Annotated in this window: 100 protein-coding genes and 1 other RNA gene (1 of these 101 running past the window's edge); 69 read left to right on the top strand and 32 right to left on the bottom strand. The window is 57.7% G+C overall.

Annotated features, from left to right (window positions below):
* On the top strand, positions 1 to 487 hold the 3' portion of the coding sequence (locus JUF21_RS03010; RefSeq protein ID WP_203663028.1) for a deoxyribonuclease IV. It extends 416 nt beyond the left edge of the window; the window shows 487 of its 903 coding nt (coding positions 417-903); its start codon lies off the left edge, out of view; its stop codon occupies positions 485 to 487.
* A 72-nt stretch (positions 488 to 559) separates the two neighbouring features.
* Here JUF21_RS03010 and JUF21_RS03005 read toward each other — a convergent pair whose 3' ends face one another.
* Positions 560 to 1,393: a pyruvate, water dikinase regulatory protein gene (locus tag JUF21_RS03005; RefSeq protein WP_203663026.1), complete on the bottom strand. Its 834-nt coding sequence runs from the start codon at positions 1,391 to 1,393 to the stop codon at positions 560 to 562.
* A gap of 210 nt (positions 1,394 to 1,603) precedes the next feature.
* Here JUF21_RS03005 and rpsU point away from each other — a divergent pair, with 210 nt between their 5' ends.
* The 12 genes from rpsU to JUF21_RS02945 all read left to right on the top strand — a co-directional run bounded on the left by rpsU (position 1,604) and on the right by JUF21_RS02945 (position 11,172).
* A complete protein-coding gene (gene rpsU / locus JUF21_RS03000) occupies positions 1,604 to 1,780 on the top strand; it encodes a 30S ribosomal protein S21 (RefSeq protein ID WP_054661478.1) in 177 nt (58 codons plus the stop codon).
* Positions 1,781 to 1,845: 65 nt separating this feature from the next.
* Positions 1,846 to 2,289, top strand: a complete 444-nt coding sequence (locus JUF21_RS02995) for a GatB/YqeY domain-containing protein (RefSeq protein WP_203624494.1) — start codon at positions 1,846 to 1,848, stop codon at positions 2,287 to 2,289.
* 90 nt (positions 2,290 to 2,379) lie between these two features.
* Positions 2,380 to 3,348: a PhoH family protein gene (locus JUF21_RS02990; protein WP_203663024.1), complete on the top strand. Its 969-nt coding sequence runs from the start codon at positions 2,380 to 2,382 to the stop codon at positions 3,346 to 3,348.
* A 12-nt stretch (positions 3,349 to 3,360) separates the two neighbouring features.
* Positions 3,361 to 5,511, top strand: a complete 2,151-nt coding sequence (locus JUF21_RS02985) for an HD family phosphohydrolase (RefSeq protein WP_203624492.1) — start codon at positions 3,361 to 3,363, stop codon at positions 5,509 to 5,511.
* Positions 5,511 to 5,972 carry an rRNA maturation RNase YbeY gene (gene ybeY / locus JUF21_RS02980; RefSeq protein WP_125754549.1) on the top strand — a complete coding sequence of 154 codons (462 nt, stop codon included), beginning with the start codon at positions 5,511 to 5,513 and terminating at the stop codon, positions 5,970 to 5,972. The genes JUF21_RS02985 and ybeY overlap by 1 nt, the downstream gene beginning before the upstream one ends.
* Positions 5,956 to 6,357: a diacylglycerol kinase family protein gene (locus JUF21_RS02975; RefSeq protein ID WP_203624491.1), complete on the top strand. Its 402-nt coding sequence runs from the start codon at positions 5,956 to 5,958 to the stop codon at positions 6,355 to 6,357. Before ybeY ends, JUF21_RS02975 begins: the two co-directional genes overlap by 17 nt.
* An 11-nt stretch (positions 6,358 to 6,368) precedes the next feature.
* The gene (locus JUF21_RS02970) at positions 6,369 to 6,758 is read left to right on the top strand and encodes a cytidine deaminase (protein WP_203624490.1); all 390 of its coding nucleotides are present in this window, start codon (positions 6,369 to 6,371) and stop codon (positions 6,756 to 6,758) included.
* A complete protein-coding gene (era, locus tag JUF21_RS02965; protein WP_203624489.1) occupies positions 6,755 to 7,654 on the top strand; it encodes a GTPase Era in 900 nt (299 codons plus the stop codon). Before JUF21_RS02970 ends, era begins: the two co-directional genes overlap by 4 nt.
* Positions 7,654 to 8,448: a DNA repair protein RecO gene (recO, locus tag JUF21_RS02960; RefSeq protein ID WP_203624488.1), complete on the top strand. Its 795-nt coding sequence runs from the start codon at positions 7,654 to 7,656 to the stop codon at positions 8,446 to 8,448. Before era ends, recO begins: the two co-directional genes overlap by 1 nt.
* A gap of 101 nt (positions 8,449 to 8,549) precedes the next feature.
* Entirely contained in the window at positions 8,550 to 9,539 is a 990-nt protein-coding gene (locus JUF21_RS02955; protein WP_203663022.1) for a glycosyltransferase family 2 protein, read from the top strand.
* The gene (locus tag JUF21_RS02950; protein WP_203663020.1) at positions 9,539 to 10,348 is read left to right on the top strand and encodes an HAD family hydrolase; all 810 of its coding nucleotides are present in this window, start codon (positions 9,539 to 9,541) and stop codon (positions 10,346 to 10,348) included. The genes JUF21_RS02955 and JUF21_RS02950 overlap by 1 nt, the downstream gene beginning before the upstream one ends.
* Before the next feature lie 2 nt (positions 10,349 to 10,350).
* Complete coding sequence (locus JUF21_RS02945) at positions 10,351 to 11,172, top strand: HAD-IIB family hydrolase (protein ID WP_203624485.1); 822 nt, start codon at positions 10,351 to 10,353, stop codon at positions 11,170 to 11,172.
* Between the two features lie 148 nt (positions 11,173 to 11,320).
* On the opposite strand, the gene JUF21_RS02940 is transcribed toward JUF21_RS02945, so the two are convergent.
* Positions 11,321 to 11,914: a TetR/AcrR family transcriptional regulator gene (locus tag JUF21_RS02940; protein ID WP_125754540.1), complete on the bottom strand. Its 594-nt coding sequence runs from the start codon at positions 11,912 to 11,914 to the stop codon at positions 11,321 to 11,323.
* Between the two features lie 159 nt (positions 11,915 to 12,073).
* Between JUF21_RS02940 and JUF21_RS02935 the strand changes: the two genes are divergently transcribed.
* The 8 genes from JUF21_RS02935 (at position 12,074) to JUF21_RS02900 (ending at position 23,948) form a co-directional block, all read left to right on the top strand.
* On the top strand, positions 12,074 to 15,226 hold the full coding sequence (locus tag JUF21_RS02935) for an MMPL family transporter (RefSeq protein WP_203663018.1): 3,153 nt from the start codon (positions 12,074 to 12,076) through the stop codon (positions 15,224 to 15,226).
* Positions 15,227 to 15,293: 67 nt separating this feature from the next.
* A complete protein-coding gene (locus JUF21_RS02930) occupies positions 15,294 to 15,866 on the top strand; it encodes a TIGR00730 family Rossman fold protein (RefSeq protein ID WP_203624482.1) in 573 nt (190 codons plus the stop codon).
* Positions 15,867 to 16,119: 253 nt separating this feature from the next.
* Positions 16,120 to 17,019 carry a glycine--tRNA ligase subunit alpha gene (gene glyQ / locus JUF21_RS02925; RefSeq protein ID WP_203623349.1) on the top strand — a complete coding sequence of 300 codons (900 nt, stop codon included), beginning with the start codon at positions 16,120 to 16,122 and terminating at the stop codon, positions 17,017 to 17,019.
* Positions 17,019 to 19,085, top strand: coding sequence for a glycine--tRNA ligase subunit beta (glyS, locus tag JUF21_RS02920; RefSeq protein ID WP_203623333.1), 2,067 nt, complete (start codon positions 17,019 to 17,021; stop codon positions 19,083 to 19,085). Before glyQ ends, glyS begins: the two co-directional genes overlap by 1 nt.
* Positions 19,086 to 19,209: 124 nt before the next feature.
* Positions 19,210 to 21,030, top strand: a complete 1,821-nt coding sequence (dnaG, locus tag JUF21_RS02915; protein ID WP_125754536.1) for a DNA primase — start codon at positions 19,210 to 19,212, stop codon at positions 21,028 to 21,030.
* 19 nt (positions 21,031 to 21,049) lie between these two features.
* Positions 21,050 to 22,363 carry an RNA polymerase sigma factor RpoD gene (gene rpoD / locus JUF21_RS02910; protein WP_203663015.1) on the top strand — a complete coding sequence of 438 codons (1,314 nt, stop codon included), beginning with the start codon at positions 21,050 to 21,052 and terminating at the stop codon, positions 22,361 to 22,363.
* 99 nt (positions 22,364 to 22,462) lie between these two features.
* Positions 22,463 to 23,170 carry a class I SAM-dependent methyltransferase gene (locus tag JUF21_RS02905; protein WP_203623331.1) on the top strand — a complete coding sequence of 236 codons (708 nt, stop codon included), beginning with the start codon at positions 22,463 to 22,465 and terminating at the stop codon, positions 23,168 to 23,170.
* Positions 23,154 to 23,948 carry a Nif3-like dinuclear metal center hexameric protein gene (locus JUF21_RS02900; RefSeq protein ID WP_203663013.1) on the top strand — a complete coding sequence of 265 codons (795 nt, stop codon included), beginning with the start codon at positions 23,154 to 23,156 and terminating at the stop codon, positions 23,946 to 23,948. The genes JUF21_RS02905 and JUF21_RS02900 overlap by 17 nt, the downstream gene beginning before the upstream one ends.
* 51 nt (positions 23,949 to 23,999) lie before the next feature.
* On the opposite strand, the gene JUF21_RS02895 is transcribed toward JUF21_RS02900, so the two are convergent.
* Positions 24,000 to 25,400, bottom strand: a complete 1,401-nt coding sequence (locus JUF21_RS02895; protein ID WP_203623329.1) for a C69 family dipeptidase — start codon at positions 25,398 to 25,400, stop codon at positions 24,000 to 24,002.
* Positions 25,401 to 25,595: 195 nt separating this feature from the next.
* Between JUF21_RS02895 and JUF21_RS02890 the strand changes: the two genes are divergently transcribed.
* From JUF21_RS02890 to JUF21_RS02865, 6 genes are read left to right on the top strand one after another with little or no spacing between them, the layout of a single operon-like run.
* A complete protein-coding gene (locus JUF21_RS02890; protein WP_203623328.1) occupies positions 25,596 to 26,516 on the top strand; it encodes a YitT family protein in 921 nt (306 codons plus the stop codon).
* The gene (locus JUF21_RS02885; protein WP_203623327.1) at positions 26,461 to 26,736 is read left to right on the top strand and encodes a 2-hydroxymuconate tautomerase; all 276 of its coding nucleotides are present in this window, start codon (positions 26,461 to 26,463) and stop codon (positions 26,734 to 26,736) included. The genes JUF21_RS02890 and JUF21_RS02885 overlap by 56 nt, the downstream gene beginning before the upstream one ends.
* A 12-nt stretch (positions 26,737 to 26,748) precedes the next feature.
* Positions 26,749 to 27,096: a metal-sulfur cluster assembly factor gene (locus JUF21_RS02880; protein ID WP_056988955.1), complete on the top strand. Its 348-nt coding sequence runs from the start codon at positions 26,749 to 26,751 to the stop codon at positions 27,094 to 27,096.
* Between the two features lie 55 nt (positions 27,097 to 27,151).
* Positions 27,152 to 27,892: an SAM-dependent methyltransferase gene (locus tag JUF21_RS02875; protein WP_203623326.1), complete on the top strand. Its 741-nt coding sequence runs from the start codon at positions 27,152 to 27,154 to the stop codon at positions 27,890 to 27,892.
* A 15-nt stretch (positions 27,893 to 27,907) separates the two neighbouring features.
* Positions 27,908 to 28,879, top strand: a complete 972-nt coding sequence (locus JUF21_RS02870; protein ID WP_203663006.1) for an ABC transporter permease — start codon at positions 27,908 to 27,910, stop codon at positions 28,877 to 28,879.
* Positions 28,866 to 30,191 carry an RsmB/NOP family class I SAM-dependent RNA methyltransferase gene (locus tag JUF21_RS02865; RefSeq protein ID WP_203623324.1) on the top strand — a complete coding sequence of 442 codons (1,326 nt, stop codon included), beginning with the start codon at positions 28,866 to 28,868 and terminating at the stop codon, positions 30,189 to 30,191. The genes JUF21_RS02870 and JUF21_RS02865 overlap by 14 nt, the downstream gene beginning before the upstream one ends.
* A 146-nt stretch (positions 30,192 to 30,337) precedes the next feature.
* On the opposite strand, the gene fni is transcribed toward JUF21_RS02865, so the two are convergent.
* Genes fni through mvk form a run of 3 tightly spaced genes read right to left on the bottom strand, consistent with a single transcriptional unit; the run spans position 30,338 to position 33,275 of the window.
* Positions 30,338 to 31,372, bottom strand: a complete 1,035-nt coding sequence (fni, locus tag JUF21_RS02860; protein ID WP_203623323.1) for a type 2 isopentenyl-diphosphate Delta-isomerase — start codon at positions 31,370 to 31,372, stop codon at positions 30,338 to 30,340.
* Positions 31,369 to 32,331: a diphosphomevalonate decarboxylase gene (mvaD, locus tag JUF21_RS02855; RefSeq protein ID WP_203623322.1), complete on the bottom strand. Its 963-nt coding sequence runs from the start codon at positions 32,329 to 32,331 to the stop codon at positions 31,369 to 31,371. Before mvaD ends, fni begins: the two co-directional genes overlap by 4 nt.
* The gene (gene mvk, locus JUF21_RS02850) at positions 32,328 to 33,275 is read right to left on the bottom strand and encodes a mevalonate kinase (protein ID WP_203663004.1); all 948 of its coding nucleotides are present in this window, start codon (positions 33,273 to 33,275) and stop codon (positions 32,328 to 32,330) included. The genes mvaD and mvk overlap by 4 nt, the downstream gene beginning before the upstream one ends.
* A 105-nt stretch (positions 33,276 to 33,380) precedes the next feature.
* Between mvk and JUF21_RS02845 the strand changes: the two genes are divergently transcribed.
* The 9 genes from JUF21_RS02845 to JUF21_RS02805 are packed head-to-tail and all read left to right on the top strand — an operon-like array spanning position 33,381 to position 48,506.
* Complete coding sequence (locus JUF21_RS02845) at positions 33,381 to 37,061, top strand: PD-(D/E)XK nuclease family protein (RefSeq protein WP_203662995.1); 3,681 nt, start codon at positions 33,381 to 33,383, stop codon at positions 37,059 to 37,061.
* A complete protein-coding gene (addA, locus tag JUF21_RS02840; protein ID WP_203662993.1) occupies positions 37,054 to 40,911 on the top strand; it encodes a helicase-exonuclease AddAB subunit AddA in 3,858 nt (1,285 codons plus the stop codon). Before JUF21_RS02845 ends, addA begins: the two co-directional genes overlap by 8 nt.
* A gap of 30 nt (positions 40,912 to 40,941) precedes the next feature.
* Positions 40,942 to 43,731: a helicase C-terminal domain-containing protein gene (locus JUF21_RS02835; RefSeq protein ID WP_203662991.1), complete on the top strand. Its 2,790-nt coding sequence runs from the start codon at positions 40,942 to 40,944 to the stop codon at positions 43,729 to 43,731.
* Positions 43,721 to 44,209 carry a DUF5590 domain-containing protein gene (locus JUF21_RS02830; RefSeq protein ID WP_239061422.1) on the top strand — a complete coding sequence of 163 codons (489 nt, stop codon included), beginning with the start codon at positions 43,721 to 43,723 and terminating at the stop codon, positions 44,207 to 44,209. Before JUF21_RS02835 ends, JUF21_RS02830 begins: the two co-directional genes overlap by 11 nt.
* Positions 44,210 to 44,230: 21 nt before the next feature.
* Positions 44,231 to 45,409: a pyridoxal phosphate-dependent aminotransferase gene (locus JUF21_RS02825; protein ID WP_203623317.1), complete on the top strand. Its 1,179-nt coding sequence runs from the start codon at positions 44,231 to 44,233 to the stop codon at positions 45,407 to 45,409.
* 16 nt (positions 45,410 to 45,425) lie between these two features.
* Positions 45,426 to 46,724: an asparagine--tRNA ligase gene (gene asnS / locus JUF21_RS02820; RefSeq protein WP_203623316.1), complete on the top strand. Its 1,299-nt coding sequence runs from the start codon at positions 45,426 to 45,428 to the stop codon at positions 46,722 to 46,724.
* A 51-nt stretch (positions 46,725 to 46,775) separates the two neighbouring features.
* A complete protein-coding gene (locus JUF21_RS02815; RefSeq protein ID WP_203623315.1) occupies positions 46,776 to 47,387 on the top strand; it encodes a DnaD domain-containing protein in 612 nt (203 codons plus the stop codon).
* 5 nt (positions 47,388 to 47,392) lie between these two features.
* The gene (gene nth / locus JUF21_RS02810) at positions 47,393 to 48,040 is read left to right on the top strand and encodes an endonuclease III (RefSeq protein WP_125754594.1); all 648 of its coding nucleotides are present in this window, start codon (positions 47,393 to 47,395) and stop codon (positions 48,038 to 48,040) included.
* Between the two features lies 1 nt (position 48,041).
* Positions 48,042 to 48,506 (top strand): deaminase, encoded by a 465-nt coding sequence (locus tag JUF21_RS02805; RefSeq protein WP_203623314.1) that lies wholly within the window; start codon positions 48,042 to 48,044, stop codon positions 48,504 to 48,506.
* A 63-nt stretch (positions 48,507 to 48,569) separates the two neighbouring features.
* Here the strand turns inward: JUF21_RS02805 and JUF21_RS02800 are convergent, their stop codons facing one another.
* Positions 48,570 to 50,849, bottom strand: coding sequence for a transglycosylase domain-containing protein (locus JUF21_RS02800; RefSeq protein WP_203623313.1), 2,280 nt, complete (start codon positions 50,847 to 50,849; stop codon positions 48,570 to 48,572).
* Positions 50,842 to 51,456, bottom strand: a complete 615-nt coding sequence (recU, locus tag JUF21_RS02795; protein WP_203623312.1) for a Holliday junction resolvase RecU — start codon at positions 51,454 to 51,456, stop codon at positions 50,842 to 50,844. Before recU ends, JUF21_RS02800 begins: the two co-directional genes overlap by 8 nt.
* 70 nt (positions 51,457 to 51,526) lie before the next feature.
* On the opposite strand from recU, the gene JUF21_RS02790 reads away from it, so the two are divergent.
* From JUF21_RS02790 to JUF21_RS02750, 9 genes are all read left to right on the top strand, one after another.
* A complete protein-coding gene (locus JUF21_RS02790) occupies positions 51,527 to 52,090 on the top strand; it encodes a DUF1273 domain-containing protein (RefSeq protein ID WP_203623347.1) in 564 nt (187 codons plus the stop codon).
* A 56-nt stretch (positions 52,091 to 52,146) separates the two neighbouring features.
* Positions 52,147 to 52,536 (top strand): cell division regulator GpsB, encoded by a 390-nt coding sequence (gpsB, locus tag JUF21_RS02785; protein ID WP_125754508.1) that lies wholly within the window; start codon positions 52,147 to 52,149, stop codon positions 52,534 to 52,536.
* A 19-nt stretch (positions 52,537 to 52,555) separates the two neighbouring features.
* Positions 52,556 to 52,916: RNase P RNA component class B (gene rnpB, locus JUF21_RS02780), an RNA gene on the top strand.
* Between the two features lie 656 nt (positions 52,917 to 53,572).
* Entirely contained in the window at positions 53,573 to 54,703 is a 1,131-nt protein-coding gene (locus JUF21_RS02775; protein ID WP_203623310.1) for a class I SAM-dependent RNA methyltransferase, read from the top strand.
* A gap of 12 nt (positions 54,704 to 54,715) precedes the next feature.
* Entirely contained in the window at positions 54,716 to 55,648 is a 933-nt protein-coding gene (locus JUF21_RS02770; RefSeq protein ID WP_203623309.1) for an NAD(P)-dependent oxidoreductase, read from the top strand.
* A 65-nt stretch (positions 55,649 to 55,713) separates the two neighbouring features.
* Positions 55,714 to 55,941: a hypothetical protein gene (locus JUF21_RS02765; RefSeq protein ID WP_203623308.1), complete on the top strand. Its 228-nt coding sequence runs from the start codon at positions 55,714 to 55,716 to the stop codon at positions 55,939 to 55,941.
* A 135-nt stretch (positions 55,942 to 56,076) separates the two neighbouring features.
* Positions 56,077 to 57,975 carry a M13 family metallopeptidase gene (locus tag JUF21_RS02760; protein WP_125754504.1) on the top strand — a complete coding sequence of 633 codons (1,899 nt, stop codon included), beginning with the start codon at positions 56,077 to 56,079 and terminating at the stop codon, positions 57,973 to 57,975.
* A gap of 11 nt (positions 57,976 to 57,986) precedes the next feature.
* Positions 57,987 to 58,478: a GNAT family N-acetyltransferase gene (locus JUF21_RS02755; RefSeq protein WP_203623307.1), complete on the top strand. Its 492-nt coding sequence runs from the start codon at positions 57,987 to 57,989 to the stop codon at positions 58,476 to 58,478.
* 78 nt (positions 58,479 to 58,556) lie between these two features.
* Positions 58,557 to 59,735, top strand: a complete 1,179-nt coding sequence (locus JUF21_RS02750; protein WP_125754502.1) for an iron-containing alcohol dehydrogenase — start codon at positions 58,557 to 58,559, stop codon at positions 59,733 to 59,735.
* A 50-nt stretch (positions 59,736 to 59,785) separates the two neighbouring features.
* Here the strand turns inward: JUF21_RS02750 and nrdF are convergent, their stop codons facing one another.
* The 3 genes from nrdF to nrdH form a co-directional block, all read right to left on the bottom strand.
* Positions 59,786 to 60,742, bottom strand: coding sequence for a class 1b ribonucleoside-diphosphate reductase subunit beta (gene nrdF, locus JUF21_RS02745; protein WP_203662989.1), 957 nt, complete (start codon positions 60,740 to 60,742; stop codon positions 59,786 to 59,788).
* 69 nt (positions 60,743 to 60,811) lie between these two features.
* On the bottom strand, positions 60,812 to 62,983 hold the full coding sequence (gene nrdE, locus JUF21_RS02740) for a class 1b ribonucleoside-diphosphate reductase subunit alpha (protein WP_125754500.1): 2,172 nt from the start codon (positions 62,981 to 62,983) through the stop codon (positions 60,812 to 60,814).
* A 47-nt stretch (positions 62,984 to 63,030) separates the two neighbouring features.
* Positions 63,031 to 63,261, bottom strand: a complete 231-nt coding sequence (gene nrdH, locus JUF21_RS02735) for a glutaredoxin-like protein NrdH (RefSeq protein ID WP_125754499.1) — start codon at positions 63,259 to 63,261, stop codon at positions 63,031 to 63,033.
* Positions 63,262 to 63,508: 247 nt separating this feature from the next.
* Here nrdH and JUF21_RS02730 point away from each other — a divergent pair, with 247 nt between their 5' ends.
* On the top strand, positions 63,509 to 63,835 hold the full coding sequence (locus JUF21_RS02730; RefSeq protein ID WP_203623306.1) for a hypothetical protein: 327 nt from the start codon (positions 63,509 to 63,511) through the stop codon (positions 63,833 to 63,835).
* 136 nt (positions 63,836 to 63,971) lie between these two features.
* Here JUF21_RS02730 and cls read toward each other — a convergent pair whose 3' ends face one another.
* A complete protein-coding gene (gene cls / locus JUF21_RS02725; protein ID WP_203623305.1) occupies positions 63,972 to 65,447 on the bottom strand; it encodes a cardiolipin synthase in 1,476 nt (491 codons plus the stop codon).
* A 149-nt stretch (positions 65,448 to 65,596) separates the two neighbouring features.
* Complete coding sequence (locus tag JUF21_RS02720; RefSeq protein WP_203623304.1) at positions 65,597 to 65,995, bottom strand: reverse transcriptase-like protein; 399 nt, start codon at positions 65,993 to 65,995, stop codon at positions 65,597 to 65,599.
* Between the two features lie 24 nt (positions 65,996 to 66,019).
* On the opposite strand from JUF21_RS02720, the gene JUF21_RS02715 reads away from it, so the two are divergent.
* The 13 genes from JUF21_RS02715 (at position 66,020) to JUF21_RS02655 (ending at position 80,256) form a co-directional block, all read left to right on the top strand.
* On the top strand, positions 66,020 to 66,421 hold the full coding sequence (locus JUF21_RS02715; RefSeq protein ID WP_203623303.1) for an EbsA family protein: 402 nt from the start codon (positions 66,020 to 66,022) through the stop codon (positions 66,419 to 66,421).
* 2 nt (positions 66,422 to 66,423) lie between these two features.
* Positions 66,424 to 68,097 carry a formate--tetrahydrofolate ligase gene (locus tag JUF21_RS02710; RefSeq protein WP_125754494.1) on the top strand — a complete coding sequence of 558 codons (1,674 nt, stop codon included), beginning with the start codon at positions 66,424 to 66,426 and terminating at the stop codon, positions 68,095 to 68,097.
* 12 nt (positions 68,098 to 68,109) lie between these two features.
* Positions 68,110 to 68,565, top strand: coding sequence for a signal peptidase II (lspA, locus tag JUF21_RS02705; RefSeq protein ID WP_203623302.1), 456 nt, complete (start codon positions 68,110 to 68,112; stop codon positions 68,563 to 68,565).
* Entirely contained in the window at positions 68,556 to 69,476 is a 921-nt protein-coding gene (locus tag JUF21_RS02700) for an RluA family pseudouridine synthase (protein ID WP_203663061.1), read from the top strand. The genes lspA and JUF21_RS02700 overlap by 10 nt, the downstream gene beginning before the upstream one ends.
* Positions 69,477 to 69,626: 150 nt before the next feature.
* On the top strand, positions 69,627 to 70,175 hold the full coding sequence (pyrR, locus tag JUF21_RS02695; protein WP_125754492.1) for a bifunctional pyr operon transcriptional regulator/uracil phosphoribosyltransferase PyrR: 549 nt from the start codon (positions 69,627 to 69,629) through the stop codon (positions 70,173 to 70,175).
* A 1-nt stretch (position 70,176) separates the two neighbouring features.
* Positions 70,177 to 71,487, top strand: coding sequence for a uracil-xanthine permease family protein (locus JUF21_RS02690; protein WP_125754491.1), 1,311 nt, complete (start codon positions 70,177 to 70,179; stop codon positions 71,485 to 71,487).
* Positions 71,471 to 72,376: an aspartate carbamoyltransferase catalytic subunit gene (locus JUF21_RS02685; protein WP_125754490.1), complete on the top strand. Its 906-nt coding sequence runs from the start codon at positions 71,471 to 71,473 to the stop codon at positions 72,374 to 72,376. The genes JUF21_RS02690 and JUF21_RS02685 overlap by 17 nt, the downstream gene beginning before the upstream one ends.
* A gap of 9 nt (positions 72,377 to 72,385) precedes the next feature.
* A complete protein-coding gene (locus JUF21_RS02680) occupies positions 72,386 to 73,663 on the top strand; it encodes a dihydroorotase (RefSeq protein ID WP_203623301.1) in 1,278 nt (425 codons plus the stop codon).
* Positions 73,660 to 74,757 carry a carbamoyl phosphate synthase small subunit gene (locus JUF21_RS02675; RefSeq protein ID WP_125754488.1) on the top strand — a complete coding sequence of 366 codons (1,098 nt, stop codon included), beginning with the start codon at positions 73,660 to 73,662 and terminating at the stop codon, positions 74,755 to 74,757. Before JUF21_RS02680 ends, JUF21_RS02675 begins: the two co-directional genes overlap by 4 nt.
* Complete coding sequence (gene carB, locus JUF21_RS02670; protein ID WP_203662987.1) at positions 74,741 to 77,920, top strand: carbamoyl-phosphate synthase large subunit; 3,180 nt, start codon at positions 74,741 to 74,743, stop codon at positions 77,918 to 77,920. The genes JUF21_RS02675 and carB overlap by 17 nt, the downstream gene beginning before the upstream one ends.
* Positions 77,921 to 77,928: 8 nt before the next feature.
* Complete coding sequence (gene pyrF, locus JUF21_RS02665) at positions 77,929 to 78,648, top strand: orotidine-5'-phosphate decarboxylase (protein ID WP_203662979.1); 720 nt, start codon at positions 77,929 to 77,931, stop codon at positions 78,646 to 78,648.
* Entirely contained in the window at positions 78,641 to 79,273 is a 633-nt protein-coding gene (gene pyrE, locus JUF21_RS02660) for an orotate phosphoribosyltransferase (RefSeq protein WP_203623298.1), read from the top strand. Before pyrF ends, pyrE begins: the two co-directional genes overlap by 8 nt.
* Before the next feature lie 41 nt (positions 79,274 to 79,314).
* Entirely contained in the window at positions 79,315 to 80,256 is a 942-nt protein-coding gene (locus tag JUF21_RS02655) for a dihydroorotate oxidase (RefSeq protein WP_203662977.1), read from the top strand.
* 60 nt (positions 80,257 to 80,316) lie between these two features.
* Here JUF21_RS02655 and JUF21_RS02650 read toward each other — a convergent pair whose 3' ends face one another.
* Positions 80,317 to 82,011 (bottom strand): NFACT family protein, encoded by a 1,695-nt coding sequence (locus tag JUF21_RS02650; protein ID WP_203662967.1) that lies wholly within the window; start codon positions 82,009 to 82,011, stop codon positions 80,317 to 80,319.
* Positions 82,012 to 82,170: 159 nt separating this feature from the next.
* Between JUF21_RS02650 and JUF21_RS02645 the strand changes: the two genes are divergently transcribed.
* From JUF21_RS02645 to JUF21_RS02610, 8 genes are all read left to right on the top strand, one after another.
* On the top strand, positions 82,171 to 83,043 hold the full coding sequence (locus JUF21_RS02645; RefSeq protein ID WP_203623295.1) for a DegV family protein: 873 nt from the start codon (positions 82,171 to 82,173) through the stop codon (positions 83,041 to 83,043).
* Between the two features lie 100 nt (positions 83,044 to 83,143).
* Positions 83,144 to 83,710 (top strand): NUDIX hydrolase, encoded by a 567-nt coding sequence (locus tag JUF21_RS02640; protein ID WP_125754481.1) that lies wholly within the window; start codon positions 83,144 to 83,146, stop codon positions 83,708 to 83,710.
* On the top strand, positions 83,707 to 84,522 hold the full coding sequence (locus JUF21_RS02635; RefSeq protein WP_203662965.1) for an HAD family hydrolase: 816 nt from the start codon (positions 83,707 to 83,709) through the stop codon (positions 84,520 to 84,522). The genes JUF21_RS02640 and JUF21_RS02635 overlap by 4 nt, the downstream gene beginning before the upstream one ends.
* Before the next feature lie 49 nt (positions 84,523 to 84,571).
* On the top strand, positions 84,572 to 85,429 hold the full coding sequence (locus JUF21_RS02630; RefSeq protein ID WP_203623293.1) for a hypothetical protein: 858 nt from the start codon (positions 84,572 to 84,574) through the stop codon (positions 85,427 to 85,429).
* Between the two features lie 104 nt (positions 85,430 to 85,533).
* Entirely contained in the window at positions 85,534 to 86,211 is a 678-nt protein-coding gene (locus JUF21_RS02625; protein ID WP_203623292.1) for a TVP38/TMEM64 family protein, read from the top strand.
* A gap of 33 nt (positions 86,212 to 86,244) precedes the next feature.
* Positions 86,245 to 87,342 carry a S66 peptidase family protein gene (locus JUF21_RS02620; RefSeq protein ID WP_203623291.1) on the top strand — a complete coding sequence of 366 codons (1,098 nt, stop codon included), beginning with the start codon at positions 86,245 to 86,247 and terminating at the stop codon, positions 87,340 to 87,342.
* A gap of 92 nt (positions 87,343 to 87,434) precedes the next feature.
* Positions 87,435 to 88,115 (top strand): L,D-transpeptidase, encoded by a 681-nt coding sequence (locus tag JUF21_RS02615; RefSeq protein ID WP_203623290.1) that lies wholly within the window; start codon positions 87,435 to 87,437, stop codon positions 88,113 to 88,115.
* Positions 88,116 to 88,240: 125 nt separating this feature from the next.
* On the top strand, positions 88,241 to 88,861 hold the full coding sequence (locus JUF21_RS02610) for a L,D-transpeptidase (protein ID WP_203623289.1): 621 nt from the start codon (positions 88,241 to 88,243) through the stop codon (positions 88,859 to 88,861).
* Positions 88,862 to 89,901: 1,040 nt separating this feature from the next.
* On the opposite strand, the gene JUF21_RS02605 is transcribed toward JUF21_RS02610, so the two are convergent.
* The 7 genes from JUF21_RS02605 to parE all read right to left on the bottom strand — a co-directional run bounded on the left by JUF21_RS02605 (position 89,902) and on the right by parE (position 101,144).
* Positions 89,902 to 90,987 (bottom strand): M42 family metallopeptidase, encoded by a 1,086-nt coding sequence (locus tag JUF21_RS02605; protein WP_203623288.1) that lies wholly within the window; start codon positions 90,985 to 90,987, stop codon positions 89,902 to 89,904.
* 53 nt (positions 90,988 to 91,040) lie between these two features.
* The gene (locus JUF21_RS02600; protein WP_203623287.1) at positions 91,041 to 91,973 is read right to left on the bottom strand and encodes a manganese-dependent inorganic pyrophosphatase; all 933 of its coding nucleotides are present in this window, start codon (positions 91,971 to 91,973) and stop codon (positions 91,041 to 91,043) included.
* Between the two features lie 38 nt (positions 91,974 to 92,011).
* Positions 92,012 to 92,977 carry a LysR family transcriptional regulator gene (locus JUF21_RS02595; protein ID WP_125754472.1) on the bottom strand — a complete coding sequence of 322 codons (966 nt, stop codon included), beginning with the start codon at positions 92,975 to 92,977 and terminating at the stop codon, positions 92,012 to 92,014.
* A 149-nt stretch (positions 92,978 to 93,126) separates the two neighbouring features.
* Entirely contained in the window at positions 93,127 to 93,960 is an 834-nt protein-coding gene (gene pflA, locus JUF21_RS02590; RefSeq protein ID WP_125754471.1) for a pyruvate formate-lyase-activating protein, read from the bottom strand.
* 167 nt (positions 93,961 to 94,127) lie between these two features.
* Positions 94,128 to 96,389 carry a formate C-acetyltransferase gene (pflB, locus tag JUF21_RS02585; protein WP_125754470.1) on the bottom strand — a complete coding sequence of 754 codons (2,262 nt, stop codon included), beginning with the start codon at positions 96,387 to 96,389 and terminating at the stop codon, positions 94,128 to 94,130.
* A 292-nt stretch (positions 96,390 to 96,681) separates the two neighbouring features.
* Positions 96,682 to 99,132 carry a DNA topoisomerase IV subunit A gene (gene parC, locus JUF21_RS02580; RefSeq protein WP_203623285.1) on the bottom strand — a complete coding sequence of 817 codons (2,451 nt, stop codon included), beginning with the start codon at positions 99,130 to 99,132 and terminating at the stop codon, positions 96,682 to 96,684.
* Positions 99,132 to 101,144, bottom strand: coding sequence for a DNA topoisomerase IV subunit B (parE, locus tag JUF21_RS02575; protein WP_203623284.1), 2,013 nt, complete (start codon positions 101,142 to 101,144; stop codon positions 99,132 to 99,134). The genes parC and parE overlap by 1 nt, the downstream gene beginning before the upstream one ends.
* Positions 101,145 to 101,437: 293 nt before the next feature.
* Between parE and JUF21_RS02570 the strand changes: the two genes are divergently transcribed.
* The gene (locus JUF21_RS02570; protein ID WP_203662963.1) at positions 101,438 to 102,028 is read left to right on the top strand and encodes a GNAT family N-acetyltransferase; all 591 of its coding nucleotides are present in this window, start codon (positions 101,438 to 101,440) and stop codon (positions 102,026 to 102,028) included.
* Positions 102,025 to 102,657 (top strand): glycerol-3-phosphate 1-O-acyltransferase PlsY, encoded by a 633-nt coding sequence (gene plsY / locus JUF21_RS02565; RefSeq protein ID WP_203623282.1) that lies wholly within the window; start codon positions 102,025 to 102,027, stop codon positions 102,655 to 102,657. Before JUF21_RS02570 ends, plsY begins: the two co-directional genes overlap by 4 nt.
* A gap of 137 nt (positions 102,658 to 102,794) precedes the next feature.
* Here plsY and JUF21_RS02560 read toward each other — a convergent pair whose 3' ends face one another.
* From JUF21_RS02560 to JUF21_RS02510, 11 genes are all read right to left on the bottom strand, one after another.
* Positions 102,795 to 104,102, bottom strand: coding sequence for a D-serine ammonia-lyase (locus JUF21_RS02560; protein ID WP_203662961.1), 1,308 nt, complete (start codon positions 104,100 to 104,102; stop codon positions 102,795 to 102,797).
* Positions 104,103 to 104,304: 202 nt separating this feature from the next.
* On the bottom strand, positions 104,305 to 105,183 hold the full coding sequence (locus tag JUF21_RS02555; RefSeq protein WP_203623280.1) for an aldose 1-epimerase family protein: 879 nt from the start codon (positions 105,181 to 105,183) through the stop codon (positions 104,305 to 104,307).
* A gap of 141 nt (positions 105,184 to 105,324) precedes the next feature.
* Positions 105,325 to 106,734 carry an ATP-dependent protease ATPase subunit HslU gene (gene hslU, locus JUF21_RS02550; protein WP_203662959.1) on the bottom strand — a complete coding sequence of 470 codons (1,410 nt, stop codon included), beginning with the start codon at positions 106,732 to 106,734 and terminating at the stop codon, positions 105,325 to 105,327.
* 11 nt (positions 106,735 to 106,745) lie between these two features.
* Complete coding sequence (hslV, locus tag JUF21_RS02545; RefSeq protein ID WP_125754462.1) at positions 106,746 to 107,267, bottom strand: ATP-dependent protease subunit HslV; 522 nt, start codon at positions 107,265 to 107,267, stop codon at positions 106,746 to 106,748.
* 119 nt (positions 107,268 to 107,386) lie between these two features.
* Positions 107,387 to 108,280 (bottom strand): tyrosine recombinase XerC, encoded by an 894-nt coding sequence (gene xerC, locus JUF21_RS02540; RefSeq protein WP_203623278.1) that lies wholly within the window; start codon positions 108,278 to 108,280, stop codon positions 107,387 to 107,389.
* A gap of 66 nt (positions 108,281 to 108,346) precedes the next feature.
* Positions 108,347 to 109,651 carry a methylenetetrahydrofolate--tRNA-(uracil(54)-C(5))-methyltransferase (FADH(2)-oxidizing) TrmFO gene (gene trmFO, locus JUF21_RS02535; RefSeq protein ID WP_203623277.1) on the bottom strand — a complete coding sequence of 435 codons (1,305 nt, stop codon included), beginning with the start codon at positions 109,649 to 109,651 and terminating at the stop codon, positions 108,347 to 108,349.
* A gap of 81 nt (positions 109,652 to 109,732) precedes the next feature.
* The gene (topA, locus tag JUF21_RS02530; protein ID WP_203623276.1) at positions 109,733 to 111,817 is read right to left on the bottom strand and encodes a type I DNA topoisomerase; all 2,085 of its coding nucleotides are present in this window, start codon (positions 111,815 to 111,817) and stop codon (positions 109,733 to 109,735) included.
* Between the two features lie 168 nt (positions 111,818 to 111,985).
* Positions 111,986 to 112,840: a DNA-processing protein DprA gene (dprA, locus tag JUF21_RS02525; protein ID WP_203623275.1), complete on the bottom strand. Its 855-nt coding sequence runs from the start codon at positions 112,838 to 112,840 to the stop codon at positions 111,986 to 111,988.
* Positions 112,841 to 112,895: 55 nt separating this feature from the next.
* The gene (locus JUF21_RS02520; RefSeq protein WP_203623274.1) at positions 112,896 to 113,651 is read right to left on the bottom strand and encodes a ribonuclease HII; all 756 of its coding nucleotides are present in this window, start codon (positions 113,649 to 113,651) and stop codon (positions 112,896 to 112,898) included.
* Positions 113,635 to 114,495: a ribosome biogenesis GTPase YlqF gene (gene ylqF, locus JUF21_RS02515; protein WP_203662957.1), complete on the bottom strand. Its 861-nt coding sequence runs from the start codon at positions 114,493 to 114,495 to the stop codon at positions 113,635 to 113,637. Before ylqF ends, JUF21_RS02520 begins: the two co-directional genes overlap by 17 nt.
* Before the next feature lie 127 nt (positions 114,496 to 114,622).
* On the bottom strand, positions 114,623 to 115,252 hold the full coding sequence (locus tag JUF21_RS02510; RefSeq protein WP_203662955.1) for a hypothetical protein: 630 nt from the start codon (positions 115,250 to 115,252) through the stop codon (positions 114,623 to 114,625).
* Positions 115,253 to 115,343 lie beyond the last annotated feature (91 nt).

Here is a 115,343-nt window from a genome sequence, read left to right as displayed (position 1 = left end):
GCTCATCGCGCTGGAAACCATGGCCGGCAAAGGCACGGAGGTTGGCCGCACGTTTGAGCAGCTGGCCGCCATCATCGACCAAGTCGAGCTAAAGGACAAGATTGCCGTCACGATGGATACCTGTCACATGAGCGACGCCGGCTACAACGTCAAGGAAGACTTCGATGGGGTGCTCAACGCCTTTGATCACGTGATCGGGCTGGATAAGCTGGCCGTGGTGCACGTCAACGACTCGAAAAATCCGCAAGGCGCGCACAAGGACCGGCATCAGAACATCGGGTTTGGCACACTTGGCTTTGACTGCCTGAATGCGATTGTCCATCACCCGCAGCTGACCGCCATTCCCAAAATTCTTGAAACGCCGTACGTGGGTCCGGACAAGGCGCACATGGTCCCGCCGTATGGGGTCGAGATCGGCTGGCTGAAGGACGAAGCCTTTCGCCCGGAGCAGCTGGTCGCGCTGGGCGCAGCGCCGCTAAGCAAGTAGCCTGCATGCAATCACGCAAAAACGGCCATCCGACTTCAAGCAGGTCGGGTGGCCGTTTGCGCGTCTGAAAGTTTATTGTTTGGTGGGGTCGTCAGTTTCGTCAAGGCCCATGTGCTCCAGAATCAGCATGGCGGTTTCCTCGATTGACCGGTGGGCGGTGTTGATGACCATGCAGCCAATCTTCTTGTACAAGTCGTCGGCGAAGGTCAGCTCCTCGTTGACTTGATCGCGGGCGGAGTAGGCGGTGTCAGGATTCAGCCCGTAAGCAATCATGCGCTGGCGGCGAAATTCCATCAGGACTGAGGCGTCGGTGGTCAGCCCCACGATTTTCTTGGGGTCGACCTTCCAGATTTCTTCGGGAATGTGGGCGTTCGGGACCAGCGGCAGGTTCGCGACTTTGAGGTTGCGGTTCGCTAGGAACAGCGACAGCGGTGTCTTGCTGGTGCGAGAGACGCCGAGCAGCACGATGTCCGCCTCCAAAAAGCCTTTGGGGTCTTTGCCGTCATCGTACATCACGGCAAACTCCATCGCGGAGATGCGGTCGAAGTATTTCTCGTCCAAGTTGTGGACCGCCCCGGCGACGCCACCGGGTTGATCGCCAGTTTCCGCGGCGACGGCATGCAGGATCGGCGTCATGACATCGATGAAGGGCAGCGCGATCTCCTTGGCGTAAGTGCGCCCGGCCTGGGCCAATCCTGGGGTGACCAAAGTGGCGATCACCAGCGCACGTGAGTCGGCTTTGGCCGCGTCGAGGGTTTCCAACAACTTTTTCTGCTCGTGCACGAACGGAAACCGGAGGTAGTGGGCGCTTTGGCCGGCGAACTGCGCGGCCACCGCCTGTGCCAGTTTCAACCCAGTTTCCCCAATTGAATCCGAGATAATGTAGTAGTTCGTTTCTTCGCCCATTGTTCTCCCGTCCTTCGTCAATTGATACCGCTATCATATCATAATTGGGCCTCAGGCACGCTTTGGTGTCAAAAACGCCACTTTTTTGCCAAATATCTCACATATTTCGCGATTGCCGTATTGACGCGTTTTTTGATGTTCGATATAATAGTTGAGAACTAGAGATGCAAGAATCGATGGTTACGCAAGTGTCGGAGGGAGGGATATCATATGGCAAAGACAGTCGTTAAGAAAAACGAATCTCTCGATGATGCTCTTCGGCGCTTCAAGCGCACCGTATCCAAGTCAGGTACATTAGCCGAATACCGCAAGCGGGAATTCTACGAAAAGCCAAGCGTTAAGCGGAAGTTAAAGTCCGAAGCTGCACGCAAGCGCAAGAAGTTCTAAAGATTCGCGGACGCGCGCCGACCTGGTGCGCGTTTTTTGTTGCAAATGAAGAAAGGGAGTTCATTATGGCAGTGTTGGATCAATTGAACGAACAGATGAAAACAGCAATGAAGGCCAAGGACAAGGCCACCTTGAGCACCGTCCGGATGCTGAAGGCCGCACTGCAAAACAAGCAGATCGAGGTCGGCCATGACCTGAGCGACGCCGAGGAACAAGCGGTACTTTCGACCGAGCTGAAGCAGCGCAAGGAGAGTCTGACGGAGTTCGAAAACGCCGGCCGCGAAGACCTGGTGACCCCGCTTAAGGCGGAAATCAAGATCGTTGAAGCCTATCTGCCGACGCAGATGGATGAGGCGCAGGTCGAAAAGCTCGTCGATGAGACCATCAAGGAAACTGGCGCTACCGGCAAGGCGGACTTTGGGAAGGTCATGAAGACCTTGATGCCGAAGGTCAAGGGTCAAGCTGATGGAGCCCTGGTTAACAAGCTGGTCAAGGGGAAGCTTCAGTAATCCTGATTGCCCGTTGGGAAGCCGCGTCACTTCGCTGTGACGCGGCTTTTTTATGGTAAAATGAAAGAAACTCAATGAGGAGGCGGCTTCTTGGCAGAAGAATCCGTAGAAAAGTCCCTGTCCCTAGCCAGCACCGATCAAGCAATCGCCCTTGCTGGGATCAATGATGAAAACTTAACCCTGATCGAAGAGGCGCTGGACGTGCTGATCGCCCCGTTTGGCGACACGCTGAAAATTTCCGGCAGCCCCAAGGCCACCAGTCTTGCGTACCAACTAATTCAGCAGCTGTTGACGCTGCTGAGCCGCGGCATCGCGATTGCGCCTCAGGACGTGGTCTCCGGTGTCAACATGGCGCAGCGCGGCACCCTGGAGTATTTTGCCGACATGTACTCCGAAACACTGCTGCGCGATGCCAAGGGGGCGCCGATTCGCGTCAAGAACTTTGGCCAGCGCCAGTACGTCCAATCCATCAAGCACAACGACATCACCTTTGGCATCGGCCCGGCCGGGACCGGTAAAACCTACCTAGCCGTGGTCATGGCCGTTGCCGCGATGAAGGCCGGTGAGGTCGAAAAACTGATCCTCACGCGCCCGGCAGTCGAGGCGGGGGAGAACCTCGGGTTTCTGCCTGGCGACCTGAAGGAAAAGGTGGACCCTTACCTGCGCCCGATTTATGACGCGTTGTACGCCGTTCTGGGCACTGACCACACCAACCGCTTGATGGACCGCGGCGTGATTGAGATCGCGCCGCTTGCCTACATGCGCGGGCGCACCTTGGACAATGCGTTTGCCATTTTGGATGAGGCGCAAAACACCACCCAGGCGCAGATGAAAATGTTTCTGACCCGCCTGGGCTTTTCTTCCAAAATGATCGTCAATGGTGACATCACCCAAATTGACCTGCCGAACCATCAAAGCAGTGGGCTGATCCAGGCCCAGCGGATCTTACAGGACATCGATCACATCGGGTTTGCCAGCTTTTCGGCCAGTGATGTCGTGCGCCACCCGGTCGTGGCCAAGATCATCGAGGCGTACGGGAAGGCTGACCAACCCCAATAGTCAGGAGGGCCCATGCAAAACGCAGTGAAGTGGCGCAAAAGTGCCGTGCTGGTAGTGGTGTTGCTTTCGGCAGCATTAATTTCCGCCCTGGCGTGGATCACCCTACCCAAGCCGGTGCACGTCACCCTGAACACGCCGGCAGAAGAGACCATCATTGCCACCCAAACCGTGCAGGATCAACCTGCCACGGCGCAGGCGCGCAAAGCGGCAGCCAATGCGACCGCCCCGGTTTACAGCTACGATTCAACGGTCAGCACCAAGCAGCAAGACCAGCTGGACCGGCTGCAAAAGGCGATGACGACCACCGAAAACCAGGTGGTCAGTGCGGCCCAGAAAAAATATCAGGACGCCTCTGGCAAAGACGCGAATGCCGTGTACGTTAAACCAACGCCCGGTGCCTTAACGGCTGCGTTTCGCGACACGTATGCGAAAAGCGAGTACCCGTATTTTTATCAGTTTCCCGACCGCTTTTATAAGGCGGCCTTCGCGCTGACCGCCCAGGAGCGGGACATGGTTTTCAAAACGGTTGTGCCTGCTGTTGAGCGCCAGTTGCAGGGCCGGTTGACCGACTCAAACTTGGCCAGTGCCCAGAAGGCGGCCACGGCGGAACTGTCGACCAGCGACCTGACCACTGCGCAGCGGCGGATGGGCACGACGTTGATCGAACAGACGATCATCCCCAATCAGCTGATCAATGAGGCCAAGACCAAGGCCAAGCAAGCGGAAGCCCGGCTGGCGGTTGACCCAGTCGAAATCGTGCAGGGGCAGGTGATCGTGCAGCAGGGGCAAATCGTTGACCGTACCGTCAGCCATCAACTTGATGTGCTGGGGCTGACCAAGCGGCGCGCGCCTTGGGCGTTGTTTGGTCTGCTGCTGCTAGTGGTGATTCAGGCTATCGCTTTGCTGGCGCTGTTGCGGCAGTACCCGGCAAAGCGCCAGCGCAAGCTTGCCCTGCTGTACAGCGGCCTGATCGGGCTTTCCGTACTCGTGATGCTGGGGCTGCGCTTTGTGGCCAAAACCGGTGGGGCCAACTTAGCCATGCTGCTGCCGGCAGCCTTGGTGCCGCTGCTGCTGCGCAACTTTATCGGGCGCCGCTTTGCGCTGCTGGCCGCTTTAATGCAGACGTTCCTGGCATTTTTCGTCTTTTATTCGACGACCGGCACCCTGTTCACCGCCGCCACTGCGATCAGCTACCTGACCTCTGGCGTGCTGGCGGTCATGGTGCAGCGCAAGCGCTTGAACGATGAGGCCAAACTGGTGGCGTTTTGGGTCGTGGGGGTCAACTTGCTGCTGACTTTGAGCACGCTGCTACTGCAAGGCGCACGCTTCACGGCGCTGGCCACCTGGCAGTCGCTGGGCTTCATTGTGGTCGGGCAGGTGCTCGGCTACGTGCTGGCGCTTGGCGCCACGCCGTACCTGGAAATGATTTGGCAGGATGATTCGGTGTTTAAGCTGAACCAGCTGAGCGACCCCAATGATCCGCTGCTGCGGGATTTGATGGAAAAGGCGCCTGGGACGTATCATCACAGCATGATGGTCGCAAGCCTGGCGTCCAACGCCGTGGCGGCGATTGGCGGGCGCACGATGCTGACTCGCGTGGCCTGTTATTACCACGATGTCGGTAAGTTGAAAAAGCCGCTTTATTTTACCGAGAATCAGCCGGCGGGCTTCGACTCGCCGCACAATCACCTGACGGCGCCAGAATCGGCGACCATCATTTTCGCCCATGTCACAGACGGCGTGGCGATGCTAAAAGCGCGCCACATGCCGCAGTTCATCATCGACATCTGTCAGCAGCACCATGGCACCACGCTGATGAAGTACTTTTACCATGAGGCCAAAGAAGCCGACCCGAGCACTAAAGAAAGCGACTATCGCTACGATGGCCCGAAGCCGCAAACCATTGAGGCGGCGGTGGTCAACATTGCCGACACCTGTGAGGCCGCGGTGCGGTCGATGAAACATCCGACGCAGGCGTCGATTCAGACATTCGTTCACAACATCACCAATGAGCGTCTGCTGGATGGGCAGTTTGACGAGTCGCCCATCACGGTCGAACAGCTGCGGCAGGTCGAGGCCTCGCTGGTCGGCGGCTTGACCAGCACCTTCTACACTCGCATTGAATACCCCAAAGACGATGCACCAACTAAAGGAGAAGCATAATGGATCTGGAATTTTATGATGATGACCACCGCTTGGATGATGCCCACACGAAGCTGGCTAAGGAGCTGGTTGAGTTTGCCGGCAAGGAGCTGAACAAAGCCGAAGACACCGAGATGTCGATCACAATTGTCTCCGATGAGGAGATTCACCGCATCAACAAGCAGTACCGCAACACCGACCGGGTGACTGATGTCATTTCTTTTGCCATTGAAGACGGCGACGACGAGCAGTTGGTCGGGTTCCCTGACATGCCGGAAAATATCGGCGATTTGTTCATCGACCCCGACCAGGTGGCGCGCCAGGCCAAGGATTACGGTCACTCATTTGAACGCGAGCTGGGCTACACGGTGGTCCACGGCTTTTTACACCTGAACGGTTACGATCACATCAAGCCGGAAGACGAAGCGGTCATGATCCCGCTGCAAGAAAAGATCCTAGACGCCTATGGCCTCCCGAGATAAGCAAATCGAGAAAAATCACCACTTTGGTCAGTCCCTTAAGCATGCGCTGACCGGCTTATTTGGGGTTTACCTGCGCGAAGGGAATTTTCGGCGCGAAGGTCTGATGGCGCTGGTCGTGTTTATTTTTGCCTGGGTGTTTCAGGTCGGCCGCTTTCAGTGGTTCATCTTGCTGCTGGCGGTGATGCTGGTCTTTTTGATGGAGCTGTGGAACACCATCATCGAAAATGTCGTCGATTTAGTGGTCGGCCATCAGTTCGACGAGCGGGCCAAGCGGATTAAAGACATGAGTGCCGGCGCCGTGCTGGTTGCCAGCGGCATCGCCGTGGTTTGCGGTTTGTATGTGTTCCTGCCGCCGCTGTGGCGGCTGCTGACGAGCTGGGGTTAGGAGGATGAAACATGGATGAATTGATTGAGGCGGCCAAGCAGGCACGTGAAAAAGCCTATGTGCCGTATTCCCATTTCAAGGTCGGCGCCGCCGTGAAGGTGGGCGACACGATTTTTACCGGCTGCAACATTGAAAACGCGAGCTACGGGCTGGCAATGTGCGCCGAGCGAACCGCCATTTTCAAGGCAGTATCGGCTGGTCATCTGCGGCTGGAAGCAATCGCAATCATCGGCGACACCACCGGGCCAATCTCGCCGTGTGGGGCGTGCCGGCAGGTGATGGCGGAGTTCTTCGCGCCGGACGCGCCGGTGACCTTGACCAACTTGACCGGCGAGCAGACTGACACCACCGTGGCGAATTTGCTGCCAGGGGCTTTTACCAAAGGAGATATGCAGAAATGAGTCATCATTCAGGTTTCGTTGCCATTATCGGCCGGCCAAACGTCGGTAAATCCACGTTCATGAACCGCATCCTGGGCGAGAAAATTGCGATCATGTCGCCCAAGGCGCAGACCACCCGCAACAAGATCAACGGGATCTACACCACGGATGACGTGCAAATTGTTTTTGTCGACACCCCAGGAATCCACAAGCCGAAGAACCAGCTGGACGATTACATGGATACGGCGGCGCTGTCGACCCTGAACCAGGTCGACGCCGTTTTGTTCATGGTCGCGGCCGACGAGGCAATGGGCCCTGGCGACCAATACATCATCAATCAGCTCAAGCCGGTGAAGACCCCAGTTTACCTGGTCATCAACAAAATCGACCTGGTCCACCCCGACGACTTGCTGCCGCGCATCAAGCAGTACCAGACGGCCCGCGACTTTACCGGGGTGTTCCCAATTTCCGCTACCATGGGCAACAACGTCGACGAGCTGCTCGGCGAATTAACTAAGGCACTGCCTGAGGGCCCGCAGTATTACCCGGACGATCAGCTGACGGATCACCCTGAGTATTTTGTCGTCGGCGAGCTGATCCGGGAAAAGATCCTTGAGCTGACGCGCGACGAGGTGCCGCATTCCGTTGCCGTTGAGGTCGAGCGCATGAAGGACCGCGTCAACGGCAAGCTTCAAATCGAGGCGTACATCATCGTTGAGCGCGACTCGCAAAAGGGGATTATCATCGGTAAAGGCGGCGCGATGCTGAAGCAGATTGGCATTCGCTCCCGCCGCGACATTGAGGCGCTACTGGGCGAGTCGGTCAATTTGAAGCTGTGGGTCCGGGTGCAGAAGAACTGGCGTGATAACAACCAGTACCTGCGCAGCCTTGGCTACAACATCAAGGACCTGCACTGATGGCGCGCCGCGATGTGACCTTTGCCGGCCTGGTGCTGTCGCGGCAGAACTACCGTGAGTCTGACATGCTGGTCAAACTCGCGACGGATCAGTTTGGCAAGCGGATGTTTTTGCTTCATCGGGCGCGCAAACCGGGCTTTCCGTTGGCGGCTGGCATTCTGCCGTTCACTCAAGGCACCTATGTTGGCACCATCAACGAAAAAGGGCTGTCGTACCTCAGCACCGTTAAGCAGGTCGAACAGTTTCAGCAAATCGCCGGGGATATTTCACTCAATGCCTACGCGACTTATGTGCTGGGGCTGATCGACCTGGCGTTTCCGGATGGCGAGAATTTAGGCCCCTGGTTCGACTTTGCGGCCACCAGTCTCCACCTGATCGATGCCGGCTTTGATGCGGGCATTGTGGCGAACATCGCGGAAGTGCAGTTGCTCGGCGCGTTTGGGGTGGCCCCGGACTGGCGCGCCTGCGTGCTGGATGGGCGCACAGATCTGCCGCTTGATTTCTCGGAAAAATACGGCGGTTTGCTGTGTCAGGACCACTGGGCGCTTGACGACTACCGCTTCCACGTGCAGCCCAAGGCGCTTTACCTGCTGCGGCGGTTTTCCGTGACTAACTTGCACCAGTTGCACTCGATCACCGTCAGCGCCGCCACCAAGCGTGAGCTGCGGCGAGTCCTTGATCGCATTTATCAGGACATGGTGGGCACCGTGCCCAAGGCCAAACGCTTTTTAGACCAAATGCAAAGCTGGCAGGACAAGCTGCCGCCACTTCACCCTTCAGACCCAGCGGATTAAGCCGGGTCTTTTTTGCGCGTGCGGGCAGGGGCAAATTATATTATGATTGAACAAGCGTTTACTTGATGGGAAAGTGGGTTTGGTGATTGAAGACTCTCAGCATGATTGTGCCTTGTTACAACGCGGCAGATTACATGGCGCGCTGCGTTGACTCGCTGCTGGTGGGCGGCGCTGCCGTGGAAATCATTTTGGTTGACGATGGGTCCACCGATGGCACGCCGGCATTGGTTGACGACTATGCGCGCCGCTATCCGACGCAAGTGCGGGCAGTGCACCAGGAAAACGCCGGCCACGGCGGGGCCATTAATGCCGGTCTGAAGGTGGCAACTGGGACTTACCTCAAGGTGGTGGACTCGGACGACTGGCTTGATGAGGCCGCTTTTCACCAGGTGCTGAGGACGCTTGAAAGTTTACCCGCGCCGGTGGATTTGTTCATCAGCAATTACATTTACGACAAGGTGGGCGCGCGCCACAAAAAAGTGACGCGCTACCGCCACGGCCTGCCGCAGCACCGCGTTTTTGGCTGGCCTGAGGTTCGCCTGCCAGTCGGGCAGTACCTGCTGATGCACGCGCTGATCTACCGGACTGCGCTGCTGCGCGACTTGCCGCTTCAACTGCCCACACACACGTTTTACGTCGACAATTTGTTTGCGCTGGAGCCGCTGCCGCAGACCAAGCGGTTGTATTACTTGGATGTCGACCTTTATCACTACTTTATCGGGCGGCCGGACCAGTCCGTTCACGAATCCGTCATGATCAAGCGCATTGACCAGCAGCTGGCGGTGAACCGGCGCATGATCAAGGTAATTGCCGCAGCGGGCGAGCTCGAGCCGCATCTTTACCGGTACATGGCCCGGTACACGGAAATCGTCACCGGCATCTCATCGATCCTGCTCCTGCGGCAGGGGACGCCTGAGGCCCGCCACAAAAAAGCCAATCTCTGGCGCTACATGCGCATGACGGCGCCGCGCTTTTCTCGTCAGGCGCGCACCAGCGTGGTGGGCGTTGGGGTCAATCTGCCGGGGTGGCTGGGCCGCCACACCAGCGTCGATTTTTATCGGCTGCTGCAGCAGATTTACCACTTCAACTGATGACGCAGATCAAACTGGTCGCCAGCGACCTCGACCACACGCTGCTCCGGCCAAGCGGGACGCTCGCCGAGGCGACGGTCAGTCTGCTTCAACAGTTGGCCACAATCGGCATCGACTTTGTGCCGGTCAGCGGCCGGGATCTGCCCACCCTGTTGGCGCTGCTGCCGGGGGCCGACTGGGTGATCGCACACAACGGTGCGGTGGTGGCCCGCCGCGGCCGGGTCATTCAGGCGCGGCTGCTGGCGAAGGACACAGTGAAAGCCCTGATCAAGCAAGCAGACGCGCTGGGGGCACTGCCGGTGTTGTGCCGACTGAATGGGGCCGAGCTGCTCACCGGGCACGCAAAAGCGGCCGCCCAGCTGCGGCACTTCTTCATGCGGGTCACTGAGGTCTCGGCCTTCACGCGGCTTGATGATGTGGCCAAGGTCACGTTGCTGGTTTCGCCCTCGCGCCTGGCTGCCGTGCAGGCGGCAATCACCGCACAATTCGGCGCGATCCTGCAGGTGACTGCAGGTGAGGCCGACGCACTGGGCATCACTGACGCTAGGGTCAATAAAGGGTCAGCGCTGACTGCGCTGTGCCAGCGGCTGCAGGTGCCACTGGCGCAAGTCCTGGCGTTCGGCGACGCCCAAAACGATGCGCCGATGCTGAAAGTCGCGGGCTGCGGACTGCGCATGGCCGACGGCGATCCGGCGCTTGCAGGCGTGACGACGCTGGTCGCCCCGCCTAACGTCGAAAAGGGGGTCGACCGGGTGCTGAAGCAGCTGATCGACGACCATGGCACATTTTCTCAACCCAAAGGAGTGTAAGTATGACACCAGTGAAACTGATTGCCAGTGACTTAGATCGCACGTTGCTGCTGGATGACAGCAGTCTGCCAGCCGGCATTTTTGACCGGATCAAGGCGCTGCACGCGGCTGGCATCGAGTTTGTCGCCGCCAGCGGCCGGGGCGTTTACACCCTTGAAGACCTTTTCGCCCCGGTTCGCGAGCAGATGAGTTTTCTGGCCGAAAATGGCGGCGTCCTCAAGCACGCCGGCCAGGTGGTCGGGGCGACGTACCTCACGCCGGTTCAGGTGGCAGAGATCGTGAACTTTGTTCGCACTCAAGACAACGCGATCGCGATTGGCAACGGGCTGGACGCCACGTACCTTGATGCGCGTGAGCGGCAGTACCAACCGGCCCTCAGCAGCTTTATCACGCGCTTCAAGATTGCCCCTGATTTAGCCAAGCTGGATGCACCGCTGGCGAAGCTCTCGCTGTATTTCCCACACGGCGGCGCTTACGATGCCATCAAGCCGATTTACCAGCCGCGATTCGGCCAAGAATTGGCGCTGACCGTCGGCGGGCCGACCTTTATCGACGTCATGCCGAAAACGACCAATAAGGGGCACGGGCTGACTCAGCTTGGCGCGGTGCTGGGAATTGCGCCGGAAGCCATGATGGCCTTCGGGGACACCAACAACGACATTGAAATGATGCAAACGGTCGGTTATCCGGTACTCGTCGACAACGCCACCGAGAACATGTGGCAGTATGGCAAGTATCACACGAAAACTAACCAGCAGCGCGGCGTTCTGGCCGCAATCGACCGCGTCCTGGCAGGAGAGCTGCCGGCGCTCATCGACAAATAATAAAAGAGCAGGACATAACTGGGTAGTCGCGTTCCACAAAGCAACGCCCAAGCACACAAACGCCCCTGCACCGCGATTTTGAAAAACAAATCACGGTGCAGGGGCGTTTGTGCTTTGGGCTAAACCCGCTTTGTGTCTCAGCCTCTTTTTAGGCTAAGGCCTTGAGCATGGTTGGTGCGAGCAGCTCCTGCGCGTAAGCCTCGGCTGTTTTCAGTGAGACGTGATGGCCGGCCAGGAAGATCCATTCGAGGATCAACAGAACGGTGGTGCTGTAATGCTGCGCCACCAGCTCCATCGGCGTTTCGAGGCGCTTGGGCTGATCGCTGGCGGCCATGAGGTTTGAGAACACCCCAGTGAAGTAGTTAGTGAAGTTAAAGACGAGCGGCGAATCCAGCGGATTGTGGGCGACGACTTTGACCAGCAACTCTCTGTGCGTGTCGAACACGTTGTAGATCTGCGCGAACGCCTCCAGAAAGGTCTCGCTGCTTTTGGCGGCGGACAGCGAATCCAGCTTCACTTCTTGGCGCAGCCGATACCAGCAGTAGGTGAGCAAGTCGTACTTGTCATCAAAGTAGTTGTAAAACGTTGCGCGCGGGTAGTCGGCCTCCTGGCAGAGCTCATTGACGCTGATCTTGTCAAACGGCTTTTCGCCAAGCAAATTAAACATGGTTTCTGAAAACGCATACAGGGTTCGTTTAGCACCGCGCGTGAGTTTCTGGCTGGGATCGTATTTCATTTTCATGTGCTCCTTCAGTCTGCTTTCTGGACTATTTTCACCTATTGTCTAAATCCAGACGATAGGCCATTTATTGTCCCTTGTCTGACTTTCGACTGTACTTTATCATAGCCTTGAACGTTTGACAAGTGTCTAAAAGTATACAAGTGATTGAGGGGTTCTCACATGAAGAAATTTTTCGAACATCATGGTTTAGCGGCCATCACCTGGCTGATCGTCGTTGTGTTGGCGGTCGTGTTTATGCCCGATGTCAACGCCTTAGTGCGCGACAACGGTGCGGTAAAATTGCCAAGCAATGTCGAAAGCGAAGTTGCCACGCGCATCCAGAAAAAGGCGAATGGCAAACCAGTGCGCACCTACACGGCGGTTTTCTCAAACGGCAATCAGGCACTCACTGCGGCTCAGACCAAGCGTATTGATCGCACGCTGCACGACCTGAAAAGCGAGTCCGGGCTGCGCGTCAAGTCGGTGATGCGGCCCAACGATAACGCGGAAACGCGCAAGCAGCTGATTGCTAAGGACAAGACCACCCAGCTGGCGCAGATCACCGTTAAAGACGGCCCGCTGGTCAAGACACAAGTGGCCAAGCTGCGCGCTCAGCTGAAGGTCAAAGGGTTGAAGACGTATGTGACCGGTGCCGATGCCTTAAATGACGACTTCACCAACGTCACGGAAAAAGGCATTCAAAAAACCGAGATCATCGCGATCATCTTTATCTTTATCGTCCTGATCATCGTGTTCCGCTCGCCCATTGTCCCAGTGTTATCACTGGTCAACGTTGGGGTCGCCTTTATCACCAGCTTGAGTGTGGTGATGAACCTAGCGAAATACGTGAACTTCCCAATTTCCAACTTCACTCAGGTCTTCATGGTCATCGTGCTGTTTGGGATCGGCACGGATTACAACATCCTGCTTTACGATTACTTCAAGGGTCAGCTGGCCAAAGGCAAGTCTGCGCTTGAGGCGACCCGGGCGACTCGGCGCCACGGCGGCCGCACCGTGTTGTACTCCGGGGTCTCAGTGCTGATTGGCTTTTCTGTGTTGTGGCTGGCGAAGTTCTCTTTCTACCAAAGTGCTTCAGCAGTTGCAATCGGGGTGCTGGTGCTGCTGCCAGTGCTATTGACCTTGAACATGTTCTTCATGGCCACTTTGGGGGCCAGGATGTTCTGGCCGAGCAAGATCGATGGCGCTGAAACCTCCAGCAAGCTGTGGTATGGCCTGTCTCGCGCCTCGATGAGCAAGCCCGCGCTGTGGCTGGCAGCCATCGCGGTCCTGGCGGTCCCGTTTACCCTGGCCATGATGAATGCCAAGGAGAGTTTCAATAACGCAGAAGAAGTGCCAAGCACCTACCAGTCCAAACAGGGCTACCTGGTGATTGAAGACCACTTCTCCAAGGGAATGACCGAGCCGGCGACGGTGTACATTCAAAGCAAGACGCCGCTGGACACGCCGGCCAAACTGGCTGCCGTCGACGAACTCACCCAGTACCTGCAAAAAGAACCTGGGGTCAAAACGGTGGCTTCGGTCACGGAACCTGGTGGCAGCAAGCTGGATCAAATGTACCTGCGCTCGCAGTTGAATACCATCACGAAGGGCCTCAAGACTTCCGAAAAGGGCTTAGCCACAATTAAGTCCGGGCTCAGCGGCGCAAGCACCCAAATGAAGGCCGCCAATGTGTCCGGCAGCATGGGCCAAGTCCAGCAGCTGGCCGATGGGACTGATCAGCTGCAAAGCAAGATGCAGGAGATGCAGGCTGGCCTGAGTACGTACACGGCCGGCGTCAATGCGGCGAACACCGGCGCTCAAAGCCTGAGCAAAGGGGTTTCGGCCGTGAATACCGGGACGCAAGCCTTGAATCGCAGTGCTGGCCAGCTGGCGAGCGGCGCAAGTCAACTCAGTCAAGGCGCGCAGGCGGTCAATGCCGGCGTCGCTCAAACGAATGCCGGTGCCGCTAGCTTGAGTCAGTACGCCGGTCAAGTCGCCGGCGGCACCAGCCAGCTTAACGCCAGTGTGCAAAGCCTCACGCAAGGCGCCGCCGGGATGAGTACGCAGCTGACCGCCCTTCAAAGCAGTTTGAAGGCGTATCAGGCCCAGGCCCAGCAGCTGGCCAGTGGGGCAGCTGCGCTCAGCCGCGGGACGGGGACCTTGAGTCAAGGCACGCAGAAGTTGGCCGCCAACCTGGCCGCGTTGAGCCTTGGCACCAACCAAGCCGTCAGCGGCATTGGCACATTAGCCGATGGCACCAGCCAGGCGGCGGCCGGCGCGTCGACTTTAGCCGGCGGAACCGGCAAGTTAGCGGCTAATAGCGCCACCTTGAATAGTGGCGCCGGCCAGCTGACCGCTGGCTCTCAGCAGGTCAATGCCGGCGTGCAGGAGCTGAACACCAAGCTTCAGCAGATGAGCGGCCAGCTGACCAAGCTGGAAGATGGGTTAGGGTCTGCGACCGATGGGTTATCAGCCTTGGAAAAAGGGTCAAACTCCATGGATCAGTACCTGACTGAGCTTCAAGGGTCGTACATGGGCAACCAGTTCTACCTGCCTAAGGCCTCGATCCATTCCAAGGCCTTTAAGCCGGCACTTGATGCTTACATGTGTGACAACAACAAAATCACTACCATGACCATTGTGCTGAAAGGCGATCCGAACTCCGATCAGACAGACAAGCGCTTTGGCGTCTTGCAGCGTGATTTGGCGGCCAAGGTCAAGCACAGCAGCCTGGCTGGCACCACCGTCGCGATTGGCGGCCAAACCGCTCAGAATCACGACCTGCGCAGCCTTGCGAACGGCGACTTCCTGCGCACCGCCTCGATCATGGTGATTGGGATCTTCATTGCGCTGATTTTCGTTACCGAGTCCGTGCTGCAACCGATCACGATCCTCGGGACTTTGATCACTGCTTATGTCGCCTCAATGGGCATGACGCGGCTGCTGTCCAATGTTGTGTTGGGTCGGCCGCTGCTCAGCTGGAACACGCCGTTCTTCACGTTCATCATGCTGATGGCCCTTGGCGTCGACTACAGTATCTTCCTGATGGTTCGCTTCCGCGATGGGCGTCAGGAACCTGACATTCGCATCCGGATGCTGAAGGCGGCCACGACCATCGGGGCAGTCGTCCTGTCCGCGGCGGTGATCCTGGGCGGCACATTTGCGGCCCTGATGCCTAGTGGCGTCACCACGCTGATTCAAGTCGCGCTGGGCGTCATCATCGGCCTGATTTTACTGGTCATCTTGCTGCCGATCACGATGTCGGCACTGGTCAGCTTGAACGAGTGGCACAACGAGCGTGAGCACAAGGCGCCAGATCAAGACGAAGACTAATGTTTGACAGGACCCGCAGGCTTAATGACTGTGGGTTTTGTGGTATTCTGGCAGCGGAGGTGGCGCAATGAGAAAAATGGCGGTGTATTGTGGGGCCTATTCAGGCGGCCCAGTCTATGAGCAGGCGGCCCGTGAACTGGGCGAGTGGCTGGTCGCAAACCAGTTTGAGTTAGTGTACGGCGGCGGTGGCGTCGGCCTGATGAAGACGCTGGCCGAGGCCGTGCTCTCGGCCGGCGGCACGGTGCACGGTGTGATGCCGGAGAATCTGTATGCGCGCGGCGCGGCCCTGGCCGGATTACAGAACCTTGAGGTCGTTTCGGACATGGCGGCGCGCAAGAAGCGAATGCTGGCTTTGGCGGACGCCTGCGTGGCGCTGCCTGGCGGGGCCGGCACGCTGGAGGAGATCAGCGAGGCCTTCTCCTGGGCGCGGGTGGGCGATAACGCCAGTCCCTGTGCGTTTTACAACGTGGCGCATTATTACGATTCCCTGGCGGTCTTTTACGATGAAATGGTCGAAAAAGGGTTCCTGTCCGCGGCGGATCGCAGTAAACTGCTGTTCACGGCGGACTTAAGCGTCCTTGGGCAGTTCATCGACCACTACACGCCGCCGGTTCTTCGCACCTACCCCAAACAGGGCTGAACTTGACCAGCAGGTGGGGCGTGCTATACTTAAAATAATTGAATCGGTGATGAGAAAAAGCGTCGCAGGCCATGGGCCATGCAGCGAGCAGGGGGTAGTGAAAGCCCTGCCGGCCGAGCTGCGACGGGCGTTTTCGAGCCATGTTTAAGTAAGGGCAAGTCTCTGACTTGAAGTAGGGTGGAACCGCGCGCAAGCGTCCCTATGCTGATTTTGGCATAGAGGCGCTTTTTTCATGACCAGAAAAGAGGAAGCAATGACCAAGAAAATGAGTGTCCAGAAAATGATTCAGACCCTGCAAAACTTCTGGGCTGACAAGGGCTGCATGCTGATGCAGGCCTATGACACAGAAAAAGGGGCCGGCACCATGAGTCCTTACACGTTCCTGCGCGCCATCGGCCCGGAGCCTTGGGCCGCGGCGTATGTTGAGCCGTCCCGGCGGCCGGCTGACGGCCGCTACGGGGAAAACCCGAACCGCTTGTATCAACACCACCAGTTCCAGGTCGTGATGAAGCCGTCGCCGGAGAATATTCAGGACTATTACCTGGATTCGCTGCGCGCTTTGAACATCGACCCGCTCGAACACGACATTCGCTTTGTTGAAGATAACTGGGAGAACCCGTCAATGGGCTGCGCCGGAGTTGGCTGGGAAGTTTGGCTTGACGGCATGGAAGTCAGCCAGTTTACCTACTTCCAAGTCGTCGGCGGCCTTGAAGTGTCACCGGTGACCAGCGAGATCACCTATGGGGTGGAGCGCCTGGCGTCCTACATTCAGGACGTGAATTCGGTGTTCGACCTCGAATGGGGCGACGGTGTGCTGTACGGCGACATTTTCAAGGAACCGGAATACGAGCACTCCAAGTACTCATTTGAGGAATCCGACCAGGACATGCTGCTGAAGTTCTTTGATGCGTACGAAAAGGAAGCCTGGCGCTTGATGGATCTCGGCCTGGTGCACCCGGCCTATGACTACATCTTGAAGTGCAGCCACACCTTCAACCTGTTGGATGCGCGCGGCGTGGTTTCGGTCACCGAACGGGCCGGCTATCTCAGCCGAATTCGCAAGATGGCGCACAAGGTCGCCCGGGCGTTTGTTGAAGAGCGCAAGAAGCTGGGCTTCCCGCTTTTGAAGCACCAGGTAGAGGAGGCAGACTAATGGCAACATACTTACTAGAAATCGGCTTGGAGGATATGCCCGCCCATGTGGTCACCCCAAGCGTGACCCAATTCGCGCAAAAAGCCGGCCAGTTTCTCAAGGACAACCACCTGGATTATGAAACGATCAACACCTATTCCACCCCGCGCCGCCTGACGATCGAAGTGTTGGGTCTGGCGGCCAAGCAGGCAGACACCGAAGAAGACGTCAAGGGCCCGGCCAAGAAAATCGCGCAGGACGCAGCCGGCAATTGGAGCAAGGCCGCCATCGGTTTCACGCGCGGTCAGGGGATGACCGTTGATGACATCGAGTTCCGCGAACTGAAAGGCGTCGAGTACGTTTACCTGCACAAGCAGACAGCTGGCAAGCCCGCGTCAGCGATTTTGCCTGGGCTGGTCGACGTGATCAAGGGTCTGACTTTCCCAACCCGCATGAAGTGGGGCAGCTACGATTTCGAGTATATCCGGCCCATTCACTGGCTGGTTTCGCTGCTTGATGACCAGGTGGTGCCGATGCAGCTGCTGGATATCAAGGCCGGCCGCCGCACCCAAGGTCACCGCTTCCTTGGCCATCCGGTCGACTTGAAGCAGGCCAGCGATTATGTTGAAGCCCTGCGCGGTGAAAAGGTGCTGGTGGATGCCGACGAGCGCAAGGCGTTGATCAAAGCCCAAATTGCCAAAATCGCCACGGATAACCAGTGGCAGATCGATCTGGATCAAGATTTGCTGGAAGAGGTCAACAACCTGGTTGAATGGCCAACCGCCTTTGCGGGCCGTTTTGACGAGAAATACCTCGACATTCCAGAAGCCGTGTTGATCACCTCGATGAAGGATAACCAGCGCTACTTTTACGCCCGCGATCAAGCAGGCAAAATGGTCAACGCCTTCATCGGGGTCCGCAACGGCAACGCCGATCACCTCGACAATGTGATCCGGGGGAACGTCAAGGTCCTAACGGCACGCCTGGAAGACGCCGCGTTCTTCTACGCGGAGGACCGCAAGAAGACGATCGCCCAGTTTGTGGATCGCCTGAAGACCGTCAGCTTCCACGACAAGATCGGGTCGATGACGGAGAAGATGGCGCGCGTGAAGACCATTGCCGGGCTGCTGGCCGATCACGTGGGCCTTGCAGACGCCGACAAGCAGAAGCTGCTGCGGGCGGCTTCAATCTATAAATTTGACCTAGTCTCGGCCATGGTCGGCGAATTTGCCGAGCTGCAAGGGGTGATGGGCGAGGTCTACGCCACCTTGGCCGGGGAGGACCCGGCCGTCGCGCAGGCGATTCGCGAACACTACGAACCGATTTCAGCGGACGGGGCACTGCCGCAGTCAACTATCGGCACCTTGCTCGCGATTGCCGATAAGCTCGACTCCGTGATGAGCTTCTTTGCTGTTGACCTGATCCCGACTGGCTCAAACGACCCTTACGCGCTGCGCCGTCAGGCATACGGCATCGTCCGGATGGTGGCCGCACAGCACTGGCAGTTCGATGTGTCCGCACTGCAGAAACAGGTCGTCGCGCAGCTGACCCAAAATGATCAGCTGGCCGGCCTCGACTGGGGGAAGAATCAGGCCGCCGTCACTGACTTTTTCCGCGACCGCGTGGGGCAGTTCCTGGGCACCGGCAAAATCCGTCACGACATCTTGGACGCCGTGCAAAACGCCCCAACAGTCGACCTCACGGGGATGATCGACGCCGCCAAGATCCTCACTGCACATCAGGACGATCCTGACTTTAAGGCGACCATGGAAGCCCTCGGCCGCGTGCTGCGGATTGCTGACAAGGATCCACAAAATGTGGCGGTCAACGTGGCGTTGTTTGAAAACAGCACCGAAAAGGCGCTCCACGACGCCGTCAGCACGGTCAAGGCTGACTTTGAGGCCCAGCCGAGTGAGGCGAATTACCAGGCGCTGCGCGGGCTAACCGCGGTCATCACCGATTACTTTACCGAAACGATGATCATGGCTGACGATAAGCAGGTCCGCACCAACCGCTTAGCCGAGCTGACCGGGCTGGCCAGCCTCATTCATCAGTTTGGCGACATCACCGCCGTCATCGTTAAATAGCTTGCTTTTCCGCGGCACACCGGCTATACTTTAGCTTGTATTAGTCTGTCGTAAATGGCAAAAACGAAGTCGCATTTCAACCTTGAAGTGCGACTTTTTACCGCTATGGGAGGGAGGATCGCGAATGGCTCGAATCCCGAAAGAAGTGATCGATCAGGTCCGCACGACCGTGAATATTGCCGATTACATCGGCCAGGTCGTGCAACTGCGCAAGCAAGGCCAAAATCTGTTCGGCTTGTGCCCGTTTCAGGCTGAGCACACCCCCTCGTTTTCGGTGTCGGAAAGCAAGCAGCTGTTTAAATGTTTCTCCTGCGGGCGCGGCGGCAATGTGTTTGATTTCGTCATGCAGTATGACCATGTCACCTTTCCTGAAGCCGTGGCCAAGGTCGCGGCGTTTGCCAACATCCCGCTTGGCGTGACGGTGACCCCAACGCGCCAGCCGGAAGACCCGGCGAAGACGCGGCAAAAGCAACTGCTGCGCGAAGTGACCGACATGATGCACCACCTGCTGGTCAACACTAAGGGTGGCGAGCCCGCGCTGGCGTATCTCACAAACCGGGGACTGAGCCAGGCTACCATCGATCACTTCGAAGTCGGGTACGTGCCCGCCGACCGGAGCTTGATGAAGAAATTTTTGGACAGTCGCGATGTCAGTTACGACGAAGAGCGCGCCTCTGGGCTGTTCGTCGAGGATGATCAAGGGCACCTGTTTGATCGCTTCAACGATCGCGTCATGTTCCCGCTGAAAGATGCGTACGGCGACGTGATCGGATTTTCCGGGCGCATCCTCACCAAAGAGGCCAGTCAGGCCAAGTACCTGAACAGCCCCGAAACCGCCTTGTTCAACAAACGTGACGTGCTGTTCAATCTCGATCAGGCCAAAAATGCGTTCAAGGAAAGCGGCGCGCTGCTGTTTGAAGGGTTCATGGATGTTATTGCGGCCTACCAGGCGGGGGTGCCAAACGGCATTGCCTCAATGGGCACGAGTTTGACGCAGGAGCAGGTCGGCATCATTAGCCGCCAGACTAAGCGACTCACGATTTGTTACGACGGTGATGCACCTGGCCAAAGCGCCGCAGACCGCGCCCTGGCACTGGTAAAAGACCACCCGCAGCTGCAAGTGGGCGTGGTGGTGCTGCCTGATGGTCAAGACCCGGATGACTTCATCCAGGCCAAGGGCGCTGAGGCGTTTGCAAAGCAGGTCCAACACACGCTGACGCCAATTGGCTTTCGCCTGAACTACCTGGTGCAAGACCGTGATTTGACCGCCGACCAGGATAAGCTGGCGTACATCGATGCGGCTCTCAAGGAAATTGCCCAGGAAAGGGAGCCGGTCGCGCAGAGCCTGTACCTCAAACAGGTGAGCGATTTGACCGGGGTCCCGGCCGAAACCTTGCGCCAGCAGCTGCCATCAATCAACCCAAAGCCGGCCACTAGCGAAGACTGGGGTACCCCGCCACCGCCGCCGGAGGACTTTGGCCAGCAGGCGGCCGCGCCGCCGGTTGCCGCGCCACATTACGACCGGTTTGAAAAGGCCGAACGCCAGCTGCTTCAGCTGAGTTTCCACCAGTCAGCTGTGGCCACGCGGCTTCATCAAACTGACTTCCAGTTTCCTGATGCCGTGTACCAGCAGTTGTTTGATGCTTGGGTCGCGTACGCCAAAAGCGACCCGTCACCCACGGTCGCCGGATTTATCGATACTTTGGATCCAGCAACCAGTCCCACGGTCGCGACCCTCGAGTTTGAGGATCACCCTGAAACGGATGATGACGGCGTCACTGCGCTGATTCAAGCGATCGCGCAGGGCGGCGTCAAACGATCGCTTCAGGCCGTGAAGCAGCAATTGGCCCAGGCGCAGCAGCTTGGCGATAACGCCACTGTTGACGCGTTGTTAGATAAGTATATTCAGCTGCAGCGTCAGCTTAAGACTGCAGCTGAAGAATGAAGTTATAGGAGGCACTTTTATGGCTGAAAAAGAAACTGCAAAGAAACAAACCATCAAGAAGACGACTGAGGCCAAACCAGCCGCCAAGCGCACGGCCAAGAAGGCGCCTGCTTCCAGCACCAAAGCTACCACCGCGGCGGCGAAAAAAACCGTCACCAAGGCAGCGACTAAGTCCACTGCCAAAAAGCCGGCGGCAAAAAAGGCATCAGCCAAGGAAACTAGTGCTAAGCCGACTGCCGCAGAGACCAAGAAATACGATGCAGCAGTCAAAAAGGTGATCAAGGACTACAAGAAAGATAAAGAAATCACCAACGAAGAGCTGGTCAAGCAAATCGTCAAGCCGTTTGCGCTGAAGAGCGAAGCCGTCGATGACCTGATGCAGCAGCTTGGAGACAACGGGATTTCCATTGTCGACGAAAACGGCGATCCGGCCGAAGCCAGCTTGAAGAAGGAAAAGCCGGTTTCCAAGAAGGCTTTATCTGACATGTCGGCACCGACTGGCGTCAAGATCAACGATCCGGTGCGCATGTACCTGAAGGAAATCGGCCGCGTGCCGCTTTTGACGGCGGACCAGGAAGTCGATTTGGCCCTAAAGATCGAGCAAGGTGATCAGGAAGCCAAGCAGCGGCTGGCCGAAGCAAACCTGCGGCTGGTCGTGTCCATCGCCAAGCGCTATGTTGGGCGGGGGATGCAGTTCCTGGATCTGATTCAGGAAGGGAATATGGGTTTGATGAAGGCCGTCGAGAAGTTTGACTACCGCAAGGGCTTCAAGTTCTCGACTTACGCGACTTGGTGGATCCGTCAGGCCATTACCCGTGCCATCGCCGATCAGGCCCGCACGATTCGCATCCCGGTCCACATGGTCGAAACCATCAACAAGCTGATTCGCATCCAGCGCCAGCTGCTCCAAGACCTCGGGCGTGAACCAACGCCGGAGGAAATCGGGGCTGAGATGGATATGCCGACCGAGAAGGTGCGCGAAATCCTGAAAATCGCGCAAGAGCCAGTTTCCCTTGAAACGCCAATTGGGGAAGAGGATGACTCCCACCTGGGCGACTTCATCGAGGATGACAACGCGACCTCGCCAGAGGATCACGCCAGCTACGAACTGCTGAAGGAGCAGCTAGAAAACGTGCTTGACACGCTGACTGACCGTGAAGAAAACGTGCTGCGTCTACGCTTCGGCCTCGACGATGGCCGCACCCGCACGCTGGAAGAAGTCGGCAAGGTCTTCGGCGTCACGCGTGAGCGGATCCGGCAGATCGAGGCCAAGGCCCTGCGCAAGCTGCGCCACCCGAGCCGCTCCAAGCAGCTCAAGGACTTTTTGGAATAGCAATCAATGCGCTGGCTGCGGCCGGCGTTTTTGTTTGCCAGCGAAAGCAGTGCTGGTTCGTGTATACTAGACTCATCCAATACCCAAAGGAGTTTGATCATGTCACCCATTCACTTATCAAAGCGCCTCGCCCATTTGGCGGCGTTGAACAACGACGGCCGCCGCATCGCCGACATCGGCACCGACCACGCCTATCTCCCCATCTATCTCGCCCAAACCGGCCAGATCGACTTTGCCGTCGCCAGCGACATTGGGGCGGGCCCGGTTGCGATTGCCAAGGCTAACATTCATGACGCCGGACTGGTTGACCGCATCGTGGTCCGGCAAGCAGACGGCTTGGCGGGCCTGACGGCGGCAGACGCCTTAGACACAATTTACATCGCCGGGATGGGCGGGCAACTGATCGAGTCAATCATTGACGCCGGGATGGAGCACCTGGATGGCACCGAGACGTTGATTCTCGGGCCCAATCGTGACGCCGAAGGACTGCGCCGCTTTTTGGCGGCGCACGAGTTTGGCATTTTGGATGAGGACCTGGTGGCAGACGCCGGCCACGTCTATCCGCTGATGAGTGTCGGCCAGACCCGGCCGCAGGTGCCTTACACCGAAGCGGACCTAATTTTGGGGCCGGTGCTGCGGCGCAAGCGCAGCGCGCTGTTTGTGCAACAGTTGGCACTGGACATTGAAAAGACGGAAGCAGTCCTGCAGGGGCTGGCCAATGCCAGCGCTGTGCCGAAAGCCAAAATTGCGGCGGAGCAGGCGCGCCTGGCGCTGTTGAAGGAGGAAAGCCATGCTGAGCGGAAATGATATCATTACCCAATTCGAACAGTTTTCCCCGCAGACCCTGGCGGTGCCGGGGGACCCGGTTGGCATTCAGATCGGCGACGGCACGCGCGCCGTTCACACGGTACTGGTGACACTGGACGTGCGCCCGGAAGTGGTCGATGAGGCCATCGCGCTGAACGCGGATATGATTTTTGTCCATCATCCGGCGGTGTTTCACGCCCCGCGGAATCTGAACTACGCCGATCCGCAAAATGCCATGTACGGTGAACTCGCCAAGCATGATATTTTAGTTTACGCGGCGCACACCAACCTAGATCGGGCCAACGGTGGGATGAACGACTGGCTGGCGGAAGCCATGCATCTGACCGATGTGAAGCCGTTTATTGAGGCCGGCGATGAGGCGAACATGGGCCGAGTCGGCGAGCTGAAGACGGCAACCACGGTCGAGGCGTTTGCCCGGGAACTGAAAAGCATCTTTAACGTTGACGGCTTGCGCGTGATTGCCGATGATCTGACGCTGCCGGTGCAAACGGTGGCAGTTGTCGGTGGCGACGGCGGCCAGTTTTATCCGGATGCCCTGAAGGCCGGCGCCGATGTGTTCGTCACCGGTGATGTCTATTACCACACCGGCCACGACATGCTGGCGCATCACTTGCCGGTGATCGACCCTGGCCATCATATCGAATCCATTATGAAAAATAAGGTACGCGAGCTGCTGATCGGCTGGGCCGAGCAGAACAACTGGCCGCTGCACGTGGTGGCGTCGACGCTGAACACTGATCCGTTTACCTTTATCTGACTATGCAAACAAGGCGCCTTCTGCAATTGCAGGAGGCGCCTTTGAGTTGCATTAAAGCTGGTCGTCGGTGTTGAAGTTCAACGGGCTGAGGTCGGCCGACTCTTGAAGCAGCCGCGCGGTGAAGGCTTGCCAAGCCTGTTTAGCAATTGCTGCATTGGCCGCGCTCGCGCTGGTGGCCAGCACTGCCAAATCAGGGGCAGTATTCGCTTGGGCATCGGTTTGGGCGATATTGGCAAGCAGCTTTGCGTGCGTGGCTGTCTGAGTTTGCTGCAGTGCCTGCTGGAAGTGCCAGTAGTGGGCGTCGATCAAGACGCTGGCAAGCTTGTACTGCCAGTACGCGGAATCCGATCTGGGCGGCAGGGCGCCGACTTGGTAGTCCAAAGGCGTGGTGGTGGTGCCGGCAAAAAACGGGACGAACTGGCTTTCTGCGGCCACGCCCATGGCCTGCCAGTGGATGCCCGCCAGCTCCTCGGGCAGATTCGGCCGCAGCTGCAGCACGTGGCTTTCCTGGGTGCGGGCTAGGCTGATTGGGCGGAAACGATGTGGCGCAGCAGCGCTGGGATCGACCGGATCGTACGGCGTCTCCTCAAAGTGCCCGCCAAGCACGCGAAAGGCATCATCCACATGCAGCAACTGGTCAGGCTTGAGGGTGAACGGCAGGTCATCTGTCGGGCCACTGACGCGGCTAGGAGTTAGGCGACGCTGGCCGTCCCACACCCGCGCCGTGTTGTAGGTGCGGTCAAACGGCGTATCGGTGCCGAAGAGGCGGCGGAAATTAAACGGCGTGCCCGGTTTCCACAAATGGTGAGCTTCGGCGAAGGCGGCAAGCCCGGGGCTGGTGAAGTAGTCGGCACTGTCAAAATCGATCACTTCAATGCTCAGCTGGTTGGCGACAACGGCATAGCTGTCATCCGGGATACGCTCGGCTACCCAGTGGTGGCCCGAGCCGATTTCCATGTACCACGCCTCGTCGTGATCGGCAAACAGCACGCCATTGGCTTCATCGGTGCCTTGCGCGGAGATAATCTCACCCAGCCGCTTGACGCCTTCTCGCGCCGAGTGGCAATAGGGCAGGACCACTGTCACCATGGCTTCTTCCAAGATGCCGTCGGGCACGAACGGATCGCCGGCCAGCACCCGGGCGTTCGCGTAGGCACTTTCGGTGGCGCTCATCGCGACGCCGACTTGGTTGATGCCGGCTTCTTCAAACAGGCCGTACTGATCGGTCCATTCCGGGGTGGCGGTGTACTTCAACGCATGCGCGGGCAAGGAAAGCGTGAACCCGTTGGCTTTGGAGGTAAACGGCACCGGATCTGCGCCGTTTGTTTCCGGATGAACGACGAGGTGCTTGGGCCAGGCGGCTTTTGAGTCCTCATTGCGGCCAATCATGACGCTGCCGTCAGCGGTCGCTTTTTTGCCAATCAAAATACTGGTGCAAGATGAACGTGTCATAGTTTGTTTCCTTTCTTTGTTCACAAATCAAGAACACATGGGTACGAGTTGCGGGTTTGTGCTTATTATACCCGAAAACGCGCAGTAGGGGCTGTATTTTCGTCAGTTCTCCGTGTATTCTAGGAGGGATGAAACGCCTCGGGCAGGCCATTTCTTGCACGGGTGTTGATAAATTGTGAACAGGTAGGCAGAAGCATGGCAAAACTCACGAAGTTTGTTCAGCACGACACCTTGACGAAAATCGGCGTGGCCCTGGTCAGCGGCCTGTTAACGGCAATCGCCTTGAACTTTTTTCTCACCCCGGCACAGGTGTTTCAGGCCGGCGCGACCGGACTGGCCCAGCTGATTTCGATTTTTCTTCATCGCCTGGGTGTGTCAAGCGGTGATTTGACGGGCTGGTTCAATCTTCTGATCAACATGCCGATTGCTTATCTTGGCTGGCGCAAGTTGGGACGCAGTTTCACCTTGTTCAGTATTCTCAATATTTTGATTATTTCTGGCTTCACCATTGTGCTGCCGGTGCAGGCGCTCACCAACGACCCGCTGATGAATTCGATTTTCGGCGGCGTTTTGACCGGCGCGGCGGTCGGCATTGCGTTGCGCTACGGGTTTTCGACCGGCGGGTTCGATATCCTGTCGATGTACCTGTCGAAAACCACCAGAAAGTCGGTTGGCTGGCTGATGTTCGGCATCAACTTGATTATTGTTCTGATCGCCGGGTTTGGTCTGCAGTGGGAAAGCGCGCTGTACACGATCATCTCGATTTACTGCATGACGCGTGTGGTCGACATGATTCACACGTCGAACCAGAAAATCACGGCGATGATCGTTACCGAGCATCCGGATGCGGTGGTGGCGGCGGTATCAGCCCGGCTGATCCGCGGCATCACCGTGATTCCCAGCCGCGGCGGCTTTTTGCACCGGCCGAACACGACCCTGATGATCGTGATCACGCGCTACGAACTGTACGACCTCACTCAGGCGACGTTGGGCGCTGATCACCAGGCCTTCATCGATATCTTGAACACGGTCGATGTAGTGGGCGAATTTCTCACTTCGGATGAGCAAGACGCCAAGCGGCGGGCACCTGTTCAAGCGCCGCAATCTCGGGTATAATTTGGGCAAGAAGCAAACACTAAGGAGTGATCACATGCCATTAGTCCACATTGATCTGTTAGCAGGCCGGACCCCGGAGCAGTTGGCCAAAATGTGCCAGGACGTGACGGCTGCCATTGCCAAGAACACTGGCGCCCCCGCTGAGCACATCCACATCGTGCTTAACGAGATGACGCCGGATCATTATGCGGTTGCTGGGACCTTGAAGGCCAACGAGTAGGAGGCCATGACCATGGCTGATGAGAAAACCACCACGCCTGAGGAAGACGCATACTTTGCCAAAATGAAAAAGGCGATCGTCAAGGCGCTCGAAGGGGTGATCGACCCTGAGCTCGGCGTCGACATTGTCAACTTAGGGCTGATTTACGGCGTTGACCTCGACGATGTCGGGCACTGCGACGTGGAAATGACCCTCACGACCATGGGGTGCCCGCTGACCACGATGCTGGATGACAGCATTCATGAGGCGCTGCTTGCCGTCCCGGGCATCACTTCCGTCGACATTCACTTAGTTTGGTACCCGCAGTGGGGTCCGGAACGCATGAGTCGTTACGCGAAGATGGCGCTGGGAATCCACTAAGCAATTGTGAAGCCGCTGGTGATTCAGCGGCTTTTTCATTGGCAGGGAGGCTGCTTTGGACTACTGGGTGAAACTTAATCAATTGGCCAAGCGTATGCCGACCCCTGACATTCAGGCGCAGATGGTGGCCATCACGGCCTTTCGTGAGGCGGTCGCCAAACGCCAGCTGCCCGCCCGGCCGTTGCCTCGGCTCGGACTGAGCGGCGAGGCGATGGCCGAGGCACAATACCGCTTCGCCGTTCCACTGGCGGCGGTGAGCGCCACGGATCATCTGCTGCGCAACTTTCGTCAGTACATTGCTTATCATTATGGCATGTGGGCCTTCGTCCAGCAGACCTTGTTTGCCGAGTGGACGGCGCTGTTTGGCCCCAGACGTTATCTGGAGGTGGCCGCGGGCAACGGCTATGTCAGCTGCGGTTTGCGGCAGGCTGGCAACCAAGTGATCGCGTCTGACAGTCTGACCTGGCAAGGGGAAAACGTGACCGGGCGCACGCCGCTGCTGCCGGTCCACCGCGCCGGCGCCAGTGCGGCTTTGTGGCGGTGGGGCGATCAGGTCGATGCGGTGGTCATGGCCTGGTCCCCGGATCACGAATGGAGCGACGCGGCCTTCTTAAAGCTGCTGCGCGCGCGGTTTGCCGGGCTCGACTTGTTTGTGATCGGTGAGCGCTTTGGTGCGACCAACAGCCGGCTTTTTTGGCAGCTTGCTGAATTCGTACCTGACCGCCGTCTGCTGCCGCTCAACCGGGCGTTTCCCCGGTTTGACGCCATCAACGACCGCATTTACTTGATTCGATAGAAAGGAGGCTGCACCTTGAAGCGACTGTTCATTTTAGCGGCGGCGTGGGTCCTGTTGATTCTCGGGGCCGGCTGGGTCTGGTCAACGCATGACCAAACCGAATACGCGGAACTGCTGGATCACTACAACCTCAGCGAGCAGGCGGTCAAGATCACGACTAAATCGCCGTTAACACTGCCGCAAGCCGCCGCCAAACTGGCCCAAAGCGACCTGACAAATGTTCAGGTGCAGTTTCGCGCCAGTGGCGCCCGGGTCTTCCTGTACGCGAAAGGCAGCTACGGCGAGTTGCCGCTTGCCTCAGGTCAGTGGTTTTCCGACGCTGACCTGCAGTCGCCGCTACCCGTCGCCGTGGTCGGCAATGATTTAAGTGCGCGCCTCGCCACCGGTAGCCACCAGCAGTATCTGAAGCAAAACGGCCAATACATTCCGGTCCTTGGGGTCGTGTCCTCGCCGCGCAGCCAGCGGATTAACCAGGCCATTTTTCTGAATGCCAGTGGCGCCGGCCAAGCGGCACCACGCCTGGCCAACGTTAAGATCTACGCGGACGGCGCTAATATTCAAAAGCAAAAGAGTCAGCTGGCCAAGCTGCTCGGCGGCAAGGCCTCAAAGTATCAGTACCGCCAGCACCTTGGCGTTTCCGACTGGTGGCAAACCAGCGGCTTAACTGCACTGTGGTGCGTGCTGCTGGTACTGGGTGCCTTGCTGATCGCCTGGCTTGCGCAGTGGTTTATCAAAAACACGCTGCCAGCCGAGCTCAAAGCACCGCAGCGCACGCGGGCCCTGCGCACGCAATGGGTCCGGCTGGCCGGTTATGGGGCGCTGCTGACCGCCGCCGGAACCCTCACCGCCAACTGGTGGTTTTACGTGAGTGACCGGCCGCGTCTAGTGGTCTTCGCCACAAGCCTCTGGGGGCTGGCGGCGGTTGCACTATATGGTTTAATCATGCACAATTCAAAAAAAAGGGAGCGCAAGCATGAATCTGCCTGAGGGGTTTGAGGAAAAATATCGCCGCCTGCTGGGGGCTGAAGCTGACGCGTTTCTGGCCAGTTTCGACCGACCAGCCGCTTCGGGCTTTCGCGTCAATCCGCTGCACCAGGCTGAAAGTGCCGCGCCTGCGGTTCCTTGGAGCCAGTGGGGGCACTACGGCAAGGTGGCGGGGACCTCGCTGGCTCACATTGCCGGTGATGTCTACAGTCAAGAACCCAGCGCGCAGTTCGTGGGGACCGTCGCCGCACCCGCCCCTGGTGAGCGGGTGCTCGACTTGTGTGCCGCGCCCGGAGGCAAAACCACCCATCTGGGCAGTTTCATGCAGCAGGAGGGGCTGCTGGTCGCCAACGAGATCAACGCCGGGCGTGCCCGCGTGCTTTCCAGCAACGTGGAGCGCTTCGGTCTGACCAACACGCTGGTGACCAACAGTGATCCGGCCCATTTGGCAGCGCGGCTGCCAGAAGCATTTGATCGGATCTTGGTTGACGCACCGTGCTCCGGTGAAGGTATGTTTCGCAAGGATCCAGATGCCATGGCCTACTGGACGCCGGATTACCCGGTCAGCTGCGCCGAGCGCCAGCGCGAGATTTTGACCGAAACCGTGAAAATGTTGCGGCCGGGTGGCGTTTTGATCTACTCGACCTGCACATTCGCCCCTGAAGAGGACGAGCAGATGATTGCCTGGGCGACGGCCAATCTGGGCCTGACCGTGGTGCCAATCTCTAAGCCTGACGGCATCGCCAACGGGCGCCCGGGGTGGGCCAATGGTGATCCGGCACTGATGGGTACTGCCCGCCTGTGGCCGCACCAGTTGGCTGGTGAGGGACACTTTGTCGCCAAGCTGCAAAAAGCCGGTGACGGCGTGGTTCAGGTCGGCGCGGTCGTTGCTCCCGCCAAGCTTAATCGAACACAGCAGCATGATTTTGACGAATTCGCGAAGACGACGTTCAAGCAGCCGTTTACTGCCCCGTTAACCTTGAATCGGGACACGCTAGCCACGCTGCCGCCGCAAACACCGGCGCTGGTTGGCATACACATTCTGCGTACCGGTTTGACGCTGGGCACCTTCAAGAAGGGCCGGTTTGAGCCGGCGCATGCGCTGGCGACAGCACTAGCTCCTGAGGCGTTTCAGTCGGTCGTCGAGGTGTCTGAGGAAGAATTTGCCAAGTATCGCCACGGCGAAACCCTTAGTCGCCCGGCGCTGACCAAAAAGCAAACGGTGTTATTGACCTACCAAGGCCACGGCTTTGCCCTTGGCAAGGCGGTCAATGGCACGATTAAAAACGCGTATCCTAAGGGACTGCGCATCTAAGGCTGAGACATCAAGCGATTTTAGCCCAAAGCATAAGCGCCCCTGCGCCACGATTGGTTTAAAATCGCGGTGCAGGGGCGTTTGGGCGTTGCTTTATGGAACGCGACTAGGCAAGCTGGTCTGATTTTCTTTTAGATGGGCAGGCTTCACTTTGGCAGCGGCAAATGGCGCTGCTGGGCGTAGCTGACCAGGGCCGGGGAAAGGACCACCGGCACCTGCTGCAGGGCGTTGAGGTCCGCCGCCCCCAGCAGGGTCAGCAAGGCGGGCAGTTGCTGCTGCCAGGCCTTGATATGCGCCTCTGCGGCTGCCGGGCCTTCCTGGATCAGCCAGTGGAGCACCTGGCCGCTGATCCCCACGGCACTGGCGCCCAGCCGCAGGGCCTTGATCACGTCGAGGGGACTGCGCACGCCGCCCGTCGCGAGGATCGTCAATCCGCTGCCTTGGGCTTCCAGCAGCGACTCAACGGTGGATTGGCCAAAACCAATCAAGTCCTGGTAATCGTCGCTTTGCCGCCGCACGCCTTCGATTTGGGCGAAATTGGTGCCGCCACGGCCGCCAACGTCGACGTATTTTACGTTGACGGCGGCCAACTTGGCGAGAGCTTCCTTAGTCATCCCAAACCCGACCTCTTTGACGATCACCGGCACGGGGCTGGTTTCGACCAGCGTCTGGAGATTAGCGAGCCAGTGAAAGTCCCGGTCGCCTTCGGGCATGATCAGTTCTTGAACCGCGTTCAGATGAATCTCCAGCGCGTCGGCGTGAAGCATGGCAATCGCTGCTTGTGCCTGGGCTGGCGTTTTATTCGCACCGATGTTGCCAATCAAAAACCCGTCTGGGTCAGCCGTCCGCGCCACGTGAAAAGTCTCCGCCAACGCCGGTTCTTTCAGCGCGACCGCCTGCGACCCTGTCGCCATGGCCAGCCCAGTGTGGGCGGCAATGGTGGCGAGCTTCTGATTGTACTGGCCGGTTTGCTTAGAGCCGCCAGTCATTGCGTTAATGAAAAACGGCCACTGCCAGTCGAACAGGGCGGGTTTGACGGCAACTTCGCCAACAGCGGTTTCGGGCAGCGGATCGTGAAGCAGGCGCACCTCATCGAAGCCGGCTGTCGCGTGTGCGGCAAAAAACTTTTCGGCTAGGAAGACGTGTTCATCTTTGCGGTGTGACTGAATCGATTGGCTCATCGTGCTTCCTCCAATACTTTGGCCGCGGGACCGGGGCCGGCCACCAGCAGCCGGTCTTGAAACTCGGGCAGCGCCGCTTTGACCGCTTCAACGGCTGGCGCCAGCGTCAAAATTTTGACGTTCGGGCCGGCATCCATCGTCGCGTAGGCGGGAATGCCTTGGGCGCGCATGGCCTGAACCGCGTGCCACACCTGCAGCGTCGCGGGCTGAAAATAGGTGAAGGCCGGGGCGCTGGCGAAAATCGCCGCGTGCATGCGAGCGCTGCTTTGCTCGGTCAGCTCACCGACGCGAGTGAAGTCGGCTGCGGCCAGGGCGTTCACCATCTCACCGGCCGCCTGCTCGTTGTTTTCGACCCAGGCCGAAAAGTAGGGGCTCGTGGCAACGGTGTTGGCCATCAGCTGCCTAGACGACACGGGTTTGGGTCCGGCGTCGACCATCACCACCACCATGCGTAGCGGCAAGTGGGTCTCTGGCAGCGCCTCAGCAAATGAGGTGAGGTCGTCTTCGCCGCGATGCCAAATCGCCAGCCCCCCAAAAATTGACCGCGATGCTGACCCTGAACCGCGCCGGGCTAGTCGGGAAAGTTCAAGTGAAGACAGCGACAACCCGGCGTCACGACTGGCGGCCAGCGCCAAGGCAGCGTACGCCGACGCGGAACTAGCGAGCCCGGCCGCGGTGGGCACATGGTTCACTGAGGTGACCCGGGCAAATTGGTTCAGCTTGGCCTGCGCCCGCACCAGATCCAAAAAGGCACTGACCTTGGGCGCCGGCTGCAGCTTGCCGTCGAGGACAAAGGTGTCCGCGGCCAAATCTGAGTCAAACGCGACCGTGGTGTCCGTGTAGAAATCATCCAGCGTCAAGGAGACACTGCTGGTGTACGGCAAGATCAATTTGGCATTGCGTTTGCCCCAGTATTTGATCAAGGCGATATTGGTGTGCGCACGTGCGGTGGATGTCATGAAATCGCCTCGCTTTCGGAAAAGTCATACTGCCAGGTGGCTGCGGCGCCAGCTCGCTGCAGCGCCTGCGCGATGGTCGCCGCGCTGGTGCTGTCTTGCGCCAAGGCAATCATGCAGCCGCCCTGACCGCTGCCGGTCAGCTTGGCCCCGAGTGCACCGGCTGCGGCCGCCGCCTGAATCAACCGGTCAAGGGCGGGGGCGCTGACGCCCAGTTGGCTCAGCGCGGCTTGGGCCGTATTAAGTTGCTTGCCCAGCGCAGCCAGATCATCTTGCGCCAACGCAACGGCCGCCTTGCGACTCGCGAGCCCAATGCTTTCAATCAGCGGCTGAAACCGCGCATGATTGCGGCGCAAAAGGTCGGCGACGTGGCCGACTGCGGCCCCGGTTTGGCCCATCTCGCCAGTGTCGGCGATCACCAGCACACCGCGGGAAGGGAAGTGAATGGCTTTAGGCGCCTCACCGCGGATAAACCACTGCGGCCGGTCCGCTGACGTCGTGGCGGCATCAAGGCCGCTGGGGTTGCCGTGAATTGCTTTTTCAGAGACCGCGGCCCAGTTCAAAAGGGTGGCCCGGTCCAGCGAGGTGTCAAACGCCGCGTAAAATGCCCGGATGATAGCAATCGCACAGGCTGCCGACGACCCCATGCCGCGCTCGGCCGGCAAGGCGCTTTCAATTGTCAGCGTGAAGCCCTGCGATTCGGCGCTGAAGAACACCAGCAGGCGAGAGAGCAACTTGGTCAGCCCGGTGAACGGGGGCTGGGCGTCAGCCAGCAATCCGCGATAGAAAGTTGAGCGGATCTTCTGCTGGTGATCCTGCGTAGGGGTCACGGTCACTTGCAGTTTGATCGACTTGATGGGCAGTGCGATGGCAGGCTGGCCATAGACGACCGCGTGCTCCCCAATCAGGATGATTTTGGCGCGGCTTTCACCTTTTTCTTGATGCATAAAATCGCTCCTTTTATTCCTATAAATGATACCCCATCGCCGCTGCCGGGACTAGTCGCTTATGCTAAACTTAGAGCAGTTGAAAAACGGACAGGAGGCCCGCACATGACGTTGCAATTTTATCTGGGCACAGCGGCGGCTGATCATCGCCAGAAAATGGTTGCGGCCGTTGACCAGGCGTTGAAAGCCGGCAAAGAGGTCTTCTACCTCGTGCCGAACCACGTGAAGTTTGAAGCGGAAGTCAGCTTGCTGCAAGGGCTCCGGGAGCGCGATGGCGGGGTGCAGGGGCAGTTTGCGGTCAGTCGGCTGCAAGTCCTGTCGTTTAGCCGGCTTGGTTGGTACTTCCTGAAAAATACGGAGGCTTACCAGAAGCCAGCGCTGGATCGCGCCAGCAACACGATGCTGGTCAGCAAGGTGTTCAATGACCTGCTGAATGATGATGCCACCAAGCACCAGCTGAATTTGTTTGCCGGGTCGGCCCAAAATCCCGGTTTTTTTGCCGAACTTGCCGATCAGCTGGCGGAGCTGCAAACTGGCCGGGTCACTGCTGACATGCTCGCGGATGCGGTCACTCGGGGGGAGGCCCACCTTCAGGACGCCGAAAAGCTGAAGGAGCTGCAGATCGTCGCCGCGGCGTACGAAAAGCAGGTGCAGGCCTTCGCCACGCCCGCAGCATTGCTTGATCAGTTGACGCGCTGGGTCGTTGACCACGCCGACCGGCTCCATCACGCCGCCTTTTTCCTCGACCACTTTAATAACCTGTCGGCCAGTGAATTTCACCTGGTCCACACAATGCTGCACACCGGTGCCGACTTAACGGTCGCCTTAACGCTAGATCAAGAACCGCAGGCTCAGCCGCAGGGCCCGGCGTTATTTCTGCCTGCCGCTAAACTGTATTATCAGCTGAGTCAGTCGGTGAATGATATTCCAGGGCGGACGTGGGACCCCGTCACCCATTACTGCAGCGTCTTTGAAAATACCAATGATCTGCGACTTGGGGTCGATGCGTTCTGGCGCAGCCAATACGGCGGTGATGAAGGCGCGGCAGCCGCCCCTGACGCTGACGCCGTGATCGCCACAATGACAAACAAGCCTGAAATCAGAAAGGCGAGCGAACCCTACGTCGAGCTGCGCGCCGTGGCCAAAGAAATCGTGATGGCACTACACAAGGACCCTGATCTGCGCTACCGGGATTTTCTGATTGTCGCGCGGCATTTGGCGCCGTATGAACCGTACCTGCAACCGGTATTTAACGAGCAGGGACTGCCAGTTTTCATTGACCGGGAGCGGCCAATGGAGAACCATCCGCTCATTGCACTGATCCAAAGCCTGTTTGCGGTTCAGCGGTATCACTACCAATACGAGGACGTGATGAAACTGCTGAAAACCGAGCTGCTGATCCCCTCTGGCATGAGCGCGGCTGATTTTCGAGAGGCCCTGGATGTCACAGATAACTTCTTGCTCAAAACCGGCAAGCATGGTGATGCCTGGCTGCGCGAGGAGCATTGGCAGTACATCGACCATATCGATCACTCCATGAATGAGAAGCATGAGGAAGTCGACGAGTTTGTGGCCGATCCTGAAAAAACCACTCAGATCAACCTGATTCGAGACTTTGTGGCGACTAACCTGCCGCCTTTGTTTAGCGCCTGGGAAAACGCGCAAACCGGAGCCGAAGGGGCCACAGTGCTTTACCAGTGGCTGGAACATGTTGGCGTCACCAGTGTCCTTGGAAAGTGGCGGCAAGACGCCATTGACGAAGGAGACCTCACCGCGTCAACGGCTGGTGAGCAGGCCTGGCAGAAACTGGTCACTCTGCTGGACGACTACGCCAACATTCTTGGTGATGGCGCGCCAGAGGCTGCAGCCGCGGCTGAAAATAAGTTTAACTTGCAATCGTTTGCCGACCTGCTTAACGCTGGCTTTGCGGGCGCCAGTTACACTCAAATCCCGTCAACGTTGGATGAGGTGACCGTGTCCGAAACCGGCCTGAGTCGGCTGGCCAAGTTTAAGCGTGTCTTCGTGATCGGGGCGACCAGCACCGTAATGCCGGACACCCCGACTGATCATCCCATCATCACCGACGCCGACCGCGAGGCACTTCAGCCGCTGCTCGACGAAGGCGCCTATCTGCCTGAATCGGGGGCGGAAAGTGCCCTCGGGGATGCTTTTCTCAACTACCTGGCCATGATGGCTGGCAGTGAGAAGCTCACGCTGAGCTACCCCGAGTACGGCGACGAAGAGAATCACGCTTCCAGCTATTTGACCCAAATGGCCAAGTACTTTGGCGTCTCTGTTGAGCCTTGGCCAGAGTTAAGCCTTGATCTCAATGCGAATAGCGACTTTAGCAGCCCGCGGGGGATGTTGGCGGATTACATGCGCATCTTTGAACTGGCGCAGTCGAGTCATAGTGCGCGGCCAGAAGCCTGGGAGACGATCATGACAGCCTTGCGGCGGACTCCTGGGGTTTTGGGCGCATTGGCGAACCGCTTGGCGCAAAATGCCGGCACGCAAAACCCAATCGGCGAACTGCAGCCGGCGCTGGCTGAACAACTTTACTCACCGCACATGAGTATTTCGATTTCACAACTGGAGCGGTTCTACGCCAATCCGTTCGAGTATTTTTTGGTTTACGGGTTGAAGCTGCGCAAGCGGCCTGAATTTGAGCTGTCACCATTGGATTCAGGGACGCTTTACCACAAAGTGATGGAAGTGCTGCTCAGTGATCCGAAGTATGATCTGAACGCCCTCATCAAGCAGAAGACCCTTTGGCAAACAGTGAATGAACTGGTGCAAGGCACGGCGCAAAAATTTGGGATCGATATCCTGCAGGCCGACAGCTACTGGCAATTTGTCGCGGGCCAAATCAGCACAATGCTGACCAACAGTGCGCTGGCGATCGTCCATCAGCAAGCAAATACCGCGTTTCGGCCGAGTGGTTTTGAACTGAATATTGGCCGCGGCCATGGCGACAAGGCCATCAAAGGGCTGGAATTTCCACTTGAAGGCGGTCGCAGTGTCACCGTTGCCGGGCGGATTGATCGGCTAGATGAGGCCGTGATTGATCAGCGCCGCTACTTCGTGGTGCTTGATTACAAGTCAAGCAGCCACAGCTTTGATATGCTGAATGCTTACTACGGGCAAACGATGCAACTGCTGACGTACATCGATGCGGTGCGGCAGACTGACGGAAAATTTGCGGGGATGACCCCGGCTGGGGCGCAGTATTTTGTGCTTGACCTGCCGAGCCTGAGATATGCGAAGCTGATTGATTCAAAAGCACCAGATCAGCCCTTGGCCGAGAAGCAAATCAATGAAGCGCGATTGAACTATTATCGGCTTGACGGACTAATTTTACTTCCGGATGACGCTGACTTTGATCAGCACCAGCATCTCATCTCCGCGTTTGATCAGACGCTTGAGCCAGGCGAGAAAATGGCGACTGGTCGGCAGTCTCCTGTTTTCGGCATCGCCGTGAAGCAGGGCGGCGGCCTAACCGCAAAGGCCGAGAAGAAAATGTACAAGCTGTCGGACATGCAACTGCTGTTGCAGCACAATGAAAAGCTGATCAAGCAGGCGGCAAATGACATTCTGCACGGCGTGATCAAACTAGCGCCGCTTCAGTTCAAGCATGAGTCCACGATCATCACGCGCAGTGATTATCAGGCCATTATGCGGTTTGATCCGGCAACCGGTGGCGACGAATACAATCATGTCCCATCATTTTCACAGGATGAGATCTTGGCCCGACTCAAGGCTGAACAGGAGGACAACCAGAATGAGTGACGCAAATACCCTCACCGAAGATCAAAAAAAAGCTGTCACATTAACGGGCAGTAATCTGTTGGTGTCCGCCAGTGCTGGTTCCGGGAAAACCAAGGTCCTCGTCGATCGCATCATCAATCGTCTCAGGAATGATCCGGACGCTTCGTTGAGCAAAATGCTGGTGGTGACGTTCACCAAGGCCGCCACCGCCGAGATGAAGCTCAAAATCGAAACCAAGCTGCGTGAACAACTGACTGACGGTGATTTAACCCAAGCGCAGCGGCAACATCTGGCCAAGGAGGTCGCTCAGGTTAGTGCCGCCAACATCATGACCCTCGACTCATTTTCTAAGCAGGTGGTGGATCACTACTATTACGTGATCGACATGGACCCCGGTTATCGCATGATGACAGATGAATCCGAGGTCTTGCTGTTCAAGACGCGCGTTTGGGAAGATCTGCGAGCGAATATCATGACCACCGATTGGCGGGATGACTTTGCGGCGCTTGAGGCCAACTTTTCGACCAAGGCGACCAAGGACGGCTTGCAGGACATTGTGTTTGACCTGTACGAGTACGCGATGACAACCAAAGATCCGCAGGCGTATCTGAGCCAAATCGCGGCGGCCTACGCCGAGCAGAAAGAGTCCTGGATGGCCGACGTCTGGGCGGCAGTCAAGCCCGAACTGACCCGCAGTTTGCCACTGCTGGAAGAAGCGGGGCAGTTGGTTAACGGCAGTCCTGTGCTTTCGCTCTGGCAGGAAAAAATCAACCCCACTTTGACCGCAGTCAGGAAAATGTCAACGCTGACGAAGCCCAGTTACAGGGCCGCCTATGCGGCATTTCGGGCCATCACCTATCCCAAATGGCGGACGCCGACCGCAAAAGAGCATCAGTACGATGAATTCAGGACGGCAATCAAGTCCGCTCAAACCCTGCGCGACACCGCTAAAGAGACGCTAAGCGCACTGGCTGATTGGTTTGTCATTGCGCCTTCAGATCTTGAGGCCGCAATGAAAGGGGCTTATTCTGTCGCCGAAACGCTGCAGCGGACAATGCTGGAATACTTGACAGCCATGGCGGCCGAGAAGAAAGCGCGCCGCGTCCAGACCTTCGGCGACATCGCCCAGAACGCCTTAGCGATTCTTAACCATCAGCCGCAAGCAGGCGCTTCAGGCCAGGCTGACGCCGAAAATCAGGCCTCTTTGACGGTCGGCGACCACTATCGGGCCCTGTTTGATGAGGTCTTGGTCGACGAATATCAAGACATTAATCCACTGCAAGATGCCCTGCTGGATGCCGTCAGCAAGCAGGCACCGGCTCACGGCAATCGGTTCATGGTCGGCGACATGAAGCAGAGCATTTACGGGTTCCGGTTAGCCGATCCGCAGAAATTTCTTAAGCGCTACCATGACTATTCAAAATCCAGTGCGGACGGCCAGCTGGTCTTGTTGAATCAAAATTTTCGTTCGACCAAGAACGTCCTGGCGTTCACCAACTTAGTGTTCACTCAGATCATGGACCGGGCGCTTGGTGACATTGCCTACACCGATGACGAAAAGCTGCATGAAAATACCGGCTATCAGTATCAGGAAGCCGGTCAAACGAAAGAGTTCCATCTCCCAACTGAACTGTTGATCGAGGTGAAAGACGCAGATACGCCAGAGGTCAAAGCTGCGGCCACGCCGAGCAACTTGGCGGATGACGCAGAAGCCGAAGAAGAGGACAATAATAACCTCAGCGTTAGCCAGGCGATCATGGTCGCGGCCAAAATCAAGGCCCTCACCGCACCTAATAGTCCGGCCCGGCTATTCGATAAAGACGCGGCACCAGATGCCGCAAATCGGCTCAGACCAGTGACTTATCACGACATCACGTTACTCACCCGGAGTCGCACCAATAATTTGACCCTGCAACAGGTCTTTACCAAGGCCGGGATCCCTTTGGTGGTTTCCAAGACGCAGAATTTCTTCAAAACCACCGAAATGATGGTGATGCTCAGTCTGCTGCGGATCATCGATAATCCCAAGCAGGAAATTCCGCTGACCGCCGTGCTGCGTTCGCCAATCGTGGGCCTGGACGCCAATGATTTAGCGCGCATTCGCATTGCGGCAGAAAGCGGTCCTTACGATGAGGCAGTCTTCAACTACGCCCAGCGGACAGATGTGACTGACCCAGCGGAAACCGCCCTGCGCGACAAACTATGCGATTTTTCTGAGCTGCTGGAGGAGCTGCGGGTCTTTGCGCGCACTCATGACCTTTCTGCCTTGATCTGGCATATTTACGAAGAGACGGGCTTTTTGGATCTCGTCGGCAGCCAAGCCGGCGGGCGGCAGCGCCAGGCCAACCTGCGAGCCTTGGCGAAACGGGCGGCTGAATACGAAAAAGGGGGCTTCAAAGGCCTGTTTGCATTCGTTCAGTTCATTGAAACCATGCAAAAGCAGGACAAAGACCTCAGCCAGCCAATTTCGCTGGCTTCAGATGTCAACGCTGTTTCGCTAATGACGATTCACAACAGCAAGGGGCTGCAGTTTCCAATTGTCTTCCTGCTTGATAGTCAAAAAAAGTTCAACGACAGCGACCTGAAAGCCGCTGCGATTCTCAGCCAATCCCCGGCCGCCCGGCCAGGGGAGCCCAAGCGCGAACTAGTTGGACTCAAGTGGCGGGATCCCAAAACCTTCGTCGAGTATCTGCTGCCACAGTACCAAATCGCCAAGAACCAGAAGAAAAAGCAGCTTTGGGCAGAGGAAATGCGGCTGCTGTATGTCGCATTGACCCGCGCTGAGCAGCAGTTGATCATTGTTGGCACCCCTAAATCATCAGGCAATCTATACACGCAGGAGAAGCTGGAAAAACGCTGGCTGGCTAATGCAGACGGTGTGGATGATGTGCTGCCACTTGCGCCGCGCCTTGCCGCGGGATCATTTCTTGACTGGATTGGCATGGCGTTAGCGCGCACCGGAGTGCTTGAAGCCGGTGGGGCGGTCAAGGATTCCTTGGCGGCGGATCTGGCTAAGGCAGACATTAAGCTGAATTACCAAATCGACCCTCATCTTGACAGCGAGGACAATGAGGCCACCCAGGCGCCGGCGCAGCCGAAGCCGGCGGGCTTTGACCGGCGCCTTGCGCAGTGGCTGGCTTTCGCCTACGCCAATGAGCGGGCAACCACCACGACCGGGTTTCAAAGTGTCACCGAGTTGAAGCGGATGTTTGAAGACCCTGACGTCACCGACGCCCAGGACAGCTCGCCGCGCAAAACGGGCCACCGCCTTACCAGTGATTTTGCTAAGCCGGCCTTTCTGCGGGAGGCAAAAGCCACCTCTGGCGCCGCAGTCGGGACCGCGACGCACTTGCTGCTGCAGCAGGTGCCACTGACTGGTCCACATGACGAAGCGACACTGGCAGAGCTGGCCGATCAGCTCTTGAGTCAGAAGCTGATCACGCCGGCAGTCCGCAGCGCGATGCGGCTGGAACGCGTTGCGGCCTTTTTCCAGACGCCGCTTGGCCAAAAGCTCGGCGCTGAGGCCACCAAGGTGCACCGGGAGCAGGCCTTCTCGCTGCTGTGGCCGGCCGCAGATTTTCCGCAGGCGGAAGATGAGCAGCCGAGCACCAGCAACCTGGAAGGTGACGTCCTGGTCCACGGGGTGATCGACGGGTTCATTGAGGAGCCAGACGGGATCATCTTGTTCGATTACAAGACGGACCACATCGGCAACAAGCTTCATGAGGTCATTGAACGGTATCAGGGCCAGCTTGAGGTCTACGCCGAGGCACTGACGCTGATGACCAAAAAGCCCGTGCTGCACCGCTACCTGGTGCTGCTGGAAATCGGGGATGTGCATGAGGTGCAGCCCGTTAAGCGCACGCGTTAAAAATAGTTAGTAACGGAAGGAAGAATGCAGATGTCGGGCGACACAGTGTACGCGGTAATTGATCTTGAGACCACGGGGACTGAGCGTGACTCAGACCGCATCATTCAATTTGGGTGTGCGGTCATGCAAGACGGGCACATCCTCTCCACGATGTCGCAGATGATCAACCCTGACCGCCCCGTGCCGCAAGCCATTCAGCGACTAACAGGCATTCACCCTGCTGACCTGACCGCGGCCCCGTATTTCGCCGACGTTGCGGGAACAATCCGCGATTTGATCGGGGATGCCGTGATTGTCGCGCATAACGTCAACTTCGACTATCCCTTTTTGTCGAACGCACTGACTTTGGCGGGACAGCCGCCGTTGACCAACGCCGCAGTCGATACGGTGGAGCTTTCGCAGGTGCTGCTGCCCACGCAGGCCAGCTACCGCTTGAGTGACCTGACCGCCGCTTTGGGCATCACCCACGACCACCCCCACCGGGCGGATAGTGATGCCATCAGCACGGCCAAACTCCTTTGGCGGCTGCGGGCGGTCTTTCAAGCGCTGCCGACCCCGACCCAAAAGCTGCTCAGCCGCCATGGCACGTTCCTACTGCGCGACACTGGCGACTTCTTAAAGGCCGCAGTCAAACCCGACCAGCCTTTGACCGCCGACATGCAGCAGGTGGGCGACTTAGTGATCAGGCAGCCGCAGGGGCTGGAACCCGAGGTGGGCCAGGCGGTTTATCCTGCCGATGACGCGGCCAAAAAGGCCATGCTGCGGCCGCAGTTTCGGTTCCGGCAGGTGCAGGCGCACATGATGGACATGATCCACACCAATGCGCTGGGCGAACGGCGTCCGCTGATGATCGAGGCGGGGACTGGGGCCGGGAAAAGTTTGGGGTACCTGCTGCCTTACGCCTATCTGGCCAGCCCCGCGCATCATCTAGTGGTCACCACGCACACAACGCTGCTTCAAACCCAGTTGGTTAACAAGGAGCTGAAGAGTGTTCGGGAACTCACTGGGTTGACGCTGCCCGCAGTCCTTTTGAAAAGTCCGCGGCACTACTTGGACCTGGCCAAATTTGCCGCCAGTCTGCAGCTGCCGCGGGCCAACCGGCTGACGCGGCTGCTCCAAATGAAGATCATTGTGTGGCTGACGCAAACCGCGACCGGCGATTTAGATGAACTGCAGCTGACCAATTATCACGCGCCTTTATTCGCGCGCATTCAGGCGACCGGCGATAACCGACTGGCGATGCCAGGACCATACGCCGACGCCGATTTTCTGGTACGCCTGAAAAATGAAGTTCAGCGGGCCGCCATTATCGTCACCAATCACGCCTATCTGGCGCGGCATTTTCAGGAGCTGCCGGGAACCTCGGACTATCTTGTGGTGGATGAAGCACAGCACTTCGCGGATACGACGGCAGAGGCGTTTTCGCGGACGCTGGATCTCGGCAAACTCAGGCGAAGGCTTGGGCAACTGCTCACCTTTATCGAAGGGCAGCATGGCGAAGGCCTTTCCCAACTTGTTCAGTCCTCGGCGGCGCTGAGTTATCAACTGAGCCAGGCCAGGGCCCAAATTGAGACCCTTGAGAATCAAATCGAGCAGCTGCAGGATAAACTCTACCGCCGCAACTTCACGCCAATTAGCCATCCCAGCGGCCGGGTGGCCCAAACCCTTGACGAGGCAGGGGTCAGCTGGCTGAACGGTGAGTTAGACGCGCCACTGGCCGGGCTGAAGCGGCAGCTGCCCCCGCTTTTGGCAAGTGTTACCAGCGTTGCCGAGACGGTGCAACAGCAGCAAAGTCACTTTGGCGCGGCGCCGCTGCTGGAAGGGCTGGCCGGGCTGCTCAGCGCGCTGCAGCGCCAAACCGATCGTCTGAGCCACCTGGATCTTCAGGGCTTAGCAAAGGCGCAGGTGGTCGTCGGCCTAACGCTGGCCAATCAAAATGACCGGCTGAGTTTAGCCGTGACTTGGACGCGCTTTGCCGCGGGTGCTATCATTCAAGAAGAACTCTCGCACTTCACCGCGCCTGTCTTTGTCGGCGCGACCCTCACAGTCGGCCGCAAGTTTGACTATCTAGCGGGTCAGCTGGGTTATCAGGATTTCCCAGAGGCGCAAACCCTGCGCCTGCGCAGTCCGTTTCATTACAAGCAGCAGGCCCAGGTGTTTCTGGCGACTGATGCCCCGAACGCTCACGACCTGCCTGCCAGCGCCTATGCGGATTACTTGGCTGGGGCGATTGCGCAGCTGGCTGACAATCAGCACCAAACGCTGGTCCTGTTCACCTCGCTGGCAATGATCGACGAGGTGTACCGCCGCCTCGCCCGCATGCCGATTGCCGGGCACAAGGAACTACTTGCGCAAGGCGTGACCGGCACGGCGTCACGGATCGCCAAGCGCTTTGCGGTGGGAGAGCAAACGCTGCTCCTCGGCGCAGCAAGCTTTTTCGAAGGGGTCGACTATCCGGACAAGCAGCTGGAGCAGGTCATCTTGACGCGGCTGCCCTTCGACAACCCGGATCGCCCCGACGTGAGGGCGCGAGAGCAGGCACTTGCCGCGCGCGGCGAGGATCCGTTTGCGGCCGACATGTTGCCGCGGGCCATCTTGCGGTTTCGGCAAAGCTTCGGCCGGCTGATTCGCACCGAGCGCGACCGCGGAGTGTTCGTGGTCTTGGATCCGCGCCTGGGGACCACCGCTTACGGCCGGCAAATGGCCAAAAGCCTGCCGAACCTGAAGCCGATGAGTTTGCCGCTGGCGGACTTGATTCCGCTGGCCAATGCGTGGCTTGATCACACCATCATCAAAAAGGAGGCGCACCATGCGCAGTAATCGAATGCAGTGGCGGAACCTGGTGGGGCCTGCCGTTGGCCTGGTCATTTTAGCCATCATTATCGGCGCGTATGTACGCGCGTTAAGCCCGCTTTACTCCGTGCGCCGGCAGGCCATTGCCATTGCCCGCAAAACGGCAAACGTCAAGCAGGTCAGCAACTTTTACTGGGATAAAGAGGACGATTCTTATCTCACGGTGCAGGGTACGACCAGCCAGAACCAGCCGGTTTACGTACTGATTCGCCAGAAAACTGGTAAGGTCCGGGTCGCCGCTCAGGGCAGTGGCATTAGTCGCAGTGCGGCAATCGGGCAGGCCCAGACCAAATTTGCGCCGCGCAAGATCCTGAACGCGGGCCTGCGGTGGCGCGCAAAGAAATTCGTCTGGGATGTTGGCTATATCACGAAGTCTGGTAAACTGGGTTACGTGACATACGATTTCAAGACGGGCACGCAGGTGAAGTCCATTCGGAACCTGTAAGGCTCCTCGAGGAGGAATTGGATGCATTTAGCAAAACGTATTAACAGCGTGGCCCCTTCGGCGACACTGGCAATCAGTAGTCTCACGAAGCAAATGAAGGCCAACGGGCAGGACGTGATCGACCTTTCGATCGGCCAGCCGGACTTTACGACGCCGGCCTTTATCGACGCCGCGGCCACGACCGCGATCAATTCCGGCCAGGCGAGTTTCTACACGCCGGCCACTGGGATTCCGGAGCTTAAAGCCGCGATTGCCGCACACGTGGCGGCGCAAACCGGTGTGACGTACGAGCCGGAGCAAATTGCCGTGACTACCGGGGCTAAAATGGCCCTTTTCGGCTTGTTTCAGGTGCTGCTGGACCCAGGCGACGAAGTCTTAGTCCCAACGCCCGGCTGGGTCTCGTACGTGGAACAGATCCGGCTGGCTGGTGGGGTGCCGCGCGCCGTTGTGGCGGCTGCGCATTTTAAGGTGACAGTCGACGAGCTGGAAGCGCAGCGGACAGCCAAAACCCGCGCCGTGATCATCAACTCACCGCAAAATCCCAGTGGGGCGGTATACTCCCGCCAGGAGCTGACACTGATCGGTAACTGGGCGCTGCAGCACGGCATCCTGGTTATCGCGGATGATATCTACCGCGACCTGATATACAACGGCGCCAGTTACACCTCGATGATCGAAATCGATCCGGCCATTACTGCAAATACGGTGCTGATCTCCGGAGTATCGAAATCATACGCGATGACCGGCTGGCGCATCGGCTTTGCGGCCGGACCAGAAAAATTGATTGGCGCCTTGGGCAAGTTGCTGGGGCACGCAACCGGCAATCCGACTGCGGCCAGTCAGTACGCGGCGGTGGCCGCCTTCTCCAGTGACGGCACCGCGGTGGCAAGCATGCGCCAGGCGTTTGAAGACCGGCTGAACACGATTTTTCCGCTGGTGCAAAAGCTGCCGGGCTTCGATCTGCCTGAAAAGCCGCAAGGGGCGTTTTACCTGTTTCCGCAGGTCAAGCGTGCCGCCGCGCTCACGCACTACACCAGTGTCGACGAGTTTGTCTCGGCGCTGCTGCAGGAAACCGGGGTGGCACTGGTGCCAGGGCGCGCGTTCGGCATGCCGGACTACGCGCGGCTGAGCTACGCAACGGATAAGGCCTCATTGCTTGACGCGGTTGGCCGTATCGAAAATTTTGTTGGAAATAACTAGTGAGGGGAAATAACCAATGACGCAAGAGATCCGCATCAAAGACGCAAAGGATCACGTAAACGAAGAAGTCCGCATCGGGGCCTGGCTGACGGACAAACGCTCCAGCGGGAAAATTGCTTTCCTGCAGCTGCGTGATGGATCGGCCTTTTTCCAAGGAGTCGTGCTGAAGAATAAGGTCAGCGAAGAGGTGTTCCAAACCGCCAAAGAAATGCGGCAGGAAACCAGCATGTGGCTGACTGGCGAGATCCACGAGGATGCCCGCAGCCATTTTGGCTACGAAATCGAAGTGCACGACATCGAAGTGGTGGGGGAAAGTGAAGACTACCCGATTACCCCGAAGGAGCACGGAATCGAATTTCTGCTTGATCACCGCCACCTTTGGCTGCGCAGCAAGCGCCAGTTCGCGATTCAGCAGATTCGCAACGAAATGGTCCGGGCCACATACGAATTCTTCAACCAGGAAGGCTTCATCAAGATGGATCCGCCAATTCTGACCGGCAGCGCGCCGGAAGGAACCACCGAGTTGTTTGAGACGGATTACTTCGATCAGGAAGCCTACCTGAGCCAGTCCGGCCAGCTCTACGCCGAAGCCGGTGCCATGGCGTACGGCAAGGTCTTCACGTTTGGCCCGGTCTTCCGCGCGGAAAAGAGCAAGACTCGCCGGCACCTGACGGAATTTTGGATGATCGAACCTGAAATGGCCTTCACGCACCAAGAGGAAAGCCTGAGGGTGCAGGAAAACTACATCGCGTACTTGGTGCAGTCCGTTCTTGACAACTGCGCCTATGAACTGAAGCTGATCGACCGTGATCCGGAAATTCTCAAGCGTTATACCAAAACCCCTTATCCAAAAATTCGCTACGACAAGGCCATCGAAATGCTGCAGGAAGGCGGGTTTGACACCAAATGGGGCGACGATTTGGGCTCTCCTGAGGAAACTTACCTGTCTGAGCAATTCGAGCAGCCGGTGTTTGTCCTGAACTACCCGAAGGCCATCAAGCCGTTTTACATGCTGCCAGAAGAAGGACGGGAGGACACGTATGTCTGCGCCGATTTGCTAGCCCCGGAAGGTTACGGCGAGATTATCGGTGGCTCCGAGCGTGAAACCGACTATGACAAGCTGAAGGCGGCCATCGAGGCCAAGGGGCTGGACCTGGCCGAGTACGAATGGTACTTGGATCTGCGCAAGTACGGCAGCGTGCCGCATTCCGGGTTCGGACTGGGCTTCGAGCGGGCGATCACCTGGATCTGCCACTTGGATCACCTGCGCGAATCAATTCCGTTCCCACGGATGATCAACCGCTTAAAGCCGTGATGCTTGGGCTGGGCTTAGGCCCGGCCTTTTTGTTCAGAAAGGGGGATCTTCATGGCAGATTTAAGCAGTTATCTGGCGGCCGGACAGACCAGTCTGTCGCAGGCGCTGTTCGCGCACTTTAGCGAGACGACGCTGACGCACCGGGAGTTCGTGGTGTACCTGTTTCTGGCTGACTGGGGGCAGCACCACGAGGAAGCACCTGAACTTGGCGCGCTGGCCTCGGCGACGAAGCTTAAAAAGCAAGACCTGTACACCGTGATTGAAACGCTGATTCAAAAAAACGCCATCCAGCTGGTGCAGCGGCCTGGTCAGGGTGGCCGCACGCTGGATCAGTACGACGTGACGCCGCTTTTGGATACGGTTCTAAAGCCCACTTCCGGGCATCCGGTTTCCCCAGCAGCGGCACCGGACCAGCAGGTGTTCAGTCAAATCGAGGCTGAATTCGGCCGGCCGCTGTCGCCAATCGAGCAGCAGACCATCACTGATTGGCTGACGATCGACCACTACGCGCCAGACATGATCAACCTCGCGCTGCGTGAGGCCGTGCTCAATCAGGCCTATTCGTTGCGGTACATGGATCGCATCTTGATCAACTGGGAGAAAAAACATTTGACCACGCCGGCTCAGGTACAAGCTGAACAGGAAAGGCACTTAGGGCTATGAGCAGGATGACCAACGCCCGGGCTCAGGAACTGCTGAGCCTGGTGCTCAAACTATACCCAGATCCGCAGCCGACGTTGAACGCGCAAACCCCTTACCAGATTTTGGTGGCAGTGATGCTGTCTGCACAAACCACGGACGTTGCGGTCAATGCTTGCACGCCGGCGCTGTTTGCGGCGTACCCGACGCCAAGCGCGATGGCAGCAGCCTCCATTCCCGCCATCGAAGCGAAAATCGACCGGCTGGGCCTTTACCACAACAAGGCAAAATACCTCAAGGCGCTGTCGGCTGAGTTAGTCGCGCGGTTTGACAGCACCGTACCTCAGACTTATGCCGAACTGACGAGTTTGCCAGGGGTCGGGCGCAAAACCGCCACCGTGGTCCGCACCGACGCGTTTGGCATTCCCGGCATTGCCGTTGACACGCACGTCAGTCGGATCATCAAGGGCTTTGGCATTGCCCCGCAAAAAGCGACCCCTGACCAGATCCAGGCCCGCCTTGAACACCTGATGCCGCCGAGCACCTGGATTCGTCTGCACCGCGGGCTGATCCGGCTGGGCCGGGAATGGCTCACGGCGCGCCACCCACAGTTGCCTGCCGACCCTGCCTGGCAGGCATTCAAGGACGACTATTCCCCGCTGAAAGAAGGTAAGTAACATGACCGATCAAATTGTTGCCTCAACGCGGCAAGTCCGCCGCGAATCTTGGGACCAATACTTCATGCAACTGGCCACTGTTGTGGCTCAGCGCTCCACTTGTGAGCGGGCGACAGTGGGGGCGCTGCTGGTGGTTGACCATCGCATCATCGCCACCGGCTACAACGGCAGCATCTCCGGCGACCCGCACTGTGATGACGCTGGGCACCTGATGCGCGATGGTCACTGCATTCGTACCCTTCACGCCGAAATGAACGCCATCCTGCAGTGCGCCGAAAACGGGGTCTCCACGCGAGGGGCGGCGCTGTATGTGACCTATTACCCGTGCCTCAACTGCACCAAGGCGCTGATCCAAGCCGGTGTCACGCGCGTCTATTTTGCGCACGATTACCGCAATGACCCGTACGCCGTGCAGCTCTTTGAAGAGCACCACATCAAAACGACGCTCGTCACCGTTCCTGCTTAGACCATACGAAAGGCCTTGCCCGTTTGGGCAAGGCCTTTCGCGTTGCATATTCACTTACTGGCGTCACTGAGGCGTGGTACCGTCTGGCCCGGGCGAGCCGCCGCTGGCAGACGAAGAGCTGACACTGGGCTCGCTGCTGCTTTCAGCGCTGCTTGAACTGCTTGATGGCAGCTCACTTGATGAACTGACCGAACTGGATTCACTGCTAGAAGTCGTGCTCGAAGTTGAACTGGTGCTGGACGAGCTTGACGGCGTATCTGCCACAGCGGTCTTAGTTGACGGCCCATGACCGCGAACGTACAATTCGCGCGTCGTGTTTGCCGTGTTGCCGGTGACCGCAGTGCCAGGGTTGGATCCCTTCAGAATGTGCTCGACCAAGACTGAACTCGGCTTCGTCCAGTCCTTATTCGGCAGATTTTCACTGTCGACCATGTAACTCATCATCGCTTTGTAAATTTGTTGGGCAATCAGGTTGGAACCGTTGCCCAAGCCATTTTGTAACGGTTTGTCGTAACCGGTCCAAATCGACATGGTGCGCTGCGTGGTGTAGCCGGTAAACCAGATGTCCTTGGCTAACCCGGACAAAGCGGGGTTGGTTTTCAGTTCTTCAGGACCATAGTCTGACGTGCCTGTTTTGCCGGCTTCTTGAAGCCCTGAGATCTTCGCGTAAACGCCGGTCCCGTTGGTCAACACGCCTTTAAGCATGTCGGTGATCATGTAGGCGGTGCTTGCCTTCATCGCGCGCGTACCGTTGCTGGTGAAGTTGGTGGTGCGGCCTTCCATGTCAACGACTTTGCGGACATAGGTCGGCTTGTAGTACGTGCCGCCGTTGGCAAAGGCGGAATAAGCGGCGGCTTCTTGCTCGGTGGTCACCGAAGCCCCGATGGCACTCGGGTAAACTCGCTGATTTTCTGGCAGCGTGATGCCCAAGCCTTTCAGGAAGTTCAGTCCCCTGGAAAGGCCAACCGCTTTCAGCGTCCGGCCGGCGACCGGGTTCCGCGATTTGACTAGGGCTTCCCGAATGGAAATCCGCCCCAAGAACTGGTGATCGATGTTGTTAACTGATACCGTGCTATTCGGCCACATGAATGGTTCATCTTCCATTTGCTGGTAGGTGGAGTAGTTGAGGTACTCAATTGCCGGGCCGTAGTCGAGCAGCGGCTTCATGGTCGACCCGTTGCTGCGGTCATTTTGCGTGGCCCGGTTGTACGCCAGGCGGACATCGCCAGTCTTGCGGCCGCCAATTTGGGCGATGACGTTGCCGTTGTTCGGGTTGGTGATGGTCACAGCGGTTTGCAGCGAGTCATTCGGGAACTGGACATACTTATCGGTGTTGACGATATCGTATAGCCGTTGCTGTGCCTTCATGTCGATGTTGGTGTAAATTTTGAGATTTTCGCTGTACGGATCGACGCCAGTTTTGGCCTTTACTTCCTTAATGACAGAGGTGAGGTAAGAGTCGATGACCTTATCGGTGCCGGTGTTGGTGGTTTGCGTCTTCTGCGGCACCAGACCGTCGGTGACAGGCTGGGCTTTGGCCGCATCGGCCTGGGCCTGGCTGATTTTCTTGTTCGTCACCATCGCGGAAAGCACTTCATTGCGGCGCGTGGTGGCGGCTTCTGGGTGCTGGTAAGGGTCGTAGCCCGCGGGGGACTGCGGCATACCGGCAAGCAGCGCCATCTGGGCGAGGTCGAGCTGCTTCAAATCCTTATTGAAGTAGTACTTCGCCGCGGTACCCATGCCGCGTTGCGCGTTGTCCATGTAGACTTTGTTGATGTAAAACTCGAGAATCTGTTCCTTGCTGTATGACTGCTCCAGTTTGATGGCCAGCCAGGCTTCCTGCGCCTTGCGCTTCAGCGTTTGGTCAGACGCCTTGGTGGAAAAAACAGACAGCTTGATTAGCTGCTGGGTCAAGGTTGACCCGCCTTGCAGACCTGAGCCGCGGCCGGTGACTCGGCCGACGACGTTGTTCATCGCGGCGCTGGCGATGCGAATCGGGTCGATGCCCCAGCGCTCTTGATAAAAACGCCGGTCTTCAATCGAGACCACGGCGTCTTTCAGCGTCTGGGGAATCTCATCGGCGTTCACATAAGTGCGACTTTCGACGCCGAGGGTGGTGATCGCATTGCCTGATTTATCATAAAGGGTGGAGCTGCCGCCAGATTTCAAGGCGGATTCCGTCACTTTGGGTGCGCTGGACGCATAATAGGCGAACAGGCCGATGCCGGCGACCACGCCAACCACAAAGATGATCAGCAGAGTTTTGAGTACCGTGAGCCAGCGCCGTTTTTTCTTCGGCTTGCGTGCTTGTTTGCGCGCCATGCGTGATGGTGTATTAGCCATTTTGAGTGCCTCTCTTCGTTTTGATCAACCAATCCACGCCGTCCAGGTAAGGGATCAGCGGCTGGAGCTTGGGGTGCAGCTCAAAGCCGGCCGTCTCGATGGCCTTGAGCGGAATCGACTTGCGCCCGTTGTTCAGGCTCTCGGTCCACCAGTGGTTCAAGTCGCTGACCGGGTAGACAAACAGCCGGTTCAGCGACACGAAGCGGATCAACGCAAAACAGATCCCGCCTTGGTCCAGGCAGGCATTGAGATGCCTGATCTGGTGCGGGTGGAAATTCTTGAGCGGGAAACTCTGCTTGTTTTTGGTCTCCTTGGCGTCAAAATCGACGTAGTAACCCTGGTAAACGCCATTGTAGTCGGTGGTCGAAGGGGTTTTAAAATAGGCCTCCTTGATCACTGCCTGACTGCGCTGGGGGTAGTCCACTTTGACAATCTGGATCGGGGTTGGTTTCTTATAAATGACCGCACGTTTGGCCGCGCGATAATATTGATTGCTAGCATTGAGTTCGGCTTCTAGCGTCATGCCGCGACCGCCGTAATTGACAGCGTCCTCGGCGGTTTGCTTGCCGCTCTCGTATGCTTTACCATTGGGGTAATGAATAGCCATATGTTCACGCTCCTAGCGCCATTATATCAATCTTGGCCGGTCGTGACCTAATGAGAAGGGAACCGTTATGCTGACACGCCTTTGGCTGACTGGGTATCGCTCGTGGGAACTAAGCACTCACGGGGAAGATGACCCCAAGATCACGGTGATTAAGTATAGTTTAAAAAATGCACTGATCCCACTTTTGGACGACGGCCTGAAGTGGGTCATTACCGGCGGTGAGCTTGGCATCGAGCAGTGGGGTGCCCAAGTGGCGCTCAGCCTGAAGCCGGATTATCCGGACTTGAAGGTGGCGGTCATGCTGCCATTTGCCGATTTCGGGCACCAGTGGAATGAGGACAATCAGAATCGTCTTCAGACGCTGCTGGCCCAAGTCGACTTCACTCAGCCGACCTCGAGCGCCCCATATCAAAACCCAAGGCAGCTCTCAGGTTACACACAGTTTATGCTGCATCACACGGACGGCGCGCTGTTGGTTTACGACCCGGATTTTGAAGGTAAGCCGCGGTTTGCGTACCAAGGCGCGCAGGCGGAAAGCAGCCGGCGCGCTTATCCGCTGACGTTGATCGGGATGGAAGACTTGGAAGAGGCTGCGCGCGACTGGGCCGAAAACCAGGCAAATGAGCAGTTTTAATGCGATTAGTGGTATGATACAATGGTTTCAGTAAGTCTTCGAATGAGGTGCTGGATATGGATAGCAAGGAAAATACATTCAGTGTTCAACTTGACCCTAAGGCCATTTTGGACAAGAATTTCAAAAAAGTCATGCGCGGTGACGATCCTGACGAGGTCGATGAATTTCTCGACCAAGTCATCAAGGATTACGAAAGCTACAACGCCGAGCTGGATCGTCTCAGCGAGGAGAATGCGCGATTGCGCAGTCGCGTTGACGAGCTGACCAAGCAGTTATCCGTTTCGAAGAACGTGGCCGCGGCCACACCGCAGCAGCCCAGTGCGACTGCAACCAACTACGACATTTTGAAGCGGCTTTCCAATCTGGAGCGTCACGTCTTTGGCAGCAAGCTTTCCGACGGCGGCCAAAGCACGCACGACGACCAGTCTGGAATCGATCAGTACTAAATTTGTGAATTCATTTGCAGTTCTCGAGTAATCGCGCCAGGCGTTTGTCTGGTGAGGAAAGTCCATGCCCGCCCAAGCTGCGATGCTTGGAGTGTTCGCGTCAGGCCCAATAAGCCTGAGTACCGTTTACGGTAACGGCGACCCAAAGCGCTAAGGCCTCGGCTATGCGTGAGTCGGTCTGAAAAGTGCCACAGAGACGATGCTGGCGGGAAACCGCCAGTCTGGAACGGGTAAACCCCGCGAGCGAGTAACCCAAACTTTGGTAGGGGCGCAAGGCCTAGGATATTGAACCGATGGCCCTAACAGCGAAAGCTGAGATAGATGATTACTGAAGGCACCTTGGCCTGACTTGGTGCTGGAACAAAACATGGCTTATAGAGAACTGCAAACAGGCGCGGCTCGGGGTATCCCCGGGCTGTTTTTTTGTAAGGTGCGAAAGGCAAGGTGCGCAGGGGTCGCGCACTTAGGAGAATGGGTAGCCTAGCTCGAGGCATTGCCGCCGCTTCTTCGCGGCGAGGCCTCGAGCGTAGCTAGCCACTTCCCCGTTGCGAACCCGTAGCCCGATTATGTAAGGTGCGAAGGGCTGGCGGTTTTAGCGGGATGGCTAGCCTAGCGCAAGGCATTGCCGGCGATTTTGGCCGGCGAGGGCTTGTGCGTAGCTAGCCACTCCCGCGTTGCGAGCCCGTAGCCCGATTAAAGTAAGGTGCGAAGACTTGGCGCACTTAGGGGGACAGGCAGCCAAGCCAGAGGCGTTGCCGCCGCTTTTTGGCGGTGAGGCCTCTGGCGTTGATCAGCTTGTTCGAGCTTTGCGAGCTACAAGCTGACATGCGTAGCAGCTAAGCGCTCGGGCGTTGTCGACCCAAAGCCCGATTAGATCAACAGGCGAAGGGCTGGCGGTTTTGTCCGTTAAGACCAGAAAACACGATCAGTCCCGGTCCAAAAAGCACCCACCAAAGCCGCATGTTTTACCTATTCGTTTCCGGTGACACGGCCCCTTTTCTGGGGTAACATTGAAACGACAGAAAAGGAGACTATTATGCAATATAAATTACTGGCCACCATGGCTTCCGGTCTGGAAGCCTTGACCGCGCGGGAGATCCGCGACCTGGGCTTCGACGAGCAAACCGATAACGGCAAAGTGTACTTTCAGGGCGACGAGACGGCCATTGCCAAGGCCAATGTATGGCTGCGCACTGCTGACCGCGTGAAAATCGTGGTCGGCCAGTTCACTGCCACCACTTTTGACGAGTTGTTTGAGGGCGTTAAGGCGTTGCCATGGGATCAGTACCTGCCGCTCGATGCTGCGTTTCCAGTGGAAGGCCGCAGCGTGCGCTCGAAGCTGCACTCCGAGCCTGACGTGCAGGCCATCACTAAAAAAGCCATCGTTGATAAACTGGCGACGGTTTACCACCGGCGCGGCCGCCTGGCAGAAACTGGGAAGACTTACCCGCTGGAAGTTTCGATTCTGCGCGATGTGGCGACGTTGACCATCGACACGACCGGGCCGAGCTTATTTAAGCGCGGCTACCGAATCGCCAAAGGGGAAGCGCCGCTGAAGGAAAACTTTGCGGCGGCGCTGGTCATGCTGACGAGCTGGCACCCGGACATGCCGTTTGTCGATCCGACTACGGGGTCCGGCACGATTCCAATCGAAGCGGCGCTGTGGGGCCTGAATATCGCCCCCGGGCTGCAGCGGCATTTTGCGTTTGAGAACTTCAGTTTCATGGATCCGCAAATTTTGCAGGACGTGAAGGATGAGGCAATGGACGCGGCGGACTTTGACCGAGAACTCGACATCCAGGGGTTCGACCTCGATCCGAAAATGATTGAAATCGCCCAGGAAAATGCCAAGCAGGCGGGCTTGGGCCAAACCGTTCGCTTCAAGCAGCTAGCGGTCAAGGATAACCGTCTCGACAACGACCAGCACGGGGTCTTAGTGGCCAACCCGCCATACGGGAAACGGCTTGGCGAGCTGGACGCGGCCCGCACGCTGTATCGTGAAATGGGCCAGGTCTACGGCGGGCTGACCAACTGGAGCCGCTACATTCTGACTGCCGACTTGGAGTTTGAAAAAGCCTTTGGGCAAAAGGCGACTAAGCGGCGCAAGCTCTACAACGGGACGATTCGCACGGATTACTTCCAGTTCTGGGCGCAGCGGCGCCATTAAAAGGAGCGCGTAATGAATATTTTGGCTTTGTACGGGCTGCCAAGCAGCGCGGCCGATGATTTTGCTGAGCATCCGGACTGGCACGTGATTTCAAAGGCTGCCTACACCAAAGACCAAGCCGAAAACATCGACGTGATATTAGGGTGGGACGCGGTCGGCGCTGAGCTGATTGCCGGGCCGAATCACGTTAAATTTGTTCAGGCCATGTCAGCGGGTGTCGATTACCTGCCATTGACGCAGTTCCAGCAGCAAGGCATTCAACTGGCCAACACCAGCGGCATTCACGCTGAACCCATCGCGCAGTCGACCCTGGCCATGGTGTTGGCGTTTGCCCGCGGCCTGGTGCCATTTGCACGGCAGTGGGACAACGATGCCCGGCGGCCGGAAATGTGGCTGCCAGCCGGCAAAACGGCAGTGATTTTTGGCACCGGGCACATCGGCCGTGTGATCGCCCGCCGGCTCAACCAGCAGGGCATGACGGTGTGGGGAATCAGCCGGCACGGCAACGCCGCCGAGGGCTTTGCGAAGGTCGGCACCGATGAACAGGCCGCTGCTTTTGCGGAAAGTGCCGACGTGCTGATCAATGTGATGCCGCTGACCGCCACCACGCAGCACTTTTTCAACGTGAGTTTCTTCAATGGGCTGAAGCAGGCGCCGCTGTTCGTCAATGTTGGGCGCGGTCAAACCGTTGACACGGTGGCCCTGCGCAATGCGCTCCACGCCGGTCGCATCTCAGGGGCGGCGCTGGACGTCTTCGAGCAAGAACCGCTGCCCAGCACCGATCCGCTGTGGCAGGAGCCGCGCGTGCTGATCACGCCTCATATTTCGGGCACCGTGCCACACCTGCGTGAGGCGGTTTACCAAATTTTTAAACCGAACCTCGAGGCCTTGGCTGCCACGGGTCAGATCGTCAAAAATCGCGTCGACTTGACCGCCGGCTACTGATTTTTGCGGGGATAACGCGTATACTGAAAGCGTTATCAAAAGCACCCAAAAGGAGGTTCTTGCTCATGGCGCAACGCACCACTGAGATTATTGGCTTACTGGAGGACGCATTACTGACGAAGCGAAAGGTGTCGATCCACACCATCGATAAGAAAATCTTGAAGGGCATCATTGCCGAGATTCACCCGGCGACGGTCAAACCATATCAGGAGCGGAGCACGGTGATCATCGAAACGCCAAAAGGCGCTAAGCGGGTCCAGGAATACGCGATCACAAAAATCGCTTGGGCTTGACAAGGCGGCGGCACACACAGTGGTGCCGCCGTTTTTGTGCAACGTGCGCAACACAGGTGAAAACAACCCGGGCTTGCGCTATAATTAGCATTACATTAAACGCTGGTGAGAGCCGGCGAAGGGAGCGACAAGAAAATGGCTGAAGCACGATACCAGGATGATTTGTACGAAGCCGTCAACGGCGAATGGGAAAAGACGGCGGAAATTGCGCCAGACAAGACCGCGACAGGCGGCTTTAACGACCTCGCAGACGACGTCGAGGCGAAGCTGATGGCGGACTTTGCCGGCGTCAGCGACGGCAGCAAGCAGGCGCCGGATGCCTACTTTGCCGAGGCCGTAAAGCTTTACGACAAGGCCAAGGACTTCAAAGCTCGCGACCAGGCCGGTATCAAGCCGGCGCTGGACCGCTTGGTGCCGCTGAACGACACTTCGGACATCGCGGCGTTCAACGCCAAAGCCGCCGACCTGTCCGCCTCGCTGTTCCCAATGCCGTTTGAAACGGATGCGGAACCAGACCTCAAGGACACCAGCGTCAACAAGATCACGCTGACCGGCCCGGCCACCATTTTGCCTGACGTGCCTTACTACGCTGAAGACAATGAACAGGGCAAGGCGCTGCTCAAAGTCTGGGCAGACATGGTCAAGGAAATTCTGGCGCAAACGGATCTCAGCGAAGCAGACCAGGCGGCCTACCTGGACGATGCGCTGGCGTTTGACCGCGAGTTGGCCAAGCACGTAAAGACGCGCGAAGAGTGGGCAGACTACCCGAAGGCTTACAACCCGCAATCCTTCCAGGAAGTTGCCGACCAGCTCGGTGATTTTGACCTGGCCAGTTTTGCTAAGGACGCCTGGCCGGCAGTGCCGGACACGATCATCGTCGCCGATCCCCGTTTCTTGAAGGAATTCACGCAGCTGTTCTCAGCGGCAACGTTTGAGCGGTACAAGCACTGGGCCTATGTCTCTGACTTGGTTTCCAACACCGGGTACCTGAGCGAAGACCTGCGCCAGCTCGGCGGGAAGTTCGGTCGTGCGCTCTCCGGCAATCCGGAAGCGCCAAAGCAGATCAAGCACGCCTACCGCCTGGCCAACCGGGTCTTCTCGGAACCGGTCGGCATCTACTACGGTCGCACCTACTTCGGCGAAGAAGCCAAGCAGGATGTGACCCAGCTGGTCGAGAACATGATTGCGACCTACAAGCGCCGACTCGCCAACTCTGATTGGCTCAGTCAGTCCACCAAAGACAAGGCCATCGTCAAGCTCGACAAAATGGTCCTGAAAATGGGCTACCCGGAGCGCCCGAATGAAGTATACGACCGCATGCATGTGCAGGACGACCAAGGCCTGCTGGAAAATGTGATCCAGCTCGCCGAGGCGCGGCATGCCTTCAACGTTGAGCAGCTGACCAAGCCGGTCGACCGCAACGTCTGGAACATGCCAGGGCACCTGGTCAACGCCAGCTATGATCCGTCGCGCAATGACATCACGTTCCCAGCAGCCATTTTGCAGGCTCCTTTCTACTCCTTGAAGCAAACCGCCAGTGAAAACTACGGCGGGATTGGGGCCGTCATCGCCCACGAAATTTCACACGGGTTTGACAACAACGGGGCCCAATTCGACGAGTACGGCAACATGACGAACTGGTGGCAGGAAGCCGACTACGCCCACTTCAAAGAACTGACCCAGCAGATGATCGACGAGTTCGACGGGCTTGAAACGCCGGCGGGTAAGGTCAACGGCAAACAGATTGTCTCCGAAAACATCGCGGATGCCGGCGGCTTGGCCGCAGCCTTGGAAACCGCACAGAATCAGCCCGATGCCGACCTCAAGGCGTTCTTCACCAACTGGGCCCGGGTCTGGCGTCAGAAGTCCCGGCCGGAATACGCCAAGTTCATTTTGTCGATCGACGTGCACGCGCCGAACAAGTTGCGAGCGAATGTGCAGCCGCAGAACCTGGATGAATTTTACTCGACCTTTGACGTGAAGCCAGGCGATGGCATGTACACCGCCCCTGAAAAGCGCGTCCACATTTGGTAAACGAGGAAATTTTGGCGCGATATTCGCACCTGGAAACGGCCCGGCTCACGCTGCGGCCGTTTTTGCTGACCGATGCCAAGTCGCTGCTCGCCAACGGTCAAGATCCGCGCGCCAATCAGTGGACGCTGCGGTTTGCCGACTTGAGCGCCGCTCGGGCCAACATTCGCCGCTACTGGCTGGGGCAGCCGGCGGGCAAATGGGTGATCGAGCAAGACGGCGTGTTTCTCGGCGCCGTGGAGTGCCACTTGCACCCAGCCATCGATGGGGTGGAAATTGGCTACCTGCTCTTGCCTGAGTACTGGGGGCAGGGGTTTGCCACCGAAGCGGCCCGCGCGTTGATGCAGCTGGCGTTCGGGCCGCTTGAGGCGCAAAGCGTGTTGATTGGCTGCGATGAGGCGAATCACCGCTCTGCCGGGGTGGCGCAGCGCTTGGGGCTGCACCTGGGCTGGCTGGTGTTGGCGGCCCATCAAGACGCGGAAACCTGGTGGGTGCGGTATCGCTGACCGCTTGTCAATCTGGCCCAGATGGCTCACAGTAAAGGGGACAGCATCGCCTGCCAAAGAATGTATTGGAGGTTTATCATGCAAGCTTTTCGGTTAAATAATCAAACGGATTTGCGGTTCGGCCCGCTCAAAGAGGCGGACCTTAAAGCCGCGGTCAGCCAGTTCGGCGACCGCGTGCTCTTTGTTTACGGCGGTCATTCAATTAAAGCCAGTGGGCTGTATGACCGCGTCATCAAGGCCCTTTCTGGTCTGCACGTCACGGAGCTGCCGGGCATCGCGCCCAATCCCAAAATCGCTTCCGTGCGCGCCGGCAAGAAGCTGGCAAAGGCCAACAACATTCAGGTGATCCTGGCCGTCGGCGGCGGCTCGGTCATTGACGCATCCAAGGTAATCGGTGAGGCTGCGAACTACGCCGGCGACCCGTGGGACTTGGTGCTTGACAGCGAGCTGGGCAAAAGCACCCCGCAGCTGCCGATTGTTGACGTCGTGACGCTTGCCGCCACCGGTACCGAAATGAATATCAACGCGGTCATCTCCAATCCTGAGACCAAGCAAAAACTGGGGGCTCGCAGCAGTCGCACGCCGGCGGTATCATTCATGGACCCGACGTTGACCTTCACCGTTCCGGCGCGGCAAACCGCGGCCGGTTCGATGGATATTTTCAGCCACCTGTGTGAGCAGTATTTTGATCGCGAACCCGATAATGACGCCACCAAGGGCATGATCGAAGGGCTGATGCGCAGCGTGATCAAATGGGCGCCAGTGGCGATCAAGCAGCCGGATTCACTGCCGGCGCGTCAGAACCTCATGTGGACCGCCACCGCGGCGCTGAACGGCGAAATGGGGGCGGGCAACCGCAACGGCTGGTCCTGTCATGCCATGGAGCACGAGCTCTCCGCGTTTTACGACATCACGCACGGTGTCGGGCTGGGGATTTTGACCCCGCGCTGGATGCATTACGTCTTGACGTCTGATCCCACGACCACGGCGCTGTTTGCCCGGTTTGGCCGCAACGTCTGGCACCTGACCGATGCCGAAGAAGCGGATCTTGCCGGCCACGCGATTGCCAAGACGCTGAGCTGGATCACCAGCCTTGGCTTTGGCATGACGCTGCCGGAAGTGGGCATTGCGGACGATAAGAACTTCGCTCCAATGGCCCAAGCCGCTGCCAAGCGTTTAGGCAATGCCTACCTGCCGCTGGATGAAGCGGCGGTCACGGCCATTTACCAGGCCAGCATGACGCCTGGGTTAGCCTAGGCACAAAAATAGCGCTGATCACTTTTGATGATCAGCGCTATTATTTTGGCCTAGAACTTGTAGTCGTCGTCGCTCATGGCTTCGACTTCGCCCAAACGGTAGCCGTTGCCGACCTGGGAGAAGAAGTCGTGGTTCGACGTGGAGGTGGAGATCCCGTTCATGACGATCGGGTTCACATCCTCGGCGGTGTCTGGGAACAGGGGATCCTGACCCAGATTCATCAGCGCCTTGTTGGCGTTGTAGCGCAGGAAGGTGAGGACTTCATCGGTCCAGTCGGTCTTGGCGTACAAGTCGTTGGTGTAGCCTTCCTCGTTGGCGTAGAGGTCGTACAGCAGATCGTACATCCAGTCCTTCATTTTGCTTTGCTCGTCTTCTGAGAGCTCGTTAAAGCCAAGTTGGAACTTGTAGCCGATGTAGGTTCCGTGAACGGACTCGTCGCGAATGATCAGCTTGATGATCTCTGCAACGTTGGTCAACTTGTTGTTGCCCAGGTAGTAAAGCGGGGTGAAGAAGCCGGAGTAGAACAGGAAGGTTTCCAGGAAGACTGATGCGACCTTTTTCTCCAGCGGCGAACCGTTGTGATAGATGTCGTTGATCTTGTTGGCCTTGTACTGCAGGTGTTTGTTGGAGTTGGTCCAGTCAAAGATCTCATCGATTTCTGCCGGGGTATTCAGCGTGGAAAAAATCGTCGAGTAGGACTTTGCCTGCACGGACTCCATGAACTGGATGTTGTTCAGCACCGCGCGCTCCTGCTGGGTGCGAATATTGTCCATCAAGCTGCGCATGCCGTCCTGGCTTTGCAGGGTATCCAGCAGCGTGAGGCCGCCAAAAACATGGCCGACGACCCACTGCTCGTCTGAGCTCAAGGTGCGCCAGTCATCCAGGTCGTTTGACACCGGGATCCGGGTATCGAGCCAAAACTGCTCGGTCAGCTTTTCCCAGGTCGCCTTGTCGATCTGGTCTTCAATGTCGTTCCAATTGATCGCAATGTACTGCTTTTCAGCCATTTTGCCACTCCTTAAAATTGTTTGCCGCAAGACTCGCAAAAGGCAGGGCCAAGCCATGCCCGCTGCGGTTTAAATCGAGCAAGATTCGCAAGCGTTCGAACCGATTTCTTCCTGGTCATCCGTGTAAGTCCGGATGTAGTAAATCGACTTGATGCCCTTGTGGTGTGCGTAGTTGCGCAGAATGTTCAAATCGCGCGTGGTCATCTTGTTGGTGCGACCCTTTTTCCATGGGTACATGCCTTCTGGAATCGTGGAGCGCATGAACAAGGTGAGGGACATGCTTTGGTCAACGTGCTGCTGGGCCTCGGCGTAAACGTCGATTTCCTTGCGCATGTCGATGTCGTAGGCACTCTTGTAATAAGGCATCGTGTCGTTGGAAAGGCCAGGAGCGGGATAGTAGATCGTCCCGATTTTCTTTTCCTGGCGGTCCTCAATGCGGTTGACGATCGGCTGCAAGGAGGCGCTGGTGTCGTTGATGTAAGAGATCGAGCCGTTCGGGGCGACAGCAAGACGGTTCTGGTGATACAAACCATCCTTCATGACCGCGGCTTTTAGATCAGCCCAATCCTGCTGCGTCGGGATTTTCACGTTTTTGAACAGCTCCTGAACCTTTGCGGTCTTCGGCGCCCAGGTCTGGTTGACGTACTTGTCGAAATACGAGCCATCGGCGTACTTGCTGGCCTTGAAGTTGTGGAAGGTCTCACCGCGCTCTGCGGCGATCTTGTTCGACGCCTTCAGGGTGTAATAGTTGAGCAGCAGGAAGTAGATGTTGGTGAAGTCGAGCGACTCCTCGTCCCCATACTGCATGTGGTTCAAGGCAAAGTAGGTGTGCAGGCCCATTGCGCCCAGGCCGATGGAGTGGGCGAGGTGGTTGCCGTGTTGAACCGACGGCACGACATCGATGTTGCTGCTGTCGGTGACATAGGTCAACGCGCGCACCATGGCCTCAACACTCTTGCCGAAGTCCTGGCTCTTCATGAGGTTCGGAATGTTAGTTGAACCCAGGTTGCAGGAAACATCGGTGCCCATCACGTCGTATTCCTGCTTGTTGTTGATCACGCTTGGCGTTTGCACCTGCATGATTTCCGAGCACAGGTTGGACATGATGATCTTGCCGGCGATCGGGCTGGCGTCGTTAGCGGTATCAATGTTAACGATGTACGGGTAGCCGGATTCCTGCTGGAGCTTAGAAATTTCGTTTTCCAGGTCGCGGGCCTTGATCTTGTACTTCTTGATCTTGGGGTTGGCGACCATGTTGTCGTATTCCTTGCTGATGTCAACGTAGGAGAATGGCTGGCCGTACTCGCGCTCCACGGAGTAAGGGGAGAACAGGTACATGTCAGCGTCTGCGGCAACCAGTTCGTAATACTTGTCTGGTACGATCACGCCGAGGCTCAGGGTCTTGACGCGGTACTTTTCGTCGGCGTTTTCCTTCTTGGCGCCCAGGAAGCTAATGATGTCTGGGTGGAAGACGTTCAGGTAAACGACCCCGGCCCCTTGGCGCTGGCCCAGCTGGTTAGAATAGGAAAAGCTGTCTTCCAGCAGCTTCATGACTGGCAGCACACCGCTGGCTGCGCCTTCGATGCCCTTGATCGGGGCCCCGGCTTCGCGCAGGTTCGACAGGGTCAAGCCGACCCCGCCGCCAATGCGGGAAAGCTCCAGCGCTGAGTTCACGGCGCGGCCGATGGAGTTCATATCATCGGCGATCTGCAGCAAGAAACAGGAAACCAATTCACCGCGGCGCAAGCGGCCGGCGTTCAGGAACGACGGGGTGGCCGGCTGGTAGCGCTGGTGGATCATTTCATCCGCCAGGGCCATCGCCAAGTCTTCGTTGCCATCCGCAAAGTACAGGGCATTCGAAAAGACGCGGTCTTTGAAGTCTTCCAAGTAGTACTGGTTGTCATCCGTCTTCAAGGCGTATTGGGCGTAAAACTTGTACGCCGCCATGAAGGACTTGAATTGGAACCCGGCGTTGGTCAGAAAATCGTTGATCTTTTCCAGGAAGGCTGGACTGTATTTATCCAGCATGGCCTTTTCGTAGTACTTGTTTTTGACCAAGTAGTCGAGCCTGTCCTGAAGGGAGGCGAAATGTTTGGTGTTTGGCGTCACATTCTCTTCAAGAAAGGCCGCCAGGGCCTGCTTATCTTTGGCCAGCGGAATCTGGCCATCAACGGGGATGTTGATCTCATTATTCAAGGCGTAGTATGAAACGTCTTCTGGTTTCAGCGTGCTTAATGCCATAATGTCACCACTTTCACAAAGTTAGGGAGATGAAAAAAGCTGGCCGATTAGCCAGCCAGCTGCTTCAATGCTTCTGGGCGGAACCCGTAGAAGGATTGCAATCCGTCAGCCTCAAGGACCGGCACAGCCTGGAAGCCTTTATCTTTCAAGTAGCTGATGTATTGAGGCTCTTCGTTAATGTTGTGTTCGGTGAATTGAATGTTGTGGGTCCGCAGGTAGTTCTTCGTCATGCGGCACTGCGGGCAGCCGTTCTTGGTAAACAATGTAATATTGCTCATATCAATCACTCTTTCTTGTTATCTTATGGGACTATCATACTCAATGTTGGGGGTGCGGTCAAGCAAAAACACCACATCTTGTGGCCAACGGATTTTCAGGCCTCAAGGTGTGGTGTTAAAGGTTTTGTACGTTTAGTATACCGCGACTGTCCAAATAAAAATAGCCTTTGGACACTATTTTTTTGTAAGTTTCTCAGGGTCCGGCCATTGACCTATAATAAAGACACAAGGTATCGGAGGTGAAAACATGAGTGATGACAAAAAAGCGGACGAAGCTGCCGCTGTCGACATGGTGGATGGCCTCATCGATTACGCCAGCAAGCACGGAATCAAAAGCCGCGACCTCGCGAAAACCCTGATCGAAGCCACTAAAAATGGCTTGGAAGGGGTCGATGCCCTGTTCAAAGATGGGGGCCTGGAGCGGCGAAGCGTTGAAGACCTTGCCACGGGGTATTTGATCGATCGCTATCACCTGGAAGGCGACGAACTGAAGGCCCGCCACGACGAAATGGTCAAGGCGGCTTTGGAGACGTTGCGCAAGCGTCCGGAAGCATTTGATAAATGGGTCAAATAAACCAGACTGAGAGATATACACGTTTAGTCCGAAACACAAGCGCCCCTGAGCTGCGATTCGTCTTAGAATCGCGACCCAGGGGCGCTGGCGTACTTTGGAAATTGAATAAGAGACACGTTTTTTGCTCTCTGATTGGTTACAGCACAGGGGAGAGAAGCCGTGAGAAATACTGCTTGAATCGCAGCCAGTGGCCTTGACTCTTGATCAGCGCCGGCGTCAGCAGCTGACTGTGCTTCAAGTCCTCATCAAACGCCGCCGTCAGCTGCTCAGCAATTTTGGCGTCGTAGATAAACGCGTTGACTTCAAAATTCAGCTTAAACGAGCGAATATCGAAGTTGGCTGAGCCGACACTGGCGACCACATCGTCGATCACCAGGGTCTTGGCGTGCAGGAAGCCGTTTTGGTAGTGGTAGATCTTAATCCCGTAGCGGCTCAGGTAATTGGCGTAGTACTGGGTCGCCCGGAAGATAAAGGGGTGATCGGGCATGTCCGGCACCATCACCTGGACGTCGATGCCGGCCAAGGCGGCGGTGATCAGCGCGTCCATGGCCGTGTCGTCGGGGATCAGGTACGGCGTCTGCAGGCGAATCGACTTGGTCGCGCTGGCGATCATCTTCACATAGCCGTACTTGATCTGCTGCGCGGAGGAATCTGGGCCGCTGGCGACGATTTGCATCGGCGCGCTCCCCAGGTGAATGTGGCGCGTCGCCAGATTTTCCGGCGACAGCGGCGCGACATCGATGTCGTAAGGCTCGGCCTGATCATCCGGCACGGTCGCATTCCAGTCCATCAGAAACTGCACCTTCAGCGCGTACACCGTATTGCCGCGAATGCGCAGGTGCGTGTCGCGCCAGAACCCGAATTTCTTTTTGCGGGACACGTACTGGTCGCCGACGTTAAAGCCGCCGATGAAGCCGATGTCGTCGTCGATCACAACGATTTTGCGGTGCAGCCGGTAGTTCAGCCGAAAATCGGTGATGAGGTGCTGCGAGGAAAAGTAGGCTTCCGCCTTGGCCCCAGCGGCCAACAGCGGCGCCCAGAACTTTTTGTTTGCGCCAAGGGAACCCCAGGCGTCGTAAAGGACCAGGACCTTGACGCCTTGCTTGGCTTTCTTGATCAACAGGTCCCGGAACTGGTTGCCCAGCTCGTCGTTGTAAAAGGTGTAATACTCCACAAAGACGTGGTCCGTCGCCGCTTCGATGTCTTCAAAAAGCTTGGCAAACTTTTTTTTGCCGTCGAAGAACAGGTCGACTGAGTTATCCCCCAGCACCGGCGCGCTGGCCGTGTTAAGAAACAAGGTGGTCAGCTCCTTGGCGGCCGTTGAGGTCACCGCGGCCGGCAGCAGGCGGCCGTGGGTGTTGGCGTGCTTTTGCATCGCCACAAAGGCCTTGGTCCCGCGTCGGTACTCGGTTTGGATCGCGTGCACCTTTTTGGTCGAGAGGCCGCGGCCAGCAAACAGGTAAATGCCAAACCCGATCACCGGCAGAAAAATCAGCACCAAAAGCCAAGCCCAGGTCGTGGAAATATCGCGCACCGACCGGAGCACGGTGAAAATGGCTGCAATGGTGTTGAGCAGCAGCACCAGTAAAATGATGATTGTAAGAAGAGACATGCACGCACCGCCTTTAATCGATTGATCGCCCGGCAAGCCGCCGGACCTCGTCTGTGGCCAATTTTGCCACGTCCGCAGGTAAAGGACAACCTGCATCGCCCTGTGACTTCATTATATAGAAGCAGTCAGGCGTAGTGCCACGAGTGGGCCTACCGTGCGGCCGCTTCCGCCTCATGCAGCCCTTGCTGGGCCAGCATGTGGGCCCCACGGTTGGCGTGGTCAGGGACCCACTGCCACAAGACCCACGAGAATTGCTTGGTCAAGGCGGTCAATTCTGTGACATAATCACCATAGTGCTTGGCGTAATGCTTATCCAGCGCCTCGATTACGAGCTTAGAATCACTGTAAAAGGTGACCGGACCAGTCAGGCCCAAGGCCAGCAGGCGCCTGAAGCCGGCAATGGCGGCCTCAAACTCCGCCTCATGATTGCTCATTTCGGGAAGCGGTAAGTGGGTCTGATCCTGCTGCCCTTCGGCGATGATCAAAATACCGATCCCGCCGAGTCCAATATTGCCTTTTGTCGCTGCATCTGTGTATAGTTTATTCATCGTTCTCCTTAAGGAAGTGGCTGTGTGAAAAACCGATTTTACGTTCAACCGGGCTGGCTCGATTTTACCATGTTTTGGGCCTTCATCATGATCGGCGTGAGTTTTGCCGTGGTCTTGCAAATGGAACTCATCGGCTACGGGCCGGTCAGCTGGCCGGCTGCCGCGCTCCTGGTGGTCGTGCTGGCGCTCGCGGCGTTGCAGATTCAACGCTCCCGCCTGGTGGTCGGCGCTGGCCGCGTCACGCTGCGCCGACTTTTACCTGGCAACTCACTGCAGATCGCACCTGAAGACGTGACGGCGGTGGCCTGGAAGAAGCAGACTTGCACACTGGTGACGCGGTCTTACGGTAAAATTACGTTTATTCATTTTGGCCATAATGACGCACTCAAGCAGGCATTGGCAGCCGTGCTGCCAGAAAGGGGTTAGTCGTGTCAGACATCGAAATTGCGCAGGCAAACGAACAAAGTGAAATGAAGCCGATCGAGGAGATCGGCGCTATGGTCGGCCTCACCCCAGACGAGCTCGAGCCTTACGGACGCAGCAAGGCCAAATTGACGCTTGCCGCGATGAAGCGGCTCAAAAGCAAGCCCTTGGGCAAGCTGGTGCTGGTCACCTCGATCAACCCGACCCCGGCCGGGGAAGGCAAGTCCACCGTGACCATCGGGTTAGGCGACGCGCTGCGCCTGCGTCAGCAAAACGCGGTGATCGCGCTGCGCGAACCCTCGCTGGGCCCGGTCATGGGCATGAAGGGCGGCGCCACCGGGGGCGGCTACTCCCAGGTGGTGCCGATGGAAGACATCAACCTGCACTTCACCGGTGACATGCACGCGCTGACCACTGCAGTCGACACGCTGGCGGCGCTGATCGACAACCACCTGCAGCAGGGCAACCAGCTGAACTTGGATCCGCGCCGCATCCAGTGGCGCCGCGTCCTGGACATCAACGACCGCGCACTGCGCCACGTCACCATCGGCCTGGGCGGCGTTACCTCAGGGGTGCCGCGTGAAACCGAGTTTGACATCACCGTTGCGAGCGAACTGATGGCGATTTTGTGCTTGGCAGATGGTCTTGGCGACTTGAAGCGCCGCATCGCCAAAATTGTCATCGGCTACACCTATGACCGCAAGCCGGTCACCGTTGATGACCTCGGGGTGACGGGCGCGATCGCGATGCTGCTGAGGGACGCGGTCAAACCAAACCTGGTGCAGACGCTGGCACACACGCCGGCCTTGATTCACGGCGGCCCGTTTGCCAACATTGCCCACGGGTGCAATTCGATCATCGCGACGCGGGCGGCGCTTGAAATGGGCGACATTGCACTGACCGAGGCCGGTTTTGGGGCCGATCTGGGCGGCGAAAAGTTTATGGACATTACCGCCCCGGCGCTGGGCAAAACGCCTGATGCGGTCGTGATTGTGGCGACCGTGCGCGCGCTCAAGTACAACGGCGGTCAGAAGCTGGCAGACCTCAAAACGGAAGATCTTGCCGCGCTGGAAAGCGGCTTTGCCAACCTCAAGCGCCACATACACAACATGAAACGCTACGGGGTTCCCGTCATCGTCGGCATCAACCAGTTTACATCGGACACGCCGGCCGAAATCAACCGGCTGGTTGAGCTTTGTGAGCAAGAAGGTACGACTGCCATTCCCGCCGACGTTTGGGGCAAAGGCGGCCAGGGTGGCCTAGCGTTGGCTGATGCGCTGCTCGCCGTGCTCAAGCAGCCGGCTGACTTCCGGCCGCTTTACGCCAATACCGATGCGGTTAAAGATAAGATCAACACGATCGTCACCCAAATTTACGGCGGCGCCAGTGTCGACTATGATCACAAGGCGGAGTTGGCGCTGCGGACCATCACCAAAAATGGTTGGTCTGACCTGCCAATCTGCATGGCCAAGACCCAGTACAGCTTTTCCGATAATGCCAAGGCGTTAGGCGCGCCATCTGGCTTCACCATTAACGTCCGCGACGTGACCCCGCGGCTCGGCGCCGGGTTCCTAGTCGTGATGACCGGCACCGTGCTCACCATGCCGGGGCTGCCCAAACAGCCCGCGGCCTTGAACATGGATGTCTCGGACGACGGTGTAATCTCAGGGTTGTTCTAACAAGGAGAGAATATGGTTTTATATCTGTTACTGGCAGCGGCCTTAGTAGTCGTCGATCAAGTGGTCAAAGCGTGGGTCGTCGCCCACCTCGCAGTGGGGGAAACCGTCGCGTTTCTGCCTGGCCTTGCGCTGACCCACCTGCAAAATGACGGTGCCGCCTTTTCAATGCTGCGCGGCCAGCAGTGGTTCTTTTACCTGATCACAGTGGTTTCTTTGATCGTCGTGTACTGGCTCTGGCGCGATGCCGGTCGCAGCCGGTTCTACAAACTTGCGCTGGCGCTGATCCTTGCCGGCACCATTGGCAACTTCATCGACCGCGTGCGCTTTGGCTCGGTCACGGACATGTTCGAAACCACGTTCATGAATTTCGCTATTTTTAATGTGGCGGATGCTTGCCTGACCGTCGGCGTCGTCATGGTGGTCATTTACCTGTTGTTCATCGATGGAAAAGGGGAAAAATCACGCTAGAATTGACCATCACGACGCAACGCGGCCGGCTGGACAAGGTGATCGCCGACAATTTTTCGGACATCTCCCGCTCGCAGGCGCAAAAATGGCTGGCCGCCGGGCTGGTGACGGTGAATGGCAAGGCGGCCAAGGGTAAAGAGCAGGTGAGCACCGGCGACGTGATCCGGCTTGATCCCCCCAAACCCAAACCGCTTGAAGCTGTCCCGCAGGACATGCCACTGGACATCATTTACGAAGACGACCAAGTGATTGTGGTCAACAAACCGCAAGGCATGGTCGTGCATCCTGCCCCCGGCCACCCCGATGGGACCTTGGTCAACGGGCTGCTGTTTCACACCAGTTTTTCCGGCATTAACGACGTGCTGCGGCCTGGCATCGTGCACCGCATTGACAAGGACACCAGCGGGCTGCTCATGGTCGCCAAAACGGCGCAGGCGCAAGTCAGCCTGTCCGCCCAGCTGAAGGCCAAGACGACCAAGCGTGAGTACTGGGCGATTGTCCACGGCGCGTTTCGCGACGAACAAGGCACCATCGACGCACCGCTGGCCAGAGACCCCAAGGACCGCAAACGCCAGGCCATCGTGCCAGGTGGGCGGCGCGCAGTCACGCATTACCAGGTGCTGGAGCAGTTTCCCCACTACGCGCTGATCAAGTGCGTGCTGGAAACCGGGCGCACCCACCAGATCCGCGTGCACATGGCTTCGATTCACCACCCGCTGGCCGGCGACCCGCTGTACGGCCCGCGGGTCACGCTGCCGGGTGCAGGTCAGTTCCTGCACGCCCGCACGCTGGGGTTCGTTCATCCGACAACCGGCAAATTCATGGAATTTTCCGTTGAGCCGCCAGCGCTGTTTCAAAAAACTTTGGCGGATCTGCGCGCTGGGATTGACAAGACCAGGCGCGTTCGCTAGACTGAGAACAACTTGATAAAGCACCTTTAACTAAGTCCAGAGAGGCTTGGAAGGGCACGTGTTTGCTGCGGCAAACGAAATTTTCGGCCAAAAGCCGCCTTCTATACCCGAACTGGATATGGCAGGCGGCTTTTTCGTGCAGAAAAGGGGATCATTATGGCAAAACAAGTAGTGGATGCAGTGACCATGCAGCGTGCGTTGACGCGCATCTCGTACGAAATCATCGAGCAGAACAAGGATCTGTCCGATCTGGTCATCGTGGGAATCAAAACCCGCGGGGTGTACCTGGCCAACCGGATCGCCGCGCGCTTGAATCAGTTGGAAAACTTGGCTGTGCCGGTCGGCGACCTCGACATTCGCCTGTATCGCGACGACGTGCACACCGCCGACTACCGGATGCAGCCGGACGTGAAGGGCTCAGACCTGCCGGTATCAATCACCAACAAGCATGTCATCCTGGTTGACGACGTCATTTTCACCGGCCGCACGATTCGCGCCGCGCTGGACGCCTTGATGGATCAGGGCCGGCCGCGCCAGATCAGCCTGGCCGTCCTGGTCGATCGCGGCCACCGCGAGCTGCCGATCCGGCCAGATTTTGTCGGCAAAAACATTCCGACTTCCCGCCACGAGGAAATTAACGTGCAAGTAAAGGAAATTGACGGGCAGGACGGCATCAGCATCGCCCAGCTGGAGGCATAGCATGGCCAAATTTCATGATGATGACGCAGTTTTAGACATTCACGATAAACCTGGCTTCGGTCAGTGGGTGGGCCTGTCCATCCAGCACTTGTTCGCCATGTTCGGCTCCACGGTGCTGGTGCCGATCCTGGTTGGCCTGGATCCCAGCATTGCGCTGTTTTCCAGCGGGGTCGGCACGCTGATTTACATCCTGATCACGCGCGGCAAGATTCCAGCCTACATGGGCTCCAGTTTCTCCTTCATCGTGGTGATGCAGTCGCTGATGAAAACCACCGGCTACCCGGGCATCGCGCAGGGCACTATCGCCGTCGGGTGCGTGTACCTGATCGTCGCCTTAATCGTGAACTTCGCCGGATCCGCCTGGATCGATAAGGCGCTGCCGCCGATCGTGGTGGGGCCGATCGTCATGGTCATCGGCCTGAGTCTGGCCGGCACTGCCGCGACCGACGCCACCATGCGCGCCGTGTCCGCGACCAAGAGCGTGTACGACATCCGCTACTTTGCCGTCGCCATGCTGACGTTGGCCTTCACGATCATTTACAACATGTACTTGAAGAAGTTCATCAGCCTGCTGCCGATTCTGCTGGGGCTGATCACCGGCTATGTCATCGCCTTGCTGTTCGGCATCGTGGACTTCACGCCGGTCATGCAGGCCAAGTGGTTCTCACTGCCGGCGTTTCAAATTCCGTTTCTCACGTACCAGCCCAAGTTTTACTGGGGCGCGGTGCTCTCGATGGCGCCAATCGCCTTCGTCACGATGACGGAGCACATGGGGCACATCATGGTGCTCGATGAAATGACTCACCGCAACTTCTTCAAGGATCCTGGCCTGAACCACACGCTGGCCGGAGACGGCACAGCCTCCATCATCGCCGGGTTCGTCGGCGGCCCGCCAGTCACCTCATACGGTGAAAACATCGGGGTCATGGCGATGACCAAGGTCCACAGTGTGTACGTGCTGGCCGGCGCTGGCATGTTCGCGGTGCTCTTCGCCTTCATCGGCAAGCTCAGCGCCTTGATCCGCACCATTCCAAGTCCGGTCATCGGCGGCATCTCATTTCTGCTGTTCGGCGTCATCGCCAGCAACGGGCTCAAGGTCCTGATCGACAACAAGGTCGATTTTAATAAGAAACGCAACCTCATGATCGGCTCGACTATCCTGGTCATCGGGATCGGCAACGCCAGCCTGCAATTCGCCGGCTACACCTTCTCGGGGCTGGCCATCGCCACCGTGATCGGCATTTTGTTGAACTTCATTCTGCCGCAGCAAGCAGCCAACGAGGAGGAACCTGTCGATGCTAAAAAACTTTGAGCATTTTGTTTCGGAAACCCAAGTCACCCCTGAACTTGCCGAAAGCCTGATCGATCGAGCCGAGGCCTTCAAGCAGGGGGCCACGCCGGCAGTCGCAACGCCGTACTACGCGGCCAATCTATTCTTTGAAAACAGCACGCGCACGCACACCAGTTTTGAAATGGCCGAGCGCAAACTGGGCATGACGGTGATCCCGTTTGATCCCGGCCATAGCTCTGTCACCAAGGGCGAAAGCCTGGAGGACACACTGCGGGCGCTTGCCGCGATTGGCATTCAAGTCGCGGTGATCCGCCATTCTCAGGACAACTACTACCAGCCGTTGATCGAAGCCAATGTGCCGCTGCACATTGTCAACGCCGGCGACGGGGCCGGCCAGCACCCGAGTCAAATGATGCTGGACCTGATGACCATTCGCGAGGAGTTCGGGCACTTCAAGGGCCTGCACGTCGGCATCGTCGGTGACTTAGCCCACTCCCGGGTGGCGCGGTCGGACATGGCCATGCTGACGCAGCTGGGCGCCACTGTCAGTTTTTCCGGGCCGAAAACTTGGTACACCAAGGACTTTGAGCAGTACGGTGACTATGTGCCGCTGGATGACCTGATTCCGCAGGTCGACGTCTTGATGTTGCTGCGGGTTCAGCTGGAGCGCCTGACCCCAGCAGAAAAGGCGGAATTTTCTGCTGAGTCTTACCATGAACGCTTCGGCATTAACCAGGCGCGCTACGACCAGATGAAGCCCGGCGCCATCATCATGCATCCGGCGCCGGTCAACCGCGGCGTCGAGCTCGCCTCTGACCTGGTTTTGGCCGAACGGTCGCGGATCTTTAAGCAGATGCACAACGGCGTGTTCATGCGCATGGCCATGCTGGAACTGGTATGCGGAAAGTAGGAGGTCATCATGCATACACTGATTAAAAACGCCAAGGTGATGGGCCCACAGTCCTTCACTGGGGACATCCTGATTGCAGACGGCAAAATCAGCGCGCTCGGCCGGCACCTGTTTGCACCGGCTGACGCCACCATCATTGACGCCCAGAACAATGCGGTCCTGCCTGGACTCGTCGACGTGCACGTGCATTTTCGCGAACCGGGCTTTGAGCAAAAGGAAACCATTAAAACCGGCGCGGCCGCGGCCGCGCACGGCGGCTTCACCACCGTGGTCGCCATGCCCAACCTGAACCCGGTGCCGGACAACGTCATCGACCTGCGCCAGCTGATCAAGAAAAACCACAGCGACGCCAAGATTCACGTTGAGCAGTTTGCGGCGATTACGAAGGGGCTGCACTCCAATGAAATCGATGATTACCAGGCCCTGAAAGACGCTGGTGCGCTGGGCTTTTCCAACGACGGGGTCGGCATCCAGGACGCGGCCACGATGTACCAGGCCATGCAGGCGGCCGCAAAAGTTGACGCGCCGATTGTCGCCCACATTCAGGACGACGGGCTGATGGCCGGCGGTGTGATCAGCACGGGTACCAAAGCCAACGCCTTTGGGCTGCCAGGCATCAACCACGTCAGCGAATCCGCCCAGCTGGCCCGCGACCTGACGCTGGCCGAAGCGACCGGCGTGCACTATCACGCCTGCCACGTTTCGACCAAGCAAAGCGTCGAGCTGATCCGCGACGCCAAGGCGCGCGGGGTTAACGTCACCGCCGAGGCCACGCCGCACCACCTGCTGCTGGACTACGAACACATTCCAGCCAACGATCCGAACTACAAAATGAACCCGCCGCTGCGGGCCGAAATGGACCGCATGGCGCTGATCGATGGGCTGGAAGACGGCACCATCGACATGATCGCCACCGACCATGCGCCGCACACGGCAGCGGACAAGGCAGGAGACTTCAGCACGGCCGCCTTTGGCATCGTTGGCAGCGAAACGGCCTTCGCGCTGCTTTACACCAGCCTGGTCAAAAGCGGGCGCTTCACGCTCGACCAGCTGATTGAGTGGATGAGCACAAACCCCGCCAAGGCGTTTGGGTTGCCCGCCGGCAGCATCGGCATCGGTCAACCCGCTGACCTGACGATCATCGATTTGAACAAGCAGTACAAGATCGATGCCAACACGTGGTTGTCGAAGGGGCGCAACAGTCCGTTCATCGGGCGCGAAGTCTCTGGCCAGGTGCTTTATACGCTGGCCGATGGGCAAATCGCATACAAGGAGGAGAACCAGTGAAACGCTATTTGATCCTTGAAGACGGCTCAGTTTTTCCTGGGGAAGGGTTTGGTGCCGAAACGGTCACTACCGGCGAAATCGTGTTTAACACCGGGATGAGCGGCTACCAGGAAACTATCACCGACCAAAGCTACAACGGGCAGATCATCACCTTTACGTATCCGTTGATCGGCAACGCCGGCATCAACCGGGACGACTACGAAAGTATTAACCCGACCGCCAAAGGGGTGGTGGTGCACGAGGCCGCCCGTGTCACTGGCAACTGGCGCGCGCAGATGACCCTTGACGAATTTTTGCGGCGCAAGCACATCCCCGGCATTGCCGGCATCGACACACGGGCGTTGACCAAGCGCCTGCGCGAGGCTGGGACGATGAAGGCCAGCATCGTTGACGCGGCCGATGAGCACGCGTTCGATCAGCTGCGAGCGCTGGTCCTGCCGAAAAACCAGGTTGCCCAGGTCGCAACGACCCAGGCCTACCCGGCACCGGGCACCGGCAAGGACATCGTGGTGGTGGACTTCGGACTAAAGCACAGCATCCTGCGCGAGCTTTCCAAGCGCGAGTGCAATGTGACCGTGGTACCGCCGACCATTACGGCCAGCGAGATCCTCGAGCTGAATCCGGACGGGGTGATGCTGACCAACGGCCCTGGCGATCCCAAAGACGTGCCAGGCGCTTTGGACATGATCCGCGGCGTGGAAGGGCACATTCCGATGTTTGGCATCTGCTTAGGCCACCAACTGTTTGCGCTGGCCAACGGCGCCGACACTTTTAAGATGAAGTACGGCCACCGCGGCTTCAACCACCCGGTGCGCGAGATTGCGACCGGCCGCATCGACTTCACCAGTCAGAACCACGGCTACGCGGTCGACCCGAACTCGATCGACCCTGATCAGCTGCTGGTCACGCATGAGGAGATCAATGATCACACCGTCGAAGGCCTGCGCCATCGCTTGTACCCGGCGTTTTCGGTCCAGTTTCATCCAGACGCGGCGCCTGGTCCTCACGATGCCGCGCATCTATTCGACGAATTCATGGAAATGATGGACGCCTTTTCGGCCAACAAAGGAGCGAGTCATGCCAAAACGTACTGATATTCACAAGATTCTGGTCATCGGGTCAGGCCCCATCATCATCGGGCAGGCTGCGGAATTCGATTACTCAGGCACCCAGGCCTGCCTGGCGCTGCGTGAGGAAGGCTACGAAGTCGTGCTGGTGAACTCCAACCCGGCAACCATCATGACCGACAAGGAAATCGCGGACAAGGTTTACATCGAGCCGCTGACGACTGAGTTTGTCAGCCAGATTTTGCGCAAGGAGCTGCCAGATGCCATCCTGCCGACCATTGGCGGCCAGATCGGCCTCAATCTGGCGATGGCCCTGGCCAACTCGGGCATTCTTGACGAACTGCACATCGAACTGCTCGGCACCAAGCTCAGCGCCATCGACCAAGCCGAGGACCGTGAGCTGTTCAAGAACCTGATGCAAAAGCTGCACCAGCCGATCCCCGAGTCCGCCATCGCCCATAACTTCGACGAGGCCAAGGCGTTTGCGGAAAAAATCGGCTACCCGGTCATCATCCGGCCCGCCTTCACCATGGGCGGCACCGGCGGCGGCATTGCCAAAACCGAGGCCGAGCTGCGCACCATCACTGAAAACGGGCTGAACCTGAGCCCAGTGACTCAGGTCCTGGTCGAGCGGTCGATCGCCGGGTTCAAGGAAATCGAATTTGAGGTCATGCGCGATGCCGCCGACAACGCCATCGTGGTCTGCAACATGGAAAACTTCGACCCCGTCGGCATTCACACCGGTGATTCGGTCGTGTTCGCTCCGGTGCAGACACTGACCGACAAGGAAGTGCAGATGCTGCGCGACGCCTCGCTGAAAATCATCCGGGCACTGAAAGTCGAAGGCGGCTGCAACGTGCAGCTGGCCCTGGACCCCAACTCCTTCAAGTACTACGTCATCGAAGTCAACCCGCGGGTGTCCCGCTCGTCGGCTTTGGCCTCCAAGGCGACCGGCTATCCGATTGCTAAAATGGCGGCCAAGATCGCCGTGGGCCTGCACCTGGACGAGATCAAAAATCCCATCACGGACGCGACCTACGCCGAGTTCGAACCGATGCTCGATTACGTCGTGGCGAAGATCCCGCGGTTCCCGTTTGATAAATTTGAGCACGGCGACCGCACGTTGGGGACCCAGATGAAGGCCACCGGCGAGGTGATGGCGATCGGCCGCAACATCGAGGAATCGCTGCTCAAGGCCGTGCGCGGGCTCGAAGTGGGGGCGACCCACCTGGAGCTGGCGGCCGCCAAGCAGCTGTCTGATCAGGCGCTGACCGATCTGATCGTTACCCCGACGGACATGCGGCTGTTTTACCTGGCCGAGGCGCTGCGGCGCGGCTTTACCCTGGGCGAGCTGGCCGAGCTGTCGCACATCAACATTTTCTTCCTCGACAAAATTAAACACATCATCGAGCTCGAAGATGAGTTGAAGGCTCATCCGGGCGACTTGGAAGTGCTGCGCACCGCCAAGCGCAATGGGTTTGCCGATCAGGAAGTCGCCAAGCTGTGGGGGCAAACCATGGATGAGGTCCGCGACCTGCGTCGGGCCAATCAGCTGACGCCGGTCTATAAAATGGTTGACACCTGCGCCGGCGAATTTGCCTCAACCACGCCATACTTTTACAGCACCTACGAAACTGAAAACGAAAGCCAAAAGAGCGGCCGCAAGAGTGTCCTAGTCCTGGGCTCCGGCCCGATTCGCATCGGCCAAGGCGTCGAATTCGACTACGCGACGGTTCACTCGGTCAAGGCGATTCAAAAGGCAGGGTATGAGGCCATCATCATGAACTCAAACCCCGAAACCGTCTCCACTGACTTCTCGATTTCCGACAAGCTGTACTTTGAGCCGCTGACGATCGAGGACGTCCTCAACGTGATCGACCTGGAGCAACCGCTGGGCGTCATCGTCCAGTTTGGCGGGCAAACGGCCATCAACCTGGCGGCGCCGCTGGCCGCCCACGGCGTGAAGATCCTCGGCACCAGTCTGGATGACCTGGACGCCGCGGAAGACCGCGACCGCTTTGATGAAATCATCACCAAGCTGAACATCCCCCAGCCAGTGGGGGACACGGCCACCGATAAAGCCGGGGCCATCGCGATCGGCCAGAAAATCGGCTACCCAGTCCTGGTACGCCCAAGTTACGTGCTCGGCGGCCGGGCGATGGAAATCGTGCACTCCTCGGCGGAGCTTGCGGATTACATCGACCGGGCGGTGTCCGTTTCCAACGACCACCCAGTCCTGATCGATCAGTACCTGGTCGGCAAGGAATGTGAGGTTGACGCGATTTGCGACGGCGAGACCGTCGTGATTCCGGGCATCATGGAACACATTGAGCGCGCCGGGGTGCACAGCGGCGATTCCATGGCCGTTTACCCGCCGCAAGACTTCAGTCAGACGATTCAAGGCCAAATCGAACGTTACACCATCGACTTGGCGCACGCGCTGCACTGCGTTGGCATCATGAACATTCAGTTCATCGTGCATGACAATCAAGTTTACGTGATCGAAGTCAACCCGCGGGCCAGCCGGACCGTGCCATTTTTGAGCAAAGTCACCGACATTTCCATGGCGCAGCTGGCCACCCAGGCCATTTTGGGACTCAAGCTTAAGGATCTGGGTTTTGAAAATGGGCTGCAGCCGCTGCGCGATGGGGTCCATGTCAAGGCGCCGGTCTTCAGCTTTTCCAAGCTTAACGACGTCGACAGCACGCTGGGGCCGGAAATGAAGTCGACCGGTGAGGTGATGGGCTCGGACAGCACGCTGGAAAAGGCGCTGTACAAGGCCTTTGAAGCCAGTCACACGCACCTGCCGGCGCACGGCATCGCGCTGTTCACCGTCGCCGATCCCGATAAGCCCGAGGCAGTGGCGCTGGCCAAGCGCTTCCGCGAGGTCGGCTATCAAATCGATGCCACCGCCGGGACCGCCGAGGCGCTGCGGGCGGCAGGCATTCGCACCAAGGTGATTGCCAAGCTCGGCGAAAGCGGCGAGGATGCCATCCTCGATGCCATCTCAGACCGCAAGCTGCAGCTGGTGATCAACACCACCAGCCAGGACAAGGCGACGACCAGCGACGGCTACCGCATTCGCCAGGCAGCGATCATGCATGGGGTGCCGCTGATGACCAGTCTGGACACCGCGCGCGCCATCGTTCAGGTGCTCGAGTCGCGCGCCTTCACCACTAAGCCATTGTAGGAGGAAGTATGTCACCAATCATTGCACTGGATTTTCCCACCATTGAGGAAACGACGGCCTTTCTTGAGCGCTTCAAGGGCGTGCGGCCGCTGACTGTCAAAATTGGCATGGAGCTGTTCTACGGCGTCGGCCCACGCGCGGTAGGCGGCGTGATGCTTCAGGGCGACGTCAATGTCTTCCTCGACTTAAAACTGCACGATATTCCTCACACCGTCGAGCGGGCAGCCTATCAAATCGGTCGCATGGGAGTGCAGCTGACCACCGCGCACGCGGCAGGAGGCGGCGAGATGCTGGCGGCCGCCAAACGCGGTCTGCTCGCCGGCGCGGCCGAATCCGGCTTTCCCGCGCCCAAGCTGCTGGCAATCACGCAACTGACGTCGACCTCGGCCGCCATGATGCATAACGAGCTGCAGATCCCCGGTCCCGTTGCCGATTCGGTGCAGCATCTGGCTGCCGTCGCCCAGGCGGCCGGCGCTGACGGGGTCGTCGCAAGCGCGCAGGAGGCGCCACTGATTCGCGCCATCACCCGGCCGGACTTCTTGATCGTCACGCCAGGGATCCGACCCGCCGGCAGCGAAAACGGCGATCAAGTTCGCACCACGACACCGGCGCAGGCGGCGCAGCTGGGCAGCTCAGCGATTGTGGTCGGCCGGCCGATCACGCAAGCGGCTGATCCGGTCAAAGCGTTCAAACAAATTGGCAGACAATGGAGGCGCGCAAATGAGTGAGATTGAAACCACGATTGCCACTGACCTATTGACGATCGGCGCGGTGACCCTGCGGCCCAAAGCGCCATTTACCTGGGCGAGCGGCATTCACAGCCCGATTTACACCGATAACCGGCTCACCATCTCGTATCCCGCGGTGCGCACGCGCATTGCAGACGGGCTGGCGCAGCTGATCAAAACCCAGTACCCGGACGTGCAGGTAATTGGCGGGGTCGCCACGGCAGGCATTCCCCATGCCGCCCTGGTGGCCGAGCGTCTGAACCTGCCGCTGGTCTACGTCCGCAGCAAGCCCAAGGACCACGGGCAGGGCCGGCAGATCGAAGGCCGCCTGGACCAACAGGCCAAGCTGGTGTTGATCGATGACTTGCTGAGCACTGGCGGCTCGGTTTTGAAGGCGGCAGAGGCGGCGCGGCGCGAAGGCGCGAACGTCATCGGCGTGGCAGCCATTTTCAGCTACCAGCTGCCGGCACTCACCGCCAATTTTGAAGCGGCCAAAACCAAGTTCGTCACGTTGACCAATTACACCACGCTGATTCAAACGGCGCAGGCCCACGGTCAAATCGATGCGGATGAGTTGGCGCTGCTGCACGCCTGGCGCAAGAACCCCACCCACTGGGAGGGCTAACTGGTTGCCACTGATTCAGCCAAGGAAAGGAAGCAAATCGCATGTTGACCCTTGAAACCAGAATTGCCGGCCGCCACTTTGACAGTTGCCTCATGAACGCGGCGGGCGTCCGCTGCCAGTCCGCCCAAGACTTAGACGCCCTGGTGCAATCGCGCGCCGGTGCCTATGTTACCAAAAGTGCCACCCTAGCGCCGCGCCCAGGGAATCCATCGCCGCGCATGGCCACCATGCCGCACGGCAGCTTCAACTCCATGGGCCTGCCCAACAACGGCCTGGCGTATTACCTCGACTACGTGCTGACGGACGAGCAGAACCGCCCAGGGAAAACAAACTTCCTGTCGCTTGCCGGGACCAGTCTTGATGACAATCTGGCAATGCTTCACGAAATCAACGACTCGGCTTACCAAGGCTTTGTGGAACTGAACCTGTCTTGTCCCAACGTGCCGGGCCATCCGCAAACCGGCTACGATTTTGTGGCCACGCGGCAAACTCTGGAAGCCGTGTTCGACTTTTACCAAAAGCCGCTGGGGGTCAAGCTGCCGCCGTACTTCGACATGGCCCATTTCGATACGATCGCTGGCATCCTCAACCAATTTCCGCTGAGCTTTGTCACGACCATCAACAGCGTCGGCAACGGCCTGCTTGTCAATTTTGAGACCGAAACGGTGGCCATCAAGCCCAAGGGCGGCTTTGGCGGGATCGGCGGCGCCAGCATCAAGCCGACCGCCCTGGCCAACGTGCGCGCCTTAGCCCAGCGCCTGAATCCGGCCATCGCTGTGATTGGCGTCGGCGGCATCATGTCTGGCCGCGACGCCTTTGAGCACATTTTGTGCGGGGCCTCGATGCTGCAAATCGGCACGCAGTTTGGGTACGAAGGGCCGGCAATCTTTGCTCGGATCGAAAAAGAGCTTGGTGACATCATGCTGCTGAAGGGCTACACCAGTATTGAGGACTTCCGCGGCAAACTCAAGACGCTCGATTAACCAGCGACGTCAAAGCGGCACCCCAGATTTGCTCTGGGGTGCCGCTTTGCGTAACTGCTTTTACAGCGTGGGCTGATGGCGCAGCCGCTCGACGATTGCCTCGTCAGGCGTCACGACCACCGTGCGCTGGCCTTCGTACACCACAAACCCGGGCTTGGCGCCATTGGGCTTGCGGATCTTCTTCACTTCGATCCAATCGACCTGGACGTTCGCCGAGGCGCGGCTCTTGGAGAAGTAGGCAGCAAGCATCGCAGCCTCCATCAGGGTCTTGTCGCTGGGTTTGGCTGAATCGATGATGACATGGGAGCCAGGGACGTCCTTGGCGTGCAGCCAGATGTCGGTTTTGGCGGCCTTGTGGAGCGTGAGCTGGTCATTTTGCAGGTTGTTCTTGCCGACCCAGATCTTGGTGCCATCGGAGGCATAAAACTCCTCAGGCTTCGCAATCTTGTGCTTTGGCGCCTTTTTGCCTTGCTTGTGGACCTTGAGGTAGCCGCCGTCCTGCAGCTCGGTGCGAATGTCGTCGAGGTCCTTGGGGCTGGCAATTTCGATTTGCGCCATGATGCCGGTGAGGTAATCGAGCTCGGCCTGATTCTGCTTCATCTGCTCGTTGACGTAGGCCACAGCGTTGCGGAGCTTCTGATAGCGGGAAAAATACTTCTGCGCGTTCTTTGATGGGGATAACTGGTTGGACAAACTGATTTTCAGCGGCTTCATGTTGTCGTAAAAATTGGGCAGGGTAACGCTGGTGTCGCCGCGCTTGACTTGCGCCAGGTAGGTGGTGAGAATCTCGCCGCGGATCCGGTAGTCATCGGCTTTTTCCGTGTCCTTGAGGGTTTGCTGCAGCTTTTTTTGCTTCTTCTCGTCGCGCTCGATCAAGGTCTTCAGCGGGCGGATCAGGTTGTCGCCTTGGGTGCGTACGCGGTCGTGCTCGGCTTTTTGCGCGTAAAAGGCGTCCAGCATCTCGCTTAACGACGCAAAGGTTTGCTGGGTGCCTTCATGCGTCTCGTAGGGCAGGGCGGAGAAGCTCACCTTGGCGCCGGTGGCGATGGTCGCAGTCGGGTGGTCCAGCGCAGCAAAAAAGTCGTCCCAGGCCGCATCGGCATCCCCAGCGCTCAGCCTGGCTGCCAGCTCCTTGGCGGAGTCGCCTGCTAGGCCCTGATAATGACGCTGCAGGAGCTGAGCCAGCGGCACGTCAGTAGTTTTCATCAGCTCGCGGTAGCCGCGGGTGTCGTCGGTGAAGGGGTCGATTTTGTCCTGCGCCGGCGCCGGCACGTATGGCGCACCGGGCAGCAGGGTCCGGAAACGGTCCTGATCGGGGCCGACATGGCGGATCAAGTCAATAATCTTACCGGTCTTGAGATTGACCAGGGTAATGTTGGAGTGCCGCGCCATGATCTCAACCATCAGGCGCAGGCTCAGGTCATCGCCCAGCTCGTCGCGCGTGGAAAAGTCGAGGTGCAGCACCCGGTCATTGGCCACCTGGGTCAGGGCCTGGAGCGTCGCGCTGGCCAAGTACTTGCGCAGTGTCATGGTAAAATTCGTCGGGACCTTGGGGTTTTCGTAGGGAATCTGCGTGATCTGGACCCGTGCAAACTGCGGGTTGGCCGACAGCAGCAGGGGCCAATTTTTCCGGTTGGCCCGAATGGTCAAAATGACCTCGTTATTGTATGGTTGGGTGATTTTATTGACGCGGCCGCCCACCAGTGGCTGCAGTTCTTTCGCCATGGCATGCGTGAATAAGCCGTCAAATGACATCGCAAACCTCTTTTCTGCCCGCTCAGGGCCGGCAATTGCTGTCCTTTATTCTACCGGTTTTCCAGGCCCGACGCAAAGCGCCACCGCGCGTTATTCTTCTAAAATAAGACAGAAAATGTTATGCTGTTCTAAGCAAATTCAGAAAAGTGGGTGTAGCAAATGAAGATCGCCGTCGTGACCGACAGCACCGCATACTTATCCGATCAGCAGATCGCGGCCAATCACATCAAGATCGTGCCGATTCCCGTTATCCTGGACGGCACCGTGTACGACGAAGGCAAGGACATCACCACTGCCGAGTACTACGCAAAATTGCGAACCGCTAAGACGTTCCCCAGCACCTCTCAGCCGCCTTTGGGCGAAGTGCTGAAACTATACGAAAACCTGGCTAACGAAGGCTACGACACCATCATCTCGATTCATCTGGCCAGCACGATTTCCGGGTTTGTGGAGACGCTGCGCGCGGCCGTCGCCGACTTCAAGCCGGCGCATGTCATCGTGTACGATTCCCAAATCACGGTCATCTTGATGGGTGAGCTGGTCCTGACCGCCGCAAAAATGGCGGCAGCTGGCAAGACGCCAGACGAGATCATCCAAACGCTGGATGCACTGCGCGCCACCATGGGTGAGTACTTCATCGTCAACGACCTGCAAAACCTGGTGCGCGGCGGCCGCCTGAGCAACGCGGCAGGTTTTATCGGCGGCATGCTGAAGATCAAGCCGCTGTTGACCTTCGACGACGACTCGCACAAGATCGTCGCCTTCGAGAAGGTTCGCTCGCTGAAAAAAGCGTACTCGCGGGTCGAGGAACTGCTCGCCGCGGAGCTGGCAAAAGTCGACTACCCGGTCAAGGCGTGGGTCATTCACGCCAACGACCCCGAAGCCGCGGGTGCTTGGCAAGCCGAGCTGAAGGAGAAGTTTCCGCAGGTGACGTTTGAAGTCTCATACTTCGGTCCGGTCATCGGCACCCACCTGGGGGAGAAGGCCATCGCGGTGGCCTGGATCCAAGACCTCAGCCGCACCGTGAAGTAATCTCAAACCAGCCGCTTAAAGGGCTGGTTTTTTGGTATCATGGAAGAGACAGCGGCCGCTTGCCGCCAGCGCTTAAATCTTTTAATTAATCGAGGCAATTATGTTTATTCACGCATCTCAGAAAAAAGGCCGCATCCTGTCGGCCCGCACAGTTTACAGCGGGCACATTTTTGAGGTCATTCAGCAAACCATCGACACCCCGGACGGCCTGCGCGTGGAGCGCGATCTAATCAAGCACGCGCCGGCAGTGGCCATGCTGGCGCTCACGCCGGATGATCAGGTGCTGATCAACCGCGAGTACCGTGTCGGCATCAACACGGAATCTTTTGCGCTGCCCGCCGGCCTGATGGACCCGGGCGAGGATCCGCTCAAGGCCGCCAAACGCGAGCTTGAGGAGGAAACCGGTTATGTGACGGACGACATCACGGAAATGTGCGCGATCCGCTCCAGCGAAGGCATGACCGACGAGGTCGTGCACCTGATGCTGGTCCACATCGATCCGGCCAAGCGCACCCCCAAGCATTTTGACCAGGACGAATTCGTGACCAGTCAGCTGGTGCCACTAAACGAAGTCATCGCTGCGGTCAAAAGCGGCAAAATCGCTTCTGCCCAAAGCGTTGGCGCCATCAGCTACTACGAGGCATTCGTAAAAGGAGACCGCGCATGAGTTTAAAAGACGTGAAGTTTATCGCCACCGACATGGATCACACACTGCTGACTGAGGCCAGTGTGCTGCCGCCGCGGTTTCAGGAGCGGCTCGAGGCCCTTGACCGCCTCGGGATTCAATTCGGGATCGCCAGCGGCCGGCCGCTGTATACCCTGCAGGACATTTTCCCGCATGACCACCAAAAGCTGGCCTTGATTTGCGATAACGGTGGCGTGATCAGTTTCCGCGGTCAGCTCATCAGCAAAACTTTGATGCCAACTGCGACAGTTCAGGAAATGGTGCGCGTGATCCGCGACGAAACCGATGGGCTGCCGCTGATCTGCGGCATCACTGAAGCCGTGGGGCAAACCGCCGACCGGCAGTACGACTCAGTCTATCGCGAGTTTTACCACCGGCTCTCCTACCTGGATGACCTGACCACCTGGAGCGGCGAGGCGGACAAGGTGACGATTTACCTGCCTAATGGCGACGCCAGGGCGGTCTTTGATGACGTGATCGCGCCGCGGTTTGGCGGTCAATTTTCCGCGGCCGTTTCCGGTCCGGTCTGGATCGACATCATGATGCCTGACATCAACAAGGGCAACGGCATGCGGGCAATCGGCAAGCAGATGGACATCACGACGGACCAAATGATGGCCTTTGGCGACAACTTCAACGACGCCGAAATGCTCAAGGCGGTCAAGTACAGCTACCTGGTCAATAATTTTGCACCGGGCATGGAGCAGTTTGCGACCTACCGCACCGGGACCAACGAGGAATACGGCGTCGTGCAGGTGCTCGACCAGGTGATCGCCGCGCACCGGGCGCAGTGAGGACTTCAATGACAGTAACGCTGACACATTACGCTTGCGAGGCAAAACTATGAACTTTGAGTATTCTCCTTATGATAACCCGGCCGTTCAATGGGTCGGCACTGCGGAAGACCGCGCTTTATTCAAGGCCCACCGCGATGGGGCGACCATCTTGTCTTGCAACGACGACATCGTCGGTGCGCTAACCACTTGGCGCAATCCGTTGCATCCTTACCTGATGCGGTTTGTGACCGTGACCACCGCAAAGGCCGACGCCCTGCCGCAAGCGGAGCTCGCTGATACGCTGCTCACGCCGGTGGTTGACCGCGCCAAAAACGCCGGGCAGCGAGGGATTTTGACCGTCAGCACGGACACCCAGTCGGCACTGCGATCTGCCACGATTTCCCGTGGGCTGCGCCGGATTCGGACCACGTTCAAACCGAAACTGGCGTTAAAAACGGCCCACACCGCCACAGTTTCTTTGACCCCAGGGACAAGGCTCTTGACGCAAAGTGACGTTCTCCAATCCGAACCATTGAGTAATGCGTTGATTCAAGCGGCCTACTTAACCTACCAAAAGCGCCATGAAGTCGATCCAGTCAAGCCGTTTGCCGACAATGACTGGGCGCCGCGCATCCTGACCGACCTCGAACCGACAGCACCGCTTGCGCTGGCGCAAGGGGACAACATCGTCGCGTATTGCCTGACGTATCTGCGCGGCAATCGGCTCGAATTCGGTGGCGCCTGGGGCCAAGATCACGGCCTGCTTGACGGCCTGCTCGCTTACACCCTACCAGCTTTGGCCAGTCGTTACCCGACCCTGGAAGGGGCCTTTGCAGACGTCGATGAGGGCGGCATGCAGGTTTACATGTCTTTTCCAGATCAAGCGACGGCCCAGGAAAGTGCCGCATTTGCCATTTTGTTCTAATTGAGAAGGGTCCCGCTGAGTGGGCCTTTTTTCATGCAGAACAGCAGATTTTTGCGCACCGCAAGTGTGATTCGGGTACACTAGGAGGAACTGGGGGTGAGTGCGTGAAACGCCAACTAAAAATGGCTTTATCGGTTCTGGGCGCGCTGGTAGCCGCCGGCATTGTGTACGGCTTATGGCGGCAGTACCGCGGCAGCTTTTCGTTGCTGCTGGAATCCACCACGCAGGCGGAAAATGCAATCGCCAGTTTGCGTGATTATGGCCCCTTAGAAGTCATTTTGTTTTTTGGACTGCTGGTCTTAATGTGCTGCATCCCTGGGGCACCGAGTTCGGTGGTCGCAATTTTCACCGGGGTCTGCCTGGGGGATTGGGCCGGTTTTTTGGTCAGTGCTGCTGGGCTCACGGCCGGTAATCTCGTCCAAAGCGGGGTGCTGAAATTGCTCGCTGATCGCCGCGATAAGGAGCCAACCAACTGGCTGTATCAGAGCCTGGTGACCATGAAGCATCCGCGACTCGGGCTGCTCATCGGTTATGCGGTGCCGATGATACCAACTATGCTAGTCAATGTGGCATCGGTGCACCTGCGCGTCTCTGAGCGCTCGCATGCACTGGTCTGCCTGCTCGGCAGCACATTGGTGGCCGCCTTGTATGCCTTTGGCGGTGACGCCTTGATTCGCGGTAATCGGCGGCTGCTGATTACCCTGATTATCGTGTTTGCCGCGCTGTCGGTGCTGATCCTGGTTATTCGCAAGGATCGCCAGCGCCGGCGCAGCGAGCATTAAGCGCCGAGACAAGAAGAGAGAAGGAGGACTGTCATGCCATTTACAACCAATTCCGCTGGCCGACTCAAGCCGCCGCCACTGCGCCGCGGCGATCAGGTCGCGATTGTCAGCTTGTCCAGCGGAATTCTGGGGGAGCCCGCCACAGCCCATCAGCTCGCCCTCGGCAAACGGCGCCTGCGCGAGCTGGGACTGGTCCCGGTCGTGATGCCGCACGCCTTAGATGGGCTTGCCGCACTGGCGGCGCACCCTGAACACCGCGCCGCCGACTTGAAAGCCGCCTTTGCTGACCCAGAGATTACTGGCATCATCGCCGCAATCGGTGGGGAAGACACCTTCAGGCTGGCGCCTTATTTGATGGCAGACCCCGCCTTTGCTCAAGCCGTTCGCCTGCAGCCTAAATTATTCACCGGCTTTTCTGACACGACGATCGATCACCTGATGCTGTATCGCCTGGGTCTGCAGAGCTTCTACGGACCCAATTTGTTGAATGACCTGGCGGAGCTCGACACGGCAATGCTGCCGTACACGCAAGCGACATTTGCGCATTATTTGACCAATCCGGCCACCACAGCCATCACAGCTAGTCCGGTGTGGTACGAAGAGCGCGAAGACTTTTCGCCCGCCGCTGTGGGTACTGCCCGCGTCAGCCACCGCGAGACGCACGGCTTTGAAATCCTGCGGGGCGAGGGGCAGGTGAGGGGGCCGCTGCTGGGCGGCTGCCTAGAAAGTTTAGATGACTTGCTGGTCAACCACCTGCCCAATGAGCGGGCCTTTAGCGAACAATATGGGCTGATGCCGACACCTGAGGAGTGGCACGGCAAACTCCTGTTCATCGAAACCAGCGAGGAGCGGCCGGCGCCTGCCAACTATCGCCTGATGCTGCAGCACCTGAAGACTTACGGGATTTTTGACCAGGTGGTTGGGATCATTGCGGGCAAGCCGCAAAATGAGCGCTACTACGCTGAGTACAAGCAGATTCTGCTCGAGGAAACTGAACCAGAACAGCTGCCAGTGCTGTTTAATGCCAACTTTGGGCACGCTTATCCGCGCGCGGCGCTGCCGTACGGCGGCATGGCTTGCTTAGATTGCACCCAGAAAGCCTTCACCATCACCGAGCCATTTTTCAGTTAAAGGGCGGTCTGGCGGCGTTTTCACAATAGTACCAGTGCAATTGTATGGTACAATAAGTAACCGAAAAGAGTGTTTCGTTGAGGAGGACGCGTATGCGGCAGGTTCATTTTCACCGGTTAAAGAAGCGCTACCGGCCCTGGGTCTGGGGTCTGGTCGTGATTGTGGTGGTGGCGCTGATCGGCGTCAGGGCGGCTGAGCACCTTCAAGCGTCGGCTTCGACCACGCGCCAGAACCAGACAAGCAAGGTCACTAAGACCAAGCCTGCCAAAAAATTCGCGGCAAAGTCTGTTGACAAGCACAAGGCGAAGCCAAAGACGGCGGCACCATCCGTGATGCGCAAGCCAATTGACTGGCATCAGCCATCTGAGACCGTCGCATACCCAACTATCACCAGCGCTGAAAAAGTGGCGATGCGGGTCAACTTGAAAAAACAGCGGGTCTACATCCTGATCAATGGCAAAGTTGCTTACACCATGTATGCGTCTAGTGGCATCAATAATCTGACGCCGAAGGGGCACTTCCAAATCGGGACTCGCGGCGATCACTTCTACACGCCATCGGAAAAAATGGGCGCCAATTACTGGACCGCATTTTCCGGCACAGGCTACCTGTTTCACTCGGTGCCGGTCGACGTCAACGGCAATTATCTGCCAAAAGAGGCCGCTAAGTTGGGCAAAGAGCCTGGTTCTCATGGCTGCGTACGGTTGAGTATTCCTGACGCCAAGTGGGTCAATGAAAATATTCCCACCGGCACGCCAGTCGACATCAGCTGAGCATTCGTCACCAACAAAATTGGGGCACATTCTGGAAGAGGGTTATCGGGGTAATGCGTTTACGTCAACCACAATCGAATCCATCAAGGGCTTCCCGAAGACTTGTTTCGTCAAGAGTTAAGCGGTTGGCCTTACTAGCCGTCGCCTTGATCGTTGTTGCCTTGGGCGTTGCCTTGGTGACGCGGCAGCAGGTGCAGGCGGTGCATCACGACCGCGTTGCTCAAAGCAAGTCAAAGCAGCGTTCGCATGCGGTCCGGCCGCACAAGGTGACTAAACCAAAGCGGGCCGCCGTGATGCGCACGCCGATCGACTGGCACCTGCCATCGGAAACGGCTGCATACCCAGACCTCACACATGTTCAGAAGCTTTCAATGGAAGTTCGCCTCGACAAACAGCGGGTCTACATTCGCGGCAATGGCAAACTACTTTACACGATGTACGCGTCAACTGGCATTGATGGCCGCACCCCAGAAGGCCATTTCAGCATTGGGCAACGCGGACTGCACTTCTTCAATTCCAGTCCGGCGGTGCGGCTCGGGGCTAACTACTGGACGTCGATTTACCAAAATCGGATTCTTTTTCACACAGTGCCGTTTGACGCTCAAGGCCATTACGACATCAAAGAGGCCAGTGACTTGGGTAAGCGCGCCGGGTCACACGGCTGCGTGCAGCTGAGCATTCCAGACGCCAAATGGATCTATGACAAAATTCCTGAAGGTACGCCGGTCACGATTGACCATCACTAAAAAAGTCTTTCTGCAACACGCCAGCGTCTTAGAGCACTTGGCGGTTGCAGAAGGACTTTTTTTGAACCTGTAACAGGATTTGATTTCAACCAAAGCCTGGTCAATGATCAGCTGGCAGCAAGTCGACGGCGCCTGGTTTAGTCGATTCTCAGATTGCCGATTGCATCACCAAAGGCACAGTCAATCATTTAACTGAGCGGTAAATGGACAGTGGGGTGTACGACATTTAGGGGTGAATTTAGCCCTGTTGTTTTTTGATATATTCTAGTCCATATATTCTAGTTCACATAATATATATTATACGAAGTAGCGCTTAAGAGCCGAAGGGACTGGCTTAGTCAATTCACGTCAGCTGCAGCTTCTATACCATCGACTGCCGGTCAACTCTAAGTTAGTTTTTGTGCGACTGCAGTTTCATCAGTCTCTTCGTCTGTTTCAACTTGCTGTGCGTCATCGCGGCTCAGAATCGTCCGCAGCAAATCATCAACCGACAGTCTTCAATAAATCTCTGCGTACAAGATCTCAATCTGCCATCACACTTGTTCAAGTCACACTCACGCGTCGGTCTTAATCTGCGCCTTGCATGTGGCTTGCTGACATCGTGATTCTGAGGAATTAGACCATCAACTATGCGTCTACTAAGCTGAACTCGCATCAGATTCACAACTGATAATTCAGCTGTTCCGATGCGGCTAGAGTCTGCTGACGGTGACCCATAGAATCTGCGATTTACGTCAAAGGAACCATCAACTAGGCTCAAAATCAGTCTCGACACGCTGAAGGCTCGTTTTACTGAGCCGCGGTGATCGTAATCAGCCTGAGTCAACCGGCTGGTGCAACGCAGGACAATAGAGGCTGCATGGGCGAATTTGCTGCGGGCTGCAACAAACTGGTACGACATTTCGCCGTATCCATAACCATGTATAACAATTATCAAGGCTAGAAAATAATCGCCTATGCAAAAGTTATACATGTCTAAACTTATTCAACAACAAAAAATCGGCAGCCAGGTCAAATGCCCAGCTGCCGCGGTTTTTCAATTAATCGACAGAATTAAACGACGCGATGGTTTCCTTATCCAACCGGCGCAGAATCTCGGTGCCCAGCTTGCTGGAAACCTGGAAATCGCTCAAGGCGGTGAAGGTATACGCGGTGTGTTCATAGCGGACTGGAATGCCGACCACGATGGTTGGGACGCCTTTCCAGTAACCAATCGCTGCCCCGTTCTGTCCCCCACCCGTCCGCACGGCCCGGGTGTATGGGAGGTGCAGCTCGTCGGCCAAATCAGCCGCGAACTGCTGGAAGTTCGGATTCGCGATGTAGGTCGTATCCAGATCCCGCAGCATCGGGCCTGCCTTGACGCGAGTCTGCGAGAGCCAGTCAGGCTCGAAGGTGTCATCAGCCGGCACCCCTTCGTAAACAATGGCGATGTCAGGGTCGACCTTGCGCGCAGTGACGTAAGCACCACGCAAGCCAACCTCTTCCTGCGTAGACAGTCCGGCGATGACATCCACGTTGAGGTCGTCGTCCTTGAGGTTGTCAAACGTATCGATCAAGGCTGCGGCGCCGATACGGTCATCAAACGCCTTGCCGAAGAACATGCCGTGTTTGGCATCGTATTCGCACTTCACGTCAGGAAAAATCGGGCAGCCGGTGTCGATGGCGTAATCCTCAAGAGTTTCCTCGCGCGAGGTGCTGCCGACGTCGATTGACATGCCGGCAATGGTTGGCACGGCGTTGCGTTCTGCGGCCGTCATGAAGTGTGGCGGCTTGGTCGCCACCACACCTGGAACGTACTCGCCGCGCTTGTTGCGCACGACCACGCGCATCGCCGGGACATTGGTCGGCACCCAGCCGCCAAGCGTGACGAACTTGATCAGACCGCTGGGGCGAATGGCCTGGACCATGAAGCCGACTTCATCGGCATGGGCATCCATTTGCACCACGGGCCGATCGCCGGTGTTTTGCTTGCGGGCGGCCAGCGCGTTGAACATGCCATCGATTGTGACGTCCGCGTACGGCTTCATCTGGTCGCGATACAGCCGCACCACGTCTTGTTCAAAGCCTGGCACGCCATACGCGTCTGAGAATTGTTTGATCAGATCGATCTGAGTTTGCTCTTCCATTGCTTTTCCTCCTACCAAAAAAGGCTCCGGCAGCCGCCTGAGCCTCAATCAACTTACGCCTCAAACGCCTTTTGCAGCGGTGGGACGACTTGCTTCTTGCGGGAAACCACGCCAGGCAGCGCGATGCGGTGGTCCGCATCGAACTTCTGGTTAAAGGCCGCCTCCAGCTTGTTGGCATTCTTGCCGTAGAAGAAGCCGGTGGTATCGGAGTCCAGGATATTGGTGGCCAAAAGCAGGAAGGAATCGTAGCCGTTCTTTTCGGCTTCGCTCTTCATGGTGGCTTCAATGGCCGCCTGACGCTCGTAAACCTCGTTCAGGTCAACGACATTGACCTGGCCGATGCGCACCGAGGTGCCGCCCATATCGAAGCTCTTGGCGTCGCCTTCAACGATATCCAGATCGGACTTGGCCGCCAGGTTGGTGCCTGCCTTCAGCATGGCGAGGCCGTATTCCTGCAGGTCAAAGCCGCCGATTTTTGCCAGTTCTGGCAGGACCTTGCGCTCAACGTCAGTAGTGGTCGGGCTCTTCAGCAGCAGCGTGTCTGAAATCATCCCGCTCGCCATCAAGCCGGCCAGCTGGGGGCTGATCTTGAAGCCTTTTTCCTGGAACATTTCGTAGATGACCGAGTTGCAGCTGCCAATCGGCTCTGCGCGGTAGAACAGCGGTGCGGCCGTTTCGAAGTTGGCGATTCGATGGTGATCCACAACGGCGGCAATCGTGACGTCCTTGATGTCGGACACACTCTGCTGGAACTCGTTGTGGTCGACCAGCATGACCGTGTCGGTCTCGTTAGCGGCAGTCTTGATCACGCGCGGGGTGGCCTTCTTGAAGGTTTTGAGCGCAAAAGCCGTTTCGGCGTTCACTTCGCCCAAAGCGACCGCCTCAACATCAGTATTGCCGAGCTGCTTTTGGTATTCCGCGAAACTCATCGCGGAGGTTACGGCGTCGGTATCTGGATTCTGATGACCAAAAATCAATGTTGTCATGGTGTGACTCCCTTTTTCAGTATTGCGCTTTACGCGTACTAGTCCAGTTTAACACGGTTCTCAGCGACCCGCGACAGGTAATCCTTCTTGTCCAGGTACGCATCGAAGCTGTTCAGAAACTGCTCGACCCGCGGAATGGTGTCCTTGCCCTTGCGGAAAATGAACGCCAGCTCGAACGACACTGCCGGCTCAAACGAAACCGCGTACGCATCGATTTCATCCTGATGAGCTTGGTAGAACGACGTCGGCAGCGCCGTGTTCACGCCAGTGAGATTGAGAAACTGCATCAGCTGAAACGGTGTGGTGAACTGCGCCACGATGTGCGGGTAGTCGACCATTTGGTTCTTGTAGGCCTCGTGCAGGAAATACGACAGGAAATAGGAATCCGGGTACGTCACCCACGGCTGGCTCAGGGTGTCGCGGAAGTGCACACGCTTGCGCTTGGCCAGCTTCTCGTTGTGGTGCAAAAACAGCAGCTGTTCGTCAACGATTTTACGGCTTTCGTACGGCTTCCAGTTCTTGATCGTGTCATCCGGCAGGTACATGATTGCCAGGTCGATCTGGTTGTTTTCAAGCTGCTCCCAAATCTCGTGGCGGGTCATGTTCAGAAACACAATCTGCACATCGGGGTTTTGCTTGTAGTATTCCGCGGAAAAACCGATGAAGGCCGAAGACTCCACGGAGGCCAGCATGCCGATCTTGATCACGCCGGAGTTGGCGTTGCTGGCCTGCTGGATCTCATCGGTCGCCTGGTTCAGCGTCTCGTAAATCGAATGCGTGGCGTCGAGCATCGTGCGCCCAGCATCGGACAGATGCAGCTTCTTCCCCACCGAGTAGAAGAGCGGGGCCCCCACGGTCCGCTCTAGTTTCTTAATTTGCTGCGTCAGCGCCGGCTGCGTGATGCCCAGCAGCTGAGCGGCCTGCGTGTAATTCATGGTGTCCGCCAATTGCAAAAAATACGACAGTGTCTTTGACGAAAAAATGCTCTCCTGCTTTGTCTTCATGTGCTACTCCTTCGTTCGGGTCTCCGCCCAGTTCACGACCACAACCATTGCCAGCATAACGAAATAAATCGCTTACCTAATAATAAGGTACAAAAAAAGAAAGAGCAACCAAAAGCTCTTCCTTCTTATCATAACAATTATCTGAATGTCTAGTTTGCCGGCTTCCAGGTCTTCCAGCCGGTGTAATCGGCCGTGTGCAGCAGCTGCTCCGCGTTTTTGACCCGGTCGGCTGTTGGCGGCTCGATGCCTTCAAGCGGATAGGTAATGCCTAATTCGTGGTACTTTTTGACCCCCAGCGTGTGGTAAGGCAGCACCTCAACTTTTTGAACATTATTTAGAGTTTTGATGTAGTCCCCCAGCTGCTTGAGATACACGTCGTAGTCGGTGCGCTCAGGCACCAGCACGTGGCGGATCCACATGTCGCAGCCGTTCGCCGACATCCACTGGATCATATCGAGGATGTTCTCGTTCCCGATGCCGGTGAGTTTCTTGTGCTCAGCCGAGTTGATATGCTTGATGTCGACCAGTGAAATGTCGGTGACCTTCATGAGCTCCTTGAACTTCGAGAACCACGGCTCGTCGCGGGTAAACGGACCGCCTGAGGTATCCAGGCAGGTCGAGATGCCGCGTGCCTTGGCCTTGGTGAACAGGTCGAGCAAAAAGTCGATCTGCACCAGGGACTCGCCGCCGGAGCATGTCAAGCCGCCGGTCTCACCCCAAAACGCGCGGTAGCGTTCGGCGTTATCCAGCAGCTCATCCGCGGTCATTTCGGTGCCGACACCGATGTTCCAGGTGTCAGGGTTGTGGCAGTACTGGCAGCGCATCCGGCAGCCCTGCAGGAAGGCCACGAAACGGATACCGGGACCGTCAACTGAGCCGAAACTTTCCAGCGAGTGCACATACCCTTTGACTGGCCCCTCATCCTCAACGCCAATGGAGTCCAGCACGTTCAGTGGTGTTTTGGTATTATCGATCAATTTCATCAAAATGCCTCCTGTCAGTTTCAGCATACGCGGTCTTGCCCACAAGCGGCAAGCATTTTTGCCGCCTCTGGGCAAAACGGGAGTCCCGTTTACGAGGCTCCCGCTTAGTCGAATTGTTTGAATTGCACACGGCTCGGCAGCGGAACGCACCGAGTATGAAAGTGGTCTTACATTTCCTCGAAGAAGGTCCGGGCAATGACGTCGTCCTGTTGCTCCTTGGTCAGATCTGCGAAGTAGACGCAGTAACCGGAGACGCGGACCGTCAAAGTTGGGTATTCTTCTGGGTGCTTCTGGGCATCGATCAAGGTCTCCTTGTTGAAGACGTTGATGTTCAGGTGCATCCCGTTGTTCTCCATGTAACCGTCGATCATGTGAACCAGCGTGTCCTTGCGGGTTTCATCATCGTGGCCCAAGGTGTTCGGGGTGACGCCGAACGTGTTGGAGATCCCGTCTGTTGCGTAGTGATATGGGATCTTCGCGGTGGACATCAGGGAAGCCAGCGCGCCGTTCTTTTCAGCGCCATAAGCTGGGTTTGCACCAGGTGAGAATGGTTCGCCCTTCTGGCGGCCGTTAGGCGTGGTCCCAGTGTTCTTGCCGTAAACCACGTTGGACGTAATGGTCAGAACAGAAGTTGAGAGCTTAGCACCGTGGTACAGGTGGTGCGTGTTCATCTTGTTGTAGAAGTACTTGATCAGCCACTTGGCAATGTCGTCAGCGCGGTCATCGTTGTTCCCATAGCGTGGGTAGTCGTCGTTTTCGGCCTTGAAGTCGATGGCAACGCCCTTTTCGTCGCGGATCGGGTGAACCTTGCCGTACTTGATCGCGGAAATGGAGTCAACCGCGTGCGAGAAGCCGGAAATCCCTGTCGCGAAGGTGTAGTCCAGGTGGGTGTCCTTCAATGCCAACTGAGCGGATTCGTAGTAGTACTTGTCGTGCATGTACTGAATCGCGTTCAAGGCGTTGACATAGACATCGGCCAGCCAGCCGGCCTGGACGTCGAACTTCTTCATGAATTCATCATAGTCGATGACGTCAGAGGTAATTGGCTCAGTCTCAGGACCAACTTGCGTCTCGCCGATTTCGTCCATCCCACCATTGATGGCGTAAAGGATGGCCTTCGCCAGGTTTGCCCGGGCGCCGAAGAACTGAACGCCGTCCTTGATTGGTTGTGCGGAAACACAGCAGGCGATACCGTAGTAGTCGGTGCCCCATTCGGTGCGCATCAGTGAGTCGTTTTCGTACTGAATGGTCGAACTGGAGATGGAGACTTCAGTCGCGTAGCGCTTGAAGCCTTCTGGCAGCTTCTCGTCCCACAGCAGCGTGATGTTTGGCTCTGGTGCCGCACCCATGTTGTCGAGGGTCTTCAGGAAGCGGAACGCGGTCTTGGTGATGTGGTGACGGCCGTCAAAGCCGACACCGCCCAAGCTGAGGGTCGCCCAGATTGGGTCGCCTGAGAACAGCGAGTTGTACTCTTCGGTCCGAATGAAGCGCACCATGCGGAGTTTCATGACCAAGTGGTCGATCAGCTCTTGGGCCTGGCTTTCGTCAAGCAAGCCGCGCTTCATGTCGCGTTCGATGAAGGCATCGATTGTGGTGTCGATGCGGCCAACTGACATGGCAGCCCCGTTTTGGGTCTTGACTGCGGCCAGGTAGCCGAAGTAGATCCACTGAACGGCTTCTTGGGCGGTCGTTGCCGGCTTGGAAATATCGAAGCCGTAGCTGGCTGCCATCTTCTTCATGTCGTTCAGGGCCCGATACTGGTCGGAAACCTGTTCGCGCAGGCGGATCACATCGTCGGTCATTTCGCCGTCGCCGATGTTGTCGAAGTCCGCCTTCTTGGCTGCCATCAACGCGTCGATCCCGTAAATCGCGATCCGTGGGAAGTCCGCCACGATGCGGCCACGTGCGTAGGCATCTGGCAAGCCGGTCACGATCTTGTAGTGGCGCGCCTTGCGCATGTCCGGTGTGTAAACATCGAACACGCCTTGGTTGTGGGTCTTGTGGTATTCAGTGAAAATCTTGTGCATTTCTGGATCTGGGGTGTACCCGTAGGACTTAAGCGCATCCTCGGCCATCCGGATCCCGCCGAAAGGCATGAACGCACGCTTGAATGGCTTGTCGGTCTGCAGACCAACGATCTTTTCCAGATCCTTGTTCAAGTAGCCCGGGCCGTGGCTGGTGACCGTTGCGACCACTTTGGTGTCCGCATCGAGCACGCCGCCAGCAGCACGTTCTTGCTTCTTCAGGTTCAGCACCTGATTGTTCAAGATCGTGGTTGCTTCAGTTGGGCCGGCAAGGAATGATTCATCGCCGTTGTATTGTGTCAGGTTGTGCTGAATGAAATCGCGAACGTTGATCTCATCCTGCCAGTCGCCGCCGTTAAAACCTTCCCAGTAGGTCTTGACGTCAGTTTTGTCTAACTGCTTCATCTGGATAGCCTCCTAATTGTTGAACTTTTACCACAGTTCTTACGTAATTAGTATAACACGTCACAAGACCCGTGCAAGCCTTTTCTTTCCCTTTGCACAGGCATTGATAGCCCTATCAGGATTGTGTCTTAAATGTAAATTCCGATAACCATTTCACAAACTTTTTAGACTGAAATGCTGATTTACCGCGGTTTTATCTGGCCCCTGTCGCACGTATCTGTATTACAGTTTTTCACTCCGTGTATTGTAACAGATACAAAAAAAGAGACCTCATCGGTCCCTTTAGAAAAAATTAATTTTCTTCCGGCGTTGCTAACACCTGACTCAAATGGATAAAACTCGGCGTCCCCACACTGTCGGTGTCGAGAACAAATGAGCCATTCGAGTAGCGATCGCCATCCGGATACTCGCTGGCGGTCAGCTCGACCTGCTGGTCCTTGTCCGTGACGACGGTGATCAGCGTGTTGTCGTCGACCTTGCTCATCGCGACGACGCGGTGCGGGTCACGCTTGAGCTCACGCAGCACGAGCAGGCCGCGGCGGGCCCGGGCGCCGACGCCCATTTCCTTCAGCTTCATCTTCTTGAAGGCGCCGCGCTGCGTCAAGATGCCGACTTCGGTTTGCACCGGATCGTCGGCCAGAATAAAGTTGACGACCCAGTCGCCCGGCTTGAGCGCCATGCTCTTGACCCCAGTCGACCGCGCGCCGATCACGCTGACTTCCGAGAGCTCAAACTGCTGCGCGTAGGCTTGATTGGTCACGGCAAAGACGGTTTGCGTGGAATCAGCCGCGGCGAAGTAGGCGTTGGTGACATAAGCGTCCTTGCCCTTCAGCTTCATGCCCACCATCGGTCGGCTCTTGTAGTTGCGCTGCGGCTGCAGGTCCGCGAGTGCGGTCTGCTTGATGTAGCCGTCGGACGAGCCAAGGACAAAGTTCCCCTTGGCCTCCAGTGAATCGAACCCGAAGGCTGCGATCACGTGCTCGTCCGTACCGATACCGACCGCCTGGGACAAGTGCTCCCCGGCGTCCTTCCAGCGCGAATCTTCCAGTTCGTGGACCGGCCGGTAAATGACGTTGCCGGCACTCGTGAAGATGTAGAGGTGCTGCAAGGTCCCCATTTCTCGCTCAAAAATCGGGAAATCGTTGTCCTTGAGCCCGTTATCTTCGGCCGAAACCGCCTGGTACGAGCGCAGAGAGCTGCGCTTCATGTACCCGTCGCGGGAGACCAGGACCATCACACGCTCGTCGGTCACGGTGACGGCCGTGTCGACTTCCAGGGTTTCAATTTCCGCCTGAATCGTCGACTTGCGGTCCTTGCCGTAGGTTTTGGCAATGCTCGAAAGCTCTTGTTCAATGACCGCGTCGCGCGCCGCCGGGTGATCCAAAATGTCATGGTACTCGGCGATGCTTTTGGCCAGTTGCGCCGCTTCTTCTTCCAGCGCCGTGATGTCGGTGTTGGTCAAGCGATACAGCTGCAGGGACACGATGGCTTCGGCCTGTTCAACCGAAAAGTCGTACTGGGCGACCAGGTTGTTCTTGGCGTCGGCCTTGTTGGCGCTTTGGCGAATCGTGTGAATGACCTGGTCGAGGATCGAGATCATCTTGATCAGGCCTTGCACGATGTGCTGGCGGGCCTCGGCCTTTTTCAGGTCAAATTGGGTGCGCCGCGTGATGACCTCGCGCCGGTGCTTCAGGTAGGCCTCAAGCATCGGCTTCAGGCCCAGCTGCTTGGGCTTGAGGTCCGCGATGGCGACCATGTTGAAATTGTAATTGATCTGCAGGTCGGTGTTTTTGAACAGGTACGTCAAAATGCCTTCCGCGTTAGCGTCTTTTTTCAGCTCGATGACCACAGACAGGCCGAAGCGATCGGACTCGTCACGAATTTCGGCGATGCCGTCAACCTTCTTGGCCAGCCGCAGCTCGTCGATTTTCTTGATCAGCAGGGCCTTGTTGACTTCGTAAGGCAGCTCCGTGATCACGATTTCCTGCTTGCCGCCGCGCATCGTTTCCATGTGGGTGCGGGAGCGCACGACCACCTTGCCGCGGCCGGTTTCGTAAGCCTGCTTAATGCCAGCGAGCCCTTGGATGATGCCACCGGTCGGAAAATCGGGGCCCAAAACGAACTTCATCAGGTCATCCAGGCTGGCGTCCGGATGCTTCATCAGGTACAACAGCGCGTTAATGACCTCGCGCAGGTTGTGCGGCGGAATGTCGGTCGCGTACCCCGCGGAAATCCCCGTCGCACCGTTGACCAGCAGATTAGGAAAAGCGGCCGGCAGCACCGTCGGCTCTTCGGTGGTGTCATCGAAGTTCAGGACCATTTCCACGGTATCCTTGTCGATGTCCTTCAGCAGCTCGCCGGAGATTTTGGACAGCCGGGCTTCGGTATAGCGCATCGCGGCCGGCGGATCGCCGTCCATCGAGCCGTTGTTCCCGTGCATTTCAATCAGCGGCTCTTCCAGCTTCCAATCCTGGGACAAGCGCACCATCGCCTCGTAAATCGACGAGTCGCCATGGGGGTGAAAATTACCCATGACGTTCCCGACGGACTTGGCGGACTTGCGAAAGCCCTTATCAAACGTGTTGCCGTCCTGGTTCATCGCAAACAGGATGCGGCGCTGAACCGGCTTTAAGCCGTCGCGCACATCCGGTAGGGCGCGCTCTTGAATGATGTACTTGGAGTAGCGGCCGAACCGCTCCCCCATGACCTCTTCGAGCGTCATTTCTTGAATGTGATTTGCCATTACTTACCCTTCTTCGAAATCTGCTTTTTGATCTGCTCGACGCCGAATTGCATGTTGCTGTGGTCGGTGGTCTTCGTTTCCATGATCGAGCCTTCCTCGTCCATGTCGAAGTCGACGTTACGCTCGATCCACTCGCGCCGCGGCTCTACGCGGTCGCCCATCAGCGTGGTGACCCGGCGTTCGGCCAGGGCGCCATCATCGACCCGCACCCGGATCAGCGTCCGGGTTTCCGGATTCATGGTGGTTTCCCAAAGCTGGTCAGCGTTCATTTCGCCTAAGCCTTTGAACCGGGTCAAAACGTAGCCTTTGCCCATTTTCTGGGTTTCTTTTTCCAGTTCCTCATCGGTCCAGGCGTAGGCGATCTTGATGTTGGCGCCCTTCCCCTTTTGCAGCCGGTAAAGCGGCGGCAGGGCGATGTAGACCTTGCCAGCGTCCATCAGCGGCCGCATGTAACGGTAGAAAAAGGTGAGCAGCAGCGCTTGAATGTGGGCGCCGTCGGTATCAGCATCGGTCATGATGATGACCTTGTCGTAGTTGGCCTGCTTGACGTCAAACTCCGCCCCGACGCCGGCGCCGATGGTGTAGATCATCGTGTTGATTTCTTCGTTCTTGACGATGTCCTGAAGCTTGGCCTTTTGCGTGTTCAACACCTTGCCTCGCAGCGGCAGGATGGCCTGGAACTTGCGGTCGCGGCCCTGCTTGGCCGAGCCGCCCGCCGAATCCCCTTCGACCAGGTACAGCTCGTTTTTCGCGGCGTTTTTGCTTTGCGCTGGGGTCAGCTTGCCTGACAGCAGGCCTTGGTCCTTCTTCTTGCGCTTGCCGGTGCGGGAGTCATCGCGGGCCTTGCGTGCGGCCTCACGCGCTTCACGAGCACGCAGCGCTTTGCGGACCAGCTCCTGCGCGTCGTCGCCGCCTTCCATGAGCCAGAAGCTCATTTTCTCGTAAATCACCGAGTCGACGGCGGCGCGAGCCTGGGGCGTGCCCAGCTTACCCTTAGTCTGACCCTCAAACTGCAGGATCTCCTCGGGGATGCGCACGGACAGCACCGCGGCCAGGCCTTCGCGAACGTCGGAGCCTTCCAGGTTCTTATCCTTGTCCTTCAGCAGGTTGACCTTGCGCGCAAAATCGTTGAACGCCCGGGTCAGCGCCGAGCGCATGCCGACTTCATGCGTGCCGCCGTCGCCGGTGCGCACGTTATTGACGAAGCTAATCGTGTTTTCGGAGTAGCCGTCGTTGTACTGGCCGGCAAAGTCCACGATGATGCCGTCCTTGTCGCCTTCAAAATTGAAGACGGGGCTGACGGTGTCGCGGTCCTCGTTCAGGTACTTAACGAAGCTGACCAGGCCGTCGGGATAATGGTACGTTTCGGCGCGGCCGGTGCGCTCATCGGTCAGGGTGAAGACAATGTTCTTCATCAAAAAGGCCGATTCGCGCAGGCGCTCGGACAGCGTGTCGAAGTTGTAGGTCGTCGTTTGAAAAATCGTCGGGTCCGGCTTGAACGTGATGGTCGTTCCGTTGGGCTCGTTGACCTTGCCCAATTTCTGCAGGCCGCCATCGGGATGGCCGCCGTTGATGAAATGCTCCTCAAAGCCTTGCTTGTCGCGCACGACCCGCACGGTCAGCGACTCGCTCAGCGCATTGACGACGGAAGAGCCGACCCCGTGCAGGCCGCCAGATGTCTTGTAAGAGTTCTGGTCGAACTTCCCGCCGGCGTGCAGCACCGTCAAAATGACTTCGATGGTCGGCTTGCCAGACGCGTGCATCCCCGTCGGCATGCCGCGGCCATGGTCCTTGACGGTGATCGAGTTATCCTCGTGAATCGTCGTGGCGATGGTGTCCCCGTACCCAGCGAGGGCCTCATCGACTGAGTTGTCGACGATTTCGTAAACCAGATGGTGCAGCCCACGGGCATCAGTTGAGCCAATATACATCCCCGGCCGCTTCCGCACGGCTTCCAGGCCATGCAGCACCTGGATCGATGAATCGGTGTATGCTTCTCTTGCTTTTGCCATTAAATGCTCCTCTTTTCGTGCAACTTCAATTACAATACACCAGACGCGGCCTCATATGAAAGCTATTTTTCCAAGGTGCTAAGCCGCGCGGCCTAAGCAAGCCGGCTAGCCTGCCTGGCGCAACGCCGCGGCCGGGCCCTGCTTTTCGGCCAGTGATTGATTTCGCGAAAACTCGCTGCTGATCTGCAAGCAGCGAATACTTGTTCGGATAACCTATTTTACGCAAGATTCGCCTTGGCGTCAAAAAATGGTAAACTGAAAACACTGATATTGCATCATCAAAGGTGGTTTCCATGCCAGATTTTCTCACCAAACCGACCCTCACTCAGGGGCCGGTGACACTGCGGGCGTTTCGCGCCGCAGACATTCCGCGAATGCTTGACATCTTGGCGCTGCCGCAGGTAAACCTGTACACCGGTGCGCTGACCAAAACCCCGAGTGCAGCGGACCGCTTTCCGGCGGATCAAAAGGAAACGGCCAAGATTATTAACTGGTACCAAACGCGTAATCAGCAACCGGACCGACTGGACCTGGCGATCGAAGCCAGTGGGCAACTGGTCGGCGAGGTCGTCTTGAACGAGTATGACGCCGCGCACAACACCTGCAACCTGCGCGTCCTCATCGCCGACGATGCGACAAGCCACGGCATCGGCACCATCGCGCTGAAGCTGATGGCGGCTCACGCCTTCACCTACCTGCACTTGGCCGCGCTCACCCTCGACGTGTTCGACTTCAACCCGCGGGCCCAGCACGTCTACCGCAAAGTTGGCTTCAGGCAAACGGGGGCCATCGGAAACGACCTCACGCTCGACGGCCGGCCGCACACGACCTTCACCATGCGGTTGACGGCTAAATCATTTGCTAAGAAAGGACCTCAGTCATGATTCTCGCCTTATGCTTCATCCTGGCCTACCTGATTGGCTCCATCCCCAGCGGGGTGTGGGTCGGCCGCGCCTTTTTCCACCAGGACATCCGCACCGCTGGCTCCCACAACATCGGGACAACGAACGCTTACCGCGTCCTCGGGCCGGTCGGCGGCACCATCGTCCTGGTGATGGACATTCTCAAAGGCACGCTGGGCGCCAGCCTGCCGATGTTGTTCGGTCTGCACCCCCACTGGCTGGTACTGCTGGTCGGGCTGGCCGCCGTGTTCGGCCACACCTGCTCGATTTTCATCGGCTTTAAGGGTGGCAAGGCGGTCGCCACGTCTGCCGGCATCGCGCTGGCCTACAACCCGCCGTTTTTTCTGTTCTGCTGCGCGGTGTTCATCAGCTTGGTGCTGCTGTCCAGCATGGTGTCGGTGGCCTCAACGCTGGGGATGTTCCTGATCACCATTGCGACGCTGTTTATGCATGACTGGATCCTGACGGCGGTGGCCGCGCTGATCTGGGTGCTGATCATGATCCGCCACCGCGCCAACTTTGCCCGCATCAAAAACGGCACTGAAAACATGGTGCCGTTCGGGCTCGGCCAGTACCTGCGCAAGCGCAAGGCTGAAACCAAAGCCAAATAGAACGCAAAACGCCAAGGCCTGATCGCCTTGGCGTTATTTTGTCTGACCGTTAAAGAGAATCTGGGATACGCAAACGCCCCACGATTCGCTGCACGCGTGGCGCCTCTTTGTGTCTTCAACACCGATCTCGCACTGAATTACCTGCTTTGCTGGAGCAGGGCTTCACCGATTTTGTAGTTGCGTGCATGTTCGGTTTCGGGCACGAGCATGCCGCCGGTGGCCCAGACAATGTGAGTCGCGTTTGGCATGTTGAAGTGCTTGCTGAGGTACTGCTGGCTGGCCGCCAGCGCGGCAAAGCCGGCGGTGGCAGAAGGCTCCAGCTTGATGTCTTCGGTATCCATCATCTCCGCGGTGTACGCCATCACCTGATCATCGTCAAACGTCGCGATGCCCATGAGGAGTGTCTTCATCACGCGGCCGGCAAGCCGCGAGGGTCGGCCAACTGCGAGCCCGTCAGCTTCAGTCAGCCCGTCAAGGCCGATGTCGTAGACGGAGATGCCTTCGTTCAGACCGGTCGCCATGCCCAGCACCACCGATGGCACGTGGGTCGGCTCGGCAAAAATTGCGTGAACGTTCTGGCCCAAGATTTGCTTGAGGCCAAAGGTCGTGCCGCTCGGAGAGCCGCCGACCCCGGCTGGCAGGTAAACAAACAGCGGGTGATTATCATCCACCAAGATGTGTTGATCCCGCAGCTGCTTTTGCAGGCGAATGGCCGCCACCCCGTAACCCAAGAACAGGTCCTTGCTGCCTTCATCATCGATGAAGAAAACAGAAGGATCCTTGGCCGCAAGCGCGCGGCCGGTGGTGATGGCGGTCGTGAAATTGCCATCGTATTCGACCACGTTGACGCCAACCGACCGCAGCGTGTCCTTCTTCCATTGCTTGGCGTCGCTGGACATGTGCACAGTGGTGTTGAAGCCAAGCTTTGCGGCCACGATGCCGATGGACAGGCCCAAGTTTCCAGTTGAACCAACGGCGATCCCGTAGTGGCTGAACAAGTCCTTGAATTCAGGCGCGTTCAGCTTGGCATAATTGTCGCCGTAAACCAGCATCTTGTGGTCGATGGCCACTTCTTCGGCAATCTTGAGCACCTCGTAAATGCCGCCGCGCGACTTGATGGAGCCGCTAATGGGCAGCTCGTTGTCAGCCTTCAGATACAAGTCGCCGGGCAAAGCGTAGCCTTCACGCTTGGTCACGTCGGCTTGCATCGCCTCCAACCGGCGCAATGGGGATTCAAGGATGCCGCCGGTTTTGGCCGTTTCCGGAAAGGCCACTGCCATGTATGGGGCAAACCGGTCCAAACGCGCCGAGGCGTCGAATAAATCGGCGCGGGTCAGGCCCAAGTCGGCGGCCTTGCCGTAATCCGGATTGATCCACAGGGTTCTCTTTTCCGCGGCTAAATCCTTAACCACCGGGTACTTTGTCTCTAATGCTGCAACATCCATGCGCTTTCCTCCGTATCGGTTTCCCCCACCACGACCGCTGATCGGTACCAGAACCAGTCAGCTGGCCGAAAAAAAACAAGCGATGGTCGCGACTGCGCGACCACCACTTGTCTGGCGGGGAACTCTATTATTGTGTATTTGGCGTCTCTCTAAATTGATCTTCGTTTATGATAAATCAAATCATGCGTCGAGACCACAGTTTTTAGAAAATCTCGATCAGGTAGCTGTGATCAAAGGTCGTGATTGGATCCAGCTTGTTGATGCCGAGCTTCTTGGTGAAGTCGCCAGTTGCGTCAATCGTGTCGGCAATCCCCCACCATGGCTCCAGGCAGACAAAGTTGCCAGTCTTCGGGTACGGGCTCCAGACGCCCAGGTACGGCGCGTCGGCGACCGTCAGGATCACGCCATGGCGCGTCTTATCCGACCGCAGCGAAAATGCCGAGCGGCCGTTCAGTTCGTAGATCACCGCATCATTTTTGAAGAAGTCGTGGCTCAACTGCAGGTTCGCGTCGGTCGAGGCCAGTGTGCGGTGGGCATAATCGATGCCCTCGCCGGCCACCAGCGGGATTCGCACGCGCGACTTCAGCGGCTGAAAGCCCAGGTAGTAGTCCTCGAACTTGGTGTCGTCGGTCAGCGGGATCTGGAAGCCAGGGTGCCCGCCAATGCTGAAGTACAGCGGCGCGGTCTCGTCCGGGTTTTCCACGTGGTACGTCACGGTCAGGCCGTTATTTTCCAGCAGAAAAGTCAGCTTGAGGACAAACTTGAACGGGTACATTTTGTGCGTTTCCGCGTCGTCGGTCAGCGTGAAGACCGCCGCGGTCTTGGACTGCTGCTCGACTGAGAAGTCACGGTCGCGGGCAAAGCCGTGCTGGGTCATGTGGTACGTCTGACCGTTGTATTGGTACTCATCGTTCTTCAGCGCGCCGACAATGGGAAACAGCACCGGGGCGTGCCGCTTCCAGATGCTGGGGTCGGCCTGCCAGATGTATTCCCGGTCGGTGTGGTTGTTGATGATGCTGGTCACTTCGGCGCCGTGCGGGTCGATCGTGACGGTTAGAAAATCATTGGTCAGCGTTACCATTTAACTCAGTCCTTTGATAAATATTTATCAGCCATAAAAGTCAACGTGTCTTATTTAACCATGAGAACGCTTCACTTTCAAGCTGGAAGTGCCGCGTAAAAAAATGACGCGCCGCCTGGCCCGTCATTTTTTGGTCGCCGGTTACAGAATGTACCGCGTCATGTTCTTATCGGCCGCAATGTCGCCGATCTTATCGTTGACGTACTTTTCGGTAATCGTGATGTCGCCCATTTGCATGTCCGGCCCTTCGTACAGGATGTCCTCGAGCAGCTTTTCGAGGATCGTCGCCAGGCGCCGCGCGCCGATGTTGTCGGTGTCGCGGTTAACGTCAATGGCAATCTCCGCGATGCGCTCGATGGCCTCCTTGGTGAAGGTGACCTTGACGCCGTCGGTTTTGATCAGCGCCATGTACTGCTTGACCAGCGCGTTGTCCGGCTCGGTCAGGATGCGGACAAAGTCTTCCTTCGTCAGGTCCTTGAGCTCGACGCGAATCGGGAAGCGGCCTTGCAGCTCGGCAATCAAGTCGGACGGCTTGGCGGTGGCGAACGCGCCGGAGCCAATGAACAGCACGTGCTCGGTGTTCAGCGGGCCGTACTTGGTGTTGACCACGGAGCCTTCAACAATCGGCAAAATGTCGCGCTGCACGCCTTCGCGGGAAACTTCCCCGGAGGTGTTCTTGTTGCCCGCGGCGATTTTGTCGATTTCGTCAATGAAAATGATTCCGTTGTCCTGGGCCGACTTGATCGCGTTGTGGTAAATGTCGGCATGGTTGACCAGCTTGGCCGATTCCTCGCGGATGAAGACCTCGCGCGCCTCGCGCACAGTCATGGTGCGCTGGACTTTGCGCTTGGGCATCATCTGGCCCATCATGTCGGACAGGTCGATGCCCATCGCGCCCATGGCGTCATTGCCGCCTGCCGGCTTTTTCTCGTCCTCGACCGAAACCGTGAGCTCCTTGTCCTCAAGCAGGCCTTTTTCCAGCTGGTCGGCAACACTCAAGCGCTGATTACGGATCTCGTCGTTGAGCTCGCCGTCTTCTTCCTTGGGCTGCTGCGGCATGCCTTCGCCGTTTTGCATGCTTTGCATCATGGTCATCAGCTCGGCCATCGGGTTTTGGTTCTTCTTTTCCTTCTTGATAGCCGGCACCAGCAGGCGCACCAGGCGCTTGTTGGCCTCGCGGGTCGCACGGCCGCGGACATCCCCGTAGGCCTTATCCTCTTCCATCTTGACGGCGGTGTCCGCCAGGTCGCGGACCATGGACTCCACGTCGCGGCCGACATAGCCGACCTCGGTGAACTTGGTCGCTTCGACCTTCACGAACGGGGCGTTGACGACCTTGGCCAGCCGGCGGGCAATTTCAGTTTTGCCGACCCCGGTGGGCCCGATCATCAGCAGGTTCTTCGGGGTGATGTCCTGCTGCATTTTCTCCGGCAGCTGCATGCGCCGGTAGCGGTTGTACAGCGCAACGGCGACGGCGCGCTTGGCCTCGTCCTGGCCGATGACGTACTTGTCCAGCGCCGCGACAATCTCTTTTGGTGTTTTAACTGACATAAGCGGCCTCCTTAAAAGCTTTCGACCTTAATGTTCTGGTTGGTGAAAATGTCGATGTTCGAAGCAATCTCAATGGCCTCCTTGGCGATGTCCTCGGCACTCATGTCGGTGTGCCGGATCATCGCCATCGCCGCTGCCTGGGCGTAATTGCCGCCCGAACCGATGGCGATCACATCCGCGTCTGGTTCGATAACCTCGCCCTGACCGGAAATCAGCAGCAGGTCGTCCTTGTCCAGCGCGATCAGCTCGGCCTGCAGCTTTTGCAGCGTCGGGTCCTTACGCCAGTCCTGCGCCAGCGCCACGGCGGAGCGCCGCAGGTTGCCGGCGTGGCTTTCCAGCTTCTTTTCCAGCCAGTCTTCCAGCGTGATGGCGTCGGCCACGCCGCCGGCAAAACCGATGACGACCTGGTCATTGTAGATGCGGCGGATCTTCTGGGCGTTGCCCTTCATGATCACTTTCTCGCCCAGGGTGACTTGGCCATCCCCGGCGATCGCGGTGTGCCCATTTTTTCTAACGGCTGCAATTGTTGTCATTGTTTAGTCTCCTATCTCAGTCAAATGACGTTCTGTCATAATGGTACTTAGTTTACCGGTCTGCCTACCGCGAAACATCAGCCCTTCGACCGATTTTAGCACTGTCTAGGTGAGAGTGCTTAATTGTGCCGCGGGTAAAACTTCATGTAATCCTGCTTCAGGTGGTCAGTGGTCATGTGGGTGTAGATCTGCGTCGTCGACAGGCTCGCGTGGCCCAGCAGCTCCTGCACTGTGCGCAGGTCCGCGCCGTGGTTCAGCATGTGGGTGGCAAAACTATGCCGCAGCATGTGGGGATGAATGTCGGCGGTCAGGCTGGTCTGCTTGATCAGCTGGTCGAGGATGTACTCGATGCCCCGCGAGGTGATGGGCTTGCCGCGCTGGTTGACGAACACCACATTGGAGGGGTCAGCTTTTTTCATCAGCTGAACGCGGCCGTTCTTGAGGTAGCGCTGCAGCGCCCGCTTGGCGTAATTGCCAAACGGCACGTAGCGGTCCTTGTTGCCCTTGCCATGGATCAGCATGACTTCCAGGTCAAAATCGATTTGCGGCAGCGTCAGGTTCGCGCACTCGGACACTCGAATGCCGGTGCCATACAGTACCTCCAGCAGCGCGTCGTTGCGCTGGTCCAGCGGCTTGTCGCCAGCGGTCGTGGTGAAGAGTTCTTGAATCTCCTGCTCGTAGAAAAAACTCGGCAGGTGGTTGTGCGACTTCTTGGTTTCGACCAGCTCAAACGGGTTGACCGTGGCCTTGCCGACGCGGATCAGGTAGCGGTAGAAGCTGCGCATGCTGCTCATTTTCCGCGCCACTGAACTGCGGGCGAGCTTGCGGTCGGCCAGGTCGGAGAGATAGGTCTCGACGTCCAGCCGGTCGACTTTTTCAAACGTCGAAAAATGCCCGCTGGCCTTCAGGCACTGGGTGAAGTCATCCAGGTCCTCGCGGTAGGCGCGCTGCGTGTCCTCGGTGTAATGGCGCTCCACTTTGAGATATTCCATAAACTCCTCGACTTCGTCCATGCGCTCACCTCCTGTCTTCTAGTTTAACGCAAACAGGACCGCCGCTACCGGCGATCCTGTAAACGGTTAGGCTTGCTGAAGCTGACGCTGCTCAAGCGCTGCCAGCGCCCGGTCCGCGTAAGCCTGATTGCGTTCGAGTTTGTTCTTAATCGGCTGGTCGAGACTTTCCATGATCCCGAAGTTCGCGTTCATCGGCTGGAAGTGGCGTGGGCTGGTGTGCGTGATGTAATGCGCCATTGCGCCCATTTCCGTATCCGTGGAAAAGGTCTCGGTGGCTTCGCCCAACGCGAGGTGCGCGGCGTTAATGCCGGCAATCAGGCCGCTGGCCGCCGACTCCACGTAGCCTTCCACCCCGGTCATCTGGCCGGCAAAAAACAGGCCGGGCCGCTTGGTGCTTTCGTAGGTATCCTTGAGCACGACCGGCGAGTTCATGTAGGTGTTGCGGTGCATGACGCCGTAGCGAACGAACTCGGCGTGCTCCAGCCCTGGAATCATGCGGAAGACGCGCTTTTGCTCGCCCCACTTCAGGTGCGTCTGGAAGCCGACCATGTTGTAGAGGCTGGCGGCCGCGTTGTCCTGGCGCAGCTGCACCACGGCATACGGCGCTTTGCCCGTGCGCGGATCCAGCAGGCCAACCGGCTTGAGCGGGCCGAACAGCAAGGTCCGGCGGCCGCGCTCAGCCATCACTTCGACCGGCATGCAGCCCTCAAAGACGGTGAGATTCTCGAACTCGTGGCCTTCTGCGACCTGCGCATGCAGCAAGGCGTCTTGGAAGGCGTAGTACTCGTCGCGGTTCATCGGGCAGTTGTAGTAGGCGGCTTCGCCGGTGTCGTAGCGGGACTGCTTGAAGGCGATGTCCGTGTCGATGGAGCTGGCGTCGACGATTGGCGCGGCGGCATCGAAAAAGTGCAACCCGTCCTCACCGTTCAGCGCGACGATCTGCTTGGCCAGCCCCTCGGCGGTCAGCGGACCGGTCGCGACGACCGTGATACCCTCGGGAAAATCATCGACCACCTCGTTGACCACGTGGATGTGCGGGTTGGCTTTCAGGGCGGCGGTCACGCCGGCGGAAAACGGTTCGCGGTCCACGGCCAAGGCGCCGCCGGCCGGGACCGCGTTCGCATCAGCGTTTTGCATGATCACCGAGTTCAGGCGCCGCATTTCCTCTTTGAGCAGGCCCACCGCGTTGGTGATCGCGTTGGCACGCAGCGAGTTGGTGCAGACCAGCTCGGCAAACGCGCTAGTATGGTGCGCCGGGGTCATTTCGACCGGACGCATTTCGTACAAGTTCACGTCGACGCCACGTTGGGCGATCTGCCACGCGGCTTCACTGCCGGCCAGGCCGGCGCCGATCACATTCACAGTGGGCATAAGCATCCTCTTTTCTTTTTCTAAAAAACGCCGCAGGGCAGCCCCCGCGGCGTTAATGTGCCAAAGCCTAGCGCCGCGCGCTTAGGCCTTCACAGTTTCTTCTTTGTAATCATTGTTCGGGCAAACCACTTGGACCTTGCCCCGGCTGCGCTTTTCAACCAGGAAGTGACCACACTTCGGGCAGTTGCGGCCGACTGGCTTATCCCAGGACACGAAGTCGCAGTCCGGGTAGCGCGAGCAGCCGTAGAACGTCCGGTTGCGCTTGGACTTGCGCTCGACGACCTGACCCTTGCCGCACTTCGGGCAAATCACGCCGATTTCCTTAGTGATGGCCTTGGTGTTGCGGCAGTTCGGGAAGCGCGAGCAGGCGTAGAACTTGCCATAGCGGCCGAGCTTGATAACCATTGGCGCGCCGCAGACATCGCAGTTAAAGCCGGCTGGTTCATCTTTGATCTGAATCTTCTCAATGCCTTTTTCGGCGGTCGCGACTTCCTGTTTGAACGGCTGGTAGAAGTCGTCAATGACCTTGACCCAGTGCGTCTTGCCGGTTTCGATCGAGTCGAGCTCGGCTTCGACGGTCGCCGTGAACTTGATGTCCACAATGTCCGGGAAAAATTCGACGATCAGATTGTTGACGATCTCGCCCAGCTCGGTGGGTTCAAACCGCTTCGCTGTCATTTTGACGTAGTAGCGCTTCTCGATCGTCGCGATGGTCGGCGCGTACGTCGACGGCCGGCCAACGCCGTTTTCTTCCAGCGCCTTGACCAGGTTGGCTTCGGAATAACGGGCCGGCGGCTGGGTGAAGTGCTGTGCCGGGTCGGTTTTGACCAGCATGGCATCGTCGCCCACCTTGAGGTCCGGCAAAATGTTGTCCTTGGCGGCCTCGTCGCGGCTGGAGACATACAGCTTCGTGAACCCGGCAAACTTGGTTTGGCTCCCGTTGGCGCGGAAGGTGGCCTCGTTTTGCTGCAGGGTGACCTGCACCGTATCCACCACGGACGGCGTCATTTCGCTGGCGACAAACCGGCTCCAAATCAGCCGGTACAGCTTCATCTGGTCCTTGTCTAGAACCTTGGCGAGGCTTTCCGGCGTACGGTAAGTGGACGACGGGCGAATGGCTTCATGGGCGTCCTGGGCGCCTTCCTGCATCTTGCCCTGGCGAATCTTGACGGCGGCGTACGGTTCCCCATATTTTTCATGGATGAACTTGGACGTTTCCGTCTTGGCGACGCTGGAGACCCGGGTCGAATCGGTACGCATGTACGTGATCAGGCCGACTGTGCCCTGCTTGCCGCCGAGGTTGATGCCTTCGTACAGCTGCTGGGCCAGCATCATCGTTTTGCGGGTCGGGAAGCCGAGCTTCCGGTTGGCTTCCTGCTGCATGGAACTGGTGGTGAATGGCGGCGCCGGGAACCGCTTGCGCTCTTTCTTCACCACATTGGTGATGGCAAACGGCTTCTTTTTGTCGATGCCGCGCAGGACGTCCTGCACCTTGTCGTTGTTCGGCAGCGGTGTCTTCTTTCCGTTCAGCCCGTAAAAGCTGGCGGCAAACTTGGCGCTTTTGCCCTTCTTGAACTCGGCGTCCAGGCTCCAGTACTCTTCCGGCTTGAAGTTGCGGATCTCGTTTTCGCGATCGATGATCAGCTTCAAGGCAACGGACTGCACACGGCCGGCACTCAGGCCTTTTTTGACCTTCGACCACAGCAACGGGCTGATGGAATAGCCCACGATGCGGTCGAGAATACGGCGGGCCTGCTGGGCGTCGACGAGGTTCATGTCGATCGACCGCGGGCTCTTGAACGCGTTTTTAACGGTATCCTTGGTGATTTCGTTGAAGACGACCCGGTTTTTGTCCTTCGGGTCGAGGTTCAAGATGTGGCTGACGTGCCACGCAATGGCTTCCCCTTCACGGTCCGGATCGGCTGCGAGGTAGATGTGCTCCGCCTTGCTTGCGGCCTTCTTCAGGTCCTTGATGACGTCGCCTTTACCGCGGATAGAAATGTACTTGGGTGCATAATTATTGTCAAAATCGATCCCCATCTGGCTTTTCGGCAGGTCGCGAATGTGACCCAGACTGGCCACGACCTTGTAATTGCGGCCTAGGTACTTCTCGATGGTTTTTGCTTTCGCTGGCGATTCCACAATGACCAAATTCTTGGCGGTCATGTGCGCCCCCCTTTCGTTGAGCAGTTGCCCAAAATCCTTGGCTATCATATTCGAGCCGGAGCGGCTTTGTCAAATGGAACTGGCAGAGCCCGGGCCGCTGCAACTACGCAAAAGGGCTACTGGTCGCCCACTAGCCCACTGCGAGTTTCTTCTATATATATTGCTCGTTCACGGAAAAAAGTGCAACTCATCCGCAATATCCCGGCCGGTCGTGACCAATTTGGCGCCGGCCTGGATCAGCATGTTGGACCCTTCTCCGATTGGCGCGTCGATGCGGTTCGGCAGCGCAAACACTTCACGATTGTTCTGCAGGGCATAGTTCGCCGTGATCAGGCTGCCACTGTGTGCCGCGGCCTCGGTCACCAGCACGCCATGCGCCAGCCCGGCGATGATGCGGTTACGGGCGACGAAATGGAACTTTTGCGGCCGGGTGCCTGGCGGATACTCGCTAAGCACCAGGCCGTTCTCGGCGATGACCTGCTGCAGCGGGCGGTGCGCCGGCGGGTACGCGACATCCAAACCTGTCGCAATCACGGCCACCGTGGGCCAACCCTTGCTAAGCGCAAAACGGTGCGCCATGCCATCGGCGCCGGCGGCCAGCCCACTGAGAATTACCAGCGGCGGCAGCGTCTCGCCCAACCGGCGCAGTGCCGTTTCGGTGTAGCTGGTCGCCCGACGCGCCCCGACCACCGCCAGCGTCATGTTGTCGATCAGGTCGATCCGACCGCGGTAAAACAGCACCAGCGGCGGCTGGTTGCTTTCCGCTAAGCGCTCCGGGTAAGTCGGGTCAAAGCGCGTGACAAACAGGCCGGTGCGGTAGTACTGCCGCACCGTGGTCAGCCAGGCCGCATCTTGGGCGAACGGCCGCAGCGCTTTTAATGGGGCCGAGTCGCGCAGCGCAGACACTGGCGCTTCGGCCGTCAGCCCGCGGCGCGTGATCTCCTCCCAAAGACGTTGTTCGGTTGGCCAGCTTTTCGTGTACATGGCCCAGTGCCACACCAGCATCAATTCTCGCAGCTTCATTCGCACTCCCGCCTTTCAGGAGTAGATTACGAAAAAAGCCTGCGGAATCCGCAGACTAGCGAGAAGCAGCTTCGCGCACCGGACTGAAGCTCATGCGGTGAATTTCCGTCACGCCGTAGCGGTTCAGCCCTTCCAGGTGCTTTTTGGTGCCGTAGCCCATGTTGTCCTTAAAATCGTAGCCTGGGTAGATGCCGTCGTACATCACCATCAGGCGGTCCCGCACCACCTTGGCAACAATGCTGGCCGCGCCAATGGAAATGCTATTGGCATCCCCGTGGATCAGCTTGCGCTGGGGCACAGCGCTGGGGACATGCATCGCGTCGACCAACAGAAAGTCCGGCGCCACGCGCAGATGTGCTACCGCGTCGCCCATCGCCAGCTCCGTGGCATGGTAAATGTTCTCGCGGTCGATCATGTGGTTGTCGGCGACGCCAATGCTGACGGCCAGCGCCTGGCTGACAATCAGCGGGTACAGGTGCTCGCGCTCGTGACGGGTCAGCTGCTTGGAATCGTTCACTGGCAACTGACAGTCGTGACGCAAGATGACGGCACAGGTGACCACCGGCCCAGCCAGCGGACCACGCCCGACCTCGTCGATCCCCGCAATGTGCGGAAATTTCGGCCACAGCTCATGCTCGTAGCGTGAGCGGTATTGCAGGTCCAGCGCCTCAGCCTCGGCCTCAGATTGACGGCGCTGGTACCAGTCCAGCAGGTTCTGGGCCCCGAGGCGGGGGTCGGCCGCCAGCGTCTCCAGCAGCTCGTTGGTTGGATGCGCAATCAGCTGCTTTTTCAACTCACTCAGCGTGGCCATCGAGATCACCTGGCACTTCCAGTGTGAACGGCCCGAACTTGCCTTGCCGCGCGTCGAAAATCACGCGCTCGGCGGCCCGGTTGTACTCCTCACCGTAGCCCCACTTCTGACTCAGCGCCACCATCAGATCGGCAGGCTTTTGCGCCATATCAGCGTCATTCAGCTCGTACGACTTGCGCAGCGCCTGTGGGTACGCCTGCTGGAAAAAGGTCAGCCCGTACAGGCCAACCGTGTCAGCTTGATAAACCGTGTCGGCAATTGCGCCGGTCAGCGCGAGCTTGTTGCCCACGGACTCGTCTTCAAACTTCGGCCAGAGAATCCCCGGCGTGTCGAGGACCTGGAATGTGTCATCAGCGGTAAGCCACTGTTGGTTCTTGGTCACACCAGGCCGATTGCCGGTGACGGCGATGTTCTTTTTGACCAGCCGGTTCAGCACCGTTGACTTGCCGACATTGGGGATGCCGATGCACATCGCGCGCAGCCCCGGATTGCGGATGCCCCGTGACTTCTGCTTCTCCAGCTTGGCCTTCATCATCTGCCGCGCCAGCTGAGGAATTTGGTTCAGCCGCCTGGCGTGCTGGGCATCGATGGCAATGGCCTCATAGCCTTGCTTCCGATAGTAGGCGAGCCACTCGGCCGTCTTCTGTGAATCCGCCAGGTCCTTCTTGTTCAGGACCATAATGCGCGGCTTTTGCCCGACGATTTGATTCATCATCGGATTCCGGCTGGCCTCCGGGACACGTGCATCAACGACCTCAAGCACGAGATCGACCAGTTTTAATTTTTCTTGGACCTGATTGCGGGCCTTGGCCATGTGGCCGGGGAACCATTGGATTGGTGGCATTAATAAATAACTCCTTCTACTTCAATACGTAGTTTACATATTACTTATCCTTACTAACATGTGGGTAGTAAAGACGATGTTAGCTCTAAAATATTTGTAAGAATAAATGACATATCACATCGACTAATCATAGACTGACCAAATTTCTCAAATACCCTTTTAATTCGCTCGTTCTTTGAATTCTTCCAATGGCCAGACTCGCATAGTCTGGTTGCAAATAGCGATTTGAAAGTCCGCCAACAATTTCCCCTTTCAAACTGCACATCTTCAACAACAAGTCGTAATTTGGACTTTGTAGGGCGGTTTCAACTTCTTTTATGCAACCTTCAACAATAGTCTTAGCCTGAATTTTTTTTGGCAATTCATCAACCATATGAATTAACGAATCGGTCGTCTTATAGAGCTTAGAGTCTATGAATTGGCTACTCAGTTCTGAGTCAACCCGGCTCTTCGCCAATGTATAGATAACCCTTTCTTTTTCCTTGATTAACAATTGGCGGAACTCGGACTTAAAATTGCTAACAATTGAAGGAATATCTCGGTCATTGTGATTCAGTTGAAGAACTGAGCGCATCACTTTCTCATCAACCAATAACATTTCAATTTCGTTATAAGGTAAGACAGAAACTTCGTTAGATGACAATGAATTAATTTGATCTATATTCATGCCATCCCTATCAACAATTCCCACAGCGGAATTATCTACCCAGTTCGGCAAAGCATTAAAGGTTTTTGTATACCCCAGTTTACAATTCAAGTGCAACACCTTAGCGACTAGACCAAAAAGGCCATGAAGACCTATTCTTGTTAGTGCAACCAGACAAGAAAGCAGGAATCTTCATGACCCA

The organism is Lacticaseibacillus sp. 53-4 (assembly GCF_016861805.1).
Lineage (GTDB): Bacteria > Bacillota > Bacilli > Lactobacillales > Lactobacillaceae > Lacticaseibacillus.
The sequence above is the reverse complement of the archived record's forward strand: the minus strand, read 5'-3'. Positions and strand labels throughout refer to the sequence as shown.

Coding starts and splice junctions, on each gene's coding strand:
- JUF21_RS03005 (WP_203663026.1), bottom strand. CDS start 1,393: ATGGGCGAAGAAACGAACTACTACATTATCTCGGATTCAATTGGGGAA.
- rpsU (WP_054661478.1), top strand. CDS start 1,604: ATGGCAAAGACAGTCGTTAAGAAAAACGAATCTCTCGATGATGCTCTT.
- JUF21_RS02995 (WP_203624494.1), top strand. CDS start 1,846: ATGGCAGTGTTGGATCAATTGAACGAACAGATGAAAACAGCAATGAAG.
- JUF21_RS02985 (WP_203624492.1), top strand. CDS start 3,361: ATGCAAAACGCAGTGAAGTGGCGCAAAAGTGCCGTGCTGGTAGTGGTG.
- ybeY (WP_125754549.1), top strand. CDS start 5,511: ATGGATCTGGAATTTTATGATGATGACCACCGCTTGGATGATGCCCAC.
- JUF21_RS02975 (WP_203624491.1), top strand. CDS start 5,956: ATGGCCTCCCGAGATAAGCAAATCGAGAAAAATCACCACTTTGGTCAG.
- JUF21_RS02970 (WP_203624490.1), top strand. CDS start 6,369: ATGGATGAATTGATTGAGGCGGCCAAGCAGGCACGTGAAAAAGCCTAT.
- era (WP_203624489.1), top strand. CDS start 6,755: ATGAGTCATCATTCAGGTTTCGTTGCCATTATCGGCCGGCCAAACGTC.
- recO (WP_203624488.1), top strand. CDS start 7,654: ATGGCGCGCCGCGATGTGACCTTTGCCGGCCTGGTGCTGTCGCGGCAG.
- JUF21_RS02955 (WP_203663022.1), top strand. CDS start 8,550: ATGATTGTGCCTTGTTACAACGCGGCAGATTACATGGCGCGCTGCGTT.
- JUF21_RS02950 (WP_203663020.1), top strand. CDS start 9,539: ATGACGCAGATCAAACTGGTCGCCAGCGACCTCGACCACACGCTGCTC.
- JUF21_RS02945 (WP_203624485.1), top strand. CDS start 10,351: ATGACACCAGTGAAACTGATTGCCAGTGACTTAGATCGCACGTTGCTG.
- JUF21_RS02940 (WP_125754540.1), bottom strand. CDS start 11,914: ATGAAAATGAAATACGATCCCAGCCAGAAACTCACGCGCGGTGCTAAA.
- JUF21_RS02935 (WP_203663018.1), top strand. CDS start 12,074: ATGAAGAAATTTTTCGAACATCATGGTTTAGCGGCCATCACCTGGCTG.
- JUF21_RS02930 (WP_203624482.1), top strand. CDS start 15,294: ATGAGAAAAATGGCGGTGTATTGTGGGGCCTATTCAGGCGGCCCAGTC.
- glyQ (WP_203623349.1), top strand. CDS start 16,120: ATGACCAAGAAAATGAGTGTCCAGAAAATGATTCAGACCCTGCAAAAC.
- glyS (WP_203623333.1), top strand. CDS start 17,019: ATGGCAACATACTTACTAGAAATCGGCTTGGAGGATATGCCCGCCCAT.
- dnaG (WP_125754536.1), top strand. CDS start 19,210: ATGGCTCGAATCCCGAAAGAAGTGATCGATCAGGTCCGCACGACCGTG.
- rpoD (WP_203663015.1), top strand. CDS start 21,050: ATGGCTGAAAAAGAAACTGCAAAGAAACAAACCATCAAGAAGACGACT.
- JUF21_RS02905 (WP_203623331.1), top strand. CDS start 22,463: ATGTCACCCATTCACTTATCAAAGCGCCTCGCCCATTTGGCGGCGTTG.
- JUF21_RS02900 (WP_203663013.1), top strand. CDS start 23,154: ATGCTGAGCGGAAATGATATCATTACCCAATTCGAACAGTTTTCCCCG.
- JUF21_RS02895 (WP_203623329.1), bottom strand. CDS start 25,400: ATGACACGTTCATCTTGCACCAGTATTTTGATTGGCAAAAAAGCGACC.
- JUF21_RS02890 (WP_203623328.1), top strand. CDS start 25,596: ATGGCAAAACTCACGAAGTTTGTTCAGCACGACACCTTGACGAAAATC.
- JUF21_RS02885 (WP_203623327.1), top strand. CDS start 26,461: ATGAGCAAGACGCCAAGCGGCGGGCACCTGTTCAAGCGCCGCAATCTC.
- JUF21_RS02880 (WP_056988955.1), top strand. CDS start 26,749: ATGGCTGATGAGAAAACCACCACGCCTGAGGAAGACGCATACTTTGCC.
- JUF21_RS02865 (WP_203623324.1), top strand. CDS start 28,866: ATGAATCTGCCTGAGGGGTTTGAGGAAAAATATCGCCGCCTGCTGGGG.
- fni (WP_203623323.1), bottom strand. CDS start 31,372: ATGAGCCAATCGATTCAGTCACACCGCAAAGATGAACACGTCTTCCTA.
- mvaD (WP_203623322.1), bottom strand. CDS start 32,331: ATGACATCCACCGCACGTGCGCACACCAATATCGCCTTGATCAAATAC.
- mvk (WP_203663004.1), bottom strand. CDS start 33,275: ATGCATCAAGAAAAAGGTGAAAGCCGCGCCAAAATCATCCTGATTGGG.
- JUF21_RS02845 (WP_203662995.1), top strand. CDS start 33,381: ATGACGTTGCAATTTTATCTGGGCACAGCGGCGGCTGATCATCGCCAG.
- addA (WP_203662993.1), top strand. CDS start 37,054: ATGAGTGACGCAAATACCCTCACCGAAGATCAAAAAAAAGCTGTCACA.
- JUF21_RS02835 (WP_203662991.1), top strand. CDS start 40,942: ATGTCGGGCGACACAGTGTACGCGGTAATTGATCTTGAGACCACGGGG.
- JUF21_RS02830 (WP_239061422.1), top strand. CDS start 43,721: ATGCGCAGTAATCGAATGCAGTGGCGGAACCTGGTGGGGCCTGCCGTT.
- JUF21_RS02825 (WP_203623317.1), top strand. CDS start 44,231: ATGCATTTAGCAAAACGTATTAACAGCGTGGCCCCTTCGGCGACACTG.
- asnS (WP_203623316.1), top strand. CDS start 45,426: ATGACGCAAGAGATCCGCATCAAAGACGCAAAGGATCACGTAAACGAA.
- JUF21_RS02815 (WP_203623315.1), top strand. CDS start 46,776: ATGGCAGATTTAAGCAGTTATCTGGCGGCCGGACAGACCAGTCTGTCG.
- nth (WP_125754594.1), top strand. CDS start 47,393: ATGACCAACGCCCGGGCTCAGGAACTGCTGAGCCTGGTGCTCAAACTA.
- JUF21_RS02805 (WP_203623314.1), top strand. CDS start 48,042: ATGACCGATCAAATTGTTGCCTCAACGCGGCAAGTCCGCCGCGAATCT.
- JUF21_RS02800 (WP_203623313.1), bottom strand. CDS start 50,849: ATGGCTAATACACCATCACGCATGGCGCGCAAACAAGCACGCAAGCCG.
- recU (WP_203623312.1), bottom strand. CDS start 51,456: ATGGCTATTCATTACCCCAATGGTAAAGCATACGAGAGCGGCAAGCAA.
- gpsB (WP_125754508.1), top strand. CDS start 52,147: ATGGATAGCAAGGAAAATACATTCAGTGTTCAACTTGACCCTAAGGCC.
- JUF21_RS02775 (WP_203623310.1), top strand. CDS start 53,573: ATGCAATATAAATTACTGGCCACCATGGCTTCCGGTCTGGAAGCCTTG.
- JUF21_RS02770 (WP_203623309.1), top strand. CDS start 54,716: ATGAATATTTTGGCTTTGTACGGGCTGCCAAGCAGCGCGGCCGATGAT.
- JUF21_RS02765 (WP_203623308.1), top strand. CDS start 55,714: ATGGCGCAACGCACCACTGAGATTATTGGCTTACTGGAGGACGCATTA.
- JUF21_RS02760 (WP_125754504.1), top strand. CDS start 56,077: ATGGCTGAAGCACGATACCAGGATGATTTGTACGAAGCCGTCAACGGC.
- JUF21_RS02750 (WP_125754502.1), top strand. CDS start 58,557: ATGCAAGCTTTTCGGTTAAATAATCAAACGGATTTGCGGTTCGGCCCG.
- nrdF (WP_203662989.1), bottom strand. CDS start 60,742: ATGGCTGAAAAGCAGTACATTGCGATCAATTGGAACGACATTGAAGAC.
- nrdE (WP_125754500.1), bottom strand. CDS start 62,983: ATGGCATTAAGCACGCTGAAACCAGAAGACGTTTCATACTACGCCTTG.
- nrdH (WP_125754499.1), bottom strand. CDS start 63,261: ATGAGCAATATTACATTGTTTACCAAGAACGGCTGCCCGCAGTGCCGC.
- JUF21_RS02730 (WP_203623306.1), top strand. CDS start 63,509: ATGAGTGATGACAAAAAAGCGGACGAAGCTGCCGCTGTCGACATGGTG.
- cls (WP_203623305.1), bottom strand. CDS start 65,447: ATGTCTCTTCTTACAATCATCATTTTACTGGTGCTGCTGCTCAACACC.
- JUF21_RS02720 (WP_203623304.1), bottom strand. CDS start 65,995: ATGAATAAACTATACACAGATGCAGCGACAAAAGGCAATATTGGACTC.
- lspA (WP_203623302.1), top strand. CDS start 68,110: ATGGTTTTATATCTGTTACTGGCAGCGGCCTTAGTAGTCGTCGATCAA.
- JUF21_RS02690 (WP_125754491.1), top strand. CDS start 70,177: ATGGCCAAATTTCATGATGATGACGCAGTTTTAGACATTCACGATAAA.
- JUF21_RS02685 (WP_125754490.1), top strand. CDS start 71,471: ATGCTAAAAAACTTTGAGCATTTTGTTTCGGAAACCCAAGTCACCCCT.
- JUF21_RS02680 (WP_203623301.1), top strand. CDS start 72,386: ATGCATACACTGATTAAAAACGCCAAGGTGATGGGCCCACAGTCCTTC.
- carB (WP_203662987.1), top strand. CDS start 74,741: ATGCCAAAACGTACTGATATTCACAAGATTCTGGTCATCGGGTCAGGC.
- pyrF (WP_203662979.1), top strand. CDS start 77,929: ATGTCACCAATCATTGCACTGGATTTTCCCACCATTGAGGAAACGACG.
- pyrE (WP_203623298.1), top strand. CDS start 78,641: ATGAGTGAGATTGAAACCACGATTGCCACTGACCTATTGACGATCGGC.
- JUF21_RS02655 (WP_203662977.1), top strand. CDS start 79,315: ATGTTGACCCTTGAAACCAGAATTGCCGGCCGCCACTTTGACAGTTGC.
- JUF21_RS02650 (WP_203662967.1), bottom strand. CDS start 82,011: ATGTCATTTGACGGCTTATTCACGCATGCCATGGCGAAAGAACTGCAG.
- JUF21_RS02645 (WP_203623295.1), top strand. CDS start 82,171: ATGAAGATCGCCGTCGTGACCGACAGCACCGCATACTTATCCGATCAG.
- JUF21_RS02640 (WP_125754481.1), top strand. CDS start 83,144: ATGTTTATTCACGCATCTCAGAAAAAAGGCCGCATCCTGTCGGCCCGC.
- JUF21_RS02635 (WP_203662965.1), top strand. CDS start 83,707: ATGAGTTTAAAAGACGTGAAGTTTATCGCCACCGACATGGATCACACA.
- JUF21_RS02630 (WP_203623293.1), top strand. CDS start 84,572: ATGAACTTTGAGTATTCTCCTTATGATAACCCGGCCGTTCAATGGGTC.
- JUF21_RS02620 (WP_203623291.1), top strand. CDS start 86,245: ATGCCATTTACAACCAATTCCGCTGGCCGACTCAAGCCGCCGCCACTG.
- JUF21_RS02615 (WP_203623290.1), top strand. CDS start 87,435: ATGCGGCAGGTTCATTTTCACCGGTTAAAGAAGCGCTACCGGCCCTGG.
- JUF21_RS02605 (WP_203623288.1), bottom strand. CDS start 90,987: ATGGAAGAGCAAACTCAGATCGATCTGATCAAACAATTCTCAGACGCG.
- JUF21_RS02600 (WP_203623287.1), bottom strand. CDS start 91,973: ATGACAACATTGATTTTTGGTCATCAGAATCCAGATACCGACGCCGTA.
- JUF21_RS02595 (WP_125754472.1), bottom strand. CDS start 92,977: ATGAAGACAAAGCAGGAGAGCATTTTTTCGTCAAAGACACTGTCGTAT.
- pflA (WP_125754471.1), bottom strand. CDS start 93,960: ATGAAATTGATCGATAATACCAAAACACCACTGAACGTGCTGGACTCC.
- pflB (WP_125754470.1), bottom strand. CDS start 96,389: ATGAAGCAGTTAGACAAAACTGACGTCAAGACCTACTGGGAAGGTTTT.
- parC (WP_203623285.1), bottom strand. CDS start 99,132: ATGGCAAATCACATTCAAGAAATGACGCTCGAAGAGGTCATGGGGGAG.
- parE (WP_203623284.1), bottom strand. CDS start 101,144: ATGGCAAAAGCAAGAGAAGCATACACCGATTCATCGATCCAGGTGCTG.
- JUF21_RS02570 (WP_203662963.1), top strand. CDS start 101,438: ATGCCAGATTTTCTCACCAAACCGACCCTCACTCAGGGGCCGGTGACA.
- plsY (WP_203623282.1), top strand. CDS start 102,025: ATGATTCTCGCCTTATGCTTCATCCTGGCCTACCTGATTGGCTCCATC.
- JUF21_RS02560 (WP_203662961.1), bottom strand. CDS start 104,102: ATGGATGTTGCAGCATTAGAGACAAAGTACCCGGTGGTTAAGGATTTA.
- JUF21_RS02555 (WP_203623280.1), bottom strand. CDS start 105,183: ATGGTAACGCTGACCAATGATTTTCTAACCGTCACGATCGACCCGCAC.
- hslU (WP_203662959.1), bottom strand. CDS start 106,734: ATGTCAGTTAAAACACCAAAAGAGATTGTCGCGGCGCTGGACAAGTAC.
- hslV (WP_125754462.1), bottom strand. CDS start 107,267: ATGACAACAATTGCAGCCGTTAGAAAAAATGGGCACACCGCGATCGCC.
- xerC (WP_203623278.1), bottom strand. CDS start 108,280: ATGGACGAAGTCGAGGAGTTTATGGAATATCTCAAAGTGGAGCGCCAT.
- trmFO (WP_203623277.1), bottom strand. CDS start 109,651: ATGCCCACTGTGAATGTGATCGGCGCCGGCCTGGCCGGCAGTGAAGCC.
- topA (WP_203623276.1), bottom strand. CDS start 111,817: ATGACCGCCAAGAATTTGGTCATTGTGGAATCGCCAGCGAAAGCAAAA.
- dprA (WP_203623275.1), bottom strand. CDS start 112,840: ATGAAGCTGCGAGAATTGATGCTGGTGTGGCACTGGGCCATGTACACG.
- JUF21_RS02520 (WP_203623274.1), bottom strand. CDS start 113,651: ATGGCCACGCTGAGTGAGTTGAAAAAGCAGCTGATTGCGCATCCAACC.
- ylqF (WP_203662957.1), bottom strand. CDS start 114,495: ATGCCACCAATCCAATGGTTCCCCGGCCACATGGCCAAGGCCCGCAAT.